The 111,656-nt window shown below is 65.6% G+C and carries 90 protein-coding genes, 6 tRNA genes, 1 other RNA gene and 1 pseudogene; 24 read left to right on the forward strand and 74 right to left on the reverse strand.

From position 1 onward, the window contains the following. Both AB4061_RS20165 and AB4061_RS20170 read right to left on the reverse strand, forming a co-directional pair. Positions 1-1,358, reverse strand: a 1,358-nt coding sequence (locus AB4061_RS20165; RefSeq protein ID WP_441636870.1) for a DNA polymerase III subunit gamma/tau, incomplete at its 3' end; no start/stop codon positions are given. Positions 1,359-1,451: 93 nt separating this feature from the next. Next, positions 1,452-3,962, reverse strand: a complete 2,511-nt coding sequence (locus AB4061_RS20170; protein WP_441636872.1) for an adenosylcobalamin-dependent ribonucleoside-diphosphate reductase — start codon at positions 3,960-3,962, stop codon at positions 1,452-1,454. Between the two features lie 116 nt (positions 3,963-4,078). Between AB4061_RS20170 and ffs the strand changes: the two genes are divergently transcribed. Beyond that, positions 4,079-4,177: signal recognition particle sRNA small type (gene ffs / locus AB4061_RS20175), an RNA gene on the forward strand. A 184-nt stretch (positions 4,178-4,361) separates the two neighbouring features. Here the strand turns inward: ffs and AB4061_RS20180 are convergent. The 3 genes from AB4061_RS20180 to AB4061_RS20190 form a co-directional block, all read right to left on the reverse strand. After that, positions 4,362-7,985, reverse strand: coding sequence for a UvrD-helicase domain-containing protein (locus AB4061_RS20180; protein ID WP_441636874.1), 3,624 nt, complete (start codon positions 7,983-7,985; stop codon positions 4,362-4,364). Next, positions 7,982-10,912, reverse strand: a complete 2,931-nt coding sequence (locus AB4061_RS20185; RefSeq protein WP_441636876.1) for a PD-(D/E)XK nuclease family protein — start codon at positions 10,910-10,912, stop codon at positions 7,982-7,984. The genes AB4061_RS20180 and AB4061_RS20185 overlap by 4 nt, the downstream gene beginning before the upstream one ends. Before the next feature lie 126 nt (positions 10,913-11,038). Next, positions 11,039-11,305, reverse strand: coding sequence for a hypothetical protein (locus AB4061_RS20190; RefSeq protein WP_006157724.1), 267 nt, complete (start codon positions 11,303-11,305; stop codon positions 11,039-11,041). Between the two features lie 531 nt (positions 11,306-11,836). Here AB4061_RS20190 and trxA point away from each other — a divergent pair. From trxA to AB4061_RS20220, 6 genes are all read left to right on the forward strand, one after another. Next, positions 11,837-12,163, forward strand: coding sequence for a thioredoxin TrxA (gene trxA / locus AB4061_RS20195; RefSeq protein ID WP_010814265.1), 327 nt, complete (start codon positions 11,837-11,839; stop codon positions 12,161-12,163). Positions 12,164-12,351: 188 nt separating this feature from the next. Beyond that, positions 12,352-13,614: a transcription termination factor Rho gene (rho, locus tag AB4061_RS20200; RefSeq protein ID WP_043347534.1), complete on the forward strand. Its 1,263-nt coding sequence runs from the start codon at positions 12,352-12,354 to the stop codon at positions 13,612-13,614. A 104-nt stretch (positions 13,615-13,718) separates the two neighbouring features. Then, positions 13,719-14,573 (forward strand): M90 family metallopeptidase, encoded by an 855-nt coding sequence (locus tag AB4061_RS20205; protein ID WP_441636879.1) that lies wholly within the window; start codon positions 13,719-13,721, stop codon positions 14,571-14,573. A gap of 243 nt (positions 14,574-14,816) precedes the next feature. Then, positions 14,817-15,080, forward strand: coding sequence for a type B 50S ribosomal protein L31 (locus AB4061_RS20210; RefSeq protein ID WP_006157720.1), 264 nt, complete (start codon positions 14,817-14,819; stop codon positions 15,078-15,080). 187 nt (positions 15,081-15,267) lie between these two features. Further along, the gene (locus AB4061_RS20215; RefSeq protein WP_441636882.1) at positions 15,268-17,055 is read left to right on the forward strand and encodes an ArnT family glycosyltransferase; all 1,788 of its coding nucleotides are present in this window, start codon (positions 15,268-15,270) and stop codon (positions 17,053-17,055) included. 24 nt (positions 17,056-17,079) lie between these two features. Then, positions 17,080-18,432 carry an MATE family efflux transporter gene (locus AB4061_RS20220; RefSeq protein WP_441636884.1) on the forward strand — a complete coding sequence of 451 codons (1,353 nt, stop codon included), beginning with the start codon at positions 17,080-17,082 and terminating at the stop codon, positions 18,430-18,432. Between the two features lie 252 nt (positions 18,433-18,684). Here AB4061_RS20220 and AB4061_RS20225 read toward each other — a convergent pair. The 5 genes from AB4061_RS20225 to ltrA form a co-directional block, all read right to left on the reverse strand. Beyond that, positions 18,685-18,761: transfer RNA gene (locus AB4061_RS20225), tRNA-Asp, on the reverse strand. Positions 18,762-18,829: 68 nt separating this feature from the next. Continuing rightward, positions 18,830-18,905 (reverse strand) — tRNA-Glu (locus AB4061_RS20230). 108 nt (positions 18,906-19,013) lie between these two features. Then, positions 19,014-19,089 (reverse strand) — tRNA-Ala (locus tag AB4061_RS20235). A 279-nt stretch (positions 19,090-19,368) separates the two neighbouring features. Continuing rightward, complete coding sequence (gene gltX, locus AB4061_RS20240; protein WP_441636886.1) at positions 19,369-20,775, reverse strand: glutamate--tRNA ligase; 1,407 nt, start codon at positions 20,773-20,775, stop codon at positions 19,369-19,371. A 145-nt stretch (positions 20,776-20,920) separates the two neighbouring features. Continuing rightward, complete coding sequence (ltrA, locus tag AB4061_RS20245; protein ID WP_441636888.1) at positions 20,921-22,624, reverse strand: group II intron reverse transcriptase/maturase; 1,704 nt, start codon at positions 22,622-22,624, stop codon at positions 20,921-20,923. Between the two features lie 1,119 nt (positions 22,625-23,743). Here ltrA and AB4061_RS20250 point away from each other — a divergent pair. Beyond that, positions 23,744-24,694: a patatin-like phospholipase family protein gene (locus AB4061_RS20250; RefSeq protein WP_441636890.1), complete on the forward strand. Its 951-nt coding sequence runs from the start codon at positions 23,744-23,746 to the stop codon at positions 24,692-24,694. An 81-nt stretch (positions 24,695-24,775) separates the two neighbouring features. Here the strand turns inward: AB4061_RS20250 and AB4061_RS20255 are convergent, their stop codons facing one another. The 5 genes from AB4061_RS20255 to AB4061_RS20275 all read right to left on the reverse strand — a co-directional run bounded on the left by AB4061_RS20255 (position 24,776) and on the right by AB4061_RS20275 (position 31,575). Further along, on the reverse strand, positions 24,776-25,462 hold the full coding sequence (locus AB4061_RS20255) for a C40 family peptidase (RefSeq protein ID WP_150983330.1): 687 nt from the start codon (positions 25,460-25,462) through the stop codon (positions 24,776-24,778). A gap of 286 nt (positions 25,463-25,748) precedes the next feature. Next, positions 25,749-27,389, reverse strand: coding sequence for an ABC transporter ATP-binding protein (locus tag AB4061_RS20260; protein WP_441637009.1), 1,641 nt, complete (start codon positions 27,387-27,389; stop codon positions 25,749-25,751). Between the two features lie 110 nt (positions 27,390-27,499). After that, on the reverse strand, positions 27,500-28,627 hold the full coding sequence (locus AB4061_RS20265; RefSeq protein WP_441636892.1) for an ABC transporter permease: 1,128 nt from the start codon (positions 28,625-28,627) through the stop codon (positions 27,500-27,502). Further along, positions 28,624-29,676, reverse strand: coding sequence for a microcin C ABC transporter permease YejB (locus tag AB4061_RS20270; RefSeq protein WP_150983328.1), 1,053 nt, complete (start codon positions 29,674-29,676; stop codon positions 28,624-28,626). Before AB4061_RS20270 ends, AB4061_RS20265 begins: the two co-directional genes overlap by 4 nt. Positions 29,677-29,694: 18 nt before the next feature. After that, complete coding sequence (locus tag AB4061_RS20275; protein ID WP_441636895.1) at positions 29,695-31,575, reverse strand: extracellular solute-binding protein; 1,881 nt, start codon at positions 31,573-31,575, stop codon at positions 29,695-29,697. A 238-nt stretch (positions 31,576-31,813) separates the two neighbouring features. On the opposite strand from AB4061_RS20275, the gene fabI reads away from it, so the two are divergent. Beyond that, complete coding sequence (gene fabI, locus AB4061_RS20280; RefSeq protein ID WP_441636897.1) at positions 31,814-32,602, forward strand: enoyl-ACP reductase FabI; 789 nt, start codon at positions 31,814-31,816, stop codon at positions 32,600-32,602. Positions 32,603-32,705: 103 nt separating this feature from the next. Here the strand turns inward: fabI and AB4061_RS20285 are convergent, their stop codons facing one another. The 3 genes from AB4061_RS20285 to AB4061_RS20295 all read right to left on the reverse strand — a co-directional run bounded on the left by AB4061_RS20285 (position 32,706) and on the right by AB4061_RS20295 (position 35,178). Next, positions 32,706-33,593 carry an alpha/beta hydrolase gene (locus tag AB4061_RS20285; RefSeq protein ID WP_441636899.1) on the reverse strand — a complete coding sequence of 296 codons (888 nt, stop codon included), beginning with the start codon at positions 33,591-33,593 and terminating at the stop codon, positions 32,706-32,708. A gap of 162 nt (positions 33,594-33,755) precedes the next feature. Beyond that, positions 33,756-33,832 (reverse strand) — tRNA-Arg (locus tag AB4061_RS20290). Positions 33,833-33,960: 128 nt separating this feature from the next. Beyond that, positions 33,961-35,178, reverse strand: coding sequence for a GGDEF domain-containing protein (locus tag AB4061_RS20295; RefSeq protein ID WP_441636901.1), 1,218 nt, complete (start codon positions 35,176-35,178; stop codon positions 33,961-33,963). 398 nt (positions 35,179-35,576) lie between these two features. Between AB4061_RS20295 and AB4061_RS20300 the strand changes: the two genes are divergently transcribed. From AB4061_RS20300 to AB4061_RS20315, 4 genes are all read left to right on the forward strand, one after another. Next, positions 35,577-35,653: transfer RNA gene (locus tag AB4061_RS20300), tRNA-Pro, on the forward strand. A 748-nt stretch (positions 35,654-36,401) separates the two neighbouring features. Further along, complete coding sequence (gene infA / locus AB4061_RS20305; protein WP_006157708.1) at positions 36,402-36,623, forward strand: translation initiation factor IF-1; 222 nt, start codon at positions 36,402-36,404, stop codon at positions 36,621-36,623. A gap of 408 nt (positions 36,624-37,031) precedes the next feature. Continuing rightward, positions 37,032-37,508: a SixA phosphatase family protein gene (locus AB4061_RS20310; RefSeq protein WP_441636903.1), complete on the forward strand. Its 477-nt coding sequence runs from the start codon at positions 37,032-37,034 to the stop codon at positions 37,506-37,508. A 137-nt stretch (positions 37,509-37,645) separates the two neighbouring features. Further along, complete coding sequence (locus tag AB4061_RS20315; protein ID WP_441636905.1) at positions 37,646-38,500, forward strand: GNAT family N-acetyltransferase; 855 nt, start codon at positions 37,646-37,648, stop codon at positions 38,498-38,500. An 83-nt stretch (positions 38,501-38,583) separates the two neighbouring features. On the opposite strand, the gene ppx is transcribed toward AB4061_RS20315, so the two are convergent. Further along, positions 38,584-40,116, reverse strand: a complete 1,533-nt coding sequence (gene ppx / locus AB4061_RS20320; RefSeq protein ID WP_043347570.1) for an exopolyphosphatase — start codon at positions 40,114-40,116, stop codon at positions 38,584-38,586. Between the two features lie 145 nt (positions 40,117-40,261). Here ppx and ppk1 point away from each other — a divergent pair, with 145 nt between their 5' ends. Beyond that, a complete protein-coding gene (gene ppk1 / locus AB4061_RS20325) occupies positions 40,262-42,385 on the forward strand; it encodes a polyphosphate kinase 1 (protein ID WP_441636908.1) in 2,124 nt (707 codons plus the stop codon). 67 nt (positions 42,386-42,452) lie between these two features. On the opposite strand, the gene phoR is transcribed toward ppk1, so the two are convergent. The 11 genes from phoR to AB4061_RS20380 form a co-directional block, all read right to left on the reverse strand. Beyond that, entirely contained in the window at positions 42,453-43,796 is a 1,344-nt protein-coding gene (gene phoR / locus AB4061_RS20330; protein ID WP_441636910.1) for a phosphate regulon sensor histidine kinase PhoR, read from the reverse strand. Positions 43,797-43,912: 116 nt separating this feature from the next. Then, on the reverse strand, positions 43,913-44,620 hold the full coding sequence (gene phoB / locus AB4061_RS20335) for a phosphate regulon transcriptional regulator PhoB (RefSeq protein ID WP_043347578.1): 708 nt from the start codon (positions 44,618-44,620) through the stop codon (positions 43,913-43,915). 23 nt (positions 44,621-44,643) lie between these two features. Continuing rightward, entirely contained in the window at positions 44,644-45,348 is a 705-nt protein-coding gene (phoU, locus tag AB4061_RS20340) for a phosphate signaling complex protein PhoU (RefSeq protein ID WP_441636912.1), read from the reverse strand. A gap of 55 nt (positions 45,349-45,403) precedes the next feature. Beyond that, the gene (gene pstB / locus AB4061_RS20345; protein WP_253927527.1) at positions 45,404-46,192 is read right to left on the reverse strand and encodes a phosphate ABC transporter ATP-binding protein PstB; all 789 of its coding nucleotides are present in this window, start codon (positions 46,190-46,192) and stop codon (positions 45,404-45,406) included. Between the two features lie 53 nt (positions 46,193-46,245). Then, positions 46,246-47,136: a phosphate ABC transporter permease PstA gene (gene pstA / locus AB4061_RS20350; protein ID WP_441636915.1), complete on the reverse strand. Its 891-nt coding sequence runs from the start codon at positions 47,134-47,136 to the stop codon at positions 46,246-46,248. 11 nt (positions 47,137-47,147) lie between these two features. Next, the gene (gene pstC / locus AB4061_RS20355) at positions 47,148-48,113 is read right to left on the reverse strand and encodes a phosphate ABC transporter permease PstC (RefSeq protein WP_174423342.1); all 966 of its coding nucleotides are present in this window, start codon (positions 48,111-48,113) and stop codon (positions 47,148-47,150) included. Between the two features lie 232 nt (positions 48,114-48,345). Further along, entirely contained in the window at positions 48,346-49,380 is a 1,035-nt protein-coding gene (gene pstS, locus AB4061_RS20360; RefSeq protein ID WP_441636918.1) for a phosphate ABC transporter substrate-binding protein PstS, read from the reverse strand. A gap of 276 nt (positions 49,381-49,656) precedes the next feature. Further along, entirely contained in the window at positions 49,657-51,003 is a 1,347-nt protein-coding gene (gene glmM / locus AB4061_RS20365; protein ID WP_183035037.1) for a phosphoglucosamine mutase, read from the reverse strand. An 88-nt stretch (positions 51,004-51,091) separates the two neighbouring features. Then, positions 51,092-51,889, reverse strand: coding sequence for a dihydropteroate synthase (folP, locus tag AB4061_RS20370; protein ID WP_441637011.1), 798 nt, complete (start codon positions 51,887-51,889; stop codon positions 51,092-51,094). Positions 51,890-52,149: 260 nt separating this feature from the next. Beyond that, complete coding sequence (gene ftsH, locus AB4061_RS20375) at positions 52,150-54,033, reverse strand: ATP-dependent zinc metalloprotease FtsH (RefSeq protein WP_150983315.1); 1,884 nt, start codon at positions 54,031-54,033, stop codon at positions 52,150-52,152. A gap of 104 nt (positions 54,034-54,137) precedes the next feature. Beyond that, complete coding sequence (locus AB4061_RS20380) at positions 54,138-54,803, reverse strand: RlmE family RNA methyltransferase (RefSeq protein ID WP_441636921.1); 666 nt, start codon at positions 54,801-54,803, stop codon at positions 54,138-54,140. 195 nt (positions 54,804-54,998) lie between these two features. Between AB4061_RS20380 and AB4061_RS20385 the strand changes: the two genes are divergently transcribed. Then, positions 54,999-55,496 (forward strand): YhbY family RNA-binding protein, encoded by a 498-nt coding sequence (locus tag AB4061_RS20385; RefSeq protein ID WP_441637013.1) that lies wholly within the window; start codon positions 54,999-55,001, stop codon positions 55,494-55,496. A gap of 76 nt (positions 55,497-55,572) precedes the next feature. Here the strand turns inward: AB4061_RS20385 and AB4061_RS20390 are convergent, their stop codons facing one another. The 15 genes and pseudogenes from AB4061_RS20390 to gloB form a co-directional block, all read right to left on the reverse strand. Next, the gene (locus AB4061_RS20390; protein WP_441636923.1) at positions 55,573-56,076 is read right to left on the reverse strand and encodes a DUF4149 domain-containing protein; all 504 of its coding nucleotides are present in this window, start codon (positions 56,074-56,076) and stop codon (positions 55,573-55,575) included. A gap of 10 nt (positions 56,077-56,086) precedes the next feature. Next, positions 56,087-56,560: a transcription elongation factor GreA gene (gene greA, locus AB4061_RS20395; protein ID WP_043352072.1), complete on the reverse strand. Its 474-nt coding sequence runs from the start codon at positions 56,558-56,560 to the stop codon at positions 56,087-56,089. Positions 56,561-56,784: 224 nt separating this feature from the next. Beyond that, positions 56,785-60,033, reverse strand: coding sequence for a carbamoyl-phosphate synthase large subunit (gene carB / locus AB4061_RS20400; protein WP_441636925.1), 3,249 nt, complete (start codon positions 60,031-60,033; stop codon positions 56,785-56,787). A gap of 65 nt (positions 60,034-60,098) precedes the next feature. Then, complete coding sequence (leuE, locus tag AB4061_RS20405) at positions 60,099-60,779, reverse strand: leucine efflux protein LeuE (RefSeq protein ID WP_441636927.1); 681 nt, start codon at positions 60,777-60,779, stop codon at positions 60,099-60,101. Between the two features lie 56 nt (positions 60,780-60,835). Further along, the gene (gene carA, locus AB4061_RS20410; RefSeq protein ID WP_441636929.1) at positions 60,836-61,972 is read right to left on the reverse strand and encodes a glutamine-hydrolyzing carbamoyl-phosphate synthase small subunit; all 1,137 of its coding nucleotides are present in this window, start codon (positions 61,970-61,972) and stop codon (positions 60,836-60,838) included. Between the two features lie 357 nt (positions 61,973-62,329). Next, the gene (locus AB4061_RS20415) at positions 62,330-62,740 is read right to left on the reverse strand and encodes a RidA family protein (protein ID WP_441636931.1); all 411 of its coding nucleotides are present in this window, start codon (positions 62,738-62,740) and stop codon (positions 62,330-62,332) included. 73 nt (positions 62,741-62,813) lie between these two features. Next, on the reverse strand, positions 62,814-63,272 hold the full coding sequence (locus AB4061_RS20420) for an acyl-CoA thioesterase (protein ID WP_441636933.1): 459 nt from the start codon (positions 63,270-63,272) through the stop codon (positions 62,814-62,816). After that, complete coding sequence (locus AB4061_RS20425) at positions 63,269-64,942, reverse strand: AMP-binding protein (protein WP_441636935.1); 1,674 nt, start codon at positions 64,940-64,942, stop codon at positions 63,269-63,271. The genes AB4061_RS20420 and AB4061_RS20425 overlap by 4 nt, the downstream gene beginning before the upstream one ends. 63 nt (positions 64,943-65,005) lie before the next feature. Continuing rightward, positions 65,006-66,169, reverse strand: coding sequence for an acyl-CoA dehydrogenase family protein (locus AB4061_RS20430; RefSeq protein WP_441636937.1), 1,164 nt, complete (start codon positions 66,167-66,169; stop codon positions 65,006-65,008). 15 nt (positions 66,170-66,184) lie between these two features. Continuing rightward, on the reverse strand, positions 66,185-67,036 hold the full coding sequence (locus tag AB4061_RS20435; protein ID WP_441636939.1) for an enoyl-CoA hydratase family protein: 852 nt from the start codon (positions 67,034-67,036) through the stop codon (positions 66,185-66,187). Between the two features lie 52 nt (positions 67,037-67,088). Continuing rightward, positions 67,089-67,889, reverse strand: a complete 801-nt coding sequence (locus tag AB4061_RS20440) for an SDR family NAD(P)-dependent oxidoreductase (protein WP_441636941.1) — start codon at positions 67,887-67,889, stop codon at positions 67,089-67,091. Between the two features lie 2 nt (positions 67,890-67,891). Then, a complete protein-coding gene (locus AB4061_RS20445) occupies positions 67,892-70,291 on the reverse strand; it encodes a bifunctional salicylyl-CoA 5-hydroxylase/oxidoreductase (RefSeq protein WP_441636943.1) in 2,400 nt (799 codons plus the stop codon). Positions 70,292-70,489: 198 nt separating this feature from the next. Next, positions 70,490-72,433 (reverse strand): annotated as a pseudogene (locus AB4061_RS20450) (propionate--CoA ligase); the annotation flags it as partial. A 191-nt stretch (positions 72,434-72,624) separates the two neighbouring features. Then, on the reverse strand, positions 72,625-74,316 hold the full coding sequence (locus AB4061_RS20455) for a transglycosylase SLT domain-containing protein (RefSeq protein WP_441636945.1): 1,692 nt from the start codon (positions 74,314-74,316) through the stop codon (positions 72,625-72,627). Positions 74,317-74,508: 192 nt separating this feature from the next. Continuing rightward, positions 74,509-75,312, reverse strand: a complete 804-nt coding sequence (gloB, locus tag AB4061_RS20460) for a hydroxyacylglutathione hydrolase (protein ID WP_441636947.1) — start codon at positions 75,310-75,312, stop codon at positions 74,509-74,511. A 10-nt stretch (positions 75,313-75,322) separates the two neighbouring features. Here gloB and AB4061_RS20465 point away from each other — a divergent pair, with 10 nt between their 5' ends. From AB4061_RS20465 to AB4061_RS20480, 4 genes are all read left to right on the forward strand, one after another. Then, complete coding sequence (locus AB4061_RS20465) at positions 75,323-76,114, forward strand: class I SAM-dependent methyltransferase (RefSeq protein WP_441636949.1); 792 nt, start codon at positions 75,323-75,325, stop codon at positions 76,112-76,114. Between the two features lie 108 nt (positions 76,115-76,222). Beyond that, positions 76,223-76,660, forward strand: a complete 438-nt coding sequence (gene rnhA / locus AB4061_RS20470; protein WP_150983353.1) for a ribonuclease HI — start codon at positions 76,223-76,225, stop codon at positions 76,658-76,660. Between the two features lie 72 nt (positions 76,661-76,732). Next, positions 76,733-77,455 carry a DNA polymerase III subunit epsilon gene (gene dnaQ, locus AB4061_RS20475; RefSeq protein WP_441636951.1) on the forward strand — a complete coding sequence of 241 codons (723 nt, stop codon included), beginning with the start codon at positions 76,733-76,735 and terminating at the stop codon, positions 77,453-77,455. A gap of 132 nt (positions 77,456-77,587) precedes the next feature. After that, positions 77,588-77,662: transfer RNA gene (locus tag AB4061_RS20480), tRNA-Val, on the forward strand. A gap of 245 nt (positions 77,663-77,907) precedes the next feature. Here the strand turns inward: AB4061_RS20480 and AB4061_RS20485 are convergent. From AB4061_RS20485 to AB4061_RS20525, 9 genes are all read right to left on the reverse strand, one after another. Beyond that, entirely contained in the window at positions 77,908-78,501 is a 594-nt protein-coding gene (locus AB4061_RS20485) for a ParB-like protein (protein WP_441636953.1), read from the reverse strand. Positions 78,502-78,644: 143 nt separating this feature from the next. Then, positions 78,645-78,785: a hypothetical protein gene (locus AB4061_RS20490; RefSeq protein WP_441636955.1), complete on the reverse strand. Its 141-nt coding sequence runs from the start codon at positions 78,783-78,785 to the stop codon at positions 78,645-78,647. A 30-nt stretch (positions 78,786-78,815) separates the two neighbouring features. After that, positions 78,816-79,166 carry a hypothetical protein gene (locus AB4061_RS20495; protein WP_441636957.1) on the reverse strand — a complete coding sequence of 117 codons (351 nt, stop codon included), beginning with the start codon at positions 79,164-79,166 and terminating at the stop codon, positions 78,816-78,818. A gap of 156 nt (positions 79,167-79,322) precedes the next feature. Continuing rightward, positions 79,323-80,144 (reverse strand): IclR family transcriptional regulator, encoded by an 822-nt coding sequence (locus AB4061_RS20500; RefSeq protein WP_441636959.1) that lies wholly within the window; start codon positions 80,142-80,144, stop codon positions 79,323-79,325. A gap of 184 nt (positions 80,145-80,328) precedes the next feature. Next, positions 80,329-81,099, reverse strand: coding sequence for a CoxG family protein (locus tag AB4061_RS20505; RefSeq protein WP_441636961.1), 771 nt, complete (start codon positions 81,097-81,099; stop codon positions 80,329-80,331). Beyond that, the gene (locus AB4061_RS20510) at positions 81,089-81,565 is read right to left on the reverse strand and encodes a (2Fe-2S)-binding protein (protein WP_441636963.1); all 477 of its coding nucleotides are present in this window, start codon (positions 81,563-81,565) and stop codon (positions 81,089-81,091) included. The genes AB4061_RS20505 and AB4061_RS20510 overlap by 11 nt, the downstream gene beginning before the upstream one ends. Before the next feature lie 9 nt (positions 81,566-81,574). Continuing rightward, positions 81,575-82,441, reverse strand: coding sequence for an FAD binding domain-containing protein (locus AB4061_RS20515; protein WP_441636965.1), 867 nt, complete (start codon positions 82,439-82,441; stop codon positions 81,575-81,577). After that, the gene (locus tag AB4061_RS20520; RefSeq protein ID WP_441637015.1) at positions 82,434-84,671 is read right to left on the reverse strand and encodes a xanthine dehydrogenase family protein molybdopterin-binding subunit; all 2,238 of its coding nucleotides are present in this window, start codon (positions 84,669-84,671) and stop codon (positions 82,434-82,436) included. The genes AB4061_RS20515 and AB4061_RS20520 overlap by 8 nt, the downstream gene beginning before the upstream one ends. Positions 84,672-84,799: 128 nt before the next feature. After that, complete coding sequence (locus tag AB4061_RS20525; protein WP_441636967.1) at positions 84,800-85,780, reverse strand: Bug family tripartite tricarboxylate transporter substrate binding protein; 981 nt, start codon at positions 85,778-85,780, stop codon at positions 84,800-84,802. Between the two features lie 322 nt (positions 85,781-86,102). Between AB4061_RS20525 and AB4061_RS20530 the strand changes: the two genes are divergently transcribed. Beyond that, positions 86,103-86,681, forward strand: coding sequence for a MarR family winged helix-turn-helix transcriptional regulator (locus tag AB4061_RS20530; RefSeq protein WP_441636969.1), 579 nt, complete (start codon positions 86,103-86,105; stop codon positions 86,679-86,681). Positions 86,682-86,750: 69 nt separating this feature from the next. Here AB4061_RS20530 and AB4061_RS20535 read toward each other — a convergent pair whose 3' ends face one another. The 13 genes from AB4061_RS20535 to AB4061_RS20595 form a co-directional block, all read right to left on the reverse strand. Then, entirely contained in the window at positions 86,751-88,046 is a 1,296-nt protein-coding gene (locus tag AB4061_RS20535) for an MFS transporter (RefSeq protein ID WP_441637017.1), read from the reverse strand. A 288-nt stretch (positions 88,047-88,334) separates the two neighbouring features. Continuing rightward, a complete protein-coding gene (locus AB4061_RS20540) occupies positions 88,335-89,291 on the reverse strand; it encodes a PDR/VanB family oxidoreductase (RefSeq protein ID WP_441636970.1) in 957 nt (318 codons plus the stop codon). Between the two features lie 83 nt (positions 89,292-89,374). Then, complete coding sequence (locus AB4061_RS20545; RefSeq protein WP_441636971.1) at positions 89,375-90,364, reverse strand: VOC family protein; 990 nt, start codon at positions 90,362-90,364, stop codon at positions 89,375-89,377. A 51-nt stretch (positions 90,365-90,415) separates the two neighbouring features. Then, complete coding sequence (locus tag AB4061_RS20550) at positions 90,416-91,888, reverse strand: aldehyde dehydrogenase (protein ID WP_441636973.1); 1,473 nt, start codon at positions 91,886-91,888, stop codon at positions 90,416-90,418. Between the two features lie 21 nt (positions 91,889-91,909). Then, positions 91,910-92,716, reverse strand: coding sequence for an aspartate dehydrogenase (locus tag AB4061_RS20555; RefSeq protein WP_441636975.1), 807 nt, complete (start codon positions 92,714-92,716; stop codon positions 91,910-91,912). A gap of 12 nt (positions 92,717-92,728) precedes the next feature. Further along, positions 92,729-94,450 carry a thiamine pyrophosphate-binding protein gene (locus AB4061_RS20560; protein WP_441636977.1) on the reverse strand — a complete coding sequence of 574 codons (1,722 nt, stop codon included), beginning with the start codon at positions 94,448-94,450 and terminating at the stop codon, positions 92,729-92,731. Then, a complete protein-coding gene (locus AB4061_RS20565; protein WP_441636978.1) occupies positions 94,443-95,246 on the reverse strand; it encodes an SDR family oxidoreductase in 804 nt (267 codons plus the stop codon). Before AB4061_RS20565 ends, AB4061_RS20560 begins: the two co-directional genes overlap by 8 nt. 5 nt (positions 95,247-95,251) lie before the next feature. After that, a complete protein-coding gene (locus tag AB4061_RS20570) occupies positions 95,252-96,082 on the reverse strand; it encodes an IclR family transcriptional regulator (RefSeq protein WP_441636980.1) in 831 nt (276 codons plus the stop codon). A 59-nt stretch (positions 96,083-96,141) separates the two neighbouring features. Then, on the reverse strand, positions 96,142-96,678 hold the full coding sequence (locus AB4061_RS20575) for a cupin domain-containing protein (RefSeq protein ID WP_006157660.1): 537 nt from the start codon (positions 96,676-96,678) through the stop codon (positions 96,142-96,144). A gap of 16 nt (positions 96,679-96,694) precedes the next feature. Then, complete coding sequence (locus AB4061_RS20580) at positions 96,695-97,465, reverse strand: SDR family oxidoreductase (protein WP_441636982.1); 771 nt, start codon at positions 97,463-97,465, stop codon at positions 96,695-96,697. Beyond that, on the reverse strand, positions 97,458-98,513 hold the full coding sequence (locus AB4061_RS20585; RefSeq protein WP_441636984.1) for a Rieske 2Fe-2S domain-containing protein: 1,056 nt from the start codon (positions 98,511-98,513) through the stop codon (positions 97,458-97,460). The genes AB4061_RS20580 and AB4061_RS20585 overlap by 8 nt, the downstream gene beginning before the upstream one ends. 111 nt (positions 98,514-98,624) lie before the next feature. Next, on the reverse strand, positions 98,625-98,930 hold the full coding sequence (locus AB4061_RS20590) for a recombinase-like helix-turn-helix domain-containing protein (RefSeq protein ID WP_441636986.1): 306 nt from the start codon (positions 98,928-98,930) through the stop codon (positions 98,625-98,627). A gap of 226 nt (positions 98,931-99,156) precedes the next feature. Further along, complete coding sequence (locus tag AB4061_RS20595) at positions 99,157-100,044, reverse strand: alpha/beta fold hydrolase (protein ID WP_441636988.1); 888 nt, start codon at positions 100,042-100,044, stop codon at positions 99,157-99,159. 506 nt (positions 100,045-100,550) lie between these two features. On the opposite strand from AB4061_RS20595, the gene AB4061_RS20600 reads away from it, so the two are divergent. Together AB4061_RS20600 and AB4061_RS20605 are read left to right on the forward strand one after the other, a co-directional pair. Further along, positions 100,551-101,648 carry a porin gene (locus AB4061_RS20600; protein WP_441636990.1) on the forward strand — a complete coding sequence of 366 codons (1,098 nt, stop codon included), beginning with the start codon at positions 100,551-100,553 and terminating at the stop codon, positions 101,646-101,648. 89 nt (positions 101,649-101,737) lie between these two features. Further along, the gene (locus tag AB4061_RS20605) at positions 101,738-102,718 is read left to right on the forward strand and encodes a Bug family tripartite tricarboxylate transporter substrate binding protein (protein WP_441636992.1); all 981 of its coding nucleotides are present in this window, start codon (positions 101,738-101,740) and stop codon (positions 102,716-102,718) included. An 82-nt stretch (positions 102,719-102,800) separates the two neighbouring features. On the opposite strand, the gene AB4061_RS20610 is transcribed toward AB4061_RS20605, so the two are convergent. From AB4061_RS20610 to AB4061_RS20630, 5 genes are all read right to left on the reverse strand, one after another. Further along, entirely contained in the window at positions 102,801-103,922 is a 1,122-nt protein-coding gene (locus AB4061_RS20610) for an NADH:flavin oxidoreductase/NADH oxidase (RefSeq protein ID WP_441636994.1), read from the reverse strand. A 92-nt stretch (positions 103,923-104,014) separates the two neighbouring features. Next, complete coding sequence (locus tag AB4061_RS20615; RefSeq protein ID WP_441636995.1) at positions 104,015-105,241, reverse strand: YbfB/YjiJ family MFS transporter; 1,227 nt, start codon at positions 105,239-105,241, stop codon at positions 104,015-104,017. A 47-nt stretch (positions 105,242-105,288) separates the two neighbouring features. Continuing rightward, on the reverse strand, positions 105,289-105,903 hold the full coding sequence (locus tag AB4061_RS20620; protein WP_441636997.1) for a TetR/AcrR family transcriptional regulator: 615 nt from the start codon (positions 105,901-105,903) through the stop codon (positions 105,289-105,291). 261 nt (positions 105,904-106,164) lie between these two features. Further along, positions 106,165-107,163 carry a lipopolysaccharide heptosyltransferase I gene (gene waaC, locus AB4061_RS20625; protein ID WP_441636999.1) on the reverse strand — a complete coding sequence of 333 codons (999 nt, stop codon included), beginning with the start codon at positions 107,161-107,163 and terminating at the stop codon, positions 106,165-106,167. 168 nt (positions 107,164-107,331) lie between these two features. Beyond that, positions 107,332-107,937 carry a cysteine hydrolase family protein gene (locus AB4061_RS20630; RefSeq protein ID WP_441637019.1) on the reverse strand — a complete coding sequence of 202 codons (606 nt, stop codon included), beginning with the start codon at positions 107,935-107,937 and terminating at the stop codon, positions 107,332-107,334. Between the two features lie 139 nt (positions 107,938-108,076). Here AB4061_RS20630 and AB4061_RS20635 point away from each other — a divergent pair, with 139 nt between their 5' ends. Next, a complete protein-coding gene (locus tag AB4061_RS20635; protein WP_441637001.1) occupies positions 108,077-108,949 on the forward strand; it encodes a LysR family transcriptional regulator in 873 nt (290 codons plus the stop codon). A 129-nt stretch (positions 108,950-109,078) separates the two neighbouring features. Beyond that, entirely contained in the window at positions 109,079-110,473 is a 1,395-nt protein-coding gene (locus AB4061_RS20640) for an APC family permease (RefSeq protein WP_441637003.1), read from the forward strand. A 15-nt stretch (positions 110,474-110,488) separates the two neighbouring features. Here the strand turns inward: AB4061_RS20640 and AB4061_RS20645 are convergent, their stop codons facing one another. Continuing rightward, on the reverse strand, positions 110,489-111,055 hold the full coding sequence (locus AB4061_RS20645; RefSeq protein ID WP_441637005.1) for a TetR/AcrR family transcriptional regulator: 567 nt from the start codon (positions 111,053-111,055) through the stop codon (positions 110,489-110,491). Positions 111,056-111,191: 136 nt separating this feature from the next. Beyond that, positions 111,192-111,656 (reverse strand): copper resistance protein CopQ (locus AB4061_RS20650; RefSeq protein ID WP_441637007.1); only part of this gene is annotated, 465 nt, incomplete at its 5' end.

Raw genomic sequence — 111,656 nt, forward strand, 5'->3', positions numbered from 1 at the left:
GGAGCGACGGATGCTGGAGCCGGGCCCAGCATCCTTGCCGGTGCTGCCGGCATCGGAGCCGGCGCTGGTTGTTGTGCCTGGACTGGCGAGGGATCGGCGGCCGGCCTCGGCGCGGCCGCACGCAAGCTCGGAGCAACAGGCGCCACGGCGGCGCTGGCGGCGGCCGCATCTGCCGCAACCCGGGCCGCCGGCGCAGCGGCACCGCGTGCGCGCGGCACCTGTTGGCCGCCACCCTGCGCCACCGCAGGTGTGGGGCTGGCCGACGGGCGGAACGCCAGCATGCGCAGCAGCGTCATGGTGAAGCCCGCATACTCGTCGGGCGCCAGCGCCAGTTCACTGCGGCCAAGGTTGGCGATCTGGTAGAACAGCTGCACTTCCTGCGCGTCGAAGGCGGCGGCGAAGCGACGCACTTCCGCGGCTTCCGGCCATTCTTCCTGGACCGAGGCGGGCACCGCCTGCGCCAACGCGATCTTGTGCAGCAGCGAGGCCAGGTCCTGCAAGGCACCGGCGAACGACAGGCTGCGATCCGCCATGCCATCCGCCACCGCCAGCATGGCGGTGCCGTCTTCGGCGGCCAGCGCATCCAGCAGCTGCACCAGGTAGCTCTGATCGATCGCGCCCAGCATGCCGCGCACGGCGGCCTCGGACACCTGGCCGGCGCTGTAGGCGATGGCCTGGTCGGTCAGCGACAGCGCGTCGCGCATCGAGCCGTGGGCGGCCTGGGCCAGCAGGCGCAGCGCGTTGGGCTCGCGCACGATGCCCTCCTCGCCCAGCACGTGGTCAAGGTGGCTGACGATATGGCCCGGCGGCATCTGCTTGAGGTTGAACTGCAGGCAGCGCGACAGCACCGTGACCGGGATCTTCTGCGGATCGGTGGTAGCCAGGATGAACTTGACGTGCGCGGGCGGCTCTTCCAGCGTCTTCAGCATGGCGTTGAAGGCGTGGTTGGTCAGCATGTGCACTTCGTCGATCATGTAGACCTTGAAGCGCCCCGCCGTGGGTGCGTACACCGCCTTGTCCAGCAGTGACGCCATTTCGTCGACACCGCGGTTGGAGGCCGCGTCCATCTCGATATAGTCGACGAAACGCCCGCTATCGATCTCGGTGCAGGCCTTGCACACCCCGCAAGGCTGCGCGGTGATGTCACCCGTGCCGTCCGGCCCGATGCAATTCAGCGCCTTGGCGAGAATCCGGGACAACGTGGTCTTGCCGACGCCCCGCGTACCGGTAAACAGGTAGGCATGGTGCAGCCGCTGTTGTTCCAGCGCGTGCGTGAGCGYGCGGACCACGTGCTCCTGGCCGACCAGCGTGGTGAAATCCCGGGGGCGCCATTTGCGCGCTAGCACTTGATAACTCATGGCGGCGATTGTAGCAAAAGGCAGCCGTCCTTCAGGCGGGATTCACGCCCGCTTCACATGGTGGCCAGGTGCGTTGCCCTGCGCCCCAGGCCCCTAGCCACATTCCCCGACATACCCGCAGTTGGCGCACTTGGCGCAGCCATCGACCTTGTGCAGGGCATGGGCGCCGCACTCCGGGCAAGTCTTGCCCGAGCCCAGCCCCATCCCGGCGGCCGGCGTGCCGGCGCCACCAGCGACAGGGGCCGCGCCCACACTGTCGACGGCACCCCCGCCGAGCCCTTCCAGCCCGGCCAGGCGGGCGGCAAGCGCCGCCACCGGCACTTGGACACCCTCCGCATCGAGGAAACCCCGCTTGATCAGGATGCGCTGCAGGGCGTACCCGATCGCCGCCACCTCGGAATCGTGGAAGCGCGGCACCTCGGTGCCGTCCTGGCGCGCCAGCGTGCCATAGCGCACCGTGCCCTTATCCCATACGACGCTGCGCATGTCGGCCAGTGCCTTGGCGATCGAGCCCCCGGAGCGGGCCACCATCGACAGCAGGCGCATGGTGGACGTGATCCACTGCTGGCCGTCGTTGCGCTGCCCGGCCGGCATGAAAAACTCCACCGGACGCTCCACGGCCACCGGCTTGCCGTCGAGCAGGCCGGCCACGCGCATGAAATTGACCGTCAGGTAGACCGTCTTGTGCCCCTCATAGGTCATGTACTCGACCTTGGACGTCACCCCTTCGAGGTCGCCCACGGGACGGCTCGCGAATGGCTTGCGCAGCGGGTCGTCCGTCACAGCGGCCGTGGCGGGTGCAGCCGGGGCGCCGGCCGGCGGCGGCGTCACCGACAGCACCGCGCCCAGCACGCTATTGGGGCGGTAGGTGGCAAGCCCCTTCAGCCCGGCGCGCCAGGCTTCCAGGTAAAGGTTGCGGAAGGCCTCGTATGGATAGTCCTCCGGCACGTTCACCGTCTTGCTGATGCTGGTGTCGATATAGGGCTGGACCGCCTCGAGCATCTTCATATGATCGAGCGCCGACATCTGCAGCGCCGTGACAAAACTGTCAGGCAACTGCGCCATGTCGCCGCCGAGGTGGCGATAAAGGCGCCAGGCATGATCCGCCACCTCGAACACCTTGTAGCTATCGTCCGCCATGCGCTTTTTGCGGTTGTAGGTCCACGAGAAAGCGGGCTCGATGCCGTTCGACGCGTTGTCGGCGAACGCCAGCGTGATGGTGCCGGTCGGGGCGATCGACAGCAGGTGCGAGTTGCGGATGCCGTCGCGGCCGATGGCGTCACGCACCGCCGGCGGCAGGCGCCGCGCGAAGCCGCTGGCCAGGTAGGCCTCGGCCTTGAAGAGGGGGAAGGCGCCCTTTTCCCGCGCCAGCCCGGCCGATGTCAGGTAGGCAGTGTCGCGCAGGGCCTGCGCGATGCGTGCGGCCAGCGCGCGCCCCGCCTCGGCGTCATAGCGGATGCCCAGCATCACCAGCGCGCTGCCCAGCCCGAGGAAGCCCAGGCCAATGCGCCGCTTGGCATGCGCCTCGGCCTGCTGCTCCGGCAACGGCCAGTAGGTGACGTCGAGCACGTTGTCGAGCATGCGCACCGCCAGCCGCACCACCTCGGCGAAGGCCTCGAAATCAAAGCGGCTGTCCGTGCCGAAGGGCTGGCGCACGAAACGGGTCAGGTCGATCGAGCCGAGGTCGCAGCAGCCATAGGACGGCAGCGGCTGCTCCGCGCAGGGATTGGTGGCCTCGATGCGCTCGCAGTAATAGAGATTGTTGTCGTCATTGATGTGCGACAGAAACAAGATGCCCGGTTCCGCATGGTCGTAGGTAGCCTGCATCACCTGATCCCACAACTGGCGCGCCGGCACACGGCGATAGGCCCACTGGCCGTCATCGCGCCGGTAAGCGCCCGCGGCGATGGTTTCCGCCGCGGGCTCGGCCTCGTGCACCAGCTCGACCTCGCCATCGGCCTCGACTGCGCGCATGAAGTCATCGCTGACGCCGATCGAGATATTGAAGTTGGTCAGGTCGCCGCGGTCCTTGGCGTGGATGAAGGTCTCGATATCCGGGTGGTCGCAGCGCAGCACGCCCATCTGCGCGCCACGGCGCGAACCGGCGGATTCCACCGTGGCGCAGGAGGCATCGAACACCTTCATGAACGACACAGGCCCCGAAGCGCGCGAGTGCGTGCCCCTCACCAGCGCCCCGGCCGGGCGGATCGCGGAGAAATCGTAGCCCACGCCGCCGCCGCGGCGCATGGTCTCGGCCGCTTGCGCCACCGCGGCGTAGATGCTCGGCTTGCCGTCACGCACCTCTGACACGGAATCGCCCACCGGCTGCACGAAGCAGTTGATCAGCGTGGCCTCGATGCGCGTGCCCGCCGCCGAGTTGATGCGCCCGGCCGGCACGAAGCCCTGCTCCTGCGCCCACAGGAAGCGCTCTGCCCATTGCGCGCGCTGCGCCTCGGGCTCTGCCTCGGCCAGCGCGCGCGCCACCCGCTGGCGCACGTCGGCGGCGCTCGCCTCCTCACCCTTGGCGTACTTCTCCAGCAGGACTTCCGTGGAGACGTCCTGGGGCGGCAGCGTGGCGCGGAGCATCTGGTCTTTGGCATTCATCGTGGATCTCGCAGGTGTCTAGGTTGCATGGCTCAATCAAGCGACTCAATCAATTTACGCAATCAATTTCGCGGAAAACCGCCGGACCCGCACGCTCTGGGTTACAATGCCGACCGGACGGGCCTCCTCGCATGGTGGCGCGGTCAACCTGGTCAGGTCGGGAACGAAGCAGCCACAGCCGTTTTCCGCCAGTGCCGAGGGTCAGGCTCGTCCCCCTAACATCCCCCTAGCTGTATTCCGCAGGTATCCAGCCGCAGCTATCCAGCAGTAACATCCCCTAGCATCATCGCGCTTTCTTCAAGTCTGCGCATCAGGCCGCCGATAGCATAGTGCTCGGCAAGGCCTCGCTGAATCCGCATCCACGCAATGCCCTCCCGTTTTTCATGATCCAGGGCTCGCTTAGAACAGCGCGCCCTGGCGCGACGTTTGCAGCGCATCCGCCGCAATCCACTCTCCGTCGGCCGTGGCCACGCCGGCCTCGACCCGCCGCCCGGGGAACATCGGCCTGACCGCTGCCACATAGCCCGCGAGCTGCTGCGCGTAGGCCGCGTGCTCCTGCGGCAGCAGGCGCAGCTTGTAATCGATGATCACCACCCGATCGGCAAACTCCACCAGGCGGTCGATCCGCAGCAGGCGGCCGCGCGCGTCGTAAAGCTCGACCTCGTTGCGGGCGCTGAGCGCGGCCTGCGGGAACAGCAACGGCCGCAATGCCGGCGCTTCCAGCATCAGCCGCGCGCCTTCGACCGCGGCATGCGCCTGGTCCCGCCACAGCGTGCGCGCCTGCGCCGTGCCGGCGCCCGCCAGCGGGAACCAGCGCATCACCACCTCGGGCGTGGGCAAGCCCTCGAACGCCTCCGGATAGCGTGTCACGCGTTCGAGCAGCGCATGCAGCAGCTCGCCATGGCGCGCCGCGTCGGCATCGAACACGATGGTATGGCCGCCATCCTCACCGGGGGCAGCGCCCTGCTCCGCTTCCTCGTCTTCCCACGCCAGCACCGGCGCCAGGCTCTCGGCCGCTTCACGGTAACGCTGGCGAAAATCGGTAAAGCGCACGCGCGCATCATTGCTGGCGGTGGCATCCGCCACGTCCTGCGCGGTGGCCGCCGGAAAGGGCTCGACTTCCACGCCGACGCCGGCCGCAAGCAGCCGCGCATACCAGCTGCCGGCGATCTCGCGGTTGCCCTCGGCGCTATCGGCGCTGCGCGATGCGCGCCCCTTGACGCCGCTCACCAGCAACCCCTGGCGCGCACGCGTCATCGCCACATAGAGCAGGTTCCAATTCTCGCGCTCCGCCAAGGCGGCCTCAGCCTCGAACAACGGCGCGCGAGCGAGCCCGCGCGTGCTGCGCTTGCCATAGGCGGAAAAATGCACCGGCACGGCCGAGGACGGCGGCCAGTCGATCAGGATGCCGCCCCGGTCCGCGGCGGCGTCGCTGTGGTTGGCGTCCAGCAGCACGACGAACGGGGCCTCCAGCCCCTTGGCGGCGTGCACGGTGAGAATGTGGACCGCGTCCTGCGCATTGTCGGTAGCGTCGTCGGCATCGGCATCGGCTTCGCCTTCCGCGTCTTCGGCGCTATCGGCCATGCCGCCTTCATCCGGGCTTTCGCCTTCTTCGCCGCGCCGGATTTCCTGTAACTCGTCAATAAACTTGGGCAGGCTCGGGTAGCGCCCGCCATCGAGGTCGAGCGAGAGCTTGAGGAAGGCATCGAGGTTGGCCAGTACCTGGTCGCGGATCTCGGCCGGCGCGGCCTCGGCGTAGCGCCGGCGCACTTCGCCGCCATGGTAGATGTGGTCGATCAGGTCATGCACCGGCCGATGCGGCGCCACCTCCAGCCAGTGGCGCAGGCGCGCGACACCATCGCGCAGTGCCGGGCTGCCGAACTCGGGCAGCCCCTGCTCCCGCAGGCAGGCCCACCAGCCTGGCCGCGCCTCGCCCGCCTGGGCCATCTGCGCGATGGCGATCAGGTCCTCGTCGGTCGCGCCCACCAGCGGGCTCTTGAGCACATGGGCCAGGTCCAGGTCAGACTCCGGTGTCATCAGGAACGCCAGCAGCGCGGACAGGTCGAGCGCTTCCAGCGTGGCCAGCAAGCCGCCGCGGCGCGGGCTCAGGCAGGGAATGCCAGCCTCGCGGAAAGCACGCTCGTACTCCGCCAGATGGGTCTTGCGGCGCACCAGCAAGTGCACATCGCTCCAGCGCGCGGGCCGCGGGCCATTGCTGTCGGCAACCGGCACAGTGGCGCGGACATGCTTTAGCCAGGCCGCCACGCGCCGGCCCTCTTCGAGCCGCAGCGAATCGCCTTCGTGCTGGCGCGGCTGCGTCAGCGTATCGCGGTGCGTGGCGGAGTCCCGCGCGGCCTCATCGTCATCGCCAGCCGCGTCGTCCTGCGGTGCCGGCTCCGCCTCGGGCTCGACCAGCGGCAACAGCCACACCGGGCCGCCGGGCTCGTGCAGCGCGGTCGTCTGCGTCTCGAACAGCGGATAGCGCCCATCGGCGCGCGCGGTGTCGAACACCGCGTTGACCCAATCGAGCACTTCCGGGCGGTTACGGCGGGTGCGGTTGGTCCGCAGCACGGTGGCGCCGAAACCCGACTGCAGCATCTCGCCGGCGGTCTGGAACAGGCGCGCATCGGCGCGGCGGAAGCGATAGATCGATTGCTTGGGATCGCCCACCAGGAATACCGTGGGCCGCTCACCCAGGCCTGCGTAGCCGGCCAGCCAGCCTTGCAGGATGCGCCATTGCAGCGGGTTGGTGTCCTGGAACTCGTCGAGCAACAGGTGACGGTAGCGCGCATCGAGCCGGACCTGCAGGTAGGTCGCGGTCTCTTCGTCGCGCATCAGCCGCGCGGCCAGCCACTCGAGGTCGGCAAAGTCCATCGCGCGCTGCTCGGACTTGTGGTGCTGGTAGCGCGTCAGCAGCGCGTCGCCCAGCTCGTACAGCGCCAGGTTGACCGCCAGCACCGCAGCCTCGCAGCGGCGTTGCGCGATCTGCTCCAGCGCGGCGCACATGTCGCCGTGCCCGGCGAGGAACGCATCGACCATCGCCTCACCACCGAGCGCCTTGGTCAGCGCCGTGGTGGCGCGTAGCGAGCGCGGCTTGCCGGCGGCGGTGAAAAACGCGTCGCGCAATATCGCGAAGGTGCGCTCCGCGGGCTCGCCCCCTTCGGCGCCTGCCTCGCGCCAAGCGCGGATCTCCAGGATCGCATCGGCCAGGCGCATAGCGTGAGCCTGCTCGGTCTTGCCGCCCCGGCCCAGTTGCGACGCCATGCCCTGGCAAGTGTCAAGCCAGCCGTCATCGGCCAGCACTTCCAGCAGCACGTCGACCTGGGCATCCTCGCCCAGGTCCGCGGCGAGCGTCTCAGCGGGATCGGCGCTTTCGCGGAACGCAAACCACTCGCTGCGCGCGTGGAACATGGCGTCGAGCAAGGCTCGCGCCTGGAACTCGCCGATGGCATCCACCAGCCGCTCGAAGGCGACGCGCAGGTTGGCGTACGGCGGCGTGGCCAGGGCCTGCCAGAACGGCGCCCAGGCCTCGCGCTTCATGCGCAGCGCGTCTTCGCGCAGCGTGGCGCCCGGCACGATGCCCGACGCCAGCGGCGCGCCGCGCAGCAACGTGCCAAACCAGCCGTGGAAGGTATCGATGGCCATGCGCCCGGGCGCGGCCAGCACCTGCGCATGCAGGCCACGCGCGCGCGGCAGCGCGGCGCGTGCGCCATCGGGCGACAGCCCGCGCTGCGTGAGCGCGGCGATCACCGCGTCGTCATCGTCGCGCGCGAGTTGCGCCAGCACTTCCAGCAAGCGCTCTCGCATTTCCTCCGCGGCCTTGCGCGTGAAGGTGATGGCGAGGATCTCGTGCGGCGCCGCGCCGGCCAGCAGCAGCCGCAGCAAGCGCGCCACCAGCAGCCAGGTCTTGCCGCTGCCCGCGCAAGCCTCGACCACCACGGAGCTGGCGGGGTCGCAAGCCGCGCGCGTGAACTCGGCCTCGGCCACCGGCTGGCCATCGCGCAGATAGGCGTGGATGCTCATGCGCGGCCCCCGATACCCGGCGGCAACGCCGTGCTTTCCCAGAAGCCCTTGCGGCACAGGCCGCGGGCGGTGCAGTAGGTGCATGCGCTGGCGTCGCCGAAGGCCGCCAGCGGCGCGTCCTGGCGCAGGCGCATCACGTCGCTGCGCAGTTGTTGTTCGAGCCACGCCACTGCGGCGTCGAAGTCAGGCAGGCTCACTTCGCGCTGGGGCGCCGGCGGCCCGTCCTTCGCGCCTTCGAGCGCCACCCAGCTGCCGGCGGCAACGTCGGCGCGCAGCAATCCATAAAACGGCAACTGGCAATCCTCTTCCACGTCCCCGACCTTGCGCTTCAAGCGCAGCACGGTCTGGGTCTTGTAATCGAGCACCGCACGGCTGCCGTCGCGCGCGCGATCGAGCCGGTCGATGCGGCCATTGACGCGCAGCGGCTGGCCGTCGGGCATAGGCAGGTCGACAGTGGCGTCGAGCTCGCCATCGTCCCAGAACCAGCCCTGCGCCTCGCGCTCCGCCTGCCATGCCACGTAGGAAGGCAGCACTTCGCACCAGCGGCGGTAGTAGCCGATGGCGTTGCCGTCTTCCTTCATCAGCGCGCCGAACTCGTGATCGGAAATCTCGCGCAGGCGCGCCAGGCGAGCGTCTTCACGGCGCAAGCCCTCCTGCGACGCTTCGCGGTGGTAGCGCAGCAGCACGCGGTGCAGCAGCTCGCCGATGTCGCGTTTTTCCAGGTCGTCGCTGACGACTTCCAGCCCCGCCAGCCCAAGCATGCGGCCGGCAAAGAACTGGTAGGGACAGCGGCGCAGCATGTTGTACGCCTGCGCGCTCCAGCGCGCAGGCACCAGCTCCGATGCCGCCGGCGCGGGCATGCCGCCGGCTTCGGCGAAGGTCTCGTGCAGCACCGGCAGCGCGCTCGCCTCGATCGGCGCGCCCGCGCGCGAGCACAGCGCGCTGAGCCGCTCGATCCAGCCCGACACATGCTTGGGCTCGCCACGCGCGCCAAGGCGCTGCCAGGTGAGCACCACGTCGTCGTTGTTCAGCAAGACCTCGGCCAGATCGCGTGCCTGCTGGGCAAAGCGCACCTCGCGGTCTTCCAGTCCGAGCTCGCGCCGCATCTGGTTGGAAAAAAACATCAGCTCGGCCGCACTGGAGGGAAGCTGCGTGTCGTCGCACCCCACCACCACGACCCCGTCGAAGCGGCGCATGCGCGCGCCGTTAAGCGGCAGGATGGTGATGCGCGCGGCGCCGCTGGCCGAGGGCTCCTTGTAGGCAACCGACTCCAGCAAGGCTGACAGCATGGAGCGGAATTCGCCGAGATTGAGCGTGGCGCCCGCACCCGTCTCGTCCTGCGGCAGATCGGCAAGGCGCGCCAGCGCGTCGAGCAATTGCGTGCCCGCATCGTCGGCCGACAACGCCTCGCGCATGCCGAGCACCTCCAGCATGGCATCGAGGCGTTCCAGCCAGGTCGAGACCGGGTGCTGCGCGTTGCCGCGCGGCCAGGCGCCGGCTTCGGCCGCAAGGTGCTGCACCAGCTCGCAAGCGGCCTGCCGGGCGGCGCGGCGGGCGTCGTCTTGTGCGGCGTCATCTTGCGCGGCGTCGGCGGCATTGCTATCGCCGGTGGCCTGGCCAGCCGTGTCGGGACGGAAGCGCTGCTGCAAGCGGCGCCAGCCACCCGTGATGCCATCGCGCCGGATCTGCCGCTCAAGCGCGGCAATGGCCTCCCCCCGTAGCACAAAGCCGGGCAGGCAGAACGGGCTCTTTAGCAGGTCGAGCAGGGCCGAGGTATCGCCGTCCTGGTTGAGCAGGTCGAACCATCGCATCAGCGCAGCCGCGGCTCGCGTGGTCGAGAGCTTCCAGCCGGTTTCGTCGCGCACCGGCGCACCGGCCCGCGCCAGCAACGCGCGCGCGCGCCGCGCTACTACGCGATCGTGCGCCACCAGCGCCACGTGGCGGCGGCCTTCGTTGAGCCACTGCACCAGTTGCTCGGCGGCAGCGCCGGCCTCGTCCTCGAAGCGCGCGCTGCCGATCACGCGCACGCGCGGGCGCTCGGCCGGCAGGCTGCGTGGCGCGCGGCGCGCGGCCGCTTCGTTCTTGCCAGGCAGCCGCGCCTCGGGCCACAGTGCCAGCAAGGTGTCGTACCAGCCGAGCTCCCCGTCCTCATCACCCAGATCGGCATCGAGCGCGCTGCCCTGCGCCTGCGCTAGCTGCGCGGTCCAGTCATAGCCGATGCGGATCACCGGCACGAGCTCGGCGGCCTGCCGCAGGAACGCTTCCTCGATCGGCTGGGGCGGCGTCGGCCCGAGCCAGATGACCGGCCCGTCCAGGTGCTGGGCCAGCCGATGCAGCGTGCGGCGGCGCGCGGGCATCGGATCGTCCGGGCCGGACAGGGCTTGCCAGAAGGCCATCACGATGCGGGCTTCCTCACCGAGGAAACGCGAGGACAGATGCGCGTAGGTCCGCTCCAGCGCGCCCTGCAGCAGGGCCGCGCGATCGTCCCCGTCGACGTCTTCATCGCGGATGGCATCGTCGTCGAGCCAGCGCGCGCTCAGTTCGTCGCTGATGGCGAGCAGCGTCTGCGCCAGCCCCCATGCCGCAGCCTCGGTCTGCGCACCAAATGCGCGCCGCAGCCAGTCCTGCGCACGAATGGCCTGCTGCACGGCCAGCAGCCGCGCAGCATGGCTGCGCACCGGGATCGGGTCGGGCGGCAGGTCGAGCAGCCAGTGGCCAATGGTGACCACCCGCGGCAGCAGCCGCGGCTTGCCGGCCGCGCGCGCGGCGGCATCCAGCGCCTGGCGCACACCGGGGATCTGCGCGGCGGTGGGCACCACCACATGCGCGGCGGCTTGCTGCTCCCCGCAATGGTCGAGGAAATACCAGGCCGCGGCGGCGGCCTGCGGCAGGAAGTCGGGGCCGGGACGAAATTGCAGCGAGGTCATGAAGCGAGAGTAACGGCCGGATCGGATGCCATGGCGAGAAGGCGCGCGGCGGTCAGCGCGCGCACCCGGGCATCGCGCACGGGATGCGCGAAAAACGCGGGAATAACCGGAGAGCCCGGAGCGCCTTCAGTGGCTGCCGGCCTCGAGGCGCGAGCGGATTTCGCGCGCGGTCTCCAGCAGGCCCTGGTAGCCGGAGCGTGCGTGCTCTGGCAGGTCGGGGTCGCCCACCAGCGCACCCAAGGTCTCGATGACACTGTAAAGGAGGCCCTTGGCCGCGCCGCCGGCAATGCTCTCTTGCTCGACAGCGGCATTGATGTGATCCAGCGCGTCGCTCAAGTGTTCCACTTCGGGGGGTTGCTGCGGATCCGGCTTGGAAGGGGTGTCTGGCGTCATGGTTTGTAGCCTTGTCTGTTGCGCGGGAAGGCGCCGGGCCGAGGCCAGGCGCGTGATTCTATTCTACGCGCCCGGGGGCGCCGCGCGACCTTTGCATCGCATGGGATTGCGTTTGCGCAAGGCCCTCGCGCCGCGTATCAAAGCCGTGGCGGCGTTACTCATAAGCCACATATCAGGTGCCTGGCGGCGAGCTTCGGCGCGGCTCCCGATTGATAAAAGCTCTTGCGCCGATTAATACAATCATCCCACCAGGCTTGGCTTCGCGGGCAGAATGGCGCTACACGCTGCCGCATCGGCCGGGTTTCATCACCGCGTACGGCAGCGCACCGTGGGGCTGATGGGCAGGGTATTGAATTCCCATCAACTGGTAACATATGAGCAGCATCCCGCCAATCGTGGCTGTCCCGTCGCTCGGGACAAGCCCGCACCGGGTAAAGCGCCTGGCTACAGCTATGCGCAAACTCGTGTAATGTAGCGGTTCGGCAAATCCCGCCTTCAAATTAAACAGAGCGAAACCAGAGGTTTTCCGCCATGAGTGAACAAATCAAGTATGTGAGCGACGCCTCCTTCGACGCAGACGTGCTCCAGTCCGACAAGCCTGTCCTGCTCGACTTCTGGGCAGAATGGTGCGGTCCTTGCAAGATGATCGCCCCGATCCTGGACGAAGTGGCCAAGGACTACGGCGACAAGCTGCAGATCGCAAAGATCAACGTCGATGAGAACCAGCAAGTGCCGGCCAAGTTCGGCATTCGCGGCATCCCCACGCTGATCCTGTTCAAGAATGGCGCGGTTGCCGCGCAAAAGGTCGGCGCGCTGTCCAAGTCGCAACTGACCGCATTCCTCGACGGCAATCTGTAATATGCCGGCCCGGGGCGCGGCGCCATCAGGCGTGCCCCCGGTGTAGCCACAATCCGACGTGCGTGCGCCTTCCCTGGCGCACCGTCCGGATTGTGCTAAGATGGCATCAACAACTTCCCCGAGCGTTCGCTCATTTCCTCCCCCTCCTTTAGGTCCAGCCCGTCCGGGCGCCTCTGTACCCCTCGTCTATGCACCTGACAGAACTCAAATCGCTTCACGTGTCTGCGCTTCTCGAAATGGCCGCGACCCTCGAGATCGACAACGCACAACGGATGCGCAAACAGGAGCTGATGTTTGCGATCCTGAAGAAGCGCGCCAAGCTGGGCGAAATCATCTTTGGTGACGGCACCCTGGAAGTCCTGCCGGACGGCTTCGGCTTCCTGCGCTCGCCCGAGACCTCCTACCTGGCAAGCACGGACGACATCTACATCAGCCCTTCGCAGATCCGCCGCTTCAACCTGCATACCGGCGACACGATCGAGGGCGAAGTACGGACCCCCAAGGACGGCGAGCGCTATTTCGCACTGGTGAAGGTGGACAAGGTCAACGGTCAAGCGCCTGAAGCGGTCAAGAACCGCATCATGTTCGAGAACCTGACGCCGCTGCACCCGAACCGGCCGCTGACGCTGGAGCGCGAAATCCGCGCCGAGGAAAACATCACCGGCCGAATCATCGACATGATCGCGCCGATCGGCCGCGGCCAGCGCGCCCTGCTGGTGTCTTCGCCCAAGTCCGGCAAGACCGTGATGCTGCAGCACATCGCCCACGCGATTGCGAACAACCATCCGGAAGCGGACCTGTTCGTGCTGCTGATCGACGAACGCCCGGAAGAAGTGACCGAAATGATGCGCTCGGTGCGCGGTGAAGTGGTGGCGTCGACCTTCGACGAACCTGCCATCCGCCACGTGCAGGTCGCTGAAATGGTGATCGAAAAGGCCAAGCGCCTTGTCGAGCTCAAGCGTGACGTGGTGATCCTGCTGGACTCGATCACCCGCCTGGCACGTGCCTATAACACGGTGGTGCCGGCCTCGGGCAAGGTGCTGACTGGTGGTGTGGACGCCAACGCGCTGCAACGCCCCAAGCGCTTCTTCGGCGCTGCGCGTAACCTGGAAGAAGGCGGCTCGCTGACCATCATCGCCACCGCGCTGATCGAAACCGGCAGCCGCATGGACGACGTGATCTACGAAGAGTTCAAGGGCACCGGCAACATGGAAGTGCACCTGGAACGCCGCCTGGCGGAAAAGCGCGTCTATCCGTCGATCAACCTGAACAAGTCCGGCACCCGCCGCGAAGAACTGCTGATCAAGCCCGAGATCCTGCAAAAGGTCTGGGTGCTGCGCAAGTTCATCTCGGACATGGACGAAGTGCAGGCCATGGAATTCATTCTCGACAAGATGAAGGCGACCAAGAACAACGCCGAGTTTTTCGATATGATGCGCAGAGGCGGCTGATCGTTCGCTATGCCGCGCGCCGCGGTTCGCGCGCTGGCACTGCACTGGAAGGGCGCGCCTCGGCGCGCCCTTCTGCGTTTCCGCCCTGTGCCTGCAGGAGTCCCATGTTCGGCCGACTGAGCCACTTCCTGCGCGCGCGCTCGCGCGTGCGCAAACTCGAACACTACGCGATTCCCGACGCGCTGTGGACGCACACGGTGGCCAAGCTGCCGTTCGTGCAGCGCTACGGCGCCGCCGATCTCGCCGCCTTGCGCGAGCTCGCCACATTGTTCATCGCCGAAAAGGAATACTCCACCGCGCACGACCTGCCGCTCACCGACGAGATGGTGACGAGCGTCGCGCTGCAAGCCTGCGTGCCCATTCTCAAGCTGGGCATCGAGTGGTATCGCGGCTGGCGCGGCATCGTGCTCTACCCCGGCGAGTTCGTCATCCGCCGTACCGTCGAGGATGACATCGGGCTGGTGCATGGCGTGGTTGAGGAAGCCAGTGGTGAAGCCTGGGAACACGGGCCAGTCATCCTCTCCTGGCCCGATGTGCAGGCGCCCGGCGCCGGACTGAATGCGCGCCATGCCCACCACCCCGACGACACCTACAACGTGGTCATCCACGAGTTCGCCCACAAGCTCGACATGCTCGACGGCGAGCCGGACGGCGTGCCGCCCTTCTCTCGCGTGCTCCATCCGGGCATCGACCGCGAGCAGTGGGCCGAGACCTTCCTCACCGAGTACGACCGCTTCGCGGATGCGTGCGAGCAGCAGTCCGACCATGCCTGGGACCATCCGGAACGGCTGCCGCCGGCGCTGCGGGTGATCGACCCATATGGCTGTGAAGCGCCCAGCGAGTTCTTCGCGGTGGCCTCGGAAACCTTCTTTGTCGAGCCGGGCGGCCTGCGCAGGCACTGGCCAGCCCTCTATGATTCGCTCGCGGCGTTCTATCGCCAGGATCCAGCCTCCATGTGATCGAAGATCAACCTCTCGGCGCCCCCGGCCGCCGTGCGCATCGCGCACTCAAAACTTGCCCAGCTTTTTGTTTTTCTGCGATAATCCCGGATTGTCCGTTATCGGCAAGTGGTTCGTTCGCCGCAACGCTGCCAGTGCAATCAGCGCATCCAGCTTCTGGTGCTTTTTTTAGCGCTTTTGGCAATGGCAGCAGCAGCAGCACGGCAAACAACGGACTGGCTACCCAACCTGAAAGGAAACACCATGAAAGAAGGCATTCACCCGAATTATCGCGAAGTCGTATTCCTCGACGTGTCGAACGACTTCAGCTTTGTGACCCGCTCGACCATCCAGACGCGCGACACCATCACCCGCGACGGCAAGGAATACCCGCTGGCCAAGATCGAAGTGTCGTCGGAATCGCACCCGTTCTACACCGGCACCCAGAAGATCATGGACACGGCCGGCCGCGTCGAGAAGTTCCGTCAGAAGTTCGGCAGCAAGCTGAACAAGCTCACCGCGAAGTAATTCGCCGCGAGCCCGCTCGCTGCATGGCCTCGGACAAAATGCTCCGGCGCCGCGCACCCAAGCAAAGAGGCAGCATCGGCTGCCTCTTTGCTTTTGCAGCCTCCGCGCGATCGGCACCAACCGGCGCCCTCCGGATGCAGCTAACCGGGAGCGCCCCGCCCCGGCGGCCCCCAAGACCCACCAATCAATGAGCGCAGCCAAGACTTCCCGTGTCCACCTGACCGCAGCCGCCACCGGTACGCTTCCGCGCGCACTGTTGCTGGCCATCTGCATCATTTACGGCCTGGCTGGCCTGTTCGGCCGCGATCCGTGGAAAAACGAGGATGCGGCCGGCTTCGGCGTGATGTGGCAACTGGCCACCGGCGGCACCCAGGACTGGCTGATGCCCAATATCGTGGGCCGCCCTTATGGCGAAGACGGCCCGCTGGTGTTCTGGGTTGGCGCCCTGATGATCCGCCTGTTTGGCGGCTGGCTCGGCGCGCCGGACGCGTCGCGCATCGCCACGGCACTCTTTTACTTCGGCACCTGCGCACTGATCTGGTACGCGACCTACCTGCTCGGCCGGCGTGCCGAGGTGCAGCCTTTCGCCTATGTCTTCGGCGGCCAGCCCAACGCGCGCGACTACGGCCGCACGCTGGCCGACGGCGCCCTGCTGATCTTTCTGGCCTGCGTGGGCCTGGCCATGCGCGGCCACGAAACCACGCCACAGGTTGGGCAAGTTTGCTTTGTCGCCATGAGCCTGTATGGCATGGTGCGCAGCCTGGACAAGCCAATCCAGGGCGGCATCTGGCTGGGCGTCGGCCTGGGCGCGCTGACCCTGTCCAGCGGGCCGGTCATCCCGCTGGTCTTGCTCGCCTCCGTCATCCTCTGCGGCCTGGCCTGCAAGCCCCTGCCCCTGCCGCGCGTGCTGCTGGCAAGCGTGCCGCTGGCGCTGGTGCTGGTGGCAGCCTGGATGGCCGCCGCCTACTTCGGCGCAACCGACCACAACGACGCGGTGACCTTTATCCGCGAGTGGTCGCGCTACGATCGCCGCACCTACGGCGCGCCGAACGCCGCCGCGCTCAACTTCATCGCGCGCAACCTGCTGCTGTTTACCTGGCCGGTGTGGCCAATTGCCTGCTGGGCCTGGCTGAGCTGGTCGGGCATGCGCCGTGCGCCGCATGTGGCGCTGCCCCTGGCGATGCTGCTGCCACCGCTGCTGCTGCTGTTTCTGCTGCGCGCGCCGGGCGACGTGCAGTTCATCCTGCTGCTGCCGCCGATGGCCGTGCTTGCCGCGTTCGGGTTGCCAACGCTCACGCGCGCCGCCATCAATGCGATCGACTGGTTCGCCCTGCTCTTCTTCACCATCTTCGGCGGCTTCGTCTGGTTCATGTGGATCGCCAGGACGACGGGCCAGCCGCCGCGCATCGCCGCCAATATCTACCGTCTGCTGCCGGGCTTCCAGCAAGATTTCACTGTCAGCGCGATCATCTATGCGCTGCTGGTGACGGCAGCCTGGGTCCTGATCGTGCGCTGGCGCCTGTCGCGCGCGCCTAAGCAGATCTGGCGCCCGGTGGTGATCTCGGCCGCTGGCACCACGCTGATGTGGGTGCTGGCCATGACGCTGTGGATGCCATCGATCAACTACGGCAAGACCTATCGCGACGTGGCCCAGGCCGCCTCGATGGCGCTGCCCACGGCGTATAAGTGCGTGCAGCCGATTCGCATGGGCGACGCGCAGCTGGCCTCGTTTGCCTATTTCGGCCATATCCGCTTTGGCGGCCCGGAGGACGGCTGCGACGTCCTGCTGCGCCACGACCCCGTCGACTACGGCGAGCCCACCAGCATCTCGCACTTCGAATGGCGCCTGATCTGGGAAGGCCGGCGCCCCTCCGATCGCGACGAGCGCTTTCGCATGTATCGCCTGGTCGATATGTCCCGGGCCGCGCCGCCCCGGCCCAGCCTGCCCGGACGCCGGCTGCCAAGCCACCCCTGAGGTGGCTGCGCCGCGCCTGCCCGCATGAACGTGTTCCACGATATCCGCCGCATTTCCGTGCTGGCCGCGCCGGTCCTGGTCGGCCAGCTTGCGGTGATCGCCTTTGGCGTGATCGACACCATCATGGCCGGGCGAGCCTCTGCCATCGACCTGGCCGCCGTGGGGCTGGGCGGGTCCATCTACATCACGGTCTACATCAGCTTGATGGGCGTGCTGCAGGCGCTTGCCCCGATCGCCGGTCAGCTCCATGGCGCCGGGCGCGCAGCGGAAATTGGCAGCGAGGTCAGGCAGGCCGCCTGGCTGGGACTAGCGCTGGCCATCCCCGGCATGTTGCTGCTCTTGTTCCCCGGCCCGCTGCTGGAGTTTGCCCAGGCACCGCCGGAGCTGGTCGAGAAGGCAACACACTACCTGCATATCCAGGCGTTTGGCTTGCCAGCCGCACTGGGCTTTCGCATCTACTCCGCGCTCAACAACGCCTTGTCGCGCCCGGTCATGGTGACCGTACTGCAGCTCGTCGGGCTGGTGGTAAAGATTCCGCTCAATGCCTGGTTCATCGATGGCGGCTTCGGCCTGGCGCCGATGGGCGGGCCGGGCTGCGCGCTGGCCTCGGCGCTGATCAGCTGGATCTGGTGCATCTCCGCCATCCTGATCCTGCGGCGCAACGCGGCCTACCGCCCTCTGCAGATCTTTTCCAGCTGGGCGTGGCCACAAGCGCGGCCGATCCGCGCACTGTTGCGCCTGGGCGTGCCGATGGGGCTGACCTACCTGATCGAGATCACGTCGTTCACGCTGATGTCGATCTTCATCACGCGCATGGGCACCGTGGTGCTGGCTGGCCACCAGATCATTGCCAACCTCGGGGCGGTAGCTTATATGTTGCCGCTGTCGCTGGCGATCGCCACCTCCACGCTGGTAGCACAGTCCATCGGCGCGCGCGACCAGGACAGCGCACGCCGCATTGCCCGGCGCGGCATCTGCTTGGCGGCTGTGCTGGCGATCATGGTCGGCGGCCTGCTGTGGATCCTGCGAGAACCGCTGCTGCATGCCTACGCTAAGGATCCGGCAGTGGTGCGCGCCGCCCTTCCTCTCATGTTGTTCATCGCCTTCTATCAGGCATTCGACGCGGTCCAGGTCATGACGGCATTCATCCTGCGCGCCTACAAAATCGCACTGGTGCCGACCTTGATCTACGCAGTGTCGCTCTGGGGAGTCGGCCTGGGGGGCGGCTACGTGCTGGGCTTTGGCTTGATCGATGCCCTGCCCGCCTTCACACGGGGGGCCGCGGGGTTCTGGCTGGCCAACAGCATCAGCCTGGCCATTGCCGGCTCGCTGCTGGTGCGCTACTTCGTCACAATCAGCCGGCGCGATGCAAGCTGAGCAAGCGTTGGAACGCGCAGCGGATGGATTATCTCAGCTGCACGAGGGCATATATAGCCGAACAAGCGCTGACCGCCGCCAGCCACAACGCGATAATGCCTGCCTGGCTAGCAGGCATGGCCCGGCATAATGCCGCCACGCCATCACCGTGTGCGCGCCGAATCAAATAGCAGGGATTATCAGGAACTGCCGGAGCGAATGCCGGGCAGCAAAAGAAAAAACCCGCATGGCATAACCATGCGGGTTTAGTTTTGGCGGAGTGGACGGGACTCGAACCCGCGACCCCCGGCGTGACAGGCCGGTATTCTAACCAACTGAACTACCACTCCATACTCTTACTTGCCACCGACAGCGATGCTTTCGACGACAAACCGAACGTTTGGTTACGTTCGTTATTTGGCGTCCCCAAGGGGATTCGAACCCCTGTACTCACCGTGAAAGGGTGATGTCCTAGGCCTCTAGACGATGGGGACAGAAACTTGTCTTTCGACTTATTCCGTCTGGCACCGTGAGTATCTCAAAACCAGATTTTCACAGCACCCTGGAAGTTTCGACTTACTACACTCGAACTTCCGGCATTTTGGTGGAGCTAAGCGGGATCGAACCGCTGACCTCTTGCATGCCATGCAAGCGCTCTCCCAGCTGAGCTATAGCCCCATGGTACTACGTTACCGCCTACTTCTTTTACCACCGCTGCTTTCGCAGCGTTTCGCGTTTGTTTCTTCGTTTCAGCGAAGACAAGATTATATAAACAACCTTGCTTTTTTGCAACCCCTTTTTTAACTTTTTTCTGCGATCCACATTACTGCGGGATTACTTCTTATCGCTTCCATCCGTTATGCCCGCTTGGTTTTTGTCCGCGCTGCAGGGAGAACAAGATTATGCTGAATTCCTGGCAGGAGCGCAAGCCCCTGCCAGGAATTTCTGCAAAATATTTCAAGCAAGCCCGGCCTGGATGCGGCGCAGCACCGTATCGCGCCCAAACAACTCCAGCACGGCATCGATGGCAGGCGTCTGCAACTGCCCCGCCACCAGCAGGCGGACCGGCATGGCCAGCTTGGGCATCTTCAGGCCAAACTCGGCCAGCACCGCCTTGAAGGCCGCGCTGATCTCCTCGCGCTTCCACTCGGTGAGTGCCGCCAGCCGCGTGGCCAGGGCCTGCAGTGCCGGCAGGATGTCGGCGTTGAGGTGTTCTGCCTTGAGCGCTGGATCCGGCTGCGGCTCGCCGCGGTAGAACAGCAGCGCGGCCTGAGCCACGTCCTTCAGGGTATTGGCACGGTCCTTCACCAGCCCGATGACGCCCTCCAGGCTTGCACCCTCCACCTTGCCGCCCAGCGCCTCGATGAATGGCTGGGTCAACCCGGCCAGGCGCGCGTTGTCGCCCACCTTGATGTAGTGGTTGTTCAGCCAGGCCAGCTTTTCCGGGTTGTACTGCGCCGGGGACTTGCCCAGGTGCTCCAGGTCGAACCACTCCACGAACTGCTCGCGCGAAAAGATCTCGGCGTCGCCGTGCGCCCAGCCCAGGCGGGCCAGGTAGTTGAGGACGGCCTCGGGCAGATAGCCTTCGTCGCGGTAGCCGGTCACGGGCATGGCGCCATGGCGCTTGCTCATCTTCTCGCCCTGCTCGTTGAGCACCGTCGGCAGGTGAGCGTACACGGGGGCAACGCCGCCCAGCGCACGGATAATGTTGATCTGGCGCGGGGTGTTGTTAACGTGGTCGTCGCCGCGGATCACGTGGGTGATGCGCATGTCGAGATCGTCGATCACCACGCAGAAGTTATAGGTCGGCGTGCCGTCCGGGCGCGCGATCACCAGGTCGTCCAGTTCCTCGTTGGAGATTTCGATCCGGCCCTTGACCGCATCGTCCCAGACCACGCTGCCGCCAATCGGGTTCTTGAAGCGGATCACCGGCTGCACACCGGCCGGCGGCACCGGCAGGACCTTGCCCGGCTCGGGACGCCAGAACCCGTTGTAACGCGGCTTCTCACCGCGCTCGCGCTGCGCGTCGCGCAGAGCGTCCAGCTCTTCGGTGCTCATGTAGCAAGGATAGGCCAGCTCGCTGCCCAGCATCTGCTTGACCACCTCGCGATAGCGGTCCATGCGCTCCATCTGGTAGAACGGGCCTTCGTCGATATCGAGATCGAGCCAGGCCATGCCTTCCAGGATCACGTCCACCGATTCCTGCGAAGAACGCTCGACGTCCGTGTCCTCGATGCGCAGGATGAAATCGCCCTTCATGCGGCGCGCAAAGGCCCAGGGGTAGAGCGCGGAGCGGATATTGCCGAGGTGAATGAAGCCGGTCGGGCTCGGCGCGAAGCGGGTGCGGACGCGTTGTTGTGTCATAGAGGAATGAAACAAAAAAGCCCGCGCACGAATGCGCGCAGGCCGGGGTGTGGCGGGTAGGGACAGGGTCATTGCTGACCCGTCCCCCCCTAAGAACCGTACTTGCGAGTTTCCCCGCATACGGCTCAAGCCTTTCGAAATCCCCTCACATTGAGGGGGCCGGTTTCTTAACGGTTAGACCGTGGTTATGTACTTGGATGTGACAGTCTGGATGCAACAGTACCCGATTTCCTAGAGCGTCCGAGCCACCGTGTACACGATACTCAATATGATGGTCATGCCACCCCGTCTCTTTGGTCATCCTGCACTGGCACAACGCACACAAGCCGTGCTGTGAAATGTACAACTTGATCCATTGCTTTCGGTGCGACATGCTATTCAACATGCGCTTCTGCTGCAAGGTCTCGCCATACCTCTCCTGCGCCGGATCAAAGGGGTGGTAATCCCCTCGGACTTTCTGGTGGCGCCGGATGGGTGTTCGCGGTAGCGAGTACAACTCCACCCTATCCTGACTGCCGTCGTCTCTCACTACTGTGGTTCCAAACACCCAACTTCGATCACCCCTGGATGCAAAGTACTTCTTACGAATCCAGGTGGGCGTCTTGTTGGCGTGCCTCCGTTTCGCCCACCGCCATAGAGCACGAAATATGTCGTGTTCCAGACGGTTGAACGTGGCTTTTGCCACCACCGGGCTGTGATACTGCGCCCAGCCCCTCAGCAACGGGTTCAGCAGTAGGATGAGCTTCTCCTGCTGCACCGCTTTGTTAGCACTGATGACAGCCTTCACCTTGCGATAGAACGTTTGCACGTTTTTCTTGCTTGGCTTGATGAGTAGCTTTCCCAGGTACTTCCGGAAATTCCACCCCAGAAAGTCAAAGCCGTGTGCGATGTTGACGATTCGCGTTTTCTCCGTCGAAAGCGTCAGTCCCCGTACTGCAAGGAACTGCTCTACCCACGGTTTCACTTCATTCGCCAGCATCTCTTGCGAGGAACCGGTGATCACGAAGTCATCTGCGTATCGGACTACATTCACCTTCAGCTTCCGAGACTGGGCTACCCCGAGCGTTGCCGTCACATGGCTCAACAGTTGCTCTTCCAGTCCATTCAGCGCTACGTTTGCCAATGTCGGGGAGATGATGCCTCCCTGCGGCGTTCCAGCCTCGGTTGCCTGAAACTGGCCCTGAAATACCACGCCAGCCTTCAGCCACTTCCTCAGGATCGCTTTGTCCATTCGGACATTGCTCTCCAGCCAGTCATGACTGATATGGTCGAAACAGCCTTTGATATCCGCTTCCAGCACCCATTGGGCTGAGACCTTCTGTGACAAGGCCACGTATAGCTGGGACATGGCATCCAACGTGGAACGATTGAGCCGGAACCCATACGAGTTCGGATCGCTCGTCCCTTCGGACACTGGTTCCAACGCCAGCAGGTACAAGGCCTGCATGGCTCGATCCAACATGGTCGGAATGCCTAGTGGGCGCTCCTTCCCGTTGGCCTTAGGGATAAAGACCCGCCTCAATGGCATAGGTCGGTACCCTCGGCGCTTCAACCGCCCAATGGCTTCCCACCGGGCTTCAGGCGAATCCCACAGTTCGCGATCGACGCCTGCCGTTCGCTTACCTCGGTTTGCCGCCACTCGTCGTACCGCCGATGCTTTGGCGGACCACGAGCGGGTCAGAGACCTTTGCAGAGCTTTCACCCTGCGCCAGTCCCCTTCCTTTGTTGCCTTCGCAATTCTGACCTGCATCTCCCGAACGTTCCGCTCTACTCTGCGCCAATTGATGGCCGCCCAGCTACGCGATGCGTCGGAAAGCGCAGAATCATCCTTGCAGATGATTACTTCCATGCTGCTCTCCTATCTTGAGGGCTACCCCAACATCAAGAGAGACAACTTGCCCCCTAAGGGGCACGTTGGCCCCCTAGGGGAAAATTTCACATTCAAGCGAGATCTGTCAGTTCGTCTTGCGACGAAAGACCAGTTGGAAGTCTGCCCGCTTTCGCGTGGAGTGATGTTGCAACCCCTATCCGAACCATTACAGCCCGGCATTCGCTTTTTCCAACCTCCCATACCCGCACAACCGACAGCGTCCCTTACGGTTCGCCTGCCGAAGTCAACTGCGTCTCGGCGGCCATACGGGCTTACTGCGTTCCCTGCACGTTACAAGACCGGGTTAGGGCCTGCCTATTCGCCGGTGGTCCAATGACGACGTATCCCAAGATCCTAGCGGGATAACCGACCACGTACCTTTTGGTTGATGCCTAACAGCAGCTTTGGCACCGCAATGCTTACGACGTTTATCAGCAGTTCACTTAAGTTACCCATGCCAGTCAGCCTAGCTCCTCAACCCCAGTGCTGCTTGGAGTCTCTACAGTTCTACCTCACGGACGAACCGCACCCTTGCGGGGGCTACATTGTCAGGAAAGCTTCACACCCCACCGTCACCAGTGACGCATGTCTCCCTAGGCTACTGCTAGTCGCATAGCAGGTTCTCTATCGGGGGCAGCCTCGCGGCTGGCTCCGACCGAACCATAACGCACAGAGCTTATCGCCCTGATCTTCTTACCCACTCTTGCGGGTCAAAACGTCGCGCACACCTTCGCCTTATGGGCGAAGACATCCGCCCCTGGCGTAGTATGACGATCGTCAGCTCATACTCAGGCACTACGCCTGAGGAACTACCATTGCAGAGACGACTCAGGGTAAACCCCAGTCGTTACGTTTAAGTTGCGGCGGAGGCCGCTGCGAGTTCAAGGCTCTCGCATCGCACAGGATCGCCGCATTATAGCAAGCAGGGCGCTGTATCCCGCCCCGCCCGGCGCCAGGATGCCCGGCCGCGCGGAATCATTTATGCTCTGCCCGGTCTGAATGCTGTCGCGTGGGACGCGTGTCCAGCGCGGACAGCACATTCCTGCCGTCGTGGCGCTGGCCGCGTCGAATACGCCACTTCTCATCCCCTGGTTATCCATGCAACGACGCAACTTCCTTGGCGCCGGCGCGGCAGCACTGCTGGCCGCCTGCTCCTTTGGCCCCAAGCCGGGCACCCTCACCGCCACACCGGAAACACCGGCCGTGCCGTCCCTGGTGCCCGTGGCGCCAGCTCGCCCCATCAGGATTGGCCTCGCGCTTGGCGGCGGCGCCGCGCGCGGCTTTGCCCATATCGGCGTGATCAAGGCGCTGGAGGCGCAGGGCATCCACCCGGACCTCGTCACCGGCACCAGCGCGGGTGCGGTGGTCGCAGCGCTCTACGCCTCGGGCATGAGCGGCTTCCAGCTCAACAAGCTGGCGCTGACGATGGACGAAGCCGCCATCGCCGACTGGGCCCTGCCCTTCGGCACCCGTTTCGGCGGCTGGCTCAAGGGCGAGGCGCTGCAGAACTATGTGAACAAGCTGATCGCCAATCGCCCCATCGAGTCCATGAAGCTGCCGCTGGGCATCGTTGCCACCGATCTCAAGACCGGCCAGGGCATCTTGTTCCGGCGCGGCAACACGGGCCAGGCGGTGCGCGCGTCCAGTAGCGTGCCGGGGGTGTTCCAGCCGGTCTCGATCCAGGGACACGACTATGTGGACGGCGGCCTGGTCGAGCCCGTGCCGGTGGACTCCGCGCGCACCATGGGCGCGGACTTCGTGATCGCCGTGAATATCTCCGCCGAGCCTTCCAGCCAGAAAAGCAATGGCCAGAGCGGGGTATTGCTGCAGACCACCGCCATCATGGGGCAGTCGATCAGCAAGATGGCACTGGCGCGAGCCGATGTGGTGATCCGCCCCGATCTGCCGGACATGGGCGGCAGCGACTTCAACTCGCGCAACCGCGCCATCCTGGCCGGCGAGCAAGCCGCCGCCGCCGTGATGGCGAGCCTGCGCGACAAGCTAGCCCAGGCACGGCTGCGGCCCGCCGGAACGGTAGCCGCGCAGTAAGGAGCGGGAGGCACCAACGAAAAAAGGACTGCATGGCAGTCCTTTTTTCGTTGACTGGCGCGGACCGCGTCCGCGAGCCGTTCAGCCGCCGTAGAGCGGGCGGTTGACTGCGTTGGGATCGAAACGCTTCAGGGTTTCGACCATATTGCCAAGGTTGTTGGCGCTGCCGCTGTCCTGCGGCGCGTCGTCGATACGGCGCGCACCGTTATAGCGTGTCACCCAATACGAGGCGCGCATGTCGTCGACGCGGATCTTGCTGCCGGTGGACGGCGCGTGCACGAACTTGTTGTCGCCAATATAGATGCCAACATGCGAGAAGGTGTGGCGCATGGTGTTGAAGAACACCAGGTCGCCGGGGCGCAGGTCGTTGGATGCCACGGTGGTGCCGACCTGGCTCATCTCGACCGAGCGGCGCGGCAGCACGAAGCCAAAGGTGTCATTGAACACGTAGCGAACGAAGCCGCTGCAGTCCAGGCCCGATTCGGGGCTGTTGCCACCGAAGCGGTAGCGCACGCCAATCAGTCCGAGGGCATTCATGACCAGGTCGCCGGCCTTGCTGGCCACATGGCTGGTGGAATTCATTACCGAAGAGAGCAAGCCGCGCTTGCCTTCCGGATGTGGGTCTGCACTCAGTTCGGTACGTGCATCGATGCGGGCGTCGGGATCCTTGAACACCGTATCAGCCAGCACTCCATTCGATAGAGTGGCACCGCAGGCAATGGCAATTCCTACGGCGCCGCGCGCCAGGGAATGAAGCATTCGCTGCATTGGTTCTCCTGATGAATCGTTCTTGACCGGCCCCGGGAAAACGCACCGGGCGGGCTTGAAATCAATGGGATGACTCGCACGCAAAAAGCGGACCAAGTGATGCAAACCACTCGCCACACGCATAAGCGACGTGCTAACCACCCCCGAAAATAGTTCTCGCCGGATGGTATAAGGTTGTCATCCACATGTCAAAGTTCGTTACAAAATTCAAATAAAACGCTTTGCAATCAAGGCTATACGACGAAAGTCGCAGATGCTTTCTCGGTTTGATTATGTCAACCGCAGGTCAATCGGGTGACACCCTGAGCTCGGCTGCACCAATTTGTGGCGGCGTCGGGTCGCTCGCACCAATTTCGGCCGCGATCATGAGCTTGCGGGTGTATGCGTGCTGCGGAGCACCCAGGACGGCCTCGGTATCCCCTGCTTCGACCACCTCGCCGGACTTCATCACGATGACGCGGTGCGCCATGGCGCGGATCACGGCGAGATCGTGGCTGATGAAGAGATAGCTCAGGTTGTACTTGCGCTGCAATTGCGTCAGGAGCGCCAGCACCTGCTGCTGGATGGATACGTCGAGCGCCGAGGTGGGTTCGTCGAGCACCAGCACCTGCGGCTTGAGGATCAGCACGCGCGCGATGGCAACGCGCTGGCGCTGGCCACCGGAAAACTCGTGCGGATACCGCCCCAGGGCAGTGCGGTCCATGCCTACCTCTCGCAGCGCCTCGGTGACGCGCTGGCGCATGGCATCGCGCGACAAGCCGGGCTGGTGCAGGGCCAGGCCCTCCCCCACGATCTGCTCGATGGTCATGCGCGGCGACAACGAGCCGAACGGATCCTGAAACACCACCTGCAGGCGCGAGCGCAAGGTGCTGCGCTCGCGCCGGGAGACCTCGTCCAGGCTCTTGCCCAGGAACTGGATATCCCCGGCGCCGCGGCGCTGCAGGTTCAGCACCGCATGGGCCAACGTGGTCTTGCCAGAGCCCGACTCGCCCACGATGCCGATGGTCTCGCCCTCGCGCAGCGCGAAATTCACGTCCTTGACGGCGGCAAACTGGTCGCGGCCAAACCATCCGGCCAGGCCGCGGCGCTTGCGCGCATAGTTCACGCACAGGCCGCGCGCCTCCAGCAACACGGGGGCTAGCGGGACCAGCGGAAGCACCTCGCGCCGCGGCCGGCTGTCGATCAGCTTGCGGGTGTAAGGATGCTGGGGCGCTGCGAAGACCGCGGCAGTTTCGCCAACCTCGACCAGCACGCCCTTCTCCATCACCCCCACTCGCTGGGCGAAGGCCCGCACCAGGTTGAGGTCGTGCGTGATCAGCATCACGGCCATGCCGAACTCCGCCTGCAGGTCGCGCAGCAACTCCAGGATCTGGACCCGGATGGTAACGTCCAGCGCCGTGGTGGGCTCGTCGGCCAGCAGCAGCTTGGGCCGGCAGGCCAGCGCCATGGCGATCATGGCGCGCTGGCGCTGGCCGCCCGAAAGCTGGTGGGGAAAGCTGTCGAAACGGTGCGTGGCGTCGCTGATGCCCGTGCGCTCGAGCAACGCGATGGCACGCTCGCGCGCCGCGCGCCGGTCCAGGCCCTCATGCAGCGCCAGCGTCTCCACGATCTGGTTGCCAATCGTGTAAAGCGGATTGAGCGCCGTCATCGGCTCCTGGAAGATCATGGCGATGTCGGCGCCGCGGATGCCGCGCATCTCGCGCTCCGACACCTTGAGCAGGTCGCGCCCCTCGAAACGCACCGAGCCCTGGTAGCGCGCGTCGTCCACCAGGCGCAGCATGGCCAGCGCCGTGACAGTCTTGCCCGAGCCTGACTCGCCCACCAGCGCGAAGCGCTCGCCGGCGCGCAGGTCGAAGCTGACATCGCGCACCGCCCGGGTGGCACCCTCGCCATGGCCGAAGGTGACCGACAGGCGTTCGATGCACATCAGCGGGCCGCCGGCATCCCCCTTGGCTTGCGCGGGTTGCGTCGGGTCGTTGGCGCTGGCTTGCGTGGCCCGTGCGGCTTGTGCGGCCTGTGTGGCTTGTTGCATTGCGCTCATGACACCGCCTCGGCCGCGGGAGAACCCTCTGGCGCCTTCGGCTCAACACGGCCGCGCAGCTGGGCCAGGCCCAGGCGCGTATCGAAGGCGTCGCGCAGCGCGTCGCCCATGAACGTCAGCAGCAGCAGCGTCACCACTAGTACGGCAAAGGTCGACAAGGAAATCCACCAGGCGTCGAGGTTAGCCTTGCCTTGCGCCAGCAGCTCGCCCAGGCTCGGCGTGGTGGGTGGCACGCCAAGGCCGAGGAAGTCGAGGCTGGTCAGGGCCAGGATGGCTGCACTCATGCGAAATGGCAGGAAGGTGATGACTGGTGTCAGGCTGTTGGGCAGGATATGGCGCCACATGATCTGTACATTGGACAGTCCCAGCGCCCGCGCCGCCTTGACGTAGTCGAGCGAGCGGTTGCGATAGAACTCGGCGCGCACGTAGTCGGACAAACCCATCCAGCCGAACAGCGAAAGCAGGATGATCAGCAGCGCCAGGCTCGGCGTGAAGATGGACGCGAAGATGATCAGCAGGTAGAGCTCGGGCATCGAGCTCCAGATTTCGATGGCGCGCTGCGAGATCAGATCGAAGCGCCCGCCAAAGAAACCCATCAGCGCGCCCGTCAAGGTGCCGATCACCACGCCGATCAACGTCAGCGCCAGGCTGAACAGCACCGAGACGCGGAACCCATAGAGCAGCCGCGCCAGCACATCGCGCCCGCGGTCATCGGTACCCAGCCAGTTCTCCGCGGAAGGCGGCGCCGGGTTCGGCTCCTTGGAGAAATAGTTGATCGAATCGTATGAGTACCGGTTGGGCGGGAAGATGGCGAAATTGCCGTTGCTGGTGATGCGGTCGTGGATAAACGGATCGAGATAGTCAGCCTTGGTGGGAAAGTCCCCGTCGAAGGTGCTCTCGGCGTAGGTCTTGACGATGGGGAAATACCACTCGCCCTTGTACTTCACCACCAGCGGCCGGTCGCTGGACAGGGTCTCGGCGACCATGCTCAGCAGGAAGATGGCGACGAAGAGGATCAGGCTCCAGTAGCCCAGGCGATTTCGGCGAAAGCGCTGCCAGGCGCGCTGGCGCGGTGACAGGGAATGCGGCAGCCCGTTGGGGAGCGTGCGCGAGCTGAATTTCATCGGTGCACCGCCTCGAAGTGGATGCGCGGGTCGACCATCACATAGCAAACGTCGGAGATCAGCCGCGTCACCAGGCCGATCAAGGTGAACAGGTAGAGCGTGCCCAGCACGACAGGATAGTCCCGCCGCAGCACCGCCTCGTAGGACAGCAGGCCAAGCCCGTCGAGCGAAAACAGGGTTTCGATCAGCAGCGAGCCGGTGAAGAAAGCACCGATGAAGGCCGCCGGAAAACCGGTCACGAGCGGAATCAGCGCGTTACGGAAGACGTGTTTCCAGAGCACGCGCCGCTCCGCCAGCCCCTTGGCGCGGGCGGTCAGGACGTACTGCTTGCGGATCTCTTCCAGGAACGCGTTCTTGGTCAGCATGGTGACGACCGCGAAGCTGCCCACCACCGAGGCGGTGATCGGCAGCACGAGGTGCCACAGGTAATCCATCACCTTGCCCATCAGCGTGAGCTGGTCCCAGTTATCCGATGTGAGGCCGCGCAAGGGGAACCACTGCACGAAGGTACCGCCTCCGAACAGCACCAGCAGCAGCACGCCCAGCACGAAGCCGGGAATGGCATAGCCCACCAGCACCACCATGCTGGTCACGACATCGAAGCGGCTGCCCGCCCGGATCGCCTTGGATATGCCGAGCGGCACCGATATCAGGTAGGTCAGGAAAAAGGTCCATAGCCCCAGGCTGACCGAGACCGGCATCTTCGACTTCACCAGTTCCCACACGCTGCGGTGCTGGAAATAGCTCTGCCCCAGGTCAAACTGGGCGAAGCGCTTGAGCATCATGAAATAGCGCTCCAGCGGCGGCTTGTCGAAGCCATACAGGGCCTGGATCTCCTTAATCTTGTCGGGGTCCACGCCGCGCCGGCCGCGATACTCCGCGCCGCCGCCGCTGGCCTCCCCGCCACCGCCACCCCGTCCCTTGAGCTCCAGCATCATTTGTTCGACCGGCCCTCCCGGAACGAACTGGATCACCGCGAAAGTCAGGGTGATGACGCCGAGCAGTGTCGGGATCATCAACAGTACGCGCTTGAGCAGATAGGCGAGCATCTTGTTTCCTTGTCGCGCTTATTGTGCGGCTGGCTTGGTGTCGGCACGCCACCAGTTGCTCAGGATCCAGCCTTCCGCCGTGTAGTAGTACGGCAGGCGCTGCGGATAGACCAGCTCTTTCCGGTATGCCACTCGATGCGACGCGCTGTACCAGTTGGGCACGATGTAGTAGCCGTGCATCAGCACGCGGTCCAGCGCGCGCCCGGCATTGACCAGTTCTTCGCGAGTATGGGCGTGCAGGACATTGTCCACCAAGCGGTCGATCGCCGGCGATTTCAGGCCAAACAGATTGTCGGAGCCGGGCGTGCCGGCCGCCTCGCTGTTGAAGCGGTCGCGCAGCTCGTTGCCSGGGCTCTGCGAATCGGGGAAACGGATCGACACCATGTCGAAGTCGAAGTCTTCCAGCCGCTTCTGGTACAGCGCGAAATCGGTGGTGCGCTGGTTCACCTCGATTCCCAGCTTTTCCAGGTTGCGCACGTAGGTGGTGATGACGCGGCTCATGGCCCCGCCGTCGTCCAGGAACTCAAAGACAAAAGGCTCGCCCTTGGCATTGCGCAGTGCACCATCCGCGTAGGTCCAGCCAGCCTGTGCCAGCAACCGGCGCGCATCGCGCAGGTTGTCGCGCAGCGAACGCGGCGGATTGGTTGTGGGCATCGACACGATGGGGCCAAACACCTCGGGCACCAGTTGCGCGCGCAGCGGCTCCAGCAGTTCCAGCTCGCCGGGGCCGGGCCGGCCGTCGAACGTGGCGCTGGCGGCCAGCTCGCTGTTGGAAAACCAGCTATCGAGGCGGCGATACGCGCCATAGAACAGCTGGCGATTGAGCCACTCGAAATCCAGCGCCAGGATCAGGGCCTGCCGCACCCGCACGTCCTGGAACATCGGCTTGCGCATGTTCATGACGAAGCCTTGCATGCCGGCTCCGTTGCGGTGCGGAAAATCGGTCTTGAGCAGTTCGCCATTGGAAAAGCGCTTGCCCTCGTAGCTCTTGGCCCAGCTCTTGGCCTTGTACTCGACGATGGCATCGAACTCGCCAGCCTTGAAGGCTTCGAGCTTGGCGGTCTCGTCCTTGTATAGGCGATAGACCACCCGGTCGAAGTTGAAGGTGCCGCGACGCACCGCCAGGTCTTTGCCCCAGTACGACGGGTCGCGCTTGAAGGTAATGCCGCGCCCGGCATCGTAGCGCTCGATCAGGTAGGGTCCGCTGGCCACCGGATCCTCGAAGGTCAGCTTGTCAAACGACACCGTGGCGGTCCACTTCTTGGAGAACACCGGCAAGGAGCCAACGATCAGCGGCAGCTCGATGTTGCGCTGCCTGAAATCGAACCGTACCGTGCGCGAATCCACCACCGTGACGGCCTTCACGTCGGTGCACATGCTGCGGTAGCCAGGGCTGGATGCCTTGCTCATCAGCATGTCGTAGGAGTACTTGACGTCGCCGGCCAGCACCGGATCGCCATTGCTGAAACGCGCCTGCGGCCGGATGTGGAAGGTAACGGACAATTCGTCCGGCGCCACGGTCACGTCATCCGCCAGCAAGCCATAAGCGCTGGCCGTTTCATCGCTGCTGGCAATCAACAGCGACTCGAACATCAGCGCGTTCACGCCCGGGGCGGAGGTACCCTTGAGCGTGAACGGGTTGAACTTGTCGAAGCTGGTGCGGCGGTCCGGGTTGGCGAGCGTCAGCGTGCCGCCGCGCGGCGCGTCCGGGTTGGCGTAGTCGAAATGGGTGAAATCGGCGGGATACTTGAGGCCGCCATACTGTGCGAAGCCATGGGCGGCTCCGGCTGACAAGGGAAAACCCGCGGTACACAGGGCTATTAATCCACAGCCCAGCGCCGCAACTRTGCGGAAGCGCTGCCATGCCGCCTGAAGCGGTCTACGTGCGCGAATATGCATCCGGTTTGGGTCCTCCACCTGAATCGGATCGTCCGCAGCCTTCGGCGGCGCGGTCAAGTTATGAGACAATTTTACATGGGTTCGGCTGGCATCCAGCCATCCGGACATTCCAGTACGCGGCACCGCTGTTTTGCCGGTCGTCAGCCTGCTGAAAAGCAGCCGCCGCGCGGTGCGCGCCGCAACCCGGACGCCATTGCACGAAACGTGCCCGTCCACCTCGAACATCATTGGAGAAGTTATGGGATTTCTCGCAGGTAAGCGAATCCTGATCACCGGTTTGCTGTCCAATCGCTCGATCGCCTACGGCATCGCAACCGCCTGCAAGCGCGAAGGCGCCGAGCTCGCCTTCACCTATGTCGGCGAGCGGTTCAAGGACCGCATCAACGACTTTGCCAAGGAATTCGGCAGCAGCCTGGTATTCGATTGCGACGTTGGCAGCGACGAGCAGATCGCCGCCACCTTCGCCGCGCTTGGCCAAAGCTGGGACAAGCTCGATGGCCTGGTGCACTCGATCGGCTTCGCCCCGCGCGAAGCCATCGCCGGCGACTTCCTGGAAGGCCTCTCGCGCGAATCCTTCCGCATCGCGCACGACATCTCCGCCTACAGCTTCCCCGCGCTGGCCAAGGCCGCCTTGCCCATGCTGTCCGACAAGGCCTCGCTGCTGACGCTGACCTACCTCGGCGCGGAGCGCGTGGTCCCGAACTACAACACCATGGGCCTGGCCAAGGCATCACTGGAAGCCAGCGTGCGCTACCTGGCCGCTTCGGTGGGCCCGCGCGGCATTCGTGCCAACGGCATTTCCGCCGGCCCGATCAAGACCCTGGCCGCATCCGGCATCAAGGGCTTCGGCAAGCTGCTGGGCCACATCGAGGAGGCAGCGCCGCTGCGCCGCAATGTGACCATCGACGAGGTCGGCAACGTGGCCGCCTTCCTGCTGTCGGACCTGTCCAGCGGCGTGACCGGCGAGATCACCTACGTGGATGCCGGCTTCAATACGGTAGGGGCGAGCCTGCCCGAAGAAGCGTAATCCCGGCACGGCCGCCTCGCGCGGCGGCCATTGCTAAAAAGGGGCGTACGGCTTTGGCCGACGCCCCTTTTTCGTGCCCGCCCGGCGGCACAGCGCGCGCGGCCTATTCGTCGCCCTGCCCGGCCAGGCGGCCCGAGCGCAGATAGGCGACGATAGGCGCCCAGAACGCGTCCTGCCGCTCCGGCTGGATCGCCGCATCGTGCGGCAGCGCCGACAGCGCCACCAGCCAGCTGGGGCCACCGGCGGCGCGCTCCAGCCGCTCGGCATAGGCAAAGGGAATCACTTCGTCCGCGCGGCTGTGCACAAGCAGCAGTGGCAGCATGGATTTTCGCAATTGGTCCTCGTTGTCCCACGGTTCCGGAAGCAGCCTGGCCATCCACGCCGGCACCCGCCCGGTCACCACCGCCGCCTCGCGTGCGGATGTGAAGCCGGCGGCAATCACAAGGCCAGCGGGCGCCGGGCGCAAGGCGGAGATCACGTCCAACAGCACCCCGGAACCCAGCGAAAAGCCCATCACATAGCGCCGGCTGGCACGCGGCGTCATGGCGAGGAACTGTCCATACGCGGCCAGGCCGTCCTCATGCAGGTTGAGCACGCCGGGCTTGCCGCCGCTGGCGCCATAGCCGCTGTAGTCGAATACGCAGGACGAGATCCCATTGCGGTAGAGCAACGCCTGCGCGCTGGCCCAGTCCGACAAGTTTTCCTCGTCGCCGTGGTAGATCAGCACGGCGGGCGCGTCACCGCCCTGAGCCAGGACGCAAGAGGCGCGCAGCATGCGCGCGCCGCTGGCAAACGCGAACTGGCGCGACGCGGCGCCCAGGCGGTCCGGCGTCATCGCGTCAGCCACGCCGGCCGGCTTGGGCTCGAACGCATCCTCCTCGACCGCCAGGAACAAGGCATGGCGGGCAATGGCGGCCAGCATCAGCAGGCACGCGCCTCCGGCCAGCCAGTAACGGAGCTTCCTGCCAGCACCTGTGTTGAACTTCGCCATGGGAATAGCCTCGGGCAAGGGCGCCGCGCCGGAAAAAACCACGGCAGCCCCGAAATATTAGACCGGACTGGCGGCCATCGGCAGCGCATCGTTCGAGTTCGCGATGCGATGGCGCCTCTGGGCGATGGAGAATGCTGAGGAATGGAGGAATGCGGGAGAAAATGGTCCGCCCTACACGATTCGAACGTGTGACCGCTCGCTTAGAAGGCGAGTGCTCTATCCAACTGAGCTAAGGGCGGACAGGAGGAACTACTGAAATGCAGAGGACTTGGCATGCCGCTGAACGCTTGGCATGCGAAGCCCGGTATTCTACCTCAGCCCCGCGGCCGATCCTACCGTGTCGGCATGTGGTCTGGCACAGCCCGGCTCAAGAGGCTTGCGAAACCCGCATTCGCGGTGTCGTCGCCATATCGGCAAGCCGCTCGATGGGCTGCGTGGACACACAGTTGCGCCCCATGGTCTTGGCATCGTAGAGCGCGTTGTCGGCGCGGCGCATGAGCGTATCAGCCCCCTCCCCCGGCAGCCGCTCGGCCATGCCGATGCTGACCGTATAGGAAATCGCATCCGGCTCGGAGGGGCACGGTGTGGTGCGCACAAGTGCACTCAAGCGCAGGCTGATCGCCCGGCCCTGGTCCAGCGCGGTGCCGGGCATCACGATGCCAAACTCTTCCCCACCCAGCCGGCCGACGAAATCGTCCGCGCGCACCGACTTGCGCAGCAGGCCGCTGAAGTGGCGCAGCACGCTGTCGCCGGCCAGATGGCCATAGAGATCGTTGATGGCCTTGAAATGATCCAGGTCGATGAACGCCACAGTCAGCGGGCGTTGCTGGCGGTCCGCTTGCTTGCAGGCCTCTTCCAGCGCCTCCCAATAGGGCCCGCGCGACAGGACGTCAGTCAGGTCGTCATAACTGGCGCGGCGCTCCAGACGTCGGCGCAGGCTATCGTGGGCAAGCAGCGCGAAGCTCACGGCCAGGCTGACAATGCCAAAGGCGTGCAGGACGGCAAAGGTTTCCCGGGGCGGGCGCTTCGCCAGCCAGGCAAGGCCAGCGGGCAGCAGCTTGAGGTCGATGGATTGATAGAGGCCCATGGCCGCGCAAGCGAGCGCGATCAGCCCGAGCGACAGCGCCGCCAGGCGGCCGGTGCCGCGCTTGGCGCGCACTTGCGGCGCCACCACGCGCAGCAATGACAGCGGAAGATACGTATTGGCCAGACTAAAGACGAGCGCCGGCTCCGCCGGCGACACGCCCGCCCAATCGAAGTAGGCGGCATTGGCCAGCACGGCAAGATTCAGCAAGCAAAGCGCGGCCGCCCCCCCGCGCTTGCCGAAAAAACGGCGCGTGCCATGGACCATCAAGGACAAAGCCGCCGTCATGACCAGATCCACCAGACCGAGCGTAAGCCATTCCGGCAGATAGTCCTGCGCAGCGAGCAAGACGGTGGCTGCGGTGACCAGCAACGCGCCAGCCACCCAAGAATTCAAACCGGCGCGGCCCATGCCGGGTGTGCGCTGCAAGACTGCGAACACCACCGCCATCTGCAGCCCGAAAAGGCCCGCGACCAGCACACTAACCTGCGACTGAAACATGATTTCCCCGTCCAACTTGGCAGGCAGCGTTCCGTCACGCCACCATGCGCCCCGGGACCCGCGCGGACCCGAGGCTTTCGCCATTCTTTCTTTTTAAGCTTCTGACCGTCTTCATGCGCCCCGGCGGACAGGGGCTGGGCCTCGCGATCGTGGCGAGGGCACTCTTATTCTCATGTTCGGCGCCAGTCCCGCTAGCGGCACGGATTGCCTGCGCGCCTGACCGGGCGCGGGGCCTGGCCGCTGCGGTGTGCGGATTATGTCAGCGCTTGCGACCAAGTCAAGCGAACCTTTTATCCATCAAATCCCACGGCAAGCCCCACACCGGCCTGCGCCTCGCTGGGTCGGTGCAAAAGTAAAATTTGACCCCGCCCCCGACGCCGGGCTACAATCCACGGCTTCGGGGCGTAGCGCAGCCTGGTAGCGCATCTGATTTGGGATCAGAGGGTCGCATGTTCGAATCATGTCGCCCCGACCAGTATTTAGCAATAAGATCAAAGGCTTAGACCGCAAGGTCTAAGCCTTTTTTTGTTGCCTGATTTTCCTGGGTTAGTGCCGGCCACTGCGCCGGCCAGCCAACTTCACTGCACCGCAGCACCCCAATGGCAATGCCATGAATATGGGATCCCCTGCGCGCTTGAAACACAGACACTGGCAGCGGGCGGGTCCGCGAACCGCCCGCACCACTTTCAGGCCCGCAACCCACCCGGCGGCGGGCTTTTTCTCTTGTTTTCGCGGGCATATCCGGGTAGAACGACCACGCGCGCGCCACGCCTCAACCGCACACCCATGATATAATCGCGCGTTAGCCCGGGGTTTATGCAGCATGCCCTGTAACCGGGCGCCCTTGCCGAGGAATGCAGCCATCACACTGTTGCGCAGTATCCAGCGCAGTTCGGCAAGCCACCGGGAACATCTTGCCCGCTTCATTACCCCCGCGCCTATCACGGTAGCACGGCCGCATTAGCTTGGGCCGCAACCGGCAAGGCAATCGGCCGGGCACTGACGCGCCCCCTGGCGATTCCCTAACGTGGACTTTTTTGCACGCGCTTTTTTGCCGTGCCGGTCCGGGTCAGCTTGCCTCCCGCAACTTCAAGGCGCAACCAAGCAAGCCGGCGCTTGTCACTGCTGGCACCCGGACCTCGCGAGCATACAGCCATGCCGGCGCTCGCCACACCGGATTTACCTAAATTCATGCAGCCCAAGGCTGCCGTAAAGGAAGAAGATTGGCTAAGGAAGAACTTATCGAATTTGGCGGTGTTGTCTCGGAAGCCCTGCCGGACAACCGTTACCGCGTGACGCTGGAAAACGGCGTGGAAATCTGGGCCTATGCCTCGGGCAAGATGCAGAAGCACCGCATCCGCATTCTGGCTGGTGACCGCGTGACGCTGGAAATGTCGCCCTACGATTTGACCAAGGGCCGCATCAACTTCCGCCACAAAGTCTGATCTCTTCCACGCTCGCCCACGGCGAGCGTTGCGCTAGACCGCATTCCAGGGCACCGCATCGCGGCGGTCCCGCCCTGGGAAACATCTGGCCATTGCCACCCGCACGCATCGGCAATAGTGGCTCCACTGAAACAATCATGATGGCTATTCCATCCTGATGCCTTGGGTGTGGAGCGCGGGTCGATGCGGGTGGCTTGCCGGCCATCGCGCCCCCTATCGCTTCCCCCCAGGCTGCCACCGCTTCCGCCACTTATGACTCGCCACATGCGTGTCATTTGGCAGTGCCATGCTGCGCTCCCGCCCGGTGTTTGCCCGTCTTGCACGTACCTGCGCGCGTGGCCATACTCGAAATATCCATTTCCCGTTTTCCCTTCTCCCTTCCCCTCTTAGCTTGAGCACACCGCCCCCATGAACCTGATCCTGTGGCGTCATGCCGAAGCCGAAGAGTTGTCTGGTGCGCATGGCTTTTCCCGCAATGCCGACCTGCAGCGCCCCCTGACCAGACGCGGACATAAGCAGGCGGATGCCTCCGCCGCATGGCTGCGCAGCCATCTGCCTCCCGGTACGCGGGTGGCCTGCAGTCCGGCCCTGCGTACGCGCGAAACCGCCGCCGCCCTGCGCGAGAACGCAGAGGTGTTGCCCGAGCTTGCCCCGGGCGCCGATGTCAGCGCGGTGCTGGCCGCGATCGACTGGCCCCAAGGCACCGAGCACACCGTGCTGGTCGGGCACCAGCCTTGGCTTGGCCAACTTGCCAGCTTGCTGCTGGCGGGCTCGGAAATGAACTGGAGCGTGCGCAAGAGCGGCATCTGGTGGCTGTCGGGACGCACACGCGAAAGCGAATCGCAGGTCGTGTTGCGCGCTGTCATCAATCCGGAGTTTCTCTAGCATTTTTTTGCACCCCGCAACGGCGCGGCCCGGCTTTCCGGGCCGCTGTCACTGAACCGTCACGACCGCTTCACGGCACTGTCACCTGCCCTCTCTACATTCGACCGCAACAGTTTCGTCACCGAAAGGACATACTGATGCGAGAGCTCCCGACGCCCACCCAGCCGTTGTTCGATTCCCTGCCCAGTGGCCTGTCAGGCCATTCGGCGCGGAGGCGTCTTCATCGCCAGCAACCTGCACAAACACATGAACAAGCGCATGACCAGCCTGCTTTCAGTGTGGCGTGGGCGCGCCACCAGGATGAAGTAGAAGAAGCGCAGCGCCTGCGCTACAAGGTCTTCGCCGAAGAAATGGGCGCCAGGCTGAACCCGTCGAGGCCTGAACTCGACGTGGATATGTTCGACGCCTATTGCGACCACCTGATCGTGCGCGATACAGCCACGCTCAAAGTGGTCGGTACCTACCGCGTGATGGCGCCCCACCAGGCCAAGCGCATCGGCTGCCTCTATGCCGAGTCGGAGTTCGACCTGGTGCGCCTGGCTCACCTGAAGCCCAAGATGGTGGAGCTGGGCCGCTCGTGCGTGCACCGCGACTACCGCTCGGGCAGCGTGATCATGGCGCTGTGGGGCGGCCTGGGCGAGTACCTGCAGCGCTGGGGCATCGAGTCGATGCTGGGATGCGCGAGCGTGCCGATGAGCGATGGCGGCCACTATGCGGCCAGCCTGTACCGGGTCTTCGCCGAGCGCGCCCTGGCGCCGATCGAATATCACGCGTTCCCGCGCCTGCCTCTGCCGATCGACGAGCTCAATCAGACGCTGGACGTAGAGCCGCCGGCGCTGATCAAGGGTTACCTGCGGCTAGGCGCGCGAATTTGCGGCATGCCGGCGTGGGATCCCGACTTCAACGTGGCGGACTTCCTCACGCTGCTGCGCGTGAACGACATGAACCCCCGCTATGCGCGCCACTTCCTTGGCCTGAACCGCGACGCCTGAGCCTGTGCGGGCGCTCGCCGCCTGCATTGGCTTGCCCCGCTGGTCGAAGCGGGGGCCGCCATCTGGCCGCCCCCGCGCTTTGCTTAGGCGTACACCACCTTGTAGCGCTTGCCGATGCGTTCCCACTCGTCGGCTTCCTGCGCCAGGCTGTATTCGACCAGCGGGTTGGCCTCGATCCAGGCCTTGGGCAAGCGCACCTCGAACCCTTCGTCCAGCGCATCCGAACGCTGGCCCACGGTGATCTCGGGCAGCGGCTCGTCGGCACGGCGCCGGCACAGCACGAACGCCAGGCGCAGGCTGAAGAGCATCCGCCAGTCGAGGAACTTGCCGCTGCCGGAAAGCTTGCCTAGCTTGCCGGCATGCCCGAGCAGCAGCGTTGCCAGCCGTGCCTGGTCGGTCTTCGAGAAGCCCGGCATGTCGGCGTGCGTGGCGATGTACGCCGAGTGCTTGTGGTAGCCGCTGTGCGATATGGTCATGCCGATCTCATGCAGCCCGCCGGCCCAGCCCAGCAGTGCCAGGTTGTCGTCGCGGCGCTCATTGCGCGGCTCGGGAAACTGCGCCAGCAAGCCCAGCGCGGCCTGGCGCACGCGCTGGGCTTGCGCGCGGTCGACGCCATAGCGGCGCATGAACTGATCCACCGTGATGGTGCGCATGTCCTCGTGGTGCGTGCGGCCCAGCAGGTCGTAAAGCACACCCAGGCGCAGCGCGCCGTCGGTGACGTCCATGCGATCGATGTCGAGCTCGGCGAACACGCCGAGCATGATAGACAGGCCACCTGGCAGCACGGGAATGCGGTCCGCCTTCAGGCCCACCAGCTTGACCCGGTTGGCGTTCTCCGCCTTGACCAGCGCGCGCTTGAGTCGCTCCAGCCCTTCGCGGGTGATGCCGTGCTCGGCCGGGTTGTCGTTCATGCCGTTGAGCTCGATCAGTTCGGCCAGCGCGCGCGCCGTGCCGGACGAACCCACCGCCTGCTGCCAGCCGGCCGCCCGGTACTGGCGCACGAGCACCTGGATCTCCCTGCGCGCGGCCAGTTCCGCCTGCTTCATCGCGTAGTCATCGACGTTGCCGCTGGGGAAGAACTGGCGGCTGTGCGAGACGCAGCCGATGTAGAGGCTCTCCATCAGCTTGGACGTGTAGCCGCTGCCGATGATGAACTCGGTTGAGCCGCCACCGATATCGACCACCAGCCGGTTGCCCGCACAGGCCGGCGCATCGTGCGAGGCGCCCAGGTAGATCAACCGTGCTTCTTCGCGCCCGGCAATCACTTCAATCGGGAATCCAAGCGCGTGCTCGGCCTCGATCAGGAATTCCGACGCGTTCTTGGCTACCCGCAGCGTATTGGTTGCCACCGCCCGCACCTGGTCAGGGGAGAAATCGCGCAGGCGGTCGCCGAAACGCCGCAGGGCGTCGATGCCGCGCCGGCGGGCCGGCTGGTCCAGGTACTTGTCTGGCGTCAGGCCCGCGGCCAGGCGCACCGGCTCGCGCAGCGCATCGACCTGGAATAGCTGGCTGGCCGGCCCGGATGCGGTCAGGCTCTCATCCACCCGCCCGATCATCAGGCGGAAACTGTTTGAGCCCATGTCGACGGCGGCCAGCAAGCGAGGGGTTTGGTTCATCGCGGTAGGGGAATGTGGGTAAAAGCCGCAAGCCGCGGCGTAAATAACGGTGTCGGGCAGTCAGGCTCACCCAACCGTAGAAAATATGTCTTTATCATGTCTGCATCGTGACAAAATCACATTGTCATCAATTTGACATGATTCTATGAAAAAGTCGCCGCATTACCAAAAGAAGGTCATGCCTATGTCGACAAGCCCACCCGGCACGCTGCTCAACCGCGAAATGGGCATTCTGGAATTCAATACGAGAGTCATGGCACAGGCAGCTGACGCCAGCGTGCCGCTGCTCGAACGTCTGAAATTCATTTGTATTGTTTCAAGTAATCTGGACGAGTTCTTCGAGATCCGCATGGCCGGCTTGAAGGAGCAGATGCGTGACAATCCTTCCGGCATCACGCCCGATGGCCTTTCCTTGCAGCAGGCATACCAGATTGTCACGGAGCGCGTGCAAAAGCTGGTGGCCATGCAGTATGACATGCTGCAAAACGTGATTTTCCCCCTGTTGGAGAAAGAAGGGGTGTTCTTTCACCTCGCCTCCACCTGGAACGAGGCGCAGCGCGAATGGGCGCGCAGCTTCTTCACGCGCGAGCTCGGCCCGGTCCTGACGCCGATCGCGCTGGACCCGGCCCACCCCTTCCCTCGGGTGCTCAACAAGAGCCTGAATTTCATCATTGAATTGTCGGGCAAGGATGCCTTCGGCCGGGAGGCTGACCTGGCCATCGTGCAGGCGCCCCGCGCGCTGCCGCGCGTAGTCAGGATGCCCGAGGAGCTCTCGGGCTATCCCTACGGATTTGTGCTGCTGTCGTCCTTCATGCAAGCTTTCGTGCATGAGCTGTTCCCCGCGATCAAGGTCAACGGCTGCTATCAGTTCCGCGTCACCCGCAACTCTGACCTGTTCGTGTCGGAGGACGATATCACGGACCTGCGTGAAGCACTGCAAGGCGAACTGCCGACCCGCCACTTCGGCGACACCGTGCGCCTGGAAATCTCGTCCGATACCCCGCCGGCCATGGCGCGCCGCCTGCTGCTCGAATCCGGCCTGGGCGAGCAGGACGTGTACCGTGTGAGCGGCCCGGTCAACCTGGTGCGGCTGATGCAGATCCCCGACCTGGTCGACCGCCCTGCCCTCAAGTACCCGCCGCACGTGCCGGCGCCGGTCAAGGTGTTTGCGCCCGGCGCTTCGATGTTCGATGCGATCCGCCAGCAGGACGTGCTGCTGCACCATCCCTACGAGAGCTTCAGCTCGGTGCTCGACCTGCTGCAGCAGGCCGCCGTCGACCCTGCCGTCGTAGCCATCAAGCAGACCGTCTACCGCACCGGCAACGAGTCGCCGGTGATGGAGGCGCTGATGACGGCGGCGCGCAATGGCAAGGAAGTCACTGTGGTGGTGGAACTGCTGGCGCGCTTTGACGAGGAAACCAACATCAACTGGGCCGAGCGGCTCGAATCCGCCGGCGCGCATGTGGTCTATGGCGTAGTTGGCCACAAGTGCCATGCCAAGATGCTGCTGATGGTGCGCCGCGAACTGGAAGGCGCCAAGAGCAAGCAGTTCAAGCTGCGCCGCTACGCGCACCTGGGCACCGGCAACTATCATCCGCGCACCGCGCGGCTGTACACCGATTTTGGCCTGCTCACTGCCAACGAGAAGATCTGCGAGGACGTCCAGCACGTGTTCCAGCTGCTAACGGGCACCGCGGGCACCATCCGCCTGAATCACCTGTGGCAGTCGCCGTTCACCATGCAGAGCAATCTGGTGGAGCACATCCGCGCGGAAGCCCGCAACGCCCGTGCCGGCAAGCCCGCGCGCATCATGGCCAAGATGAATGCGCTGCTGGAGCCATCCATCATCGACGAGCTGTACAAGGCGTCACGCGCCGGCGTGAAGATCGACCTGATCATCCGTGGGGTGTGCGCGCTGCGCCCAGGGGTGCCGGGCCTGTCGGAGCACATCACGGTGCGCTCCATCGTCGGGCGCTTCCTCGAGCATCACCGGGTCTATTACTTCCTGGCCGGCGGCACGGAGGTGGTCTACCTGTCCAGCGCGGACTGGATGGACCGCAACCTGTTCCGTCGCGTCGAGGTGGCATTCCCGGTGCTGGACAAAGTCCTGAAGGCGCGGGTCATCAAGGAGAGCCTGCGGGTGCATCTGCACGACAATGCTTCCGCATGGATCATGCTGCCCGACGGCAGCTACATCCGCAAGCACACCAAGTCCAAGCAGCCGCACGTCAGCCAGCACGACCTGCTGGCCCTGTTCGGCAGCGCCTGAGGGTGAGGTCGGCAGGGCGCGCCTCGCGTGCGCCCTGCCACGCACGGCGCCGCGAACGGGCGCTCGCTCAGGCCGCCTTCTGCGGTGACTGTCCTGGCCGTGGCAAGGCGCCCGGCATATAGCCGCTGCGATCGACCGGGAAAACCACACGGAACACGCTGCCGCGCCCCACTTCACTGGTGATGCGCAGGTCGGCATGGTGGCGCGACAGCACATGCTTGACAATGGCCAGCCCGAGGCCGGTCCCTCCGGTATCGCGCGAACGGCTGCGGTCGACCCGGTAGAAACGCTCGGTCAGGCGCGGAATATGGTCGGCGGCAATGCCCAGGCCCGTATCGGTGACCGAGAAAATGGCGTGCTCGTTCTCGTAGTTCAGCGCGATGCTGATGCGCCCGCCCTCCGGCGTATAGCGCACCGCATTGGAAACCAGGTTGCCGAAGGCCGACAGCAGTTCACGCTCCGCACCGCGGATCGTGACGGCCGGATCAATCTGCGCGGAGATCTGGTGCTCGCCCTGGGATAGTGCCTCGGCGTCGTGCACGAGGTGCGCAACCAGCTCGGCCAGGTCGATCCGGTCCTGGCTCGGCGGCTGCTCGTCGCTTTCCAGCTTGGCCAGCACCAGCAAGTCCTCGACCAGGTGCTGCATGCGCATGGACTGCACCAGCATCATGTCGAGGTAGCGGTTGCGATCCTGCTCCGACACCGGCAGGTCGCGCACCGTTTCCAGGAAACCGGTCAGCACCGTCAGTGGTGTCTTCAGTTCGTGCGAGACGTTGGCGACGAAATCCCTGCGCATCGCCTCGGTGTTCTCCACCTTGGTGATGTCATGTGTCAGCACCAGCTTGCGGCTTTCGCCGTAAGGCAGGATCTGCACGGCGATCACGCTGCGCTTGTGCTCGCCCATGTCGCGCATCACCAGCGGCTCATCGAAACGCTGCAAGTGCAGGTACTGGACGAATTCCGGCCGCCGGATCAGGTGGGTGATGCGCTGGCGCACGTCGCGCCGCGCATTGAGGCCAAAATGCTGCTCGGCCACATCGTTGCACCATTCGATCTGGTCGGCATCATCCAGCATCAGGACGCCATTGGGCGACGCCTGGATAGCCTGGATAAAACGGGTATGTTGCTGCTCGACCTGCAACACCTGGGTGCGCCAGCGCTTGACCAGGCGATGCAGGCGGTAATACACCTCGCCCCATAGCCCCAGCGCGCTGGGAATCTCGCCGTAGGCCGGCGCGTCCAGCACTTTCCAGAGCCGGTTGATCTGGTAGATGTAATAAAGCAGATGCCCCAGCAACCCGACGCACAGCACGGCCAGCGCAGGCACGGGGCCAAGGAAGAAGTACAGCCCGGCCGAAGCCAGGGCCAGGAAAATCAGGATGGCCGCCGAACGGGCCCAGATGACGTTCATGAAGAAGTGAGAAGGTCAGGCAGGCGGCAAGACCGCATGGAATGCGGTGGAGTGTGCCACGAAACGGGCAAGCTGTAACAGGCGCCACGCCGGAAACGACGTGGCAAGCCTGCCGATCAGTGGCTGGGCGCGCGAGCCAGGCGGTAGCCGCTACCGCGCACCGTCTCGATCATGTTGCTGTAGCCGCCAGGGGTCAGCGCGGCGCGCAGGCGCTTGATGTGCACGTCGACGGTCCGCTCTTCCACGAACACGTGATCACCCCAGACCTGGTCCAGCAACTGCGAACGGCTATGAACGCGCTCCGGATGCGTCATCAAAAAGTGCAGCAAACGGAACTCAGTAGGACCCAGGTCCAGCTTGATCAGGCCAGATTCATCCTGGCCGGTGACCCGGTGCGTGGCCGGGTCCAGGCGCAGGCCATTGATGGCAACGACGTCGTCGGTCAGTTGCGGGGCACGGCGGCGCAGCACCGCCTTGATACGGGCCAGCAGTTCCTTGGGCGAGAACGGCTTGGTGACGTAGTCGTCCGCGCCGGCCTCGAGCCCCAGCACCTTGTCCTGCTCCTCGCTGCGCGCGGTAAGCATGATGATAGGAATCTGCTTGGTGCGGTCGTTATTGCGCAGCTCCTTGGCGAAGGTGGCTCCCGACTTGCCCGGGAGCATCCAGTCGAGCAGCACCAGGTCGGGCAGCACGTCGCTCATCAGCGACAGCGCCTGCTCGGCGTTATAGGCCCGGATCGGATAGTGTCCCGCGTGTTGCAGGTTGACCGCGATCAGTTCGGCAATCGCGGGTTCGTCTTCGACAACAAGAATGCTGCTTGGCATGTAATTTTCTCCGCGGTGGCGCCTTAACTCAGCGCTTCGCGCTCCATGTCCTCACGCGAGGCGTGGCGGACGTCGGTTCCCTTGACGATGTAGATGATGAATTCAGCGATGTTCTTGGCGTGGTCGCCAATGCGCTCGATCGCCTTGGCGATAAAGAGGAAATCCAGCGCGACCGAGATCGTGCGCGGGTCTTCCATCATATAGGTGATGAGCTTGCGCACGAACGCACGGAATTCGTCGTCGATGGCCTTGTCGTCCTTGACGATCCGGGCGGCAGCCACGGTGTCCAGGCGCGCAAAGGCATCGAGCGCCTGGCGCAGCAGCGCGATGGCCAGATCGCCCGAGAGCTTCACCTCCGAGTAATTGATCTGGTGGGCGCCGGCGTCTTCCATGATGTGCTTGGTGCGCTTGGCGATCTTCTCCGCCTCGTCGCCGGCGCGCTCCAGGTTGGTGATGGTCTTCGAAATCGCCATCACCAGGCGCAGGTCGCGCGCGGTCGGCTGCCGGCGCGCGATGATGTTGCCGCAATCGGCATCGATCTCGAGTTCCAAGGCATTCAGGTGGTGCTCGCGCGCGATGACCTGGTCGGCCAGGCCCGCGTCGAACTCCGAAAGCGCCCGCATGGCGTTTTCGATCTGCGACTCGACCAGACCGCCCATCTGCAGCAGTTTCGTGCTGATGGCGTTGAGGTCGGCGTCGAACTGGGTCGACAGATGCTTGTCAGACATGTTGCTCTCCTAGCCGCTCTATTCGTATGCTATGCGTTATGTGGGTAACGCTCAATCAGCCGAAACGGCCGGTGATGTAGTCTTCGGTTTCCTTGCGATGCGGCTTGATGAAGATCTTCTCGGTCTCGCCGAACTCGATCAGTTCACCCAGGTACATATACGCGGTGTAGTCCGAGCAGCGCGCGGCTTGCTGCATATTGTGGGTCACGATCACCACCGTGTACTCGTCCTTCAACTCCGCGATCAGTTCTTCGATACGGCCGGTCGAAATCGGGTCAAGTGCGGAGCACGGCTCATCCAGCAACAGCACTTCGGGGCGGATCGCGATGCCGCGCGCGATGCACAGGCGCTGCTGCTGGCCGCCGGACAGGCCATAGCCCGACTGGTTGAGCTTGTCCTTGGCTTCGTTCCACAGCGCCGCCTTGGACAGTGCCCATTCCACGCGGTCGTCCATCTCGGAGCGTGACAGCTTCTCGAACAGGCGCACCCCAAAGGCGATATTGTCATAGATCGACATGGGGAACGGCGTGGGCTTCTGGAACACCATGCCAACCTTGGCGCGCAGCAGAGCGATGTCCTTCTTGGTGGTCAGCAGGTTCTCGCCATCCATGTTGATCTCGCCCTCGGCACGCTGCTCCGGATAGAGCGCGTACATCTTGTTGAAGGTACGCAACAGGGTCGACTTGCCGCAGCCGGACGGGCCGATAAAGGCCGTCACCTTGCGCTCGGGGATCGACATGTTGACGTTCTTCAACGCATGGAACTGGCCGTAGTAGAAGTTCAGGTTGCGCACGTCGATCTTGGCGCGGGTCGTGTCGGGAATGTCGATGACGGTCGAGGTCATGCTCGTCTCTCGCAAAGAATTTGGGGTAGGCCGTGCGACTGTCGCGCTGCCGGTCATTTCTTGAACAGCATGCGTGCCAGGATATTGAGCGCCAGCACACCAACGGTAATCAGGAACACGCCGGCCCAGGCCAGTTGCTGCCACTCGACGAACGGGCTCATGGCGAAGCGGAAGATGGTCACCGGCAGGTTCGCCATCGGCTTGTTCAGGTCGCTGGTCCAGAACTGGTTGGACAAGGCCGTGAACAGCAGCGGCGCGGTCTCGCCGGCGATACGCGCAACCGCCAGCAGCACGCCGGTGACGATGCCTGCATACGACGACTTCACTGTGATCGACAGCACCATCTTCCACTTGGGCGTGCCGAGCGCGAAGGCGGCCTCGCGCAGCGCGTTGGGGACCAGGTTCAGCATGTTCTCGGTCGTGCGCACCACGATCGGAATCTGCAGCAACGCCAGCGCGCAGATGCCTGCCCAGGCGGAGAAATGGCCCATGCGGGTCACCACCAGCGCGTAGACGAACAGGCCGATCACGATCGACGGCGCCGACAGCAGGATGTCATTGATAAAGCGGATGAAACTGGCCAGTGGCGACGTCTTGCCGTATTCGGCCAGGTAGATGCCGGCCAGGATGCCCAAGGGTGTGCCGCACAGCGTGGCGAGGCCCACCATCACGAAACTGCCGTAGATCGCATTGGCCAGGCCGCCGCCGGCGGTATTCGGCGCCGGCGTCATCTGCGTGAACAGATCCATCGACAGGCCGCCCACGCCCAGCGAAATGGTGGTCCACAGGATCCAGGCCAACCAGAACAGACCGAACCCCATGGCGCCCAGCGACGCGGTCAGGGCATAGAAGTTGGTGCGGCGGCGCCGTGCCTGCAGGCGCGTGCGCGTGGCATCCGCATCCGGACTGACTGCCGGAATCGGCGTAGAGGAAGTGGAGGACATGGCGGCTTGGCTCATTTTGCACCCTCGTTCTTGGCCAGGCGGAGCAATAGGATCTTGGACAGCGCCAGGACCACGAACGTGATAAAGAACAGGATCAGGCCAAGCTCCATCAGCGCGGCGGTATGCAGGCCGGCGCCGGCTTCGGCGAACTCATTGGCCAGTGCCGAGGTGATGCTGTTGCCCGGCGAGAACAGCGAGGCGTTGTCCAGCAGGTTGGTATTGCCGATCACGAAGGTGACCGCCATGGTCTCGCCCAGCGCGCGGCCCAGGCCCAGCATCACGCCGCCGATCACGCCGGCACGGGTGAAAGGCAGCACCACGCGCCACATCACTTCCCACGTGGTGCAGCCGATGCCATAAGCCGATTCCTTGAGCAACACCGGGGTAACTTCGAACACATCGCGCATCACAGACGCGATGTAGGGAATGATCATGATCGCCAGGATCACGCCGGCGCACAGCAGGCCGATGCCCAGGGGCGCGCCCTGGAACAGCTTGCCGATCAGCGGCACCTGGCCCACGGTAGCGGCCAGCGGCTTCTGGAAGTACTCGCCGAAGATCGGCGAGAAGACCAGCAGGCCCCACATGCCGTAGACGATCGAGGGTACGGCGGCCAGCAATTCGATRGCGGTGCCGAGCGGGCGGCGCAGCCAGGCCGGCGACAGCTCGGTCAGGAACAGCGCGATGCCAAAGCTGATAGGCACCGCGATGATCAGGGCGATCAAGGAGGTAACGATGGTGCCGTAGATCGGCACCAGCGCGCCATAGACGTCCGCGGGTGGATCCCACTCTGCGGTCCACAGGAAGCGCAGGCCGAAGGCCTCGATCGAAGGCCAGGCGCTGATCGCAAGCGATACGATGATGCCGCCAAGCAGCAGCAAGGTCACGATGGCGGCGCCGCGCGTCAGGCCACCAAACAGGATGTCACCGGTACGGCTAGGCGGCCGTACTGCGGATAGATCGGATGTAGTCGCCATGATGTGGTATTGGAGTTCGTTTAGTAGGCGGCTGGCTGGCCGCACCGACCGCTCGGGCCAATAGGCCCCTTGCATTGCGTCGTGCTTGCCCGCGCGCGTTGCCGCGTTTGCTGCGCTGCTTCTTCTGCTTCTTAGACTGCTGCTTCTACTGCCTTGCTGCCTTCAATGCTGCCGGTCCCGCGCCCTCGGGGCGCCGGACCGGCACGGCGCGGCTGCCGTGGCAGCCCGCCAATCAGTTGTACAACGCCTTGCCCGAGCCGTCCTTGACCGAGTTCTTCCAGGTCGCGCGGATCTGGTTCACCACGGCGTCCGGCAGCGGTACGTAGTCAAGTTCGCTGGCCATGTTGCCGCCGCTCTTGTACGCCCAGTCGAAGAACTTCAGCACTTCGGCGCCCTGCGCTGCCTTTTCCTGGTTCTTGTGCACCAGGATGAAGGTCGCGCCGGCGATCGGCCATGCCGTCTTGCCCGGTTCGTTGGTCAGGATCTGATAGTAGGTCTTGCTCCAGTCGGCGCCTGCCGCAGCTGCCTTGAAACCGTCGTCACCAGGCTGAACCACTGCGCCGGCAGCGTTCTTCATGTTCAGGTGGGTCATCTTGTTCTGCTTGGCGTAGGCGTACTCAACGTAGCCAATGGCGCCGTTCAGGCGTTGCACGAAAGCGGCTACGCCTTCGTTACCCTTGCCGCCAGTGCCACCGCCCGGCCAGTTGACCGTGGTGCCCTCGCCCACCGAGCTCTTCCAGTCCGAGCTGACCTTGGACAGGTAGTTGGTGAAGATGAAAGTGGTGCCCGAACCATCGGCACGGCGCACCGGCAGGATGTCCTGGCCCGGCAGCTTGGCGTGCGGGTTCAGTGCCTTGATGGCGGGATCGTCCCACTTCTTGATCTTGCCCAGGTAGATGTTCGCCAGCACGTCGCCGGTGATGGTCAGTTCGCCCGGCTTGATGCCTTGCAGGTTGATCACCGGCACCACGCCGCCGATCACCGTGGGAAACTGCACCAAACCTTGCTTGGCCAGTTCTTCGTCCTTCAGGGGCGCGTCCGAAGCACCGAAGTCGACAGTCTTGGCGCCGATCTGCTTGATGCCGCCAGACGAGCCGATGGATTGATAGTTGACCTTGTTACCCGTTGCCTTTTGATATGCATCGGCCCACTTGGAATACACGGGCGCCGGGAAAGAAGCGCCAGCACCGGTAATTTCCGCCGCGAACGCAGTGCCCGCTACCACCAACGACACAATGCCTGCAACGGCAGTCTTGACCAGCTTCATATGTCCTCCAGAGACATGGTTGGGGAATGACAATTTTTTGACAAGTCGAACTTTAAGCCCCGACTATGACAATTCAATGACATCACGAGATCTTCTTCAAAGTCAGCGGAGGCAGCCTCCCGCATCACATCGATCCACTCGCCGGCAACGCCCTCCCCGACCCGCATCCGGCAGCAGGCAAGCCCAAAAAACTTGCGGTTAATTGCCTTTCAACAAAAAATAACGCCGGGCGAAAAGCCCGGCGTTTTGGCAACAACTAGCGGCGATGACCCGGTTTCAGGCCCGCAAGGCGTCCGCCAGCGTCTGCGCCGCCTGCTCCGCGGTCTCGACCTTCTCGGCTTCGACCATCACGCGCACCACCGGCTCGGTCCCCGATGCTCGGATCAATACCCGGCCCCGGCCCTCGAGCTGCGGCTCGATCACGGCGCGCGCCGCGCTCAGTCCCGCGTGGGACTGCCAATCAAAGCCCTTTTCCACGCGCACATTGATCAGCGTTTGCGGGAACAGCGAAACGCCTTCCAGCAATTGCGACAGGGTCTTGCCGCTGCGGCGCAACGCGGCCAGCACTTGCAGCGCGGAAACGATGCCATCGCCGGTGGTGTGGCGGTCCAGGCAGAGCAGATGGCCCGAACCCTCACCGCCCAGCGTCCACTTGCGCTTGTTCAGCTCTTCCAGCACATAGCGATCGCCCACCTTGGCGCGCACGAACTCCACGCCCTGGCGCTTTAACGCGAGCTCCACCGCCATATTGGTCATCAGCGTACCCACCGCGCCCTCCACGGCCTGGCCCGCCTGCAGGCGGTCCTGGACGATCAGGTACAGCAGTTCATCCCCGTTGAACAGGCGTCCGTCGCGGTCCACCACCTGCAGGCGGTCCGCGTCGCCATCGAAGGCCAGGCCGAGATCGGCGCCATTGGCCTTGACCGCTTCGATCAGTTTTTCCGGGGCCGTCGCGCCGTAGCCGGCGTTGATGTTGCGGCCATCCGGCTGGTTGCCGATCGAGATCACGTCGGCGCCAAGCTCATGGAAGACGTGCGGAGCAATGTGGTAAGCGGCGCCATGCGCGCAGTCCACCACCAGCTTGAGCTTGTGCAGGTCCTGCTCGTAGGGGAACGTGCTCTTGCAGAATTCGATGTAGCGGCCAGCGGCGTCCTCGATGCGGCGCGCGCGGCCGAGATCGTCCGAGCGCACGCAGACCATCGGCTCTTCCAGCGCTTGCTCGATCGCCATTTCCACGGCGTCCGGCAGCTTGTCGCCATCGGCGGAGAAGAACTTGATGCCGTTGTCGTAGTACGGGTTGTGGCTGGCGGAGATCACCACGCCGGCCGACAAGCGCAGCGCACGTGTGAGATAGGCCACTCCGGGTGTTGGCAGCGGCCCGGTCAGCAGCACGTTGACGCCTGCGGAGGTAAAGCCGGCCTCTAGCGCGGCCTCCAGCATATAGCCGGAAATGCGCGTGTCCTTGCCGATCAGCACGGTCGGGCGTGCCTGATCTTGCTGCTTCGCGCCATGGGCGAGCACCATGCCCGCCGCATAGCCCAGGCGCATCACGAAGTCGGGCGTGATCGGCGCCTCGCCAACCCTGCCGCGAATCCCGTCCGTGCCGAAATACTTGCGTGTCATATGGTCATTCTCCCGTTGTTCGGTGTTGCGGATGCCGAATGCTAAAGGCTAAGCGCGCAATGCCGCATGCCCGCAATCAAAACAAATGTTAACAGGCAATAGTTTCATGGCGGATGGCCCACCAGATCTTGAGCGCATCCACCGTTTGTTCCACATCGTGCACACGCACGATATACGCCCCCCGTTCCGCCGCGCATACCGCCGCTGCGAGGCTGGCGGCGATCCGCTGCTGCGGCGGCCGCCCGCCCAGGATCGCGCCGAGCGTCGACTTGCGCGACAGGCCCACCAGCAAGGGCAGGCCATCCACCGCCAGTTGCGGCAGCTGGCCCAGCAACTGCAGATTATGATCCGGCGCCTTGCCAAAGCCAAAGCCCGGATCGAGCGTGATGCGGCTATCTGCCACGCCGGCGGCGCGCAGCGCGTCCACCCGCTCGCGCAGGAAACCAGCCACCTCGCGCACCACATCCTCGTACTGGGGTTGCTCCTGCATGGTCTGCGGATCGCGCTGCATATGCATCACGCATAGTCCGGCCTGCCCCGCCTGTGCCTCGCTCACCGCCTCGACAGCGCCAGGCATGCGAAAGCCCCAGATGTCATTGATCAGGTCCGCCCCGGCAGCCAGCGCCGCGCGCATGACTTCCGGCTTATAGGTATCGATGGATATCGGTCGGCCGCAGTCGCGCAGCGCCTCGACGATGGGCAGCACGCGCGCCAGCTCCTCGTCCAGCGGCAATGCCGCCGACCCCGGCCGGCTGGACTCGCCGCCGATATCGATGATGTCCACGCCTTCGGCAATCATGCGCTCGGCATGGCGCAAGGCGGCATCGCGGCCAGCATGCTGGCCGCCATCGGAAAAGGAATCGGGAGTGACGTTCAGGATGCCCATCACCAGCGGACGGCGGTCGCGCGCGAAGCGGTAGCGGCCGCACTGGAAACTCGAATCGGTTGAGATCGACGACAAGATACGAAAGGACAAAAGCCAGGAAAGTGGAAAGCCGCTGCGCGGCGTACGCGCCGGCAAAGAAAAAGCCGGCGCACAAGGCGCCGGCTTCAGGCTTGGTGAACGACCGTTACAACCACGACAACCGCGCCAGCGCGCTTCCGGATTACCGGAGCGCCGGCGGCACCATCGTGCCGGCCATCCGCTCAGGCCGTGGCCGGAGCGTTGGTCGGGGCCACCGGCGAGCCACCCGACGGGGTGTTGCCACCACCGTTCTGGCTGGACGCGCCACGCGGCGGCCGCGGCGGCTTGCCCGCCATGATGTCGTTGACCTGGTCCGCATCGATGGTTTCCCATTCCATGAGAGCCGCAGTCATGGCTTCAACCTTGTCGCGGTTTTCTTCGAGCAGGCGCTTGGCCAGGCCGTATTGCTCGTCGACGATACGGCGGATTTCCGCATCGACCTTGACCTGGGTAGCTTCCGACACCGTCTTGGACGACATCTTGCCGAACATGCCGTCCTGCTCGGTATCCACGTACACCATGGTGCCCAGGGTGTCGCTCATGCCGAAGCGGGTGACCATGTCGCGGGCCGTCTTGGTGGCGCGCTCGAAGTCATTGGAAGCACCGGTGCTCATGGCGTTGAGGAAGACCTCTTCCGCAGCGCGGCCGCCAAACAGGATGGCGATCTCGTCAAGCATGTTGTCCTTGTACTTCGAGTACTTGTCGTGCTCCGGCAGCTGCCACGTCACGCCCAGTGCCCAGCCGCGCGGCATGATGGTGACCTTGTGCACCGGATCCGCCTTGGGCAGCAGCTTGGCCACCACCGCATGGCCGGACTCGTGGTACGCGGTTGCGCGGCGCTCTTCTTCGCGCATGACCGTGGACTTGCGCTCCGGACCCATGTAGATCTTGTCCTTGGCGTCCTCGAAGTCCTGCATGTCGACCACGCGCTTGCTGCGGCGGGCGGCGAACAGTGCGGCTTCGTTGACCAGGTTGGCCAGGTCGGCGCCGGAGAAGCCCGGGGTACCACGTGCGATCACCGAGGCGTCGACGTCGTTGCCGATCGGCACCTTGCGCATGTGGACCTTGAGGATCTGCTCGCGGCCGCGGATGTCGGGCAGTCCGACATACACCTGACGGTCGAAACGGCCCGGGCGCAGCAGCGCCTTGTCCAGAACGTCCGAACGGTTGGTCGCGGCGATCACGATCACACCCGAGTTGGCCTCGAAACCGTCCATCTCGACCAGCATCTGGTTGAGGGTCTGCTCGCGCTCGTCGTTGCCGCCGCCCATGCCCGCGCCGCGGTGACGGCCGACCGCATCGATTTCATCGATGAAGACGATGCAGGGCGCCTGCTTCTTGGCATTCTCGAACATGTCGCGAACACGGGCCGCGCCCACGCCAACGAACATTTCAACGAAGTCCGAGCCGGAGATGCTGAAGAACGGCACCTTGGCTTCGCCGGCGATGGCGCGCGCCAGCAGCGTCTTGCCGGTGCCCGGAGGGCCGACCAGTAGCACACCGCGCGGGATACGGCCGCCCAGTTTCTGGAATTTCTGCGGATCCTTGAGGAAGTCCACCAGTTCGATCACTTCTTCCTTGGATTCATCGCAACCGGCGACGTCCTGGAAAGTGACTGCATTCTGGTTTTCATCGATCAGGCGCGCGCGCGACTTGCCGAAGGAGAAGGCACCGCCTTTCCCACCGCCCTGCATCTGCCGCATCATGTAGAACCAGAACACGATGATCAGCAGGGTGGGCCCGAGGTAATACAGGGCCTGGACCAGCATGTTGGGCTCGTCGTCTGCCTTGCCGGTGACCTGGACGCCGAACTTCATCAGATCGCCAACCATCCAGATGTCGCCCGGCGAAATAATGGTGTACTTCTGCCCTTCCTTGGGCGTCACCACCAGATTGCGGCCTTGCACGTCAACCCGGCCCACCTTGCCGGCCTTGGCATCATCCATGAACTGCGAATAGGTGACGCCTTCCTGCGTGCGGGGCTTGTCGAACTGCTTGAAGACGGTAAACAACACCAGCGCGATCACGAGCCAGATTGCCGCCTTTTGAAACAGGTTGTTATTCAAGGCCAAACTCCTTTACGAACGCCTTGCCAACGGGATAGCTGCATTGTAATGCAGCGCCMGGCGTCGGGGTAAAAAGCAAATTCATCGAAGCGATAGGCACCGCTTCACCCCGCCGACTTGAGGAAACGCCCAAGAATGAAGGTCTCTGAAGACTTATCGCGTGACGCCTTGGGCTTGCGTTTCGCGACCACCTTGAACTGGCGCTTGAACTTCTCCACGATCTGGCTGTAGCCGCTGCCATGGAAACACTTTACCAGCAATGAGCCCTCCGGCTTCAGATGGGCCTGGGCAAATTCCAGCGCCAGGTCACATAAGTAATCGATACGGGCCGCATCGGCAAAGGCTACACCGGACAAATTGGGGGCCATGTCCGACAAAACAAGATCAATCTTTGCGCCGCCGGACGCTTGCAGCACGATTTCCTCCAACTGGCGAAATACGTCCTCCTCGCGAAAGTCACCTTGGATAAATGTGACGTCGGCGACAGCCTCCATCGGCAACAGGTCGATGGCGATCACTGCACCGTCGATGCCGCCGTCCTTGGCGCGCGTAGACGCCGCCAGCTTGTTGCGTGCGTACTGGCTCCAGCTGCCGGGGGCCGCGCCGAGGTCGACAATGACCTGGCCGGGGCGGATCAGCTTGTCCTGCTCGTCGATCTCCTTCAGCTTATACGCTGCGCGAGCGCGGTAGCCCTCGCGCTGCGCCATTTTGACGTAGGGATCGTTGATATGGTCGTGCAACCACGCCTGATTGAATTTGTTCTTGGCCATTCCGGATACATCTGTATGGAGAAAAACGCCGCCGGCCCGCGGCCGCCCGTGCGTTTTTCACTCGTTTTGCTGTTTTTGCAGCCTGACCGCGCCAGTTTGACGGATAATACGCGCCGATTCGCTTTTTCGGCACTTCGGTGCCTTGGTTTGCGCACCACTTGCGCGCCCATTTGCGCCCTCGCCTGCGCTTTACTTATGCCCGCTCTTCAACTTATTCCCGCCCAGCGTTCAGAACTCCRCTCCCGTGCCCATGGCCTCAATCCGGTCGTGATGATCGGCGGCGAAGGTCTGACGCGTCCGGTCCTGGCCGAAATCGACCGTAGCCTGGCCTCTCACGACCTGATCAAGATCCGCGTATTCGGCGACGACCGCGAAAGCCGCATCGCCATGTACGAAACCATCTGCGAAGATCTGGACGCCGCTCCGATCCAGCATATCGGCAAGCTGCTGGTGGTATGGCGTCCGGGGCCGGCCGTCCTGAAGGAAAATCGTCCGCAGGAACTGGGCCGCCTGGCCCCGCGGGGCGGCGCCGCCCCGCGCACCGTCACGGTCAAGAAGCCTAGCGCCGCGCCCAATCGGCGCCCCAAGCGCTCGCAAGTGACGGTGCTGGGCAATGAACGCGTCACCGCCGGCGGCAACGTCAAGCGCGCGCGCGTTCGTCCGACCAGCCAGAAGAAGAAAGCGCTCGACTGACGTCGAAGCCATGCCAGCGCGCCCGTCGGGGCCACTGGCATGGCAGGGGACGGCCACCTGGGCTCGCCCCTGCGCCTTACTCGCCAGCCGAGCGCGGCGCCGCTGCGCGCCACACGGTGACCAGCGCAAGCAAGCTGTGCACCAGGTAGAAAACGCTGGACACCCCATGCAGCATGCCGAATTGTCCCTTATAAGGCGACTCGGACACGCCCACGCCAAGCGCCGCCGCCTTCTCCTTCAGGTTTTCCATGAAGGGCTGGATGCCGAAATACCCTGCCAGCACACACAGCAGCATGCCCAGCACAAGCCAGCGCAGGCCGCGATAGCGTCCCGCGCCACGGCGGATCATCAGGTTGCACAGCGCCAGCTGCAGCACACCGACCACCACGCCGAGGATAGCCTCTGTCCTGAAGAGCTGCCCGGCGATCAAGCCTGCCGTCTCGCGGCTGGGCAGCACGGAAAACAACGTCGGGGCCACCATGTAGCCCACTGTCCACAGACTGCCGGCCCAGACCACGGTCAGCAGGAGGAAGATCCGATGCGGCAGCGGCGGCAGGCTCGAATAGGAGGAAGAGAACACGCAGCCTCGTTTAGACGTAGCGAACCGTGATGACTTCGTATTCGCGCTCGCCGCCAGGGGCCAGCACGATCGCCACATCGCCCTCGAACTTGCCGATCAGCGCACGCGCGATCGGCGAGCTGACGGAAATCTTGCCGCTATCCAGGTCGGCCTCGTCGTCGCCGACGATCTGGTAGCTCACGGGCTTGCCCGACTCCAGGTCTTCGAGGTCGACGGTAGCGCCAAACACGATGCGGCCATCGGTATCGAGCTGGGTCGGGTCGATGACCTGCGCCGCCGACAGCTTGGACTCCACCTCGATGATCCGGCCTTCGATAAAGGCCTGCTTTTCCTTGGCGGCGTCGTACTCGGCGTTCTCGGAGAGGTCACCTTGCGCACGTGCTTCGGAAATGGCGTTGATCACGGCGGGACGTTCGACGGCCTTCAGGCGCTGCAGTTCCTCTTTCAGCAGCTCGGCACCGCGCTTGGTAATCGGAATGCTCATGTCTTCGTTCAACAAAAAAATGAGCCGCAGCGGAGCAGGAACCATGCGCCGGCATCACTGCCCGGGGCACTTCCGCTCAACCGCGGCTTTGAGGTTGTCAGGTTGTATCGACGGTTAGATCGACGAAATTGCTGCTAGTTTAGGCCAAGACGGCCGCCCGCAGCAACTGCGGGCGGCCCGGAGGCCTTCAGCCGTCTACGCTACCGCCGTCTGGTCTTCGCGCCTCAGGCCAGCGAGGCGTGCAGGCTTTGCAGGTCATAGACCTCCAGGCTCTGCATGTGCTTGAGGCCCTCCACCGCGGCGCGCGCGCCGGCGATGGTGGTGTAGTAAGGCACCCGGCTGGCCAGCGCCGAGATACGGATCGAGCGCGAGTCGGCAATGGCGGTACGCGTCTCATCCACGGTGGTGAACACCAGTGCCAGCTCGCCGTTCTTGAGCATGTCGACGATGTGCGGGCGGCCGTCCTTCACCTTGTTGACCACGCGCACCGGGATGCCGGCGGCTTCGATGGCCGACGCGGTGCCGCGGGTGGCGACAATCGGGTAGCCCATGTCGTGCAGCATGCGCGCCACGCCAACCGCGTGCGGCTTGTCGCTGTCCTTGACGGTCAGCAACACGGTGCCCTTCTCCGGCAGGCGCGAGCCCGCGGCCAGCTGGCTCTTGAAGAGCGCTTCGCCGAAGGTCTTGCCCACGCCCATCACCTCGCCGGTGGAGCGCATCTCTGGTCCGAGCACCGGGTCGACGCCGGGGAACTTGTTGARGGGGAACACCGCTTCCTTGACGCTGAAGTACGGGGGCACCACTTCATCGAACACGCCTTGCGAGTCGAGCGTCTGGCCCGCCATGCAGCGCGCGGCGATCTTGGCCAGCGACAGGCCGGTAGCCTTGGACACATAAGGCACGGTACGCGAGGCGCGCGGGTTCACTTCCAGCACGTAGACGATATCCTCGCCATTGACTTGCTGGATGGCGAACTGCACGTTCATCAGGCCGATCACATTGAGGGCCTTGGCCATCGCCGCGGTCTGGCGCTTGAGCTCGTCCACGGTGGCTTGCGCCAGCGAGTACGGGGGCAGCGAGCAGGCGGAGTCGCCCGAGTGCACGCCGGCTTGCTCGATATGCTCCATCACGCCGCCGATAAACACGCGCTGGCCGTCGCACAGGGCGTCGACGTCGCACTCGATGGCGTCGTTCAGGAAGCGGTCCAGCAGCACCGGGGAGTCGTGCGACACCTTGACGGCCTCGCGCATGTAGCGCTCGAGGTCGCGCGGCTCATGCACGATTTCCATYGCGCGGCCACCCAGCACGTACGACGGGCGCACCACCAGCGGATAGCCGATCTCGGTGGCCAGGCGCAATGCTTCGTCCTCGGCACGGGCGGTACGGTTGGGCGGCTGGCGCAGGCCCAGTTCATGCAGCAGCTTCTGGAAGCGCTCGCGGTCTTCCGCGGCATCGATCATGTCGGGGCTGGTGCCGATGATGGGCACGCCGTTGGCCTCCAGGTCCAGCGCCAGCTTCAGCGGGGTCTGGCCGCCGTACTGCACGATCACGCCGACGGGCTTTTCGCGGTCGACGATTTCCAGCACGTCTTCGAGCGTCAGCGGCTCGAAGTAGAGGCGGTCCGAGGTGTCATAGTCGGTCGACACGGTTTCCGGGTTGCAGTTGACCATGATGGTCTCGTACCCGTCTTCGCGCAGCGCCAGCGCGGCGTGCACGCAGCAGTAGTCGAACTCGATGCCCTGGCCGATCCGGTTCGGGCCGCCGCCCAGCACCATGATCTTGCGATTGGTGGTGGGGTCGGCTTCGCACTCGCCATGCTCGGCTTCATACGTGCCGTACAGGTAGGCGGTGTTGGTGGCGAACTCGGCGGCGCAGGTGTCCACGCGCTTGTACACCGGGCGCACGCCGGCGGCATGGCGTGCAGCGCGCACGGCTGCAGGCTCGGCGCCCATCAGCTTGGCCAGGCGGCGGTCCGAGAAACCCTTCTGCTTCAGGTGACGCAGCTCGGCGGCCGACAGGCTGTCCAGCTTGCGTGCCTTGACCAGGGTCTCGGTCTTGACGATGTCTTCGATCTGGGCCAGGAACCACGGGTCGATGGCGGTCTCGGCGTGCACTTCTTCCAGCGACATGCCGATGCGGAAGGCGTCGCCCACGTACCAGATGCGGTCCGGGCCGGCTTCGCCGATTTCCTCGACGATCTCGTCGCGGTCGGTGGACTTGTCATCCAGGCCGTCCACGCCTACTTCCAGGCCGCGCAGGGCCTTCTGGAACGATTCCTGGAAGGTGCGGCCCATGGCCATCACTTCACCCACGGACTTCATCTGGGTGGTCAGGTGGCTGTCGGCCTGCGGGAATTTCTCGAACGCGAAACGCGGCACCTTGGTGACCACGTAGTCGATCGACGGCTCGAACGAGGCCGGGGTCGCGCCGCCGGTGATCTCGTTCTTCAGCTCGTCCAGCGTGTAGCCCACCGCCAGCTTGGCGGCAACCTTGGCGATCGGGAAGCCCGTGGCCTTGGAGGCCAGCGCCGACGAACGCGACACGCGCGGGTTCATTTCAATCACGATCATGCGGCCGTCGGCCGGGTTGATCGAGAACTGCACGTTGGAGCCGCCGGTATCGACGCCGATCTCGCGCAGCACCGCCAGCGAGGCGTTACGCAGGATCTGGTATTCCTTGTCGGTCAGGGTCTGGGCGGGCGCCACCGTGATGGAGTCGCCGGTGTGGATGCCCATCGGGTCCAGGTTCTCGATCGAGCAGATGATGATGCAGTTGTCCTTTTTGTCGCGGACCACTTCCATCTCATACTCTTTCCAGCCCAGCAGCGACTCTTCGATCAGCAGTTCGCGGGTCGGCGAGAGATCCAGGCCACGCTTGCAGATTTCCTCGAATTCCTCGCGGTTGTAGGCAATGCCGCCGCCGGAGCCGCCCAGCGTGAAAGACGGGCGGATCACGATCGGGTAGCCGCCGGTCGCGGTTTCCTTGGCGATCTGCGTCTGCACGGCCAGCGCTTCTTCCATCGAGTGGGCGATGCCGGACTTGGCCGAGCCCAGGCCGATCTTGGTCATCGCTTCCTTGAACTTCTGGCGATCCTCGGCCTTGTCGATGGCTTCCGGCGACGCGCCGATCAACTCGACGTTGTACTTTGCCAGCACGCCATGGCGATGCAGGTCCAGCGCGCAGTTCAGCGCGGTCTGGCCGCCCAKGGTSGGCAGGATGGCGTCGGGACGCTCTTTTTCAATGATGCGCTCGACCACTTCCCAGGTAATCGGCTCAATGTAGGTCACATCGGCCGTGTTGGGATCGGTCATGATCGTGGCTGGGTTCGAATTCACCAGCACGACCTTGAAACCTTCCTCGCGCAGCGCCTTGCAGGCCTGGGCGCCGGAATAGTCGAACTCGCACGCCTGCCCGATGATGATGGGGCCGGCGCCGATGATCAGGATGCTCTTTATGTCTGTGCGCTTTGGCATTGCACGCTCTCATTATTGGCCGGCCCGCACAATCGCGCGGGCCGCACCGGATATCAGGATTCGATTCAGTTCAGGGTGGCCGTCGCCAGCTTGGCGCCGAAACCGATGAACATGGCGCCTACCCCGCTCGCCATGCCCGCCGACAGGCGTCGTCGTCGGCGAAATGCTTCGGCCAGCCTGGCGCCCACGAAGATGATCGTGGTCAGGTAGGCGAAGCTGCACAACTGGCACACCAGCCCCAGCGCGACAAACGACAGCACCGGGTAGCCGAACTGCGGATCGACGAACTGGATGAAGAAGGAGATGAAGAACAGGATGGCCTTGGGGTTGAGCAGGCTCACCACCAGCGCCTTGCGCAACGGGCTGACCGCGCGGTCCACGGGCGTTTCAGCCTGCGCCGCCGTCCCGCCGTCGCTGCCACGGCTCAACCATGCGCGCACGGCACCGCGCAGCATCTGGAAACCGATCCAGCCCAGATAAGCGGCACCGATGTACTTCACCACGTAGAACAAGGCGGGGCTGGCCTTGAGCAGCGAGGCCACGCCCGCCGCCGACAGCACCATCAGGATGGCGTCCCCCAGGAACACCCCGCAGGCACCCTTGTAGCCTTCGCGCACGCCGCGTTGCGCCGCAACGGATAGCACATACATCGAGTTCGGCCCCGGCAGCAGCACGATAAAGATCGTGCCGAGCACAAAGGTCCAGAAATCGGTAATGCCCAGCGCGGTATGCATGAAGGCGTTCATCGGGTCGTCCTGCGGTCTGCTTGTCTACGTAACTTCTCGTCTTGGCTTGAACGTGCTTACTGGCGTGCGTCCGCCATCATCTTGGTGAAGCGATCGAACAGGTAAGCCACGTCGTGCGGGCCCGGCGATGCTTCCGGGTGGCCCTGGAAGCAGAATGCCGGCTTGTCGGTCAGCGCGAAGCCCTGTAGCGAGCCGTCGAACAGCGACACGTGGGTGGCGCGCACGTTGGCAGGCAGGGTGTCGGCGTCCACCGCAAAACCATGGTTCTGCGAAGTGATCACCACGCGGCCGTCGTCGAGGTCCTTCACCGGATGGTTCGCGCCATGGTGGCCGAACTTCATCTTCAGCGTCTTCGCGCCGACGGCCAGGGCCATGATCTGGTGGCCCAGGCAGATGCCGAACGTGGGGATGCCGCGGTCGATGAACTCACGGGTGGCACGGATCGCGTAGTCGCAGGGCTCGGGATCGCCAGGGCCGTTCGACAGGAACACGCCGTCCGGGTTGAGCGCCAGGGCATCTTCCGCGCTGGCTTGCGCCGGCAGCACGGTCACCTTGCAGCCGCGTGCGGCCAGCATGCGCAGGATGTTGAACTTCACGCCGTAGTCAAAGGCCACCACGTGGAAACGCGGCGACTCCAGCTTGCCGTAGCCTTGGCCCAGCACCCATTCGGTCTGGTTCCACTCGTACGGCTCCTTGGCCGACACCACCTTGGCCAGGTCCATGCCGGCCAGGCCGGGGAAGGAACGCGCCAGGTCGATGGCCTTCTGCACATTGTCCTCGCCAGCGAGGATGCAGCCGTTCTGCGCACCCTTCTCGCGCAGGATGCGGGTCAGCTTGCGGGTATCGATGCCGGCAATCGCCACCACCTTTTCCTGCTTCAGGTAATGGCCGAGGGAATGTTCCTTGCGGAAGTTGGAGGCCAGGAGCGGCAGATCCTTGATGATCAGGCCGGCGGCATGGACTTTCGTGGCTTCGACATCCTCAGTATTGACCCCGACATTGCCGATATGCGGATACGTCAACGTGACGATCTGCCGGGAATAGCTGGGGTCGGTGAGGATTTCCTGGTAACCGGTCAGAGCGGTGTTGAACACCACTTCGCCGATGGTATGGCCGGAAGCGCCAATGGAATAGCCACGAAAGACCGTGCCGTCTGCAAGCGCGAGAATGGCGGACGGAAAAGACGGTAACACGGGTAGGCTCCTGCTGGATTCACCCCGTGACCGACCTGCTCAACGCCTCTTGCCCCGTTTATCCGGCGGGGCGACAGGCAGCGCGCGGATTGTCGATTTCGTCGACTGGGCGCGATGCTTGTCGCCGGGGCCGTTCGCTCGGTGCTCGATACGCCACATAAAACAATGCGGCGGAGCCAGGGCGAAATGGGGGCGGCGGAAGGTGGAATTCGGTAGGCGCTAGGGTGAGGGGTTCTGAAAGCGAAACTTTTGGATTATACCCCGCGCCACCCATTTTCTCAAGTTATCAAGGACTTGCGGACGCCTCCGCCCTCTTCCGCGGGCCCGGCAGCCCGGCGGCATGCCAGGCCGCTGGCGTCATTCGCCGGCCGGCACCACCGCTGTCACCTCGATCTCCACCTTGGCGCGCGCCTCCACCAGATCGGCCACTTCGACCGCCGTCATGGCCGGAAAATGACGCCCGATGGTGGCGCGGTAGTGCTCGCCGATGGCGCGATAGGCCGCCACATATTCCACCTTGTCCTTCACATACCAGGTCATGCGCACGATGTGCTCCGGACGCGCGCCGCCCGCCGCCAGCACCGCCACGATATTGCGCAGCGCCTGGCCAACCTGCTCGGAGAAGTCGTCGGTTTCGAACTCGCACAGGCCGTTCCAGCCGATCTGTCCGCCGACAAAGAGCAGGCGGCTGCCCACCTGCATTTCGGTCATGGTGCCGTTCGAGTAGCCGCGTGGCGCGGCCCAGTCTGGTGGCTGGAGAATCTTCATGGTCGGTTTTCCGTAAGGTAAGAAGAGATTAGGATCTTGGATCGGGATCTTGTTTTCTGTTTGGCCGGCTTCGCTACGCCCCGGACGCGCGCATCGGTGCGGCCGCCGGCGCATCGGCCGCCAGGAACCGCTCCATGGCCGCGCGGACTGCCTGCGGCAGTGCGCGCGGCGTCATCTGCGCGGTATCCACGCATACCAGCCGCTGCGCGATCTCCACGCGCAGGTCCCCTGCCGGCCCGACAAAGCGCACCTGCAAGGAGAAACTGCTGCGCCCCAATCGCGTCACACGCAGCTCCCGCGTCAACAATTCGCCCAGGCGGCTGGGCGCGACAAAGCGGGTGGACAATTCTGCCGTCGGCACGCCGGCCTGGCCCGCGCCATGCATTTCGGCGAAGGGCCAGCCGAGCGCGTCGCGGAACCAGTCCTCGACCAGGTCGTTGAGTATCTCGAAGTAGCGCGGAAAGAACACGATGCCGGCAGCATCGCAATCCTTGAAGCGCACCCGCGCGGTGTTGCTGAAGAACTCGTTCACGGCTGCCTCGCCCCCCCCGGCGCTCCGCTCTGCTCGGCCATCTGCCGCAGGCGGAAACGCTGCAGCTTGCCGGTCTCGGTACGCGGCAGCGCATCGACAAAAATCACCTTGCGCGGATACTTGTACGGCGCGATCTCGGCCTTGACGTAGGACTGCAGTGCCGCGCAAGTCTCGTCGCTTGCCGCCACGCCCGGGCGCAGCACCACATAGGCGGCAACAATCTGGCCGCGCTCGGGGTCGGGCATGCCGACCACGCCGCACTCGGCCACCGCCTCGTGGCGCATCAGCGCGCTCTCCACTTCCGGCCCGGCGATGTTGTAGCCGGCCGAGACGATCATGTCGTCGGAGCGCGCCTGGTAGTAGTAATAGCCGTCGGCATCCGCCTTGAAGGTATCGCCCGGCAGGTTCCAGCCGTCCTTTACATAGTTGGCCTGGCGCGGGTCATCCAGGTAGCGGCATCCGGTGGGGCCGCGCACCGCCAGCTTGCCAACCGTGCCATGCGGCACCGGCTGCATCTGCTCGTCGACGATCTGCGCGATATAGCCGGGCACCACCTTGCCGATGGCACCGGGGCGCACTTCGGCGCCCGCGCTGGAAATGAAGATATGCATCATCTCGGTGCCGCCGATGCCATCGGTCATCTCGATGCCCGTGGCCGCCTTCCAGCTCTGGCGCGTGGCGTCCGGCAGCGCCTCGCCTGCCGACACGCTCTTCTGCAGGCTGGAGATATCGTAGCCCGGCGCCAGCGCAGCCATCTGCCGGTAGAAGGTCGGCGCGGTGAACACGATGGTGGCGCGCCAGGCCTGGATCAGCGCCAGCAGGCTTTCGGGCGTGAGCCGTTCCGCCAGCACGGTGGACGCCCCGACCCGCAGCGGAAAGCACAGGATGCCGCCAAGGCCAAACGTAAAGGCCAGCGGCGGCGTGCCGCAGAAGATATCGTCCGGGCCGGGCTTGAGGACGTGGCGGGGGAACAGGTCGCACATCGCGATCACGTCGCGATGGAAATGCATCGTGCCCTTGGGCTGCCCCGTCGTACCGCTGGTGAAGGCAATCAGGCAGATATCATCGGCCGCGGTATCGCAGGCTTCGAAGCGCTCGGGCTTGTTCGCCATCGCGGCTTCCACCGAACCGGCGCCGCTGCCGTTGAAGTACAGCGCCTGGGTCAGGCTCGGGCAATGGTGCTCGCCACCCGGCTTGAGGTTGGCCTCCAGCTCCTCGCGCAGGCGTTCGTCGCACAGCGCGGCGCTGACTGCCGCGCGGTCGATCACCTGCTTGAGTTCCTTCGCACGCAGCAGCGGCATGGTCGGCACCGCGATCAGGCCCGCCTTGACCACGGCCAGCCAGCACGCCGCCATCATCAGGTTGTTCGGGCCGCGCAGCAGCACCCGATTGCCCGGCACCAGCTTCATGTCGCCGGTCAGCACATGGGCGATGCGATTCGATAGCGCAGCCAGTTCGGCGTAGCTGACGGTACGGTGCGCGCCGTCTTGCTCGTAGCGGATTGCCACGCGCTCGCCGCGCCCCTCGCGCACGTGGCGTTCGACCAGTTCGAGCGCGCAGTTCATGCGCTCCGGATACCGGGTATCGGCGTTGAACAGGAACGCCGGCCACTGCTGCGGGGGCGGCAGGCGGTCCAGTGCATAGGTATCGAGGTGGGCTGTGCTCGCCATGGTTGTCTCCGCTTCCTTCATTCTGGTGATGCTGGTCAGGGTTATCCGCTCGCGCCGGCCGCGTCAGGCGCGGTGCTGCGCCAGCGTTTCGCGCGCGATGATCAGCTTCTGCACTTCGGTGGCGCCCTCGTAGATCCGCAAGGAACGGATCTCGCGATACAGGCTTTCCACGCGGGTGCCAACCTTGACGCCGAGGCCGCCGAACATCTGCACCGCGCGGTCGATCACCTGCTGCGCGTTCTCGGTGGCCACCATCTTGGCCATGGCTGCTTCACGCGTGGTGCGTACGCCGGCCACATCGCGCAGCCACGCGGCGCGGTAGGTCAGCAGCGCCGCCGAATCGATGGCAGTGGCCATGTCGCCGATGGCGGCCTGCGTCAGCTGCAGGTCCGCCAGCACGCCGCCGAACATCGGCCGTGCGGTGGCACGGGCCAACGCTTCGTCGAGCGCGGCGCGGCCAAAGCCCAGCGAGGCGGCTGCCACCGACGCGCGGAAGATGTCCAGCGTCATCATGGCCACCTTGAAGCCCTGCCCTGCCTCGCCAAGCCTTGCGGTGACGGGCACTCGGCAGTTCTCGAAACGCAGCGTGGCAAGCGGGTGCGGCGCCATCACGTCGATGCGCTCGGCGATGGTCAGGCCCGGGGTGTCCGCATCCACGACAAACGCGGAGATGCCGCGCGCACCCGGCGCCTCGCCGGTGCGGGCGAAGACGCAATAGAAGTCAGCGATGCCGCCGTTGGAGATCCAGGTCTTGACGCCATCGAGCACGTAGTGATTGCCATCCAGCACAGCACGGCATTGCATCGCGGCGACATCGGAACCGGCATCGGGTTCGGACAACGCGAACGCGGCAATCGCCTCGCCGCGCGCCACGCGTGGCAGGTAGCGTTCGCGCATGGCGTCGCTGCCGGCCAGCGTGATCGCGCCGCTGCCCAGGCCTTGCATGGCGAAGGCGAAGTCGGCCAGGCCATCATGGCGGGCCAGCGTCTCGCGCAGCAGGCACAGCGAGCGCGAGTCGAGCGTATCGAGCGCGCCGCCGTAGGCGGCTGGCACGCAGTAGCGCAGCCAGCCGGCCGCGCCGAGCTGGCGCACCAGCGCGCGGCAGGCGGCATCGGTGTCGCTGTGGTCGACCTTGAGCGAGGCCGTGGCCCACGCATCGAGCCGTTGCTCCAGTTCGCGGTGCGCGTCGTCGAAGAACGGCAGGGAGAGATAACTTTTGTCGGACATGGCTTGCTGTTCCTTTCAGTCGCCTTCGAACACCGGGCGCGTCTTGGCCACGAACGCGTCGTAGGCGCGGCGGAAATCCCGGGTCTGCATGCAGATGGCCTGCGCCTCGGCCTCGGCCTCGATGGCTTCGTCCAGGCCCATATTCCATTCCTGGTGCAGCAGCTTCTTGGTCACGCCGTGGGCGAACGTCGGGCCCGCCGCGATCTGCGCGGCCAGTGCCTGCGCCTCGGCGAGCACGGCGTCCGGCGCATGCAGCGCATTGAAGAAGCCCCACTGCAGCCCTTCTGCCGCGGTCATCGCGCGGCCGGTGTAAAGCAACTCGCTCGCACGGCCCTGCCCGATCACGCGCGGCAGCAGCGAGCAGGCGCCCATATCGGCACCGGCCAGCCCGACCCGCACGAACAGGAAAGCGGTCTTGGCCTGCGCCGTGCCCAGACGCATGTCCGAGGCCAGCGCCATCATCGCGCCGGCGCCGGCGCAGATGCCGTCGATGGCGCTGACGATGGGTTGCTGACAAGCCCGCATGGCCTTGATCAGGTCGCCGGTCATGCGCGTGAATTCCAGCAGCTCCGGCATGGTCATGCGCGTGAGCGGGCCGATGATTTCGTGCACATCGCCGCCCGAGCAGAAGTTGCCGCCGGCGCCGGTGATGACCACCGTCTTGATGTCGGTGGCGTAGCACAGGCCGCGGAACAGGTCGCGCAGCTCGGCGTAGGAATCGAACGTGAGCGGGTTCTTGCGCTCGGGGCGGTTCAGCGTCACGGTGCCGACCTTGCCGTCGGCCGAGACCGACCACAGGAAGTGCCGCGGCTGGTAGCCAGCGAAGCTGCGCTTGTGGTGGCGCATGTCCAGTGCTATTTCGCTCATCTCGTTTCTCGCTTGTTCATTCTGATTCTGGTTGGCTTGCATGCGTTGGCGTTCAACCCGCCATGACCTCGCCGCCGGCCACGGCGATCGACTGTCCGGTGATGGCGCTGGCCGACGGCTGGCACAGCCACGCCACGGCGTCCGCGACTTCTTCGGGCTGCACCAGCCGCCCCTGCGGATTGCCTTTGGCCAGTTCGGCACGGGCCTGCGCCTCGGTGCGGCCGGTCTTGCGCACGATGTTGGCGACCGCGTCGCGCACGATGTCGGTTTCCGTATAGCCGGGGCAGACGGCATTGACGGTGACTCCGCTGCTCGCCGCTTCCAGTGCCAGCGCGCGGGTCAGGCCAATCACGCCGTGCTTGGCCGCGCAATAGGCGCTCACATAGCCATAGCCCACCAGCCCGGCCGTGCTGGCCACGTTGACGATGCGGCCCCAGCCATTGGCCAGCATGTGCGGCAGCGCGGCCTGCGTGCAGAGAAAGGTGCCGGTGAGGTTGACCTCGAGCATGGATTGCCATAGCGCAAGATCGGTCTTGCCGAACGGCGCACTGCGCGCCTGGCCGGCATTGTTGATCAGCAGGTCGATGGGGCCAGCCTTGGCTGCGGCGTCGGCAAAGGCCGCTGCCACGCTGTCGGCCTGCGAGATATCCGCCGCCACRGTGCATAGCATGGCGGGCGACACGACCGCCTCGGCCAGCGTATCGGCGGTGGCCGCCAGTGTCGCCGCGTCGCGGCCCAGCAGGGTTACGCTAGCGCCGTGCGAGAGCAGGCGGCGCGCAATGGCAGCGCCGATGCCGCGCCCGCCGCCCGTGACCAGCGCGTGCCGGCCCTGCAGGGAAAGATGCGCATTCATGCTCAGTGATCCTCCGGCTGGCGGGCTTGCTGGGCTTGATGGGCTAGTTGCGCCGCTCGCTCCAGATTGGTCTCGAGCTGGCGCTTGCCTGCCTGGTATTGCTTGGGCCAGGCCAGGTCGCGATGACCAAGCCGCGCCGCTTCGTGAATGGTCCACGCCGGATCCGCCAGATGCGGCCGCGCAATCGCGCACAAGTCCGCACGGCCGGCGGCGATGATGCTGTCGACGTGATCCGCCTCGAAGATCGCGCCAACAGCGATGGTGGCGATGCCGGCTTCGTTGCGGATGCGGTCGGCAAACGGCGTCTGGTACATGCGGCCGTACACCGGTGCCTGGTCCGGGCTCACCTGCCCGGACGAGCAGTCGATCATGTCGGCGCCCGCAGCCTTGAAGGCGCGCGCAATCTCGATCGCGTCATCGGGCGTGATCCCGCCTTCGACCCAGTCGTGGGCCGAGATCCGCACGGACATCGGGCGCTCCTGCGGCCACACGGCACGCACGGCGGCAAAGACTTCCAGCGGGTAGCGCAGCCGCGCTTGCAGCGAGCCGCCGTATTCGTCGCTGCGCTGGTTGGTCAGCGGCGAAATGAAGCTGGAGAGCAGGTAGCCGTGGGCGCAGTGCAGCTCAAGCCAGTCGAACCCGGCTTCGGCAGCGCGCCGCGCGCTGGCCACGAAATCGTCGCGCACGGCGTCCATATCGGCGCGGCTCATCTCGCGCGGCACTTGCGAGATGCCCGGCATATACGGCAACGGCGATGCCGACAGCACCGGCCAGTTGCCTTCGGCGAGCGGATAGTCCATCTGCTCCCAGCCGAGTTGCGTGGAGCCCTTGCGCCCGGCGTGGCCGATCTGCATGGCGATGCGCGCGTCGCTGTTGGCGTGCACGAAATCGACAATGCGGCGCCAGGCATCGCGCTGCTCATCGTTCCACAAACCCGGGCAGCCCGGGGTGATGCGCGCATCCGGCGAGGTGCAGGTCATCTCCGCCACCACCATGCCGGCGCCACCGAGCGCGCGCGCGCCCAGGTGCGCCAGGTGGAAGTCGCCCGGCACGCCGCCGTCGCAGGAGTACATGGCCATTGGCGACACCACCACGCGGTTCTTCAGCGTGACATCGCGCACGCGGAACGGCGTGAACATCGGCGGCACGGCGCGGGCCTCTGCCACCTGTGCGGTGCTGTCGCCATTGGCGACGTTGACGGCCGCCTGCCCCGCCAGCCAGCGCTCGAAACCCTCGACGTAGCCGGGATCCCGCACGCGCAGGTTTTCGTGCGAGATGCGCTGCGAGCGCGTCAGCAGCGAATAGGCGAACTGCTCCGGTGCCATGCCCGCGTAGCGCTCGACATTTTCGAACCACTCGGTGGAGTTGCGCGCGGCATTCTGGATCTTGAGCACTTCTACGCTGCGGGTGGCCTGGTAGCGCTCCAGCGCCTGCGGCAGCACGTCGGCGCCGCCCGCGCCGGCATCGCGGATATTGTTGGCCAGGTCGATGGCGTCTTCCAGCGCCAGCTTGGTGCCGGAGCCGATCGAGAAATGCGCGGTATGCGCGGCGTCGCCCATCAGCACCACCGGCACGCGGCGGCCATCGGCCAGCGTGTTCCAGCGCACCCAGGTGCCGCAAATCACGCGGGGGAATCGAATCCAGTTGGCGGAGCCGCGCAGGTGCGTGGCGTTGCTGATCAGCGCATTGCCATCGAGGTAGCGGGCGAACAGCCGTTCGCAATAGGCTACCCCTTCCTCCTGGCTCATCTGCTCGATGCCGGCGGCACGCCACACGTCTTCGGGTGCCTCGACAATAAACGTCGACGTGTTGTCGTCGAAGCGGTAGGCATGGGCCTGGAACCAGCCGTGCTCGGTTTTTTCAAAGGCGAACGTGAAGGCGTCAAACAGCTTGCGCGTGCCGAGCCAGACAAAGCGGCACAGGCGCGTATCGATATCGGGCTGGAAGGTCTCGGCATAGCGCCCGCGCACGCGGCTGTTGATGCCGTCGGCGGCAATCACGAGGTCGGCCCGGTATTGCTGCGCCAGTTCCTGGTCGTCCGCCACGTCGGTCTCGAACACCAGGTGCACGCCAAGCGCCTCGCAACGCGCCTGCAGGATGTTGAGCAAGCGCTTGCGGCCGATGCCGATAAAGCCATGCCCGCCGGAGCGCAGCGTGCGCCCGCCGATATGGATATCGATATCGTCCCAGTGGTTGAACGCCGCGTTGATCTGCTCCGCGCTGACGGGGTCGGCCTGCTTGAGGTTGTCCATGGTGGCATCGGAGAACACCACGCCCCAGCCAAAGGTGTCATAGGGCCGGTTGCGCTCCACCACGTAGACCTCGTTGGATGGGTCCCGCAGCTTCATCAGCAAGCCGAAGTACAGGCCCGAGGGGCCACCGCCGATACAGAGCACTCGCATTTTTTCGTCTCCTGCGTGCCGGCTTGCGCCCTGGGATTCTGAGTTCCAGGAGCGCCGTGCGGCACATACGATGCGCGGGAGCGCATCTAGATCATGCTTAAATATTTGATGCTTAAAATATTAGTCCGCATGCGCGCCCCTGGCAAGGACAATCTTTTGCGCAGTGCAGCGCCCGCCGGAAGGCGGGCGCCCGTGCCTTTAGCCTTGCATCGCCGCCTGCAACTGCGCGAGTGCGGTCGGATCCTCAATCGTGGTCAGGTCGCCCGGGTCGCGCCCTTCCGCCACCGCCTGCATGGCGCGGCGCAGCAGCTTGCCGGAGCGCGTCTTGGGCAGCGCATTGACAAAGAACACGCGTGCCGGGCGCGCCACCGCCCCCAGTTGCTGGTCCACCGTCTTCATCACGTCGCCCTCCAGCACCAGCCGCTCTGCCTGGGTGGCGGTACGGCCCGCGTCGCGCACGATCACGAAGGCCATCGCCACCTGGCCCTTGAGCGCATCGTGCACGCCCACCACCGCCACCTCGGCCACCGCCGGGTGCGACGAAATGCTCTCCTCGATCTCGCGCGTGCCAAGACGGTGGCCCGCCACATTGATCACATCGTCGGTACGGCCGAGGATAAAGATATAACCATCCTCGTCCTGCACGCCCCAGTCGAACGTGGAATAGCAGCGCCGTCCCGGCACGCCGGACCAATACGTCTTGACGAAGCGTTCGTCGTCGCCCCACACCGTGGTCATGCAGCCCGGCGGCAGCGGCCCGTCGATGGCGACCACGCCTTTCTGCCCCGGCAGGCATTCGGCCCCGGTGGCCTCGTCGACGATCTTCAGGTCATAGCCATACACCGGCACGCCCGGCGAGCCGAGCTTGGCCGGCAGCGGGTCAAGGCCGCGCTGGATGGCGATGATCGGCCAGCCCGTCTCGGTCTGCCAGTAGTTGTCCACCACCGGCTTGCCGATACCCTGCTGGATCCAGCTCGCGGTGGGCTCATCCAACGGCTCGCCGGCCAGGAACAGCAGGCGCAGGCTGGAGAGGTCGTAGCGCGTGAGCCAGGCCGGGTCCTGCTTCTTCAGCACGCGAATGGCGGTGGGCGCGCTGAACATGATGTTCACGCGGTACTGCTCCACCAGCTGCCACAGGATGCCGCCGTCCGGGCGGATCGGCGTGCCTTCGTACATGACCGTGGCCATGCCCGCCAGCAGCGGCCCGTAGACGATATAGCTGTGCCCCACCACCCAGCCGATATCGGAACTGGAGAACATGGTGTCGCCCGCCTTGCCGCAGAAGATGTACTCCATCGAGGCCGCCAGCGCGACCGCGTAGCCGCCGGTATCGCGCTGCACGCCCTTGGGCTTSCCGGTGGTGCCGGACGTGTAAAGCACGTAGGACGGCTCGCTCGATTCGAGCCACACGCACGGCACGCGCGCCGCGCCAACGCGTTCGCGCCAGGCGCCATAGTCTTCATCGCGGCCAGGCGTGCGCGTCATCGGGGAAAGCTGGCGATCCACCAGCAGCACGCGCTTCGGCTTGTGCGTGGCCAGTTTCACCGCCTCGTCCAGCAACGGCTTGTAGGGCACCACCTTGCCGGCGCGCGAGCCGGCATCCGCACTAACGATCACGCGCGGCTGCGCATCGTCGATGCGCGCGGCCAGGCTCACCGAGGCAAAGCCGCCGAACACGACGGAATGAATGGCGCCAATGCGCGCGCAGGCCAGCATGGCGAACGCGGCCTCTGGAATCATCGGCATGTAGATCAGCACGCGGTCGCCCTTTACCACGCCCAACCGCTGCAGGATCGCGGCCATGCGGTTGACCTCGCCGTGCAATTCGGCGTAGCTGTAGGTGCGGTGCTGGCCGGTTTCAGTCGATACGTAGATCAGCGCGGCCTGGTCCGCGCGCTCGGCCAGGTGGCGATCGACGGCGTTATGGCAAAGATTGGTGCGGCCACCGACGAACCACCGGGTGAATGGCGGGCGGCTGTCGTCCAGCACGGTGTCGAACGGGGTTTCCCAGTCGATGCGGCGAGCCTGTTCGGCCCAGAAGCCTTCAGGGTCGCTCAGCGAACGGGCGTGCAGGGCACGGGTGGCCGTCATGGCTTGTCTCCTCCGCTTGGATGCGGGCTGTAGATTTGTTGGTTTGCTAGTTTGTTGATTTGCTGCCGCTAGTTTGCCACCACTGGGGCGGCATGGCGCCTGGCATGCCGTGGCCGATCCGGGCCACAGGTTCCCGCAGTCTGGGCATGCCGCCTTACGCAAGTCTTACCCACGATACGCCGCACCAAGCAAAAGGGCGTGCCATTGGCACGCCCTTGATCTGGCTCAAACCCGCTACCGCTTCAGCGCGCGTGCACCTTGGTCCTTGCCGGCCCCGCCGCTGATTTGGTGGCCGGCTTCGCAGAGGCCGGCTTGGCGCTGGCCTTGGCTGCCGAAACGGTGGGCACGGGCTTGGCCGATGACCTTGCCGTGGCCGCGGCGCCCTTGCGTGGCGCAGCCTCGACCGTCACGCGCTGGCGCGGCGCGGCGCGTCCCTTGGCCGATCCCCGCACCGGCTCGGCCCGCACGGGGACCAGCGCGGAAGCGGTGGGTGCCGGGTCGGGCGCGCTGGCCAAGCGAGCCGCCGAGCGCGCCGGCACCATCAGCACCAGGCTCTGCCCCGCCACCAGCTTGGTGCCGGAGAGCTTGTTCCAGGCCTGCACCTGGCCAGCCGACACACCATAGCGATGCGCGAGCGTTGCCACCGTATCGCGCCGCCCGGCCCGCACCACCACGCGGCGTGCGTCGGGCACGTCTGGCTCCATGGCCATCGTGGCGCTTTCTGCCAGCGTGGCGCTGATGTCCTGGTTGTGATCCTCGGAGCGCGGCACTACCACCGTGGAGCCGGCCTTCAGCCGCATGCCTTTGGGAATGCGGTTGATCTCGCGAATCGTGTCCGCGTCGATATTCAGCCGTGCCGCCAGCGCCTCGATGCGCTCGCGGTTATCTACCGTCACGGCCGTCCAGCTCGACAGGCCGCCACGATAGGTGTTCAGGTTGTACTGGAAGCGCTCGGCGTTATCGAAGGGCAGCAGGATCTGCGGATTTGCCGCGCCCAGGATCACCGGCCGGTTGAAGGACGGATTGAGCGCCTTGAACTCGTCGAGCGGCAGGTTGGCGAGCTTGGCCGCCAGCTTGACGTCGATGTCGCGCGAGGTGGTCACCGTGACAAAGTACGGGTGATCCGGAATATCCGGCAACTTCACCCCATACAACTGGGGATTGGCAATGATGTTCTTGACCGCCTGCAGCTTCGGCACGTAATAGCGCGTCTCGTTGGGCATGTTCAGGCTGGCGTAGTCGGTCGGCAGCCCGCGCGCCTGGTTGCGCGCGATGGCGCGCGACACCGCGCCCTCGCCCCAGTTGTACGCCGCCAGCGCCAGTTGCCAGTCGCCGAACATGTCGTACAGCCGCTGCAGGTAGTCCAGCGCAGCATCGGTCGAGGCCAGCACATCACGCCGCTCGTCGCGGAACATGTTCTGCTTCAGGTTGTAGCTCTTGCCGGTGCTGGGAATGAACTGCCACATGCCGGCGGCCTTGGCGGTGGACTCGGCCTGCGGGTTGAACGCGCTCTCCACGAACGGCAGCAGCGCCAGCTCCGTGGGCATTTTGCGGCGCTCCAGCTCCTCGACAATGTGGTACAGGTAGCGGCTCGAGCGCCCCACCATCCGTTCCATGTATTCCGGGCGCTGCGCGTACCACTGCGTGCGATCGTCAACCAGCGTGCCTTCCAGGTCCGGCATGCCGAAGCCGCGGCGGATGCGGTCCCAGATGTCGCTCGACGGCCCGCGCAGCCAGTCCAGGCTGTCGCGGTCCACGTTGATGACACCTGCGCTGTTGATCGAATTGAGCGGATCGGGCTTGGAAATCGCAGGCCTGGAAGCGGAGGCGGTCGCTGTGGCGCCATCGGCGCCATCGGGCGGAGTGGGCGTGCTGGCACACGCTGCTAGCAGCGCGGCACACGCAACTACCGCCAGTAATCGACCAATTTTCATTAAGTTCTCAAATCGTGACGCTAAAAATTTGCCTGATGCTAAGAAAAAGCGGCTTTCGCGTCAATGAAATTCTCCCTGCCGCGGCACTGGGCCGAGGCCGGCAGGGACGTATCGGGTACGTGAAAAACGCCGTCCCGGCCAAGCGCGCCCAAGGCTTGCGGGCGCGCGCAAGGACGTAACGGCAAGCGGGAATCAGCGGAAATTATCTTTCCAGCCGCGCAGCGCGCCAAAGGCCGCCGCGTCATTGCCGGCCACCCCGCCGGCGTGGGCCGCCACCGCCTCGCGCACCGCGGGCACGCGCGAGCGCAGGAAGGGATTGACCTCGCGCTCCTGCCCGATGGTGGTCGGCACGGTCGGTGTGCCGGCCGCGCGCAACGCTTCCACCCGTGCCTCCCAGGCTGCCAGCTCGGCATTATGCGGCTCCACCGCGCGGGCGAACCGCACATTGCTGCGGGTGTACTCGTGGGCGCAGTACACCCGGGTGGCGCCGGGCAGCGCCGCCAGCTTGTCCAGCGACGACAACATCTGCGCCGGCGAGCCCTCGAACAGGCGGCCGCAGCCGCTGGCAAACAGCGTATCGCCGCAGAAGACCGAAGGCCCTGCGCCCGGCAGGTCCGCCACGTACGCGACATGGCCGGCGGTATGGCCCGGCACGTCGAGCACCTTGAGTTGCAGCGACGGGTGCGCCACGTTCACGGTGTCGCCCTCGCGCACCGCCACGGTACGAGCGCCGATGCGCTCGCCGGCCGGGCCAATGACCGGCAACGGGGCGCCATCCGGCGCGGTGGGATGCGCCGCCAGCAACGCGGCCGCCCCGCCCTGGTGATCGCCATGGTGGTGGGTGATTACAATAGCGCCCAGCGTCAGCCCCTCGCGTGCCAGGAAGGCTTCGACCGGCGCGGCTTCGCCCGGGTCGACCACGGCGGCGCAGTGACCGTCGTGGATTGCCCAGATATAGTTATCCTGGAATGCGGGAATCGGCTCCACCTTCAACATGCGTGCTCCTATGTCCAAGCGTCCGATTATAAATTGGGAAGACTGGCTTGCCTCGCCTCCCGGGCAATACATGCTCCAGTGGGAGCAGGCGCAGTACGACCGGATCGTGGTGGATATCTTCGGCTACCACGCGGTGCAGCTCGGCCTGCCGCACATCGACACCCTGCGCGAGAACCGCATGCCGTTCTCCGCCCTGGCCCTCGCCCCCGGCAACGGACCCCACGGCCCACGGGCCCAGGCCGATTCGCGCCAGTTGCTGTGCCGCTTCGACGAACTGCCGTTCGAGACGCAAAGTATCGATCTGATCACCCTGCCCCACATCCTGGAGTTTTCGGAAGACCCGCACGAGGTGCTGCGCGAGGTGTCCCGCGTGCTGATGCCGGAAGGCCGGGTGGTGGTGACCTGCTTCAACCCCATGAGCCTGTGGGGCGCCCGCCAAGGACTCAAGCGGCTCGGCGCCGACCCCTTCCTGCCCAACGACAGCCAGTCCATCGGCTTCGTGCGCATCAAGGACTGGCTCAAACTCCTGGGTTTCGATATTATCCGCGGCCGGTTCGGCTGCTATTGCCCGCCGTACCGCACGGAGCGCTGGCTGCAGCGCGCCGCCTTCATGGAGAAGGCCGGCGACCGCTGGTGGCCGATCTTCGGTTCAGTCTATATGATCTCGGCGGTCAAGCGTGTGCGCAATATCCGCCTGGTCGGCCCCGCCTGGAAGAGCCCCAAGGCTGCGCTGTCGCCAGTCGCAGCGCCAGTGGCGACGCCCACGGGCACCCACGGCAAGTCCCCTGGCGACGAGCATTAAGCGCCATTGAGCGCCATCAAGCGCTGCCGCGCCCCAATCACCCCGGTTGGCCCCGCCTCATCGCGGTGCCACCCTTAGCTTAGCCAATACCTAATGGAACCCAGCGAAATCGAAGACGTCATTATCTATTCGGACGGCGCCTGCAAAGGCAACCCCGGGCGCGGAGGCTGGGGCGCCGTGCTGGTGTCCGGCACCAACGAGAAAGAGCTGTTCGGCGGCGAAGCCCTCACCACCAACAACCGCATGGAAATGACGGCCGTGATCGAGGCCCTGCGCGCGCTCAAGCGCCGCTGCCGGATCAAGGTCTACACCGACTCCCAATACGTGCAGAAGGGCATCGGCGAATGGCTGCCGGGCTGGAAGGCCCGCGGCTGGAAGACCGCCGACAAGAAGCCGGTAAAGAATGCCGACCTCTGGCAGGAAATGGACAAGCTCGCGCAACAGCATGACATTACCTGGCACTGGGTACGCGGCCACAACGGCCACCCCGGCAACGAACGCGCCGACGCCCTCGCCAACCGTGGCGTCGACTCGCTCAAGGGATAGAGCCGGCCCCGTACGCCTCATAGCGCCCCACACCGGCCCGACTCCCCCGCCCCACCGGTTAGAATGCCCGCCATGCGACAGATCGTTCTCGACACAGAAACCACCGGCCTGAGCGCCGCCACCGGCGACCGCCTGATTGAAATCGGCTGCGTGGAGCTGCTCAACCGCCGCCTCACGGGCAGGCATCTGCACTTCTACGTCAACCCGGAACGCGATATTGACGAAGGCGCGATCGCGGTGCACGGCATCACCGTGGACTTCCTGGCCGACAAGCCCAAGTTTGCGGAAGTGGTCAACGAGATCCGGGACTTCGTCCAGGACGCCGAGCTGATCATCCACAACGCACCCTTCGACCTTGGCTTCCTCGACATGGAGTTCAAGCTTGTCGGGCTGCCGCCGTTTCGCGAGCACGCTGGCAATGTGATCGACACCCTGCGCGAAGCCCGCCAGATGTTCCCCGGCAAGCGCAACTCGCTGGACGCCCTGTGCGACCGCCTCGGCGTCAGCAACGCCCACCGCACCCTGCACGGCGCATTGCTCGATGCCGAACTGCTGGCGGAGGTCTACCTCGCCATGACACGCGGCCAGAACTCGCTGGTGATCGACATGCTCGATGGCGGCGGCGCCGAGAGCGACGCGGTGGCCGCCACCGACCTCTCCCGCCTCGATCTGCCCGTGCTGATGGCCAGCGAAGAGGAAGCCACCGCCCACCTCGCGGTGCTCAAGCAGCTGGAAAAGGCGAGCGGCGGCAGGGTCGTATGGAAGGAAGCACCGCCGGCGACGGAAGCGGCATAGACGGGACAGGATTGCCGCCCGCAAGCAGCCAACGGATTTTTTGCAGAAATTTCCAGGAAGGGCTTTACAAGATACAACGGCGCTGACATAATCTTGTTTCTCTGCAGCACAGCAGCAACAGCGCAGCAGCAGGGGTGGTTAGCTCAGCGGTAGAGCACTGCCTTCACACGGCAGGGGTCACAGGTTCAATCCCTGTACCACCCACCAAATTAGTGGCTAGCAACTGCCTACGTTGCCGAGAAACCCAGACAGCGAAAGCTCTCTGGGTTTTTTGTTGCCCTTGTTGCCCGGCATCAGCGCAACGCGCGCAATCGAGACTCAGCATCCCTGCCTTGGCACGGAGCGAGGCCGGGTTGCCCAGGCCGAGAGCGCCAGCTCAGCCAGTCATTAGCCGGTGCCTTGCTGCCAGAGGCAACATGGGCTTCGGCCCCTGCGGCTTCCTTTGGTGCCGACTACGCGGCGTATCCCGGCAGGCCGACAGCGAGCTTGCCTTTTGCCAGCGCGATGCCTCGCTGGACTGCCGCGTGGAAGTCAGCGCTAAGGCCCTCGACGGCGATGGAGCGGCGAAAGAAGTCCGCCCACACGAACTCCGCAAAGGCGGTAGGCGTCTTGGTGTAGCCACCAGCGTCTCGCACATACCCGGCCAGCGACCGATATGGATCGTCGACCAGTTTCTCCAGGTGGTGGGGAACCGCAGCGTAGCTGTGCCGTACGCCGTGTTCGTCCAGGGGATGAACCCATAGGCTCTTGTCCATCTCCACCCAGAAATCAATCTGCGCGCAAGCCGACAGATCGGCCTCCACGGTGAAAAAGCCATTGGTGACGCCGGCCTCCAAGGCCGCCCGCCCGAGATGATGGTGATCGGTAATGTAAAGCTTGCCGCCCGGCCCGTTGACCGCCGGGATCGGATGGGCCTGCAGGAACTCGCGCTGCTCGGCAGGCTTTAGCGAGGCCAGGTGCTTCTTTTTATCCTGCACTTCGATCATGCCCACCGTCAGCTGCGTCGGGTGAAGCTCATGAATCAAGGATTCGCGGACCGCCGACATGTTGCCCTCCTCTCCATATTTCTGCACCAGTTCTGCACGAGTTCTGCACAAGGCAAGATTAGCAGGCATAGCGCCAACAATCGGAACGAATAAGGGGTGGGTGCCGGTGATGCAGTCAAGCCGGAGGCGGGTTTYGCTCGCCGTCAGGTGCGCCGGTAGTGCCGTCGGCAATGCTGGATGGGTCTTCCGCGCGCCTTGGGGTCGCGATGAAAGATGGCCCGGATTGCGAACGCGTACACCCCGACGATCAGCAGGGCGGCGACAAGGAAGGGGAGAACCGGCATGACGGGCTCCGATTGGGCCTGCTCCAACGCTCACCGACCATGGCCGCCACCATGGCCACCACCGTTGTGACCACCGCCTTCGTGACCACCGCCATGGCCCTCCCCATGCCCTTCGCCGTGGCCGCCGTGGCCGCCGTGACCATGGCGGCCATCACCGCCGTGGCCACCGCCATGGAAGAACACGGCACCACCCCCATAAAACCTGGGCCACCAGCCATAGTCATAGTAGGGGCCATAGGGGTAAGCGGGATAGTAAGCGCCGTAAGGATAAGTGTCTTCGGCCGGATAGCCGTAGCCATAGCCGTCATATGCAGGCACTGCCGCGCAGCCGGCCAGCGCCATGGCCGCACCGATTGTGAGGATTTTGATACATGTGCCCATCGCCAATTCCTGACGCGTTCGTGTAGTTAGACACGAATTTCCGGTGCACATTCCAGGCCCCTGCCAGGCCCAATGCCGGATTTGCGCGGCAAGGGCAAGCGCGGTGCTTGCCCGTCACTACCAGGCGACAAGCCTGGTGCCGGCCTGGCCGGCGCCCTACAAATTAACTACCGCCCCACCTTCCGACGGACGATAGTCCAGCAACCGGGATAGCTCCCCCGCAGCACTCCTCACCTGCTCCACCATGCCATCGAGCCGCTCCGGATCGATCCGCGAAGCCGGGATGGTGGCGCCAAGCGCCGCCACTACCTTGCCGCTGCGGTCCCGCACAGGCGCGGCGATGGTCGAAATGCTGGTCTCGAAGAAGCCTTCCTGCAGCACGTAGCCGCGCTGGCGGTCGCGCTGGACCATGTCGAACAGTGCTTCGACGGTCTTGGGTGTGCTCTCCGAAAAAACTTCCAGCTGCGGCTCGGGATAGAGTTCACGCAGCTCCGCCAGCGACAGGTCTTCAAGCAGCACGCGGCCAAGCACGGTGGCGTGCGCCGGCAGGCGGGTGCCGACGTTGACCGAGCTGGCGAACGGCGTAGGCGCCACGGACTTGGCCACGTAGACGATGGAGCGGCCGTCACGCACCACCAGGTTGCATGGGAAGTTGATCTCGTCGCGCAGACGGTCCAGCAGTGGCCGGCCGAGTTCGGTCAGCTCCAGCGAAGCGAGGTAGTCGAAGCCAAGGCGCAGTACCGCCATGCCGAGCCGGAATTCACGGCCGCCATCGGTGCGCTCGACAAAGCCCATCATCTCCAGCGTGGTCAGCAGGCGGAACACCGTGGAACGCGGGACCTGCAGCCGGCGCGCCAGCTCGGCGGCAGACAGGGTCCGCTCGTTGCGGCTGAACTCGCCCAGCAGGCGCAGGCCGCGTTCCAGCCCCGGCACGATGTACTTGTCCTGGAGATCGGTAGGCTCGAGGGCATCTGTCATGGTGATATCTCTGCGAATGAGTACTTTGGCGTGCTATATGGTAACGGCTTTGGCTTCGGCCCTGCCCAGCGGCCCGGCCGGTGCGGATGACGCACCTTGCATCCCGACGCGCCGCCTGCGACTGTCCGATATAACACGCCCTGCATCTATCCTCCAGCACTTCCATCACCAAAGCCGCGCAGGCTCACTTCAGATAGTCCCGCAGCCAGGCGGCGCACTCGCCCGCGTGCTGTGCCGGCCAGCGCACGGTAATGGTCGCATCGGGCTGGCGCACTTCGATGCAGATATCCGTGAGCGGGCCCCTGTCCACGGCGGGCGCGGGCGAGAACAAGCGCGACCACCAGCCAGCGCTGCGATTGGGGCTGGCTTGCACTGCGTGAGCCGGGATGACGGCCGGGCGAGCGGGAATCCCCTCGATGACTGAGGCTGGCGAAGCGGCCTGCGCCTTCGCCGCCGTTTGCGCCACCGTCGGCGCCGCTGCGGGCGCCATAGCCGGCACCGCCTCGCCAGGCGCCACCAAACGCGCCGACAAATTCGTGCCGAATTCCTCCCACATCCGGTCCGCCTTCGTCTTCATCACGCTCAGGCCGAACGTGCCAAGGCGGCCCAGCACGTCCACGTTGATCTTCATGCGCAGTTCGGTCTTGCCGTCGGGCTGCCCGGTCAGGAAGATCTCGCTGGATTGCTTGAGCGAGCTGGCCACGGAGGCGTCCTCGCCCGTGCCTTCGCTACGCAGGTAGTTGGGCGCGCGCATCTCCACGATGGTGGTCTTGATCTTGAAGCGCGCGCTGACAAAGGCGATCTTGACCTGGATGTGCGAGATGTACTCCACATCGCTGACCACCTCGATCGACTGCATGCCCGGCACGCAGCCGCCCATCACATTGGGATCGAGCAGCAGTGCCCAAACTTGCGCCGGCGCTGCGCCGACGATCAGGGTTTTTTCAATTTCCACGCATTTTCTCCGCGGCGGACAGAATGGATTCGACGATGCCGACGTAACCGGTGCAGCGGCACAGGTTGCCGTTCAGGCCGGCGCGGACTTCTTCTTCTGTCGGGTTGGGGTTATGCGCCAGCATGGCGCAGGAGGTCATCAGGAAGCCAGGGGTGCAGTAGCCGCACTGCAGGCCGCCGCACTCCATGAAGCTTTGCTGCAGCGGGTGCAGTTCGCCGCCGGCGCCAAGGCCTTCGACGGTGGTCACGTCGCGCCCGCGTGCCTGCACGGCAAGCACCAGGCAGGACTTCATGACTTCGCCGTCCACCAGCACGGAGCAGGCGCCGCAGATGCCGGTCTCGCAGCCGCGCTTGGTGCCGGTCAGGTTGAGGTCGTCGCGCAGCAGGTCCGACAGCAGGCGCCGCGCGGGCACTTCCACGCTGTGTGCCTCGCCGTTGACGGTGAGTTCGATATAGATCTTTTGCATGGGAAATCCTTAGTCCGCCGCCAGCCCGAACAGCGTGGCGATGCTTCGCCGCGCCACGGTCCGTACCATCTCGCGGCGATAGTCCGCGTTGCCGCGCATGTCGGAGACGGGGTCGATGTCCGCGGCGACGATGTCCGCCGCCTCGGCGGCCACTTCCGGCGTGACGGCCTTGCCGGCCAGGAACGCCTCGGCACGCCGCAGCCGCGCCGGAATCGGCGTGGACGCGCCGACCGCAAGGCGCGCCTCGATACACGTGGCGCCAGTCCGGCGCGCCAGCAGCGCGACGCTGGCCAGCGGCCGGTGCTCGGCGGCCGTGCGCAGGAAGCGCGCGTAGTGGCCAAGCGCATCCGGCGCCGGCGCGGGAACGCGGATCTCGGTCACGATCTCATCGGGCTCGAGCGCGGTGGTGTAGTAGTCGACCAGGAACGCCTCCATCTCCAGCACGCGCTCGCCGCTCCTGCCGGCGAGCACCACCTGCGCTCCCAGCGCCATCAGGCAACCCGGCGGATCGGTGGCGGGATCGGCATAGCAAAGGTTACCGCCGATCGTGCCCTGGTTGCGCACCTGCGGATTGGCCACGCGCCCTGCCATGCTGGCCAGCATGGGGTAATGCGCCTGCACCAGCGGCGAGCGCGCCACCTGCGCATGCAAGGCCAGCGCACCGATGCGCAAGCCGGCGCGCGGATCGAACTCGATCTTGCGCAACGCATCGAGCCGGCCAAGCGATACCAGGTGGGTGGGCGTGAGCATGCGCTGGCGCATGCCGAGCATCAGCGCGGTGCCGCCCGCGATGACCCGGCACGCGTCGCCCAGGTCGGCCAGCATGTGGCTGGCTTCCTGTACCGAGCCCGGCTCCAGAAATTCGAAATTACGCATGGCGCGCCTCCTTTTCCTTGCGCTCGCGCAGCGCGGCCAGCACCTTCTCCGGTGTGATGGGCAGCGAAGCAATGCGCACGCCGATGGCGTCATAGACCGCATTGGCAATGGCCGCCGCGCCCGGCAGGATCGCGGTTTCGCTGGCGCCCTTGGCGCCGTAGGGCCCGTTGGGCTCAATGGACTCGACCACATCCGTGCGCAGCGCGGGCACGGCGTCGGCGGTCGGCATGGTGTAGTCGGAGAAGTTGCCGTTCAGGATGCGGCCATCCTCGACCTGCACGTGCTCATACAGTGTCCAGCCGATCGCCTGCACGGTGGCGCCGTGCGTCTGGCCGTGCACGGCCAGCGGGTTGATGGCCTTGCCGCAGTCGTCCGACACGAAGCTGTCGATCAGCGTGACCTGCCCGGTGGCCATGTCCACTTCCACTTCGACGGCCTGCGCCGCGAACGAATAGGCAGGCGCGATGTTGCCGTAGTAGTTGGCGTCGTGCATCACGGTGGGCGCATCGTAGGTGGCGCGCACCATCAGGCCTTCGCCGCCATGGCGGAAGATATGCAAGCGCGCGATCTCGGCGAGCGTGGCGCGCTTGGTGTCGTCATTGCGGGCGCGGATCACGCCGTCGAGCAGGTCCAGTTCGTCCTGCGGCACGCCGAGCTTGTCGGCGGCAACGCTCAGCAGCTTCTGCTTCGCCTCGCGCGCGGCCCGCATCACTGCGTTGCCGGCAATGATCGTGACGCGCGATGCCAGCGAGCCGAGGCAGAACGGCGCCACATCGGTATCCGGCGCGCTCACGGTGACATGCGACAGCGCAATGCCCAGCTCCTGGGCACAGATCTGGCTGAGCATGGTGTTGGCGCCCTGCCCCATGTCGCACTCGCTGGTGAGCACCATGACGCGCCCGTCCTCGTTGACCTTGAGCACGATGGTGGAGCCGTCCCAGTTGCCCAGCGTGCGGTTGCCGCTGACGTGCATGGCGGCCGCGATGCCGAGCCCGCGCCGGCGCGTGCCGGTTCGCCGCGAGGCATCGGCGCGGCGCGCATCCCACTGGATCGCTTCGCGCGTTTGCTCGAGGCATTCCACCAGGCCGCTGCTGCCGATCTTCCAGCCATGCACGCTGGTGTCCCCGGAGCGGATGGCATTGCGCTTGTGGACTTCAATGGGATCCATGCCAAGCATTTCGGCCAGCATGGTGAGGTGGCTGTTCAGCGGAAACTGCATCTGCTGGCCGCCGAAACCGCGGAACGCGCCGCGCGGCGGATTGTTGGTATAGGCGAGCACGGCGCTGGAGCGCACGTTCTCCACGCGATGCATGTTGTCGCTGCGCATGGCGGTCACGTGCATCACGTCGCCAGCCAAGCCCGCATAGGCGCCGCATTCGGCCACGATATTGACGTCCTTGGCGACGATCATCCCTTGCGCATCCAGGCCCATCTTCAGCCAGACCCGCGCCGGCACGCTGGAGCGCGCGCCGAGAAAATCCTCGAGCCGATTGTTGACGAAGCGCACCGGGCGGTCGAGCCGCGTTGCCAGCAAGGCCGCGATCAGGCTGTTGCTCTCCTCCACGATCTTGGCGCCGAAGCCGCCACCGGTGACCGCCTGGATCACGCGGATGGTGGACACCGGCCGGTCCAGCGCTTCGGCCAGCCGCGCGCGCGCCAGGAACACGGACTGCGTCGAGGCCCAGACCGTCAGCCGGCCATTGCCATCCTGGGCGGCCACGGTAGCCATCGGCTCCAGGTAGCCGGGATACTGCGAATGCATGTCGTACGTGGCCTCGTAGACCACCGCGGCGCGCGCGAAGCCGGCTTCGACGTCGCCGCGCTCGATATGCATCTCGTGGGCGATATTGCGCGTGCCCGGGTGCAGCTGCGCCGCGCCATCGGCAAGCGCTGCATCGGGGCTGAAGATGGCGGGCAGTTCATCGTACTCCACGCGGATCAGGTCCAGTGYATCACGCGCGGTTTCCTCATCCACCGCAACCACCGCGGCGACCTCCTCGCCCACGTGGCGGACCACGCCAGCGGCAAGAATACGCTGCTCCTTGCGATGCGTGCCCCACAGCCGCGACGGCGTGTCCTCGCCGGTCAGCACCAGCTTGACGCCCGGCAGCGCGCGCGCCGCCGCGGTGTCGATGCGAACGATGCGGGCATGCGGATACGGGCTGCGCAGCACCTTGGCGTGCAGCATGCCGGCCTGCTTGATGTCGCCGGCATACACAGCCCTGCCCATCACCTTCTCCCGCGCCGTCACTTGCGGCGTGGAGCTTCCCACTGTCGACGTGCTCAAGCCGACCTCCTGCTAGTCAGAAAACCACTGAAACCATGAAGACGCCGGCGAGCGTTGCCGCCGGCATCGCGTCACTCGGCGCTAATGCCGAAATCCTTGATGACCTTGCCCAGCCGCTCGTAGTCGGAAGCATTGATCTTTTCCAGCACGGCGGGCGCGCCGCCCACCGGCACCGCGCCGAAAGTGGCCATTTTCTCGGCGATGTCAGGCATCTTGACGATCTCATTGAGCTGTTCGTTGAGCAGCTTCACCACCTCGGCCGGCGTGCCCTTGGGCGCCATGACGCCGTGCCATGCGCCCACGATGACGTCCTTGTAGCCAAGCTCGGCCAGCGTCGGCACATTGGGCAGCAGCGCAGAGCGCTTCGGATCGGTCACTGCCAGCGCGAGCAGCTTGCCCGTGTTGATGTACTGGGCCACCGGCCCCAGCGTCACGTAGGCAAAGTTGACGTGGCCTGCCACGACATCATTGACGGCGGGCGCAACGCCCCGGTACGGCACATGCTGGATCTTCACGCCAGCAGCGCGGTTCAGCCACTCGCCGGCGATATGCATGGGCGAACCCGCGCCGGGGGTGGCATACGTCAGCGGCTTGCCGGCCTTCGCCGCGGCCACCATGTCCTGCACGGTCTTGATGCCGGCGCCCGGATACGCCACCAGCAGCACGGTCTGCGTGCCGGTCTGGATGACCGGGGTGAAGCCATGCAGCGCGTCGTAGCTGGAGCTGGCGGGGAGCTTGAGCACCATCGGCGCCGTCGTAAACGGGTTGGGCGTGAACAGCAGGGTGTAGCCGTCGGCCGGCGCGCGGCCGACCATGGCGTTGCCGACCACGCCGCCGGCGCCCGGCTTGTTCTCCACGATCACCGGCTGCTTGAGGCGCATCGACAGCTTCTCCGCGTACATGCGCGCCATGGAGTCCGTGTCGCCGCCCGGCGGATAGGCGACCACGATCGTGACCGGTTTGGTGGGATAGCCGAGCGCGAAGGCGCTGCCGCCTCCCAGGGCAATCGCGGCGAGCGCTGTGGCAAGGATGTGTCGGCGGGCAAGGTTCATCTACGGCTCCTGTGGGGGCGCTCCACTTCAGCGGGGAATGGCATGGTGGGTGCAGGGTTAGGCACGGCTAAGGGACGGGAACGCATTCGATGTGCGTTTTATTAGCGAAACACTAGTTCAGGAGAGGAACACTTCATTCATACTAGATCTCGTTTGTTGACTACTCAACTTACGTTAACCACCAATTGACATATGTATTTTTTATAAAATTAAAAAAGAGGGAAATCACGACGAGAACGGGGCAGCACACCGGAGTCCCTATGAGACAATCGGCTCCGCCCCTCCCTGATCAGCCGCCGTCCGGCGGCATCTCTTGAGCGACATGGATCTGATGAAGCGCGCAGCCGGAACGACAAGCGACACCGGCGACACAGCAGTGCCCCCGACAACCGACTGCCCCTGGGCGCAACTGGACGAGCAAGGCAACGGGCTCGATGTCGACGACTTCCTGACGACGATGCTCAGCCAGTTGGTCAACGCCCTGCGGCGCACCGTGACGCTGCCCTACGCCGAGCAGTTCGCGCTCACGGTGCCCGAGTGGCGACTGCTGGCGCTGCTGGCGCACGCGCGGCAGCTGCCTTTTGCCGAACTGGTGCTGCAATCCACATCGGACAAGGCGCTGGTGAGCCGAACGCTGCGGCTGCTCGAGGGCCGCGGGCTGGTGAAACTGGATGCCGAGGGCAACACGCCGCGCAAGAAGCTGATCTGCAGCATCACGCCGGAAGGCCTGGCGCTGCATGAGCAAGTGATGCCGCTGGCCAGGAAGGGCCAGGCGGAGGTGATCCGGCTGTTGGAGCCAGAGGAGCGCCGCGCGATGTACCAGGCGCTGAGGAAGCTGCACGGCCTGTGCGTGACGCCCGGGCGCGGCGACGCGGGCGGGGGCGAGGGCGAGGGCAAATAAGCACGCACGAGAACGAACAAAGCCCGTGGCAGCTGGCGCTGCCACGGGCTTCATGTCGTGCGCCGCGGATCAGGCCTCGAGTTGCTCGAGCACCTTGCCCTTGGTCTCGATGCCAAGGAAATGGATGGTCAGCGCCGCCACGAACGGCACCGTGGCCAGTGCATAGAACGCGGTGCTGAGATTGCCAGAGCCGATCGTGCTGGCCACCAGCGTCGGCGCGAAGATCGCCGCCAGCTTCAGCCACGCCCCCCCAAAGCCGCAGCCCATGGCGCGGATGCTGGTGGGATACAGCTCCGGCGTGTACACGTAGGCCGTGATAAAGCCACTCGCCAGGAAACCGAGCGAGAGTGCGCAGAGCCCGGCCACGACGTACACCGACTCCGCGTGGAACACGCCAGCCAGCGCCAGCGATATCGCGCACAGGATGAACGAGACGTTGATCACCGGCTTGCGGCCCACCTTGTCGACGATCATCGCGCACACCAGCGAGCCGATCACCCCGAGCACCGATGCGCCCGCGGCCAGGTTCAGCGCCAGTTGCAGCGGTGCGTGATACACCGTCTTGTAGATCGTCGGCAACCAGGTCGACAGCCCGTACTGGATGAAGCCGCAGGTCGCCCACAGCATCCACACCGCCAGTGTGCGGCCAATATAGGCCTTGCTCAGCAGATCCCGGACACGCCGGCGCGGGTGCTTGCCGGTCATCGCGTCGTACGCGGACACATCGCCCAGCGGCGCCAGCGGCCCCTTGGCCCGCGACTCGAACACCACGAGCGCGCGGTCGGCTTCGGCCAGGCGGCCCTTCTCCGCCAGCCAGCGCGGCGACTCGGGAATGGCCCGGCGCAGGATGAAGAACAGGATCACCGGGGCGCCGCCGATGAAGTACATCACTGTCCAGCCGAACCGCGGCACCAGCCACGCGCCGACGGCATTGGAGATCAGCAGGCCGATCGGGAACACCACCTCGTACAGCAGCACGAAGCGCCCGCGCCCGTGGGCACGCGTCACTTCGTTGATATAGGTGGCTGCCACCGGCAATTCGCCGCCCAGGCCAAGGCCCTGCACGATGCGCAGCAAGGCAAAGATCTCGAACGAGGGCGCGAAGCCGCAGGCGATGCTCATCAGCCCGATGATGCCCGCGCTCCAGCCAATCGAGTTAAGGCGGCCAAAGCGCTCGGCCAGGGCGGGAAACAGCAGCGCGCCGATCAGTTGCCCGACCGACGGCGCCGCGATCAGGAAGCCGATCTGGCCCGGCGTGAGCGACCACATGGAAATCAGCAGCGGCAGCGTGGCGGCGATGGCGATGACGTCGAAGCCATCGAAGAACGTGGCCAGGCCAATCAGCAGCCGCGCCCTGACATGCATGCCATTGCTGGGCAGGCGCTCGATGCGGGCGATGATCTCGCCCCGGGTGGCTGCCACGCGGGCGTCACTGGCGCGCTCGCCACCGCCTGCCGTGATGCTGCTGGATGGGGTCGCCACACCCTCGGCGTTCGCGTTGGCGAACGGGGCCTCTTGTCTCTGGATCAACACGGTGTTTCTCTTCTAAAGTATCCGAGGCAGGCAGCCGCCCCGCGCTGGCGCATTGCCGGACTTGCCCGGCAATGGCCACCACCGTTGGCGCCGCGATGGATGCGGCGCGCGGTGGCGCGCTTAGAGGTCCAGGACCAGGCGCTTGCCTTTGCAGCCTGACACGCAAACCATCATGGTCTGGTTCGACTCGCGCTCGCTCTTGCTGAGCACGCCGTCACGGTGTTCGGGAATGCCTTCGAGCACGCGCGTTTCGCACGAGCCGCATACGCCTTCCTTGCAGCTGTGCTCCACCGCGATGCCCGCTTCGAGCAAGGCATCCAGCAGGGACTTGCCTGCGGGCACTTTCAGCTCGCTACCCGTGCTTGCCAGCGCCACGGTGTACTCGCCGTCCTGCACCGCCGCCACCGACGGGTCGGCGGCGAAGCGTTCGATATGGACTTCGGGATAGCCATGGCCAGCGCAGGCGGCTTCGAAGGCATTCAGCATCGGGCCCGGGCCGCAGCAATAGAAGTGCGTGCTGGCGGCTTGCCCCGCCAGCAGCGCTGACAGGTCCGGCGGGCTGCCCGCCTCGTCGTCGAAGTGCATGCGCACCGCGTCGCCGTAGGCGGCCAGCTCGCCCGCGAAGGCAGCTTCCTCACGCGAGCGTGCGCAGTAAAGCAACGTGAAGGAACGCCCAAGCTGATGCAGCCGGCGCGCCATGCACACGATCGGCGTCACGCCGATGCCGCCGGCCACCAGCACCGTGTGTGCCGCACCCTCATCCAGCACGAAGTGGTTGCGCGGCGCCGCCACGGTGAGCGTGCTGCCCACCCGCAGTTGCTCATGCACATAGCGCGAGCCGCCACGGCTTGCGCGGTCGAGCAGCACGCCCACCACGTAGCGGTCGCGCACTTCCGGYGCACCGCACAGCGAGTAGCTGCGCACCAGGCCATTGCCCAGATGCAGGTCGATATGCGCGCCCGGCGCGTACTCGGGCAACGCATGCCCGTGCGGATCGCGCAGTTCCACGCTGACGATGCCGCGCGCTTCGAAACGCATGGCCTGCACGCGCAGGCTCAGGGATTGGCTGGTACTCATGGCACTTCCTTCGGTTGCTTCGAGTTGCTTGTCTTGCTGGTCTTGCTTTATTTGCCTGCGTTGCCGGTGTGGCCGCGCCGTGCTCAGCGCTTCTCCGTCAGGAACTTGCCCTGCGGGCCGCCCGCGTTCTTCTGCCGGCGCGTATTGCCATCCAGCCCGCCTTCCACCGCCCATTCGGCGAACATGGTCGGGCCCGGCTCGAAATCGCGCGGCTCCCATTCGGCATCCAGCTGGTCTTCATCGGCGTAGTACTCGATCAGGCCGCCGGCCGGATTCTTGAAGTACCAGAAATACGCCGACGAAATCGGATGCCGGCCCGGGCCAAGCTGCGTATCCCAGCCACCGCGCGACACATGCAGGCCGCCGCCGAACACCTCATGGATATCGCGCACGGTAAAGGCGACATGGTTCAGCCCGCTCTTGGCCTGCGGCAGCTGCAGCAGAAACAGATCGTGGTGGCCGCCGTCCGGCGCGCAGCGCAGGAAAGCGCCACGGCCCGGATAATGGTCAGACGGCACGAAGCCCAGCTTCTCGGTGTAGAAGCGCTCGGTCGCCGCCACGTCCTTGACGAAGAACACCACGTGCCCCACCTCGATCGGCGTGGCGCGTTCGTAGATCGGGCTGCGCTGGTTCAGGCGCGGCTTGTCGTTCCACGTGTTCATCGCGGCGCATTCCACCTCGACCTCGCGCTTGCGGGTCAGCTGGAAGCGCACGGCCAGGCCGTTCGGATCCGTGCAGCCTACGCGTTCGCCTTGCTCGCCCCGCACGCCGTGCTCGCCCGTGCTGACGAAGCCCGGCTCGGCGCGGATGGCATCCGCAATCCGGTCCAGCGCCGCTTGCGTGTCCACGCCCCATACCACCTCGCGCAATGTCGGGCCGTCTTCCATTGCCGCCGGCAGTGCCGGGTCGCCGATGCGGCGCACCAGCACGCGGCAGCCGTTCAGCGTCTCGAAATCCAGCCCGGCCGCGTCCTCGCGCACCAGCGTGAGGCCCCAGTCGGCGAAGAAGCGCCGGCAGGCGTCCAGGTCGTCGGCACCGTAGACGATTTCGTCGATGCCCAGAATCGTGTTCATTACCCTCTCCTGCTGTGTCGCTTTTGCAGCGTCCAAAGTCGTCGCGCTCACTTAGTTAGCCCACGGCAGCGGTTGTTCATGCATGCCCCAATACACGCTCTTTTGTTCCATGTACTGCAGGATCCCCAGTCGTCCCTTCTCGCGCCCCAGCCCGCTGTCGCGCCAGCCGCCGAACGGCGTCGAGATCGAGAACTGCTTGTACGTATTGATCCACACGTTGCCCGCCTGGACCGCGCGCGCAAAGCGCCATGCACGCTTGTAGTCGCGCGTCCACACGCCGGCCGCCAGCGCGTACACGCTGTCGTTGGCTTGTGCGATCAGATCGTCCTCGTCGTCGAAGGCCATCGCCACCAGCACCGGCCCGAAGATTTCCTCCTGGCATACGCGGGCGCTGTTATCCAGCCCCTCGATGATGGTCGGCGTGTAGAAGTAGCCGTTCTCGCAGCCCGCCACCGTGGGGCGGATGCCACCCGTGCGCAGTTGGCCGCCTTCGGATACGCCAAGCGCCACGTACGATTCGATCGAGTCGCGGTGGCGATCGCTGATCAGCGGCCCCATCTGGGTGCCCTCGTCGGCCGGATCGCCTACGCGCAGGCGCGCCGCGCCCTCGGCCAAGCGGTCCATGAAAGGCTCATACAAGGAACGTGCCACGAACAGGCGCGAGCCCGCGATGCACGATTCGCCCGAGGAACTGAAGATGCCGTACAGCACGCCGTTGACGGCGTGGTCCAGATCCGCATCCTCGAACACCATGGTGGGCGACTTTCCGCCCAGCTCCAGCGACACCGGCATCATCTTGTCGGCGGCGATGTGGGCGATATGGCGTCCCGTGGTGGTGCCACCGGTGAAGGACACGCGGCGCACCAGCGGGTGCTTGGTAATGGCGTCACCGATCACCGAGCCCTTGCCCGGCAGCACGCTGACGAGGCCCTTGGGCACGCCGGCTTCCTCGCAGATGGCGGCGAGTTCCAGCGCCATCAGCGGCGTGATCTCGGCGGGCTTGATCACCACCGCGTTGCCGGCGGCCAGCGCGGGCGCCAGCTTCTGTGCCTCGCTGGCGATGGGCGAATTCCACGGCGTGATCGCCGCCACCACGCCCATGGCTTCGTGCACGCTCATGGTAAGGAAATCACCACGCGCGGGCGTGAGCGTCTCCTCCAGGGTTTCGCAGGCCGCCGCGAAGAACTGGAACGTGCCGGCAGCGCTGGCCACCAGCGCGCGCGTCTCGCTGATGGGCTTGCCGTTGTCCAGGCGCTGGCGCTGGGCCAGCGGCTCGGCGCGCGCGCGGATCAGGTCGGCCACGCGATGCAGCACGGCTGCACGCTCGTGCGGCTTGCGTTGCGCCCAGCCGCTGGTGAGGAACGCGCGATGCGCGCCCTGCACGGCCTCTTCCACGTCGTCCAGGCTAGCCGCGTTCAGCTCCGCGACGACCTCGCCGGTGGCCGGGTAGCGTGTTGCGTAGCGCTCGCCGCCGCCCAGGCGCCACTGGCCTGCGATACAGATGGGGAGAATCTCTTGCTTCATGATGATTGCCTTGCTGCCTGCTTAAATCGACATGGCGTGGGCACGGTTGCCCAGCGCACGCACCACGCTGAACACCGTCAGCGCCGAAGTCTTGGGGTTCGCTGCCAGCGGCTTGCCGCGCATGGTCAGCTCGAAACCGCCGAAGGCGCCGCGCGCTTCCACGTGGTGCACGTTTTCATCCACGCCCGGATCCGCCAGCAGCTTGACCTGCGTGTGGTCCAGCCCGAGGCCGGCCATCGACAGCGTGGCCGCCACGTTGGCGTTCTTCGGGTAGAGCCGCGCCGCTTCGCGGGCGGTGCCTTCGAAGATCACCGTGGATTCGGTCAGCGCGTCGAGGTCGAACAGCGCCTCGGCCGGCGTGTCCTTCCATGCGCCGGGCGGCTTGCGCCCGGTGTAGACCACCGAGTCCAGCCCGCCCACGCGCGCTGCCGCCAATGCGTCGATGGCACCGATTGCGCCGGAGAGCAGCTGCACCTGCGTGCCGCCGCGCCGTGCCGCGGCTTCCAGCCGCTCGGCCAGGCCCGGTTCGGAGAGCGCGCCCACCGACACCACCATGCAGGCGATGCCGCGCTCCAGCGCCGGCACGATGTGCTCTTCCAGCGCATGGTGGCCAGCGCACTCCACCAGCAGGTCAGGCCGTCCGTCCGCCTGGCTCAGGCAGGTGGCAACCCGTGCGTGCGGCGCCAGCGCCGAGACATCGTGGCGCGCCTGGTCCATCTGGGCCTCGGGCACCACCACCACGTCGAAGACCACGTCCGGATCGCTCTTGAGCAGCTCGAGCACACCGCGCCCGATCGCTCCGCATCCCACCATCGACACGTGCAGCATGTTGCGTCTCCCTCAGGCGGTCACAGTGCTGCGTTCGGCCGCGCGTGCGGTCTTCTCAGCCTCCGCGTCGGCTTCCTTGTTGACCGGCGGGCCTGCGAACGCGGTCTTGAAGGTGCCGATGGACAGCATGTCGATCTCGAGCAGGAACGGGCCGGGTTCGATGGTGGCTTCTTCCAGTGCCACGCCCACGTCGGCCAGGTTGCTGACGCGGCGATGGCGCAAGGCCAGCGATTGCGACAGTTGCGCGTAGTCCGGCGTATGCAGATCCACGTAGTGGCGCCGTCCGCCGTACTGCGCGTCCTGGATGTTCTTGATCACGCCGTAGCCCTTGTCGTTCATCAGCACGAAGACCACGTCGGCGCGTTCCTGCACGGCGGTAGCCAGTTCACCCAGGTTCAGGATGAAGCCGCCGTCGCCGGCCAGGCAGAACGTCTTCTTGCCGGAAGCCGTCACCGCCGCGCCCACGGCGGCGCCGATGCCCATCGCCAGGCCCTGGCCGATGCCGCCGCCCAGCGCATGCACGCCGGCACGGGAGTCAAAAATGTGCAGCTGGCGATTGCCCCAGGTGCTGTTGGAGACGGTCACGTCGCGCACCCAGTTGAAGTTGCGGCCTACCGCGCCCTGCAGCGCTTCCACCAGTGCCGAGTACGGGCCCAGGCCGTCGATCAGGCCGTTTGTGGCGGTCTCATGCGCGGCGCGCAGGTCGGCGGCGAAATTCGGATCGACCTTCAGCTTGCCTTCCAGGCGGTCGGCCAGGCCGTCGAGTGCGAGGGCCGCATCGCCGCTGGCGAAGTAGTCGCTCTGGTAGCAGCGGCCTTCGGCGGATGCATCGGCGTCCACGCGGAACAGCGGGCGCGGCAGCTTCAGTTCGTACTTCAGCGTTTCATTGCCGCGCAGGCGCGAACCCACCACCAGCATGGCGTCGCAGGTTTGATAGAACTGCTCGACCGGCTTGTGCAGGTTGAAGGCACCCAGCGAACGCGGATCGTCTTCGGCCACGATGCCGCGGCCTTGCGTGCTGGTGACAACACCAAAGCCCAGCGCCAGCAGACGCTTGACCTGCGCGCCAGCGTGGCGTGCGCCGCCACCCAGCCACAGCAGCGGGCGCTTTGCCTTGGACAGGCGCTCGGCGAGTTCGTCCAGCGCATGGGCCGAAGGCACGTGGGTGGGAACCGCCAGCGGGCGCAGGTCGGTCGGCATCGGGATCAGCGCGGCCTGGATGTCGATGGGGATTTCCACGCTGACGGGGCCGCTCGGCGCGGTCAGCGCGGTTTGCACGGCGAGCTTGATGGTGCTCAGCGCGGTATCGGCGCTGCGGATGCGGAACGCGGCCTTGGAGATGGCCTTCAGCATGGTCAGCTGGTCCGGCGCCTCATGGATGTAGGCCAGGCTCTGGTCCAGGTACGGCGTTTCGATCTGGCCGGTCAGGTGCAGCAGCGGCGTGCCGGCGGTCAGTGCTTCGACCATGGCGCCGGCGGCGTTGCCCGCGGCAGTGCCGGTGCTGGTCAGGCACACGCCCAGGCCACCCGTGGTGCGGGCGCAGGCGTCGGCCATATTGGTGCCGCCGGCTTCGCCGCGCGCGGGCACGAAGCGGATCTTGCCGCGCTCGCCCATCGCGTCGAGGATGGGCATGTTGTGGATCGAGATGACGCCGAACGCTGCCTTGACGCCGCATTGTTCGAGGAAGGCGGCGATGGCGTAGCCCACCGTGACTTGTTGCTGTTCGTTACGCATGACGGGAAAGTCCTCCGGAAATATCGATATGGCTGCCCGTGGTGTACGAAGACAACGGCGAGGCAAGGAACAGGATCGCGCGGGCGGCTTCCTGCGGCAGGCCAAGACGGCCTAGTTGAATATGTTTTTGCTGCGCCAGGCGCGCGGTCCACGTGGCCCAGTCGAGGTCGCGCTCGGCTTGCGGGCGCGCTTCGAAGCGGCGGCGCCACTGCCCCGACTCGACCAGGCCGAGCAGGATGCCGTTGACGCGGATGCCCTTGGGGGCGAACTCGGTTGCCAGCGAGCGCACCAGGTTATGCACGCCGGCACGCGCCGCCGACGTTGCCACCATATGCGGCTCGGGTTGCACGGCCAGCAGCGAGTTCACGCAGACGATGGCACCGCTGTCCGAGCGCTCCAGCTGCGCGAGGAATGCACGCGTGGCATGGATCACCGAGAAGAACTTGAGCTGCAGCTCTTCGAGCCAAGCCGCGTCCTCGGTGTTCGCGAACGTGGAGACGCGGCCCTGCCCTGCGTTATTGACCAGCATGTCGGCCGGACCGAGCGCGGCCTCGCTGGCGGCGGCAAAAGCGGCCACCTGCGCGGGATCCAGCACGTTGCAGGCAGCGGCGTACAGGCGGGCATCGGGGAAGCGTGCGCGCAGATGGCTTTCCGCCTCGCGCAGCCGCGCTTCGTTGCGGCCGCACAGCGCCACGGCGGCGCGTGATTCCAGCAGTTGTTCGACGGTGGCCAGGCCGATGCCCGAGGATCCACCCGTGACGACGGCAACCTTGCCGTCGAGTTCAATCATGGACATCGTCCTCACTCCCGATACAGGTTGACCACCTTGCCGTGCTCACGCGGGCGGTAGTCCAGCAGGCGAGACAGCTCGCCCGCGGTGTCTCTGACTTTCTCTTCCATCATGTCCAGTTGCTCCGGATCGATGCGCGAGGCCGGGATGGTCACGCCCAGCGCCGCCACCACCTTGCAGGTACGATCCCGCACCGGTGCCGCGATGGTCGAGATGCTGGCCTCAAAGAACGCTTCCTGCAGCACCACGCCGCGCTCGCGGTCGCGCTGCACCATCTCGAACAGGGCTTCGACAGTGCGCGGCGTGCTGGGCGTGAACACTTCCAGCTGCGGCTCCGGATAGAGCTGGCGCAACTCGGCCAGCGTCAGGTCTTCGAGCAGCACGCGTCCGAGCACGGTGGCGTGCGCCGGCAGGCGGGTCCCCACGGTGACAGAACTGCTGAACGGCGTGGGCGCCACCGACTTGGCCACATAGACGATCGAGCGGCCGTCGCGCACCACCAGGTTGCACGGGTAATGGATATCGTCGCGCAGGCGATCCAGCAGCGGGCGCCCCAGCTCGGTGAGTTCCAGCGAAGCCAGGTACTCGAAGCCCAGGCGCAGCACCGCCATGCCGAGGCGGTAATCGCGGCCGCCGTCGGTGCGTTCGACAAAGCCCATCATCTCCAGCGTGGCCAGCAGCCGGAACACCGTGGAGCGAGGCACCTTGAGCCGGCGCGCCAGGTCGGCCGCCGACAAGGTGCGGTCGCGGCGGCTGAACTCGGCCAGCAGGCGCAGGCCCCGTTCCAGCCCGGGCACGATGTACTTGTCCTGGATGTCTTCCGACAGGCGTTCTTGAGTCATGGGATGGCTTGTGTTTCAACTGGGCCGGCACCCGGATTGGCGCGCCGGCCGCGCGCTTTTCAGCGCTTGACCTTGGTGAGCGGATGCTCGGGCGGGTACGTCGGCGTGATCGGCTTCTTGGCGCCGAGCATCACGCACATCAGCGCGTCTTCCTCGCCGATGTTGATTTCCTCGCGGTACACACCGGGGGGCACCGAGACCAGGTCGCGGTCGGTCAGGATGGTTTCGAAACGCTCGCCGTCCTTTTCCAGGATCAGCTTGATCTTGCCGCGCATGACGAAGAAGACTTCTTCCACGTCCGTGTGCAGGTGCGACGGGCCTTCGTGGCCGGCCGGGATGATCATGGTCGAGAAGGTGAAATTCTCGGACGGCACGGTATTGGTGTCGGTGGCCACGCCGGTGCCGCCGGTGCCGAGGTAGCGCATCTGCGCACGGCGGTACTTGGGGTCGTAGTCAGCCTGGAACTTCAGCGCGTCCCAGTCGTAGCGGCGGGTGGAGAAGCGCGCGACGCGGCTCTCCATCCACTGGTCGAAGGAAGCGCCGGACGGCTGCTCCCAGGAACGCTTGATGTTGTCTTGTTGGGAAAGATCGCTCATTTGGATTCCTTCTAGCTCAGTGCATGACGAAGCCGCCGTTGACGGCCAGCGTCTGGCCCGTCACGAAGCGGGACAGGTCGGAGAGGGCAAACAGCACGGCCCCGGAGACATCCTCGGGTAGCTGCTCGCGGGAAATCGCGCGTTGCTCGCGATAGAGGTCGCGCCGCTTCTGGGGCACGTATTCGGTTGCCTCCACCAGGGTCAGCCCCGGTGCGATGGCATTGACGGTGATCTGGTCGTCGCCCAGCTCGCGCGCCAGCGAACGGGTCATGCCGATGATGGCGCTTTTGCTGGCCACGTATGCCAGCAGGTTGGGCGCGCCCCACAGCGGCGTGTCGGACGCCAGGTTGACGATGGCGCCGCGCCCCGAGGCGCGCAGCGCCGGCAGGCAGGCGGTGGTCATCAGCCAGGTGCCGCGCACGTTGATGTTCATCACGCGGTCCCAGGTGGCGATGTCGATGGCGCTGGCGTCGCGGCCGCCGGAGTCGGTCACCGCGGCGTTGTTGACCAGCCCGTCCAGGCCGCCGAGCCCGGCTGCAGCGGCGGTGGCGCAGGCGCTCACCGATTCGGGGTTGCCCAGGTCGAGCACGAACGGCAGCACCTTCAGTCCGCGGGCCTGCAGCGCAGCGGCTTGCTCGACCAAACGGTCCGCGAGGATGTCGGCCATGGCGACTGCGCCGCCGGCTTCGGCAATCGCGGTGGCAAAGGCCAGGCCAAGCCCGCGCGCCGCGCCGGTCACCAGCACGCGCCGGCCAGCCAGCAGGTTATGGCGATCGATCTCAGGCATGGCTCGCCACCCCGCCAACCGGCTTCAACATGGCAACGGGCTCGTCCGCGACTTCCTGGTCGGCGCGGCGGCGCAGCAGGCGGCGCACGCGGGTGATGCCGACATCGTGCTGGTACAGCGTTTCATGCTCGCGCGCGTTCGGCGCCATCATTTCCAGCACCACGCGGTCTTGCTCCAGCACGTCCCAGTGCAGGCCCTCCAGGCGGTTGCGGTACAGGAAGCGCCAGACATCGCGCTCCCAGCCCTGCACGTGACGGGTGCGCCAGAAGAACACCATGCAGTGCTCCTCATCCACCGGCGTAGCGATGCCGACGATGCCGAAGGGACCGCCGGGGCCCACCTTGGCGCGATACGGAATGGCCAGGCGCAGCCGCATCGTGCCGGTTTCGCCGAATTCCACCCAGTCGAAGTTCACGCCGCGCTGGCCGGTCTTCTCGAACACCAGGCCGGTGTCGGTCTCGCGCACGGCCATCACAGCCTGCTTTTCGCCGCTGGCCATCGAGTGCGACACCGCGTGCAGGTAGGCGCCGTGCATCGGGTCCATGACGTTGTCGATGGCGTAGCGGTAGTTGCAGTCCCAGTGCGCCACGCACAGGAAATTGGTGTGCTCGTCGCTTTCCAGTTCTTCCGGCAGGCGCAGCGCATCGGCTTGCCCGGGAGCGCGCTCACCGAACCACAGGAAGATGGCGCCGGCCTTTTCCTGCACGGGGTAGCTGCGCACGCAGGTCTTGCCCTCGAGCGGGCAGCTGTCCACCGCCGGCACGCTCTTGACCTGGCCATCGCCACCCACTTCCACACCGTGGTACCAGCAGGCCACGCGGTCGCCAAGGTTCCAGCCCATCGACAGGCGCGCGCCGCGGTGCGGGCAGCGATCTTCCAGCGCGTGCACCTGGCCTTCGCCATCGCGCCACAGCACGATGTTCTGGCCCAGGCGCGTAATGCCGACCGGTGCATGCGTGACCGCCCACGCGGCCGATACCGGATACCAATAGTTGTGCAGGCCGGTGTTCAGGCGCGCCTCAGCACGCGCTTGCTTGTTCGATTCCATTGTTTGCTCTCTTGCGGGTACCGGATCGGATCGCTCGTTCGAGGGGCGCCTGATTGCACTGCCCTTCGTGACRCAATCGCTTTGATGTTCTTTAACTGCGTGGTGCCTCGTTCAGGCGCCCAGGCGACGCATTTCGGCGAGGAAACGCGCTTCGGTCCAGGCCTGGCCATCCGCGCCCAGCAATCCCGCCTGGTTAAACGAGCGCACGATGTCTTCCGGGCTTTTCGCACCGGCTTCGAAGGCGGCCTCCAGCGCGTCGCCCAGCGCGTCTTCGTAGCCGGTGGGCATGGCGGCGCGGGTCTGCCATACGATGTTGGCCACCTTGCCGGGCTGCTCGATGTAGCCCTTGCCGGCGACGTTGTTCGGAGCCGGACGCTCCCAGGGCGCCAGATTCGGGTTGTATGCGAGGTTTTCCATTGCGCTACTCCTTTCCCTTATTGCCAACCGGCTAACCGAGCGTTTTGTTTCACATATAAAACGCTGATTTAAATATTGAACACAGACACCACTATAGACAACGAAACTTCAAAAATTGACTGGGGTTTACCCTTTTGAGTTACCAATGCCACGAGAACGTGGCACGGCATCGGCGCGGCAGCCTGAGGCGAGGGGATACGAAGGAAGAGGATGAGGAAGGGGAAGGCTAAGCCGTGGCAAGCCCATGGCGAATCCAGCGCGCGACCCGGCTGGCCTGCTCCACATAGCAGGCATGCCCGGCATCCGGGATCAGCTCGAACGGCAAGGCAAAGCGCTCCGCCAGCGCCGCGCACCCGGGCGGCGGCGTCACGACGTCCAGCGCGCCGCAGCCGACCCGCACATTGACGCCCTGCCCCCGGCGGCCAAGGTAGTCGTCAATGACATCGCCGCACAGCATCGCCACCGCCTGCCGGTAACCGTCCGGATCCAGCCGGCGCATATTCCAGCGCACCCAGGCTTGCATATCGGCGCTGGCCGCGGCGCTCAGCAAGCGGCCAGGGCCCCGCTCGGCCAGGCCTTCCACGCCTACGGCCGCCAGCGCTTCGAGCCGCTGGCGCGCCACGTCCCTTGCCTTGTCCTCCTTGCCGGGGCCGCCGTATCCCTGCGCCGGGCTAAGCAGCAGCAACTGCGCGGGCAGCAGCGCCGGGCTAGCCTCGGCCACATAGGCGGCCGCCATCAGCGCGCCGAGCGAGTGCCCCACGATCACATCGGGCCGTACGTCCAGGGCGCGCATCAGGTCCTGCAAGCGCAGCGCGTAGTCGGCAGCCTTGGGCGCTGCGATGGGCAGGGCCTGCGAATTGCCATAGCCGGGCGCGTCCCACGCAATCACGCGCGCGTGCGCCGCCAGCAAGCTTGCGCACGAGAGCCAGGAGGCCGCGCCGGAACTGATGCCATGCAGCAGCAGCACCACCGGCCCGTGGCTGCCGCCGCACCGGTAAGCGAGCGGCGCGCCGTCGCGGCCAGCGGCTATGCGCCGCTCGCTGAAGCCGCTATCGAGTGCGCGGAGCAACGCTTCAGCCGGCTGGGGTGGCTGCACCGGATTATTTTGTTCCATATATGAAACCATAGTTTGCAAATAAAACTTAAGAAATATAGACCGCCTGAATCCGGAAATTGATCCGGGTTAACCCCCTCCAAAAAATAATTCATCAGGCGCGGCTCTCCGCCGACGTTGAAGCGCCCGCAAATCCCCTTTTTGGCGCGACGGCCTTGCACAGCCTTGCATACCAATACGGGAGCGGCTCCCCGGCTTGGCGGCTGCGCCCCCGCCCTGCTCGCTGTTGCGCAGCATGGTGCGCAACAGCGCCGTTCTGGTGCAGGCCGCTCGTCGCGTCTGTGCATCACTAGGGATTACCCACCCATGTGTTTCCCGAAATGACCAGCTATATTTTGCTCGTTGTTTCTTATGTAATCTGATGTTTTACCTWTAAAACAAAAGAAGCGGGAAAGTGCTCCTGGCAGCAGGCATAGACCCAGCTCGACGATGGCCTGACGAAGCGCTGCAACGCCAACCAACCGACACGGCGGAAAAGCAAAAGGAAAAGGAAGAGGAAACGAACAATGAAACCTGGACGGATTGCACTGGCTGCCCTTGCAGCCGCAGTACCCATGCTGGCCTCGGCCCAATCGACGGTGACGCTGTATGGCGTTGTCGATACCGGCATCGAGTATGTGAACAATGTTGGCGCGGCGAAGGACAATGTGGCCCGCGTGAACACCCTGACGGGCACGGTGCCTTCGCGCTGGGGCATCCGCGGCACGGAGGATCTCGGCGGCGGGCTCAAGAGCCTGTTTGTGCTCGAATCCGGATTCGCCCCCGATTCCGGCACCTCCAACCAGGGCGCGCGCCTGTTCGGCCGGCAGGCCTTGGTGGGACTCTCCGGCCCCTGGGGCCAGGTCGCCCTGGGCCGCCAGTACACCATGCTGTTCTGGGCCACGCTGGACCCGGACATCCTCGGCCCCAACGTGTACGGCTCGGGCTCGCTCGACAGCTATCTGCCGAACGCGCGCGCCGACAACGCCGTTTCCTACAAGGGCACGTTTGGCGGCTTCACGGTGGGTGCCACCTATAGCTTTGGCCGCGACACGGTGAACGCCGGCCCTAGCCCGGCCGGCACCAACTGCGCGGGCGAGAATGCGGCTGACAGCAAGCAATGCCGCGAATGGTCGGCCCTGCTCCAGTACGACAACAAGTGGTGGGGCGTGGCTGCGGCCTATGACTCGCTGCGTGGCGGGCCTGGCGCGTTTGGCGGCCTGACCAAGAGCAGCCTGACGGACAACCGGCTCTCGCTCAATGGCTACGTGCTGCTGTCCAAGACCAAGATGGGCCTGGGCGTGATCCGCCGCGACAATGACGGCAGCCCCACGCCGCGCAGCGACCTCTGGTATGCGGGCCTGGCCTATGACATCACGCCGGCGTTCACGCTGGCCGGCCAGGTCTACTACCTCAAGTACCACAACAGCGACAACAAGGCGATGCTGTACGCGCTGCGTGGTACCTACGCCTTCTCCAAGCGCACCTCCGTGTACGCCACGGCTGGCTTCATCGACAACGGCGGCCAGCTCGCCCTGTCGGTCAGTGGCGCCCAGACGGGCTCCAACCCGAGGCCCGGCGGCAACCAGATGGGCACGATGATCGGCATCAAGCACACGTTCTAAGCGCCGGCACGTCGCTGCGCGGCACTGGCTGGCATGCGGCGCGCAACGCGCCGCATGCCAGCACGAAGTCAATCTAGAGGCGTTTCCCCATGAAGCTCGCAACTCGCATTCTGTTTGCTGCCGTCGCGGCCACGACTGCCATGATGGCAGGCGGCGCCAGGGCGCAGACCTACCCCACCAAACCGATCACGCTGGTCGTTGCCTACCCGGCCGGCGGCGACACCGACGTGCTGGCCCGCCTGCTCGCCGAAAAGCTCTCGGCGCGCCTGCGCCAGTCCGTGGTGGTCGAGAACCGCACTGGCGCGGCCGGCACCATCGGCAGTTCGTACGTCGCCAAATCCGCCGCCGATGGCTACACCTTGCTGGTCGCGCCCAACACCGTTGCGATCGCGCCGCTGGTGCTCAAGAACGGCACGGGTGCCAGCTACGACGTGCGCGGCGATTTCACGCCGGTGGCCCAGCTTGGCGTGCAGTCGCTGTTCGTGGTGGTCAACAAAGGCACCGGCATTACCAAGCTGCCCGAACTGGTCGCGCGCGCCAAGGCGGGCACGGTGCAGACCTACGCCACGCCCGGCAACGGATCGCCCATGCACATCCTTGGCGAGCTGTTCAACAAGGCCGCGGGCGTGAACATCTCGCAGGTGCCGTATCGCGGCACCGCGCCGGCGGTGGTCGACGTGCTCGGCGGGCAAGTGCCCATGACGTACTCCACGCTGGGCGCGGTGGCGCAGTACATCGGCACGGGCGCCATCGTGCCGCTGGCCGTCGCGGACATGAAGCGCTCGCCGTTCGCGCCGAATGTGCCGACGCTCGCGGAGCTGGGCTACAAGGATGTGGAGGTGGGCGCGTGGCAAGCGCTGCTGGCACCGAAGGGACTGCCGCCGGAGCTGGTGAAAACGCTGAATACGCACGTCAACGACATCCTGAAGATGCCTGACGTGGTGGCACGCATGGCAACCATCGCCATCACGCCGGTGGGCGGCGAGCCTGCGACGCTAAGCAAGCTGATCGCGTCGGACTCGACACGCTACGCCAGGATCGTCAAGGAGTTCGGCATCCAGGCCGATTGATGGATCGACGCTGAGCCCGTGCAAGGCGGCGGCGTCCGGTTTCCCCCGCGGAAACCGGACGCCGTTTGCTTTCCGGCGCAGCCTAGCGCTGCCCGAAACTCGCATCGATGAACAGGTCCTTGTACTCGCGCGGCTGCGAGCGCCAGTATTGCTTCGGCGCATGCACCTGCGCGCCAAGCTTGGCCGCCGCATGCCACGCCCAGCGCGGATCGTAAAGCATGGCGCGCGCCAGCGACACCGCATCGGCTTCGCCGTTGGCAATGATGGCTTCCGCCTGCTCGGGCTCGGTGATGAGCCCCACCGCGATGGTCGGCAAGCCCACCTCCGCCTTGACCCGCTGCGCGTAGGGCACCTGATAGCCCGGCCCCAGCTTGATCGCCTGCGCGGGCGAAACGCCGCCGGTGGTCACATGGATGGCCGCGCAGCCGCGTGCCTTGAGCGCGTTCGACAGCGCGATCGTGCCGTCGATATCCCACCCGCCTGGCACCCAGTCGGTGGCCGAGATGCGAGCCCAGACCGGCTTGTCCGCGGGAAATGCCGCGCGCACTGCGTCGAACACCTCGATCGGGAACCGCATGCGGTTCTCCAGGCTGCCGCCGTATTCGTCATCGCGCTTGTTCGCCAGCGGCGACAGGAACTGATGCAGCAGGTAGCCATGCGCCATGTGGAGCTCGATGCCGTCGAGCCCGAGGCGGGCCGCGCGCTTGGCCGCGGCAACGAAATCATCCCGCACCTTGTCCATGCCCGCGCGGTCGAGCGCCAACGGCGCATCCTCGCCCTCGGCGTGCGGCACGGCGGATGGCGCCAGTGTCTTCCAGCCCAGCGGCTGGTCCGGCCGGATCTGGCTGCCGCCTTCCCAGGGCGCATGGCTCGATGCCTTGCGCCCGGCATGCGCCAGCTGTATCGCCAGCGCGATCGGCGAATGGGCCCTGGCAGCCTTGATGACCTTGCCGAGCGCCGCCTCGTTCGCATCCGAGTACAGGCCGAGGTCCCCCGGCGTGATGCGCCCCTCCGGCGACACAGCCGAGGCCTCGATGATCAGCATCGCGGCGCCCGACAGCGCGAGCTGGCCGAGGTGGATCATGTGCCAGTCGGCGGCCGAGCCCTCCTCGGCCGAGTACTGGCACATGGGCGCGATCACGATGCGGTTTTCCAGCCGTAGATTGCCAATCGAAAAGGGTTGGAACAACTGACTTTCACTCATGGGGGAGACTCCTTGCTGTCTGTGGCGCCGGCTTGCGGCATGCATGGCGTTTCATTCTAGAACGCCTGGTTTGATTGCGTTGCCGCGCCGTTTCAGTGCGCAGCCACCGCGAGCGGCGCGCGCCGCGTGACGAGATCGGCGACCAGCGCCAGGCCCAGCGCCGTGGCGCCGCACAGGAAGATCAGCGCGTAATTGTTGTGGGACAGCGTGAACAGGTACGAGTAGCCGTAGCCRCCAAGCGCCTGGAACAGCGCGAAGGCGGTGGTGGCGCGGCTCCACGCGGCGCGCTGCTCGGCATGGTCGTGCGGCACCATCTCGTGGATGCGCCCAAGCACGAGCGGCACGATGCCGGGCGTGAACAGGCCCAGGACCACGGTGGCAACGCCGACCAGCACCGGGCTGCCCGACAATGCGAGCGTGCCCACGGCAATCGCCTGCGACAGCAACGCAAGGCGATAGGCCGGGCCAAAGCCGATGCGGTCGGCCACGTTGCCGCACACCAGAGGACCGGCGATGGCAGCGACACCATACAAGACCCAGTAGCCGGCGCCGACCTCCGCGCCTTGGCCGAGCCCGCGCGCCACGTAGTCGACCAGCAGCACCATGGCCGGCACAAGGCCCAGCGCGTTCGCGGCGTACTGCCCGTACAACACGCGCATGGCTGCGCCCTCGCGCCGAGCCGGCCTTGCGCTCACGCTGGCCGCCGGTGCCGCCGGTGCGGCGCCCGGCCAACCGAACCAGCTCACGGCGGTGAGGATGGCCGCGAACACGCCCAGGCCGATCCATGTGTCCTTCAAACCCAGGCGCAGCAACTCCGGAATGATGGTGCCCGAGGCGGCGATGCCCAGCCCGAGTCCCAGGAAGATCATGCCGCTGGCAAAGCCGCGCCGGGCGGCCGGAATATGCGGCAGGATCGTGGTGGCGACCAGCACCATGATGGCGCCGCCGGACACGCCGGAAGCAAAGCGCCAGACAAAGAACCAGCTCACCGACAACGGATACGCGCAGGCAAAGAACGCGGCGGTGGCGATCACCATCAGCACACGCAGCGCATTGCGGTTCGACAGCGCCGTGGCAATCGGACGGCCCAGCAGCGCGCCGGCCAGGTAGCCTGCAAAGTTTGCCGCGCCCAGCGTCACCGCCTGCGGCGAGGTGAACCAGTGCGCCTGGATCAGCGGTGGAATCAGCGGCGTATAGGCGAAGCGCGCCAGGCCGATGGCCACCAGGCTGGCGCACAACCCGGCCAGTGTGGCGAACAACGCGCGGGCATCGAGTGTCGATGCCGCGGGACCGGGGACGGTGGCTGTGTGCTCGGACATGATGGATTCCTGCGGATACGGCGTGTGTTTGTTGCGCTCATGCGGGCTCATGCCGTGCGCGCTCCGGCGGGCAGCGGCGGCAGGCCCAGCAGGCTGAGCGCCGGGGCAACGGCCCCCGTCAGCAACGCCCGTTCCGGCCTGACCCGGGCCAGCACGCGCACGCCGAGCAGCACCGCCAGCAGATGCGCAGCCGCATCTGCCGCCGGCATGGCCGCGGGAATCTCGCCGCTCGCCTGCCCTGCTGCCATGCAGCGCTGGAAAAAATCCTGGATCTGGGCGAGCTCGTCGGCGATGCCTTTCCGGCAGGCTTCGTCGCCGGGCGTGGACTCCACCGCGGCATTGACCAGCATGCAGCCGCGGTGCCGCACGTCCGCTACCGAGCGCTCGACGATCTCGCCAAAGAACGCCGCAATGGCATGCGCGGGCGATCGCGAAGATTCCAGCCGGCCGATGCGCTCGCGCAGGGTACGGTCGAGGTAGTGCTCCAGCGCCCGCAGGAACAACCCGCGCTTGTCGCCGAAGGCGTTGTACAGGCTGGGCTGCGTCAAGCCCGTGCACTTCACGAGATCACGCGTGGAGGTGGCCTCGAAGCCATTCGCCCAGAATGCGTCTCCGGCTGCCTCCAGCACCTGCTGCTCATCGAATTCGCGTGGTCGCGCCATGGTGGCTCCGGCTTGCCTGACTCGGGTTAGTTGGGGTGGACACATTCTGTATCACACGATATAGAACGTATTATATATCGGTCGATATAGAACACAAGGCAAGAATGCGGGCAAGCGTGGGCAACGCAGATGGCCGCCCAGCTGGACGGCCTGCATGCCGTGATGAACAAGGGGGAGCGGCGCGGGCACCGGGAAGCGCCGGTGCCGCGCAAGTGGGCAAGTGGACAGGACGCCCCGCCGTTGCAGCGGGGCGGGCGACGATCAGCCCTGGCTGGCGGCCACCAGCTGCGGCCTGGACTGGCCGCCCGTGACCTGGCCGATCGCGGCGAGCACGTCCGCGATCTCCGGGACCACGCCACGCGCGCCAACGGAGACGGACTGTCCGGGCGTGTTAATGCCGAAGTGCTGGCTGTCGGTGACCGTGAACAGCATCACCGACGGCTTGCCCAGCGCATCCGCCAGATGCACGAAGCCGGTATCGGTGCCAACCACGAGCGCGGCGGCATCCACCCGTTGCGCGCATTCGGTAATGGTCATGCGCGGCAGGACCTCGGCACCGGGGATCTCCGCTGCCAGCGCTTCGGATTGCTCGCGCTCCGCGGGCGAACCCCAGGGCAGCTGGATCCGGTAGCCGCGCTCGGTGAGCGTCCGGCCGACCGAGATCCAGCGCTGCGCAGGCCATTTCTTGGCCTCGACGGAGGTCGCGTGGAACAGCATCGCGCGCGGCACGCCATCGGCATTGAGCGGTGCCGCGGGCGCGGGCACGCGCAGCGCGTTATGCTCAACGGGATCCAGCGGATAGCCAAGCGCATTGGCCACCACCATGCGCATCTTGTGGCGCGCGGTGGCGTCGCCATGCGGCCCGAAGATCTGCGTGTAGGCAAACACGGCGCGCGCCTCGCCAAGGTACTCGGCGGCGTAGCCCAGGCGCCGGCTGGAGCGCGCCAGCCAGGCCACGATGGCGCTCTTGTATACGCCGTGCACATCCACCACCACATCGTACTTCTCGCGGCGCAGGGACCACAGCGCGCCGATGATGGCACGCAGGTCGGCCCAACTGCGGGATTTCTTGAAGCCGCGCAGCGGCGGCGCGATCACGCGATCCACGCCCACGGCCCAGCGCGGAATATCGGCACACGACGCATCGGCCACCCAGTCGATCTTGGCCTCGGGAAAGGCGCGCCGCAGGTCGGACACCAACGGCAACGTGTGCACCATATCGCCCAGAGAGGTGATCTTGATGAGGAGAATGCGTTTCATGGAAATGGAAAATCGGGTTGCGGACGGATCTCGCCGGCTGGCAGCGAGGCCGTAGTATGCACCAGCCCCAAGGGCGACGCACCAATTTGCAAGCCCCGCGACGGCCCCGCATGGGGTCCGCGCGGCACCCGGCGCAAGCCAGCGGCATGCCGTGTTTTCCGTTTTCCTTTAGGCCCAGGCGCCCGGGCCAGCTACCACGGTGGCAAAGCGGTCATGCAGCGCCGCCAGCGAGTTACGGTGGATCTGCGCCGCCGACAGCGGCGCGCCGCCCAGCGGGTCGGGCAGATCGCGCGTAGCGCAGGCCGATGCCACCACGGTGCTGCGATAGCCATGATCGAGCGCGGAGCGCACCGTGGCGCTGATGCACATATGCGTCTGGAAGCCCGCCACGATCAGTTCCTTGCGCCCAAGCTTGTCCAGCATGGCGGCCAGCGTGGTGCCGGCAAAGCTGTTGGGCAGGCCCTTGACCACGGTATGCTCGCCGCCAAGCGGCTCCAGGCCTTGGATGATGGCCGCATATGGGCCCTCGGGATCGAAGGCGCCGCCGCTGCCGGCCCGCCCGTGATGCACCACGTGCACCACCGGGCTGCCATGCCGGCGCGCCAGCGCCAGGAGTTCGCCGCAGGCCGCGATGGCGCCGGGCATGCCCACCAGGGGGAGCTTGCCGTCGACATACTCGCGCTGGTGGTCGATCAGCACCAGCGTGGCGGCCTCCCACGCCGAAGGAAGACGGCTGGCGCCGGCGAGGTCGAGCAGGGTAAAGGGTGTGGTCATCATGGCTCCTTTTGCTTGTGCGTCAGGTGTCGGAAACGGCGTGGGGATACACGGGCAGGCGCCACAAGGGCGACTACCATGCAAGCGATGATAAGCCGCGCTATGCTGTTCGCCAATTCTCAACCGGCTCACATCCATTGTGCAAAAACGTTCACTCCACTGGGACGACCTGCTCACCCTGTCCACGTTGATCCGCACCGGCAACTACTCGGCCTGCGCCCGTGAGCTTGAGGTCACGCACGCGACAGCGATCCGCCGCATCCGGCGCCTGGAGACAGCGCTCGGCAAGCCCGTGGCAACACGCACCGATGGCGCGTTCGCGCTCTCGGCGGCCGGCCGCTCGGCGCTGGCCGCGGCGCAGCAGATGGAGGGTTCGGCGCAGCGCTTGCTGCGCGAAGTGGAGGACACCGGCAGCGGCGTGTCCGGCGTGGTCAGCATCGCCTGCACCGCCGCACTCGGCAGCCACTTCCTGACACCACGCATGTTCGGGCTCTATCGCGCGCACCCGCAACTCGAGGTCAGGCTGGAAACGGACAACCGCATCGCCAGCCTCGCGCGGCGCCGCGCCCACATCGCGGTGCGGCTGGCGCGGCCGCAGGAAAGCGATGCCATCGCGCAGCGCGCGGGCAGCATGGGCTTTGGCCTGTATGCGCCGGTACGGCCCGCCAACGCCGGCCCGTGGCGCGAGCAGGATCTCGACGGCGCGCCATTGTGCGGCCTGCTGGACGAAGGCCTGGCGTTGCCGGAATCGGAATGGACGCGCACGCTGGCGGCACGCACGGGGTTCCAGTCGAACAACCTGCTGGCAGTGCGCGAGGCCATTCGCAACGGCTTGGGCATCGGCCTGCTGCCGCACTACCTGGCGCGGGACGATGCCCGGCTCGCGCTGGTGCGCGAGGTGCCGGAGGTGGTGCGGGAAATCTGGCTGGCATATCCGCAGGAGTTTCGCGGCGCTTCCCGGTTCCGGCCCGTGATCGACTGGCTGGCCGGGGAACTGCGGCAATGCCCGTGAGCCCACGGAAGCGGTTGAAAACGCGGGGGCAGGCAGTATAGTTGCCTGAAGCATGCCCGCCCCCACGGGCTCGCGCACGGTGCTGTCGGCAGGCCGTCACCGGCCACCGATGGCACGGGGAGCTTCGCCATGGATCGGAATTCACCGGCAACGCTGGACGCAGGCGCACTCGGGCTGGGCGAATCTGTCGTCATGGGCGTGGCGGGCACGGCGCCCGCCTTCAGCCTGGCGGCCACCACCGCCACCTTGGTCGCGACGGTGGGAGGCCTGGCGCCGGCCAGCCTGCTGTATTGCGGCCTGATCATGTTCGGCGTGACGCTGTCCTACCAGCAACTGAACCGGCTGCAGCCCAGCGCGGGCGCCTGCTACACCTGGGTCTGCGAGATATTCCATCCGGCGCTCGGCTTTTTCGCGGGCTGGACGCTGTTGGTGGCGTCGGCGGTATTCATGGTATCCGGCACCATTCCGGCCGCCACCGCCACCCTGCTCCTGTTCGATCCGGCCCTGGCGGAGCGCCCGCCCGTGGTGACCCTGGTCGCCGCAGGCTGGCTGCTGGCGGTAAGCGTGATCGTGGTCAAGGGGGTCAAGCTGACCAGCTACACCCAGGTGGCGATGACGCTGGTCGAGGTCGGGGTGCTGGCGGCGATCGTGCTCGCTGCCCTGCTGCGCGCGCCGCTGCCGCTTGCCCACCCGCCCTCGCTGGCGATGCTGTCGCCATTTGGGTTTACCCCGCAGCTGTTTGCCAATGGGGCACTGGTGGCGTTGTTCTTCTTCTGGGGCTGGGACGTGACGGCGAACCTGACCGAGGAAACGCGCGATCCGGCGCATGCGCCCGGGCGCGGCGCATTGATGGCGATGGTCATCGTGCTGGCACTGTTCATGACCTTCGTCATCGCCAGCCAGGCCGTGCTGAGCGACCAGGAGATCCGCCGAGCCGGCACCAACGTCGTGTTTGCGCTCGCCTCGCGGCTGTTCCCGCGGCCGTGGGACTACCTGGCCGTGCTGGCCGTCATGCTCAGCACCGTGGGCACGCTGGAAACCTCGATCCTCCAGTTCACCCGCACGCTCTACGCCAAAGGTCGCGATGGCCTGCTGCACCCGCGCTATGCCGAACTGCACCGCACCTGGCGCACGCCGTGGGTGGCCACCGCGGTGATCGCATCGTTCGGCTTGCTGCTGCTGGCGCTGTCCGCGCGCTTCAACAGCGTGGGCCAGATCATCCAGGACTCGGTCAATGCCATCGGCTTCCAGGTGGCGTTCTACTACGGGCTAGCCGGCTTCGCCTGTGCCTGGCACTGCCGGCGCGGTGCCGCCCGCGCACCCGTCAGGTTGTTGCTACTAGTGCTTTGGCCAGCTTGCAGCGCGACGTTCCTGTGGTTCATCGGGCTGTACAGCATTCCCAGCTTCGACCCGGCCACGCGCGTGGTGGCCCTGGGCGGCATCGCGATTGGCGCGGTGCCGCTCTGGCTCAACCGGCGCCGGCGGCTCGCCGCGCGCGGAGCGCTCAGGGCCCCGGGCCCGTGACATGCCCGGGGCCGCCTAGGCGGATACCGATGCCGTCAACAGGTCCGCCGCCGCCTCGATACGCTGCGGCGCGCCGAACAACCGCGCGACCACCAGCCCGCTTTGCAGCGCGCCGAACACGGCTTGCGCCAGCGCCTGCGGCGGGATCGGCAAGGCCTTGTGCTGCACGGCCTGTGCGGTTTCCAGCAGGCGCGTGAGCCAGGTCTCGTGCAGGCGGTAGAAATCCTTGAGGATGCGATGCACCGCATCCGGCAGGAATACGGCATCCGCGGACAGCATGCCCACCAGGCAGATGGCGTCGCCGCCCGCGGTGGCCAGCCAGGGCGCGAGGTAAGCGCGAGCCTGCTCGTCCACCGGCAGGCTGGTATCGATGCCGCGCACTCGCTCCGAGTTGCGAGCGCTGTACTCCGTCACCGCCGCCTGCACCAGGTCCTCCTTGGAGGGAAAGTGGTAGTGGATGCTGGAGGTCTTGACCCCTACCCGCTCGGCCAGGTCCCGGTAACTGAATCCATTGAACCCACGCTGCCGCACCAGCACCAGGGTGTGCTCCAGCAGTTGATCGCGTACGGACGGAGTCGTCATGGCATGCATCCGCCTTTCGGCGGACCCTCGAGGTGCCGGCAATGGCAAAGAGCCGGTGTTACCGGCTCTTTGCATGCATCACCGCATTCATTGGATTACCGATTGATTCACAGTGTGATCAGGCATCACACGTAGCTCAGGCGTTGGCGCCTTGCGTGAACACATCGAACTTGCCGGTACGTGCACCGTCGGTATAGGCATCCACGCTACGGGCCGGGGTGGCAGACACGCCAGTGCGATCCAGGCCGGCGACGATGCGTGCGCCATCGGTGTACGGGTCGAACTTGCCGGCGCGAGCGCCATCGGTGAACTGGTCAACGGTACGCGACGGCGAGGCCGAGACGCCGGTGCGGTCCAGGCCGGCCACGATCCGGGCGCCGTCCGTGTATGGGTCAGCCTTGCCAACGCGTGCGCCTTCGGTGAACGGGTCGAACTTGCCGCTGCGGGCGCCGTCGGTGAAGGCGTCGGGCGTGGTGGTGCGGAACACGTAGCCGTACTTGTCACCGGCGAAGGTGCTGTCCTTCGGGCCCGAAGCCTGAGCGGTGCCGGCAACGAAAGCGGCAGCAAGGGCGGCGGCGGTGATCAGGGTCTTGGCGAAGAG

The sequence above is a fragment of the Cupriavidus sp. YAF13 genome (assembly GCF_052113425.1).
Taxonomy (GTDB): Bacteria; Pseudomonadota; Gammaproteobacteria; order Burkholderiales; family Burkholderiaceae; genus Cupriavidus.

Coding starts and splice junctions, on each gene's coding strand:
- AB4061_RS20170 (WP_441636872.1), bottom strand. CDS start 3,962: ATGAATGCCAAAGACCAGATGCTCCGCGCCACGCTGCCGCCCCAGGAC.
- AB4061_RS20180 (WP_441636874.1), bottom strand. CDS start 7,985: ATGAGCATCCACGCCTATCTGCGCGATGGCCAGCCGGTGGCCGAGGCC.
- AB4061_RS20185 (WP_441636876.1), bottom strand. CDS start 10,912: ATGACCTCGCTGCAATTTCGTCCCGGCCCCGACTTCCTGCCGCAGGCC.
- AB4061_RS20190 (WP_006157724.1), bottom strand. CDS start 11,305: ATGACGCCAGACACCCCTTCCAAGCCGGATCCGCAGCAACCCCCCGAA.
- trxA (WP_010814265.1), top strand. CDS start 11,837: ATGAGTGAACAAATCAAGTATGTGAGCGACGCCTCCTTCGACGCAGAC.
- rho (WP_043347534.1), top strand. CDS start 12,352: ATGCACCTGACAGAACTCAAATCGCTTCACGTGTCTGCGCTTCTCGAA.
- AB4061_RS20205 (WP_441636879.1), top strand. CDS start 13,719: ATGTTCGGCCGACTGAGCCACTTCCTGCGCGCGCGCTCGCGCGTGCGC.
- AB4061_RS20210 (WP_006157720.1), top strand. CDS start 14,817: ATGAAAGAAGGCATTCACCCGAATTATCGCGAAGTCGTATTCCTCGAC.
- AB4061_RS20215 (WP_441636882.1), top strand. CDS start 15,268: ATGAGCGCAGCCAAGACTTCCCGTGTCCACCTGACCGCAGCCGCCACC.
- AB4061_RS20220 (WP_441636884.1), top strand. CDS start 17,080: ATGAACGTGTTCCACGATATCCGCCGCATTTCCGTGCTGGCCGCGCCG.
- gltX (WP_441636886.1), bottom strand. CDS start 20,775: ATGACACAACAACGCGTCCGCACCCGCTTCGCGCCGAGCCCGACCGGC.
- ltrA (WP_441636888.1), bottom strand. CDS start 22,624: ATGGAAGTAATCATCTGCAAGGATGATTCTGCGCTTTCCGACGCATCG.
- AB4061_RS20250 (WP_441636890.1), top strand. CDS start 23,744: ATGCAACGACGCAACTTCCTTGGCGCCGGCGCGGCAGCACTGCTGGCC.
- AB4061_RS20255 (WP_150983330.1), bottom strand. CDS start 25,462: ATGCAGCGAATGCTTCATTCCCTGGCGCGCGGCGCCGTAGGAATTGCC.
- AB4061_RS20260 (WP_441637009.1), bottom strand. CDS start 27,389: ATGTGCATCGAACGCCTGTCGGTCACCTTCGGCCATGGCGAGGGTGCC.
- AB4061_RS20265 (WP_441636892.1), bottom strand. CDS start 28,627: ATGAAATTCAGCTCGCGCACGCTCCCCAACGGGCTGCCGCATTCCCTG.
- AB4061_RS20270 (WP_150983328.1), bottom strand. CDS start 29,676: ATGCTCGCCTATCTGCTCAAGCGCGTACTGTTGATGATCCCGACACTG.
- fabI (WP_441636897.1), top strand. CDS start 31,814: ATGGGATTTCTCGCAGGTAAGCGAATCCTGATCACCGGTTTGCTGTCC.
- AB4061_RS20285 (WP_441636899.1), bottom strand. CDS start 33,593: ATGGCGAAGTTCAACACAGGTGCTGGCAGGAAGCTCCGTTACTGGCTG.
- AB4061_RS20295 (WP_441636901.1), bottom strand. CDS start 35,178: ATGTTTCAGTCGCAGGTTAGTGTGCTGGTCGCGGGCCTTTTCGGGCTG.
- AB4061_RS20310 (WP_441636903.1), top strand. CDS start 37,032: ATGAACCTGATCCTGTGGCGTCATGCCGAAGCCGAAGAGTTGTCTGGT.
- AB4061_RS20315 (WP_441636905.1), top strand. CDS start 37,646: ATGCGAGAGCTCCCGACGCCCACCCAGCCGTTGTTCGATTCCCTGCCC.
- ppx (WP_043347570.1), bottom strand. CDS start 40,116: ATGAACCAAACCCCTCGCTTGCTGGCCGCCGTCGACATGGGCTCAAAC.
- ppk1 (WP_441636908.1), top strand. CDS start 40,262: ATGAAAAAGTCGCCGCATTACCAAAAGAAGGTCATGCCTATGTCGACA.
- phoR (WP_441636910.1), bottom strand. CDS start 43,796: ATGAACGTCATCTGGGCCCGTTCGGCGGCCATCCTGATTTTCCTGGCC.
- phoB (WP_043347578.1), bottom strand. CDS start 44,620: ATGCCAAGCAGCATTCTTGTTGTCGAAGACGAACCCGCGATTGCCGAA.
- phoU (WP_441636912.1), bottom strand. CDS start 45,348: ATGTCTGACAAGCATCTGTCGACCCAGTTCGACGCCGACCTCAACGCC.
- pstB (WP_253927527.1), bottom strand. CDS start 46,192: ATGACCTCGACCGTCATCGACATTCCCGACACGACCCGCGCCAAGATC.
- pstA (WP_441636915.1), bottom strand. CDS start 47,136: ATGTCCTCCACTTCCTCTACGCCGATTCCGGCAGTCAGTCCGGATGCG.
- pstS (WP_441636918.1), bottom strand. CDS start 49,380: ATGAAGCTGGTCAAGACTGCCGTTGCAGGCATTGTGTCGTTGGTGGTA.
- glmM (WP_183035037.1), bottom strand. CDS start 51,003: ATGACACGCAAGTATTTCGGCACGGACGGGATTCGCGGCAGGGTTGGC.
- folP (WP_441637011.1), bottom strand. CDS start 51,889: ATGGGCATCCTGAACGTCACTCCCGATTCCTTTTCCGATGGCGGCCAG.
- AB4061_RS20380 (WP_441636921.1), bottom strand. CDS start 54,803: ATGGCCAAGAACAAATTCAATCAGGCGTGGTTGCACGACCATATCAAC.
- greA (WP_043352072.1), bottom strand. CDS start 56,560: ATGAGCATTCCGATTACCAAGCGCGGTGCCGAGCTGCTGAAAGAGGAA.
- leuE (WP_441636927.1), bottom strand. CDS start 60,779: ATGAACGCCTTCATGCATACCGCGCTGGGCATTACCGATTTCTGGACC.
- AB4061_RS20415 (WP_441636931.1), bottom strand. CDS start 62,740: ATGAAGATTCTCCAGCCACCAGACTGGGCCGCGCCACGCGGCTACTCG.
- AB4061_RS20425 (WP_441636935.1), bottom strand. CDS start 64,942: ATGGCGAGCACAGCCCACCTCGATACCTATGCACTGGACCGCCTGCCG.
- AB4061_RS20430 (WP_441636937.1), bottom strand. CDS start 66,169: ATGTCCGACAAAAGTTATCTCTCCCTGCCGTTCTTCGACGACGCGCAC.
- AB4061_RS20435 (WP_441636939.1), bottom strand. CDS start 67,036: ATGAGCGAAATAGCACTGGACATGCGCCACCACAAGCGCAGCTTCGCT.
- AB4061_RS20445 (WP_441636943.1), bottom strand. CDS start 70,291: ATGCGAGTGCTCTGTATCGGCGGTGGCCCCTCGGGCCTGTACTTCGGC.
- AB4061_RS20455 (WP_441636945.1), bottom strand. CDS start 74,316: ATGAAAATTGGTCGATTACTGGCGGTAGTTGCGTGTGCCGCGCTGCTA.
- gloB (WP_441636947.1), bottom strand. CDS start 75,312: ATGTTGAAGGTGGAGCCGATTCCCGCATTCCAGGATAACTATATCTGG.
- AB4061_RS20465 (WP_441636949.1), top strand. CDS start 75,323: ATGTCCAAGCGTCCGATTATAAATTGGGAAGACTGGCTTGCCTCGCCT.
- dnaQ (WP_441636951.1), top strand. CDS start 76,733: ATGCGACAGATCGTTCTCGACACAGAAACCACCGGCCTGAGCGCCGCC.
- AB4061_RS20485 (WP_441636953.1), bottom strand. CDS start 78,501: ATGTCGGCGGTCCGCGAATCCTTGATTCATGAGCTTCACCCGACGCAG.
- AB4061_RS20490 (WP_441636955.1), bottom strand. CDS start 78,785: ATGCCGGTTCTCCCCTTCCTTGTCGCCGCCCTGCTGATCGTCGGGGTG.
- AB4061_RS20495 (WP_441636957.1), bottom strand. CDS start 79,166: ATGGGCACATGTATCAAAATCCTCACAATCGGTGCGGCCATGGCGCTG.
- AB4061_RS20500 (WP_441636959.1), bottom strand. CDS start 80,144: ATGACAGATGCCCTCGAGCCTACCGATCTCCAGGACAAGTACATCGTG.
- AB4061_RS20510 (WP_441636963.1), bottom strand. CDS start 81,565: ATGCAAAAGATCTATATCGAACTCACCGTCAACGGCGAGGCACACAGC.
- AB4061_RS20515 (WP_441636965.1), bottom strand. CDS start 82,441: ATGCGTAATTTCGAATTTCTGGAGCCGGGCTCGGTACAGGAAGCCAGC.
- AB4061_RS20525 (WP_441636967.1), bottom strand. CDS start 85,780: ATGAACCTTGCCCGCCGACACATCCTTGCCACAGCGCTCGCCGCGATT.
- AB4061_RS20530 (WP_441636969.1), top strand. CDS start 86,103: ATGGATCTGATGAAGCGCGCAGCCGGAACGACAAGCGACACCGGCGAC.
- AB4061_RS20535 (WP_441637017.1), bottom strand. CDS start 88,046: ATGCATGTCAGGGCGCGGCTGCTGATTGGCCTGGCCACGTTCTTCGAT.
- AB4061_RS20545 (WP_441636971.1), bottom strand. CDS start 90,364: ATGAACACGATTCTGGGCATCGACGAAATCGTCTACGGTGCCGACGAC.
- AB4061_RS20550 (WP_441636973.1), bottom strand. CDS start 91,888: ATGAAGCAAGAGATTCTCCCCATCTGTATCGCAGGCCAGTGGCGCCTG.
- AB4061_RS20555 (WP_441636975.1), bottom strand. CDS start 92,716: ATGCTGCACGTGTCGATGGTGGGATGCGGAGCGATCGGGCGCGGTGTG.
- AB4061_RS20560 (WP_441636977.1), bottom strand. CDS start 94,450: ATGCGTAACGAACAGCAACAAGTCACGGTGGGCTACGCCATCGCCGCC.
- AB4061_RS20565 (WP_441636978.1), bottom strand. CDS start 95,246: ATGTCCATGATTGAACTCGACGGCAAGGTTGCCGTCGTCACGGGTGGA.
- AB4061_RS20570 (WP_441636980.1), bottom strand. CDS start 96,082: ATGACTCAAGAACGCCTGTCGGAAGACATCCAGGACAAGTACATCGTG.
- AB4061_RS20575 (WP_006157660.1), bottom strand. CDS start 96,678: ATGAGCGATCTTTCCCAACAAGACAACATCAAGCGTTCCTGGGAGCAG.
- AB4061_RS20580 (WP_441636982.1), bottom strand. CDS start 97,465: ATGCCTGAGATCGATCGCCATAACCTGCTGGCTGGCCGGCGCGTGCTG.
- AB4061_RS20585 (WP_441636984.1), bottom strand. CDS start 98,513: ATGGAATCGAACAAGCAAGCGCGTGCTGAGGCGCGCCTGAACACCGGC.
- AB4061_RS20590 (WP_441636986.1), bottom strand. CDS start 98,930: ATGGAAAACCTCGCATACAACCCGAATCTGGCGCCCTGGGAGCGTCCG.
- AB4061_RS20595 (WP_441636988.1), bottom strand. CDS start 100,044: ATGGAACAAAATAATCCGGTGCAGCCACCCCAGCCGGCTGAAGCGTTG.
- AB4061_RS20600 (WP_441636990.1), top strand. CDS start 100,551: ATGAAACCTGGACGGATTGCACTGGCTGCCCTTGCAGCCGCAGTACCC.
- AB4061_RS20605 (WP_441636992.1), top strand. CDS start 101,738: ATGAAGCTCGCAACTCGCATTCTGTTTGCTGCCGTCGCGGCCACGACT.
- AB4061_RS20610 (WP_441636994.1), bottom strand. CDS start 103,922: ATGAGTGAAAGTCAGTTGTTCCAACCCTTTTCGATTGGCAATCTACGG.
- AB4061_RS20620 (WP_441636997.1), bottom strand. CDS start 105,903: ATGGCGCGACCACGCGAATTCGATGAGCAGCAGGTGCTGGAGGCAGCC.
- waaC (WP_441636999.1), bottom strand. CDS start 107,163: ATGAAACGCATTCTCCTCATCAAGATCACCTCTCTGGGCGATATGGTG.
- AB4061_RS20630 (WP_441637019.1), bottom strand. CDS start 107,937: ATGACCACACCCTTTACCCTGCTCGACCTCGCCGGCGCCAGCCGTCTT.
- AB4061_RS20640 (WP_441637003.1), top strand. CDS start 109,079: ATGGATCGGAATTCACCGGCAACGCTGGACGCAGGCGCACTCGGGCTG.
- AB4061_RS20645 (WP_441637005.1), bottom strand. CDS start 111,055: ATGACGACTCCGTCCGTACGCGATCAACTGCTGGAGCACACCCTGGTG.